Raw genomic sequence first — 115,343 nt, forward strand, 5'->3', positions numbered from 1 at the left:
ATTCCCGATCAACAAGATTGACCGCAAGCTGACCCGTGACACCCTCGGCACCCGTCATTGCGACTGGTACTTCGCCGACCACGGCGTGCTGATCGACACCGCCGGACGTTACACCACCCAGCCGGACGCGGAAGTCGACGGCAGTGCCTGGACCACCTTGCTCGAGTTGCTGCGCAAGCGTCGTCGCGGGCGTCCGTTGAACGGTGTGCTGGTGACCATTCCGGTGGAATCCCTGATCGGTGGCAGCGAGCAGGACATCGACACCCTGGCGCGCCAGGTGCGCGGTCGTCTGCAAGACGTCTATCAGAAACTGCACGTCGATGTGCCGGTGTATCTGGTGCTGAGCAAGGCCGACAAGCTGCTCGGCTTCGACGAGTTCTTCGATCAACTGACCCGCGAAGAAAGCGATCAGGTGCTGGGCACCAGTTTCCGCAAGGATCAGGTCGGCACCGACGTCGCGGTCCTGCGCGGCGAGTTCGAAGAGCTGCTGCGGCGTCTGAACAATCAGGTGATCATGCGCATGCACTCGGAACGCGATACCCAGCGCCGTGGCCGCATCCTCGACTTCCCGCATCAACTGGGGCAGATCGGCGAGCGCCTGTGCCTGTTCGTCGACATGGCGTTCACCGGCAACCGCTACCAGCGCGCGTCGCTGCTGCGGGGTTTCTACCTGACCAGTGCGCCGCACCTGACCCAGGAAATGGACGCAACTACCGCCGGCATCGGTGCCAGCCTCGGCATGAGTGCCGGCGTGCTGCCGACCCTGCGCAGTGGCCGTTCGCGCTTCATCCATCATCTGTTCAGCCGGGTGATTTTCCCCGAGTCGGATCTGGCCGGTCTCGACAAGCGCGAGCGCAGCCGCATCCATTGGGGCCAGCGTGCGTTGTACGTTGGCGCACTGGCGGCACTGGCGCTGTTCGGCATGCTCTGGGCCGGTGGTTTCTCGGCCAACTACGAGCGTCTGGAAAACCTGCGCACGCTGGCGCAGAACTGGACTCAGCAACGTTCGGCGCTGAGCCCGCGTGATGACGCGATGGGCGTGCTGAAAACCCTCGACACCAGCTACGCCGCGACTCAGGTGTTCCCGAAAAAAGGCGACGTTTCGTACCACGAGCGTGGCGGCCTGTATCAGGGCGAAGACGTCAATCCGGTGGTCAAGCAAGCCTACGAACATGAGCTTGAGGCGCAATTGCTGCCACGGGTCGCGACGATGCTCGAAGGGCAGATCCGCGCCAACATGAAGGACCGCGACAAGCTGCTCAACAGCCTGCGTGCGTACCTGATGCTGAACATGAAGGACCGTCGTGATGCCGTGTGGCTCAAGGACTGGGTCGCCACTGACTGGTCGCAGCGCTACACCGGCAACACCGCGGTGCAGAATGGTCTGAACACTCACCTTGAGCGCCTGCTGAAGCAGCCGTTCATCTACCCGCTGAACGATCAACTGGTCACTCAGGCACGTCAGGTGCTGCGCGCCGAATCGCTGGCCACCGTGGTCTACCGCATGCTCCGCGAGCAGGCGCGCAACCTGCCGGAATACCGTTTCAGCCAACATCTCGGCCCGCAGGGCTCGCTGTTCATCGGCACCGAATACGTGATCCCGGGGTTCTACACCCAACAGGGTTATCAGCAGTATTTCTCGGTGCAGGGTTCGGCGCTGGTCACCGACATCCTGCGTGACAACTGGGTGTTGGGTGAAGGTGCGGGCATCAGCGACATGGACTTGCGTCGCCTGATGGTCGAGCTGGAGCAGCTGTATTTCCGCGACTACGCCAACTACTGGAGCGAAGCCGTTGGCCAGGTGGCCTTGCCGCCGATCAGCGACGCCGGTGAAGGCGCCGAGCAACTGGCGGGCCTGACCTCGGCCAACTCGCCGGTGCTGGCATTGCTCACTGAAGTACGTGAAAACACGCGCTTCCCGGCCGCTGCCGATCCGGTGGACGAAGCCGGTGATGCCGCCGATGCACTGGCAGGGCAGAAGGGCAAACTGGGCAAGGTCGGCAAACTGGCGTCTGCCGTGGCGGACAAGGCGTCGGCGATGGCCGTGGCGAAAAGCCTGCCGGACACCGCGAAGAAGTCGCTGCAACGCCGCTTCGAGCCGCTGCATCGTTTGCTCGATGACAACAACGGCCCGGCCGCTGACCTGACCCCGGCCATCAGCGCGCTCAACGACCTGCAACTGCAACTGTCCGGTCTGGCCCGTTCCAGCACACCGGAACAAGCCGCGTTCGAAATGGCGAAAACCCGCATGAGCGGCCAGCGTGATGCGCTGACCAACCTGCGTGCGGCCTCGGGTCGCCTGCCGCGTCCGCTGAGCGTGTGGTTCAACGTGCTGGCCGAAGACTCGTGGCGCCTGGTGCTCAACGATGCCTACCAATACCTGAACGGCCGTTATCAGAACGAGCTGTACAGCGTGTATGGCAAAACCATCAGCAAGCGTTATCCGTTCAGCGCCAGCAGCACCAGCGACGTGGCGATCAGCGACTTCCGCGAGTTCTTCCGCGCTCAAGGTACGGTCGACCGCTTCTTCGACAGCTACATGCGTCCGTTCGTCAGCGGTGATCCGGGCAACTACCGGATGCGCAGCGTCGACGGTCACAGCCTGCCGGTATCGAAGATGTACCTCGACCAGATGGCAGCAGCCCTGACCATTCGTCAGAGCTTCTTCTCGATCAACCCGGCCGAGCCGACCGTGCAGTTCAAACTGGAGCCGTACACCCTCGATCCGGCCGTCAGCCGTTCCGAGTTCAAGTTCGGCGACAAGACCATGGAGTACCGCCACGGTCCGATCCTGCCGATGACGTTCAAGTGGCCGACCGACGCTGAAGACGGTCGCACCAGCCTGGTGATGGACAAGATGGCGGGGCGTCCGATCGGCATCGAGAAGAACTCCGGCCCATGGTCGCTGTTCCGTCTGTTCGATCTGATGCAGACCGAGTACCTGACCGGTCGCGACGTGCTGGTGCTGAAAGCCGACGTGGGTGGCCTGCGCGCCAACTACCTGCTGACCAGCCAGCGCACGCCGAACCCGTTCGACATGGGCGTGCTGCGCACCTTCCGTATGCCGGTGCAGCTCTGATGCTGGTGGCCAGTCCCTGGCGCAGCGCGGCGCGTACCGACCCGGGCAAGGTGCGGGCGCGCAACGAAGATGCCTTCCTCGATTCGCCACAGCAGGGGCTGTGGGTGGTCGCGGACGGCATGGGCGGTCATCAGGGTGGCGACATCGCCAGCCAGTTGATTGTCGCCAGCCTGGCTGAACTGCCGCAACACGAGGACTTCGACGAACGCCTCAAAGCCATCCGCCAGTGCCTGCACTGGCTGAACCGGCGTTTGGGGCAGGAGTTGACGGTCACCGCCGGGCGCCACGACAGCATCATGGGCAGCACCGTTGTGGCGCTGCTGGTGGAAGGCAACCGCGCGGCCTGCATCTGGGCCGGCGACAGCCGTTGTTACCTGTGGCGTGGGCAGCGGCTGTATCAGCTGTCTAAAGACCATTCGCTGCAACAGCAACTGATCGACGAGCAACAGATGAGCGTCGAACAGGCCGCAGCGCACCCGGCGGCTCAGGCCTTGACCCGAGCCGTCGGTGCGGCCGAACAGCTGACCCTGGACGTCCTCGAACTCGAGGTCTATCCGGGCGATGCTTTTTTGCTGTGCAGCGATGGCTTGTACCAAGGACTGAGCAGCGATGCCCTCGGCAACGCCCTCAGCCTCAGCGCGCCGCATGTGGCGCTGGAGCGTCTGTTCGACGGCGCCCTGCGTGGCGCCGCCCGGGACAACCTGACTGCCGTGGTGATCCGCCAATGACTGAAATCGAATCCTCAGTCGATGACTTGCTGATGAGCGAAGAGCAGGCCAGCAACCTGACCTACTTCGCCTTCGCCAAGGCAAACAACGCCGAGCCGTTGCTGGCGCCGACCAAGGCCAGCATCGGTGCATTGCCGGACGTACTCGCCGGCCGCTACCACCTCGAGCGTCTGCTCGGGGCGGGCGGCATGGGCGCTGTTTACCGGGCGCGGGATCTGCTGCACGAGCAGTTCGGCGATCCCGACCCTTACATTGCGCTGAAAATCCTCAGCGAAGAATTTGCCGAATCGCCGGACGCCAGTGCCTTGCTCTACAGCGAGTTCGCCCTGACCCGACGCCTGCGCCACGACAACGTCGTGCGTGCACACACGTTTGAAGTCGACACTGACTGCCAGCGGGCCTTCATCACCATGGAATACATGCGTGGCCTGACCCTGGACAAACTGCTCTGCGAGCGGCCCCTCGGCTTGCCGTGGAAAGAAACGCGCGACATCGCGCTGCCGCTGCTCGATACGCTGGCTTATGCCCACCGTCGCGGCGTGCTGCACGGTGACATGAAGCCGAGCAACGTCATGCTCAGCGAAGACGGCCTGCGCCTGTTCGACTTCGGTCTCGGCCAGGCAGACGAGGGCGTACTGCCCGGCCTGCCGCACCTGAGCCGCGAGCGTTTCAACGCCTGGACCCCGGGCTACGCCGCCCCCGAACTGCTTGAGGGCCAACCGTTGTCGGCCAGCGCGGACGTGTACGGCGTGGCCTGCGTGATCTATGAACTGGCGAGCGGCAAACACCCGTTCCGCCGTTTGCCCTCGACCCAGGCCCGCGACGAGCACCTGGAGCGCGAGCTGCAAGCCCCGGCGAACTTACCGAAACACGGCTGGCCAGCGCTGCGAACCGCGCTGAGCTTCAATGCGGCAGAACGCACCATCACTGCCGATCAATTGCGTGACGCCTTGGGCGCCACTTCGTCCTGGCTGCAACGGTTGCGACTTCGGGCGTAACGGACGACATTCGAACAGGGAGCGCTTTATGTTCAACCCAGCTAACGAAACCCACTTCAGCCTCAAGGTCGAAGACTACGTGGGCGACCTGCAAGTGCTGTCGTTCACCGGCACCGAAGGCATCAGCCAACCGTTTCGTTTCGACCTCGAACTGGTCAGCGAAAACCCCGATCTGGACCTGGAAAAGCTCCTGCACAAGCAGGCGTTCCTCGCATTCGATCCACAGGGCTCGGGCATTCACGGCCAGATCTACCGCGTCGCCCAGGGCGATGCCGGCAAGCGCCTGACCCGCTACAAGGTCTCGCTGGTGCCGCAACTGCAATACCTGCATCACCGCACCAACCAGCGTATCTACCAGCAGATGTCGGCGCCGAAAATCATCGCGCTGATCCTCGATGAACACGGGATCAAGGGCAACGCCTACAGCTTCCAGCTGAGCCAGCCGTGCCCGGATCGCGACTACTGCGTGCAGTACGACGAAACCGATCTGCACTTCGTCCAGCGTCTGTGCGAGGAGGAAGGTATTCACTACCACTTCCAGCACAGCGAAAAAGCCCACCTGCTAGTGTTCGGCGACGACCAGACCGTGTTCCCCGACCTCGGCCAGCCGACCGCGTACGTGCAAGGCAGCGGCATGGTCGCCGAAGAGCCGGTGATCAAAGGCTTCAAACTGCGTCTGGAAACCCGCACCAGCCGCACCACGCGTCGCGACTACGACTTCGAAAAACCACGTCTGCAAATGGAAGCCGCGTACAAACCCGATGGCGAGAGCACTGAACCGGATCTGGAAGACTACGACTACCCGGGCCGCTTCATCGACCGCGCGCGCGGCAAGTTCCTCAGCCAGCGCGCCCTCGAACGCCACCGCGCCGACTACCGCCAGGCCGAAGGTCGCGGCGACCAGACCAAACTGGTCAGCGGCCACTTCATGGCCATGTCCGACCACCCGCGCAGCGAGTGGAACGACCTGTGGCTGCTCACCGAAATCTTCCACGAAGGCAAACAACCGCAAGTCCTCGAAGAAGGCGTGACCAGCGACACCACTGACAACAAGGACGACTTCCACCAGGGTTACCGGAACACCTTCCTCGCCACCCCGTGGGACGTGTTCTACCGCCCAGCCCTCGAACACCCGAAACCGCGCGTGCTCGGCAGCCAGACCGCCATGGTCACCGGCCCCAAAGGCGAAGAAATCCACTGCGACCAATACGGCCGCATCAAAGTGCAATTCCACTGGGACCGCGAAGGCCTCGCCGACGACAAAACCAGCTGCTGGCTGCGCGTCTCCAGCTCCTGGGCCGGCGACCGCTACGGCGCCATCAGCATTCCGCGTATCGGCATGGAAGTCCTCGTCACCTTCCTCGAAGGCGACCCCGACCAACCCCTCGTCACCGGCTGCCTGTACCACAAGGAAAACCCGGTGCCGTACGCCCTGCCGGCCAACAAAACCCGCAGCGTGTTCAAAACCCTCAGCTCCCCGGGCGGCGGTGGCTACAACGAACTGCGCATTGAAGACAAAAAGGGTGCAGAGCAGATCTACATCCACGCCCAGCGCGATTGGGATGAAAACGTAGAGCATGACCAGAAGATTCGGGTCGGTAATGAACGTCATGACACGGTGGTTAAGAACACCTACACCGAGCTCAAGGCCGAAGAACATCGCACCACGATTTCCGACCGCAAGGTTGAAGCGAAGCTGGATGATCACCTGACAATTGGGCAGAACCAGCATGTGAAGCTGGGCACGGCGCAACTGACCAGCGTGGGCAAAGAGATTCACCTCAAGGCTGGGGACAAGATTGTTATTGAGGCGGGGACGGAGCTGACCATTCTTGGGGGTGGGAGCTTTATCAAACTCGATGGCGGTGGGGTTACGGTGGTTGGGCCGGTGGTGAAGATTAATGCCGGCGGGTCGCCGGGGAATGGCACCGGGATCGGGATTAAGCCGCCGGTGCTGCCGGGGGCGGCGGATAAGGATAAGGCGGGGAGTTTGATGGATCAGGCGTTGGGGAATGCGGTGCCTCAGAAAGCTGACCTTCGACCAATGCGAATGATCAGGTTCTCTGGTTGACCGCCAACGGATCAAAAAGGATTAGGTAAAAGTACAAATGACAGAGCCAGTGAAAGTTAAAAAGTGGTCTTACCCGCTAAAGATAGATGGTGCGGGTGGCACAGATCCACAGCGGTATTACGCTGCCTTGGCGAAGGCGCAGGATGGTTATTACCCACTTGGCAGCAATGGCTTGTGGCATGGAGGCGTGCATTTTGATGAGGCTTCCGGATTAGTCTCTGCACAGAGCGAGGTACGCTGTATCGCTGATGGGCAAGTAGTTGCCTATCGTATCGATGACACCTATCCGGCCACGGTATATACGGATCGCACCGCTTTTGCTTCGACAGGCTTCGTGCTGGTAAAGCATCACTTGGAGGTGCCCGCTTCCCCTACACCTTCAGCCGACTCGGGCGCCGCTCAGGCTGCGAGCCCGATATTGACGTTTTATAGTCTCTATATGCATCTGTTGGACATGGAAGGCTACAGAACGAAAACACCCATGTTGGAACGGCCTTCGTACTGGGTTAATGGTGGCTATCAGGTAAAAGCGAGTGTGAGTGATCCCGTCGAGGGTTTGAACGTACGCGCCGATCTCCCAGGGACAGCGGGCTATACCAATATTCTGACTACATTGCCCCGTGGCACCACGGTTACAACGGGAGTCGCGAGTACAGATGGAAAATGGCTAAAAGTTGTCAGTGTGGCGCCAGAGGCTGACCAATCCGCAGCTATAGGCGGGTGGGTATTCAAAGCCCAAATGAACAGTAAAGGCGTAAATGAGTACCTGATTGGCGAGCTAGCGAAAAATATTCCTGCTAATCAAGCCAAGGGTTTGAGAGTGCGTAGGACCGGTTCGACTACCGGTGAGGTTATGTCGATACTGCCCGCTGGCACTCAAATTGAGATTAGCCAAGAGGGAGCAGTTGGAAACTATCGGAAACTCGTAAAGGTCGTGGGTGGAGCACCGATCCCCGCACTTGCCGCTGATGAGAACGGAAATGTTGGCGGTTATGTTTGGTTTCCTTCACTTGAGACCAAGACCGAACCCAAAGATCTGGGAAAGGTTGTTCTGCTCGATAATCCAGTAGCTATTAAGGCTGGAGCGTTGGTGGGTTTTGCCGGCCATTATCAGGAACACGATGAGGGAGCGGCTCGTAACTTGGTCCATGTAGAGGTTTTTACATGCGAAGATATTGAGAACTTTGTTTCTCTTAGTCGAGATAGATCCGCTGCCTTGCCTGCGGATCAAAAAAGCCTTTTAAAAATTTATAAAGGTACGAAGTTAATTACCCATCGCCCAGATATCAACGCGACTAACCCACCACAAGTGAGCGATGCCGGTGTAGTAATTGGATATGATTTGATTATTCCACTTGGCGTGCTAGAGGCGTTGCCGGCTGCAAAAAAAATCAAGCAGTCGGTAACAACTCCTGGGGTGGGTTCAAGTCCTGCTCCGTCAAACACTACTCGTTGGTGGCATCTTGAGGGGGTTCTGGGCGACGCGCATGGGAATCCGATTAATGGATGGCTTGGCGAGAAAGATCTGATTACCACCCGCCACAATCCATGGGACTGGGAGGGATTCCAATTCATCGAAGAAAATGGTAGTAACGCTGAACATCTATCCTCATTTCTACATGACCGTGATCTTCTTACCGAAGAAGAGAAGGCTACTTTTGTCCCGATGGCCAGCAAGTCGACTAAAGGGCCGGTAAAGGAAGGTTTGTACGACATTATTGATACAGACAAGAATGATAAGCTGACAACTACGGAAATACAGGTGGCACTTGCAAAACCTTGGTTTGCGCAATCCATATCGCAGCTTGTTACTAAGTATGAAAGTGAGTGGTTCTATGATGCGGCCAAATGGGATACATTGGATGGATTAATGGGGCATTCAGAAGATGTACCTAATTTAAATTGGGTCGCGCAAAAGAAACGAATCAAGGAGATGTCGTGGTGGGGAGAAGTTGCTACGAAGGAGGCATTGAGCCCAGACGGTAAAGTTTGGCATATGCATCCCGTTGGGGTGGTAGGAAACTTTAACAACAAAAAACAGTGTAACTGTAACGTTGTTGTCAAGGTTACCCGCTGGGGCTCTCATTACGGACCTGTAGTGTGGGGAGAGGTAAAACTAGGGGATGTACCTCAGTGGGCTGATTTTGAAGCAGCTGGTAAAGTGACGGCTTTTGAAAAGAAAGTTATTGCCGTTATGTGTGAAAATGAGGGGAAGATCAATACAGTTCAGTCTTATGATAGTGAACTAATTTCTGCAGGTGCGATGCAGAAAACTGTGAACCCTCAGGGTGCAGGTGAACTTCCAATTCAAGTGAAATCCTTTAAAGAACAGTATCCTGATGAATTTGCTGAGCTTTTTGAGAATCAAGGATGGTATCTGGATTTGAGCTCTGATAAACCGAAAATGTATTACAAGGATCCTGAATTCGCCAATGGCGAAAAGCTTGAGCGTGCTGAATTAAAAAGCAAATTGAGAGTCGGATGCGGAGAGTCAACATTTGGAAATGTTATTCAATGTAAGCCCGTCTCTGCATTGGCTTGTGCAGTGGGGTCTCCTTCCTTTGTGGAACTTCAGATTTCAGATTTTATAAAGCGTTTGAAAGAGCTGCAGTCAAAAAAACCAAACTCTTACGACTTTACAGTTGGCCAATTGTTTTTATCGACTCTCGGACAGGCTACGGTTCTGGATGAACACGTTAACCGCCCTGGTAACGTAGCGGAGAATCTTAAGAACGCTTTAGATAGATTTTTCTTAGAAAACCCCACTGTCAGTAAGAATGTAAGTACATGGGGGAGTAGTCACGCTAATTATGAGCGGAAAATCACTGATATTTACGGCCCGGGTCGTACCGGGATGACAACTCCTAATGTTAGATATACGAAGCTAAAGGCGGCGGTAAATGTTTAATAGATATTATCTCTTGATTTTATTTTCGGCTTCGCTTGCTGGGGTAAGCTATGCTGATGCTCAGCCGTTAAAAATTATCGGCTATAACGAAAGTTCTTTAATTTTTGATAAGTATAATGAGGATTTTGGAGGGTGGGGTGATGTTCAATATCGAAGCGAGAAATATAGATTTAGTTTGTATTCGTTACCGAAAAAATTAGAAGGTTTCGAGGAGGGGGTTGTAGCAAGTTCAGATATAAACCGTTTGTCAGCTGATAAGAAGTATGTGGTAGTTCAGCGAACTAATGCAGCGGAAATGGTTGATGGGGACGGAAATGAAATTGTCTCTTCGCAGGCATATTGCGATATGGTTTCGCTGGAAACTGGGTGTGTAGAAAATATTGGCGCGGTACAACAGTGCGATGGTCAGTGGGTAGGTAATAAATGGAAGAGTTCTCAGGGAGAGTTTTTTGAGTTTTCAAAAGGGGGGGTTCCTCCGAGAAAACTAATTTCTGAAACGATTGGCTTGACTGAAAAAGACTCGCGGGCGAATACGCTTAAGGACTCTTTTTTTATGGGGGCTCCCTCTTATTTTGCGTGCTATCCTCCTGGAAAAAATATATCTGAGTATAATGATATTGCATTCTATCTCGCCCAAGGTGGTGAGCATCTTTTAGCGATACAGATTTATAATTATTTGTTACCGATTGCTGAAGATAGGATTCCATTGAAGTTGAACGCTGCCGACTCCCTTTGGGCCCTGGGTAGGCATGAAGATGCTAGGAGTTATTATGTCAAGTATCGTGACGCAATGATAAAAAAAGGTTTGGTAAATAAGATTCCTGAGAGGGTTTTTGGGCGTTTGAATTAGTTGTTGTGCCATTATTTGTTTGGAGATTTTAAGGGTGATGTGATTGGTCTGCGTTTTAGTGGTGCGAAAGGAGGCGGATTGAATTGTTTTGCTCTATGTAAGTAAGTGTGGCAGGGTCTTAAATAAAACTGCCAACTTTTTTATAGCAATACTACATCGGCTGCTTGAGAAATCGTACGTGGTTAACGAGTTCCAATAAATATGAAAAACTCATATTTTTGTTTTTTGGCGTTATTTCCTTTTGCCGCCCACAGCGCAGTCACCAGCGAATCACTCTGCTTCGAACTATCCAAAACGAGCCCGGTGAAGTTCGAATTCCGTACCTTTTACGACGCTTCCAGCAAATGGTCAGGCGGCTTCGTAAAGTACGCCAAGTCCAGCGAGCCAATTTCCATTGTGTTGACGGATACCCAGAACGAAATGCTCGGCGCCGATGCCCCTTGGCAGAGCACCAGAAGCTGGTCTGAAGTCATCAGCGGCAAGGTCTCAGGGACCTACGAACTCGTGACTCAAGGAACGCATATCGTCTCGATGACGTACACGAAGAAGTCCAACGGCAAGGTTTACTACTTTGGAAATAACACCAGCGTCGATTCCTCTTTGGAGTCCGGATGCAAGTGGGGGTAGGGCGAGTACATGAGATCAAAAACTCTAGCAGCATCACTGCTCGGCCTGCTGTGGACGATGCCGGTGTTAGCCGAAACCACTACGTTCAGCCCAAACAAAGGCGTCGAAGCAACACTGGTTCTCGAAGGCTCCACGCTGAACGTCGCGGTTAAAGGCGCATTGCATAACGAGTCGCGAACTATCGATTTTGAAGCCGTAAACGAACTCCATGTGCAGATCGATGATTACAATTTCGACGGTGCCAAGGATTTCGCAATCTGGCAGCTTGATGACGGCATGGGCACTTACGACTACTACCGGGTGTTCATTTACCAAGCCAGAACCGGCACCTTCGAAGAATTGCGGCCGGACTGCGGCGATGGCTTCGTTAATTTGCGCGTCGACAAAAAGCGTAAAGCGTTGCTCAGCGCCTACTGGGAAATGAACATACCCAAGCAATGCGTCACCCGATTCACCAAACGCAAAGCCTGAATGAATCAAGGAAGAACACAGTGAAACGTTTTGTTTTTACCCTGCTGGCCGTGCTGCTGCCACTCTCAGCGGTGTACGCGCAGGATGACTGCAGCCATGTCAGCTCAAGCCTGGAAATGGTGCCCTGCTCGGAAGCGGCGAAGAAGGCTGCCGATACGCAGTTGAACCTCATCTACAAGCAATTGATGGCGCGGCTTGAGTCTGATTATCGAGCGGATCCGGCATTGGGAGCGGAGTACGCAGCGAAGATTAAAGAGTCGCAACGTGCATGGCTGAAGTTGCGCGATGCGAACTGCCCTTTGGAGGCATTCGAGATCGAGACGGGGGTGCCGGCACATGTGTTCGCGGTCAACTCGTGCATCGCCAGAATGAGTCGCGAACGCTCGGCGTATCTGGACAAGATTGTCCCTGCACTTGCACCCGACAAGAGCACTTCGACAGCGCCGGCCAACGGCGCTTGTCCTTCGGAGGAATTCCCTGCTTTCCTGACAGCGTTTTCCGCCAGCGGTGAATCACAGCGCCGTCTCACTGCGATGACAGTCAAATCGCTTGTGTTGAAGCCGGTTGCAGGCAAGGACCGTAGTACCTTTGAGCCTTCGACCTCGGGCGTCAGCGAAGCTTCCTTCACCTATCCGCTGATGGCCGCCATCACACCCGGCAAGACACCGGGAGTCGAGATTGAAGAGGTCGATGACAGTCACGTCAACGTGATCGATAAGCGGGCGGGCAACAGCAATGTAAAAATCTTCAACTTCTCACGTCAGGCATGTTGGGTGCTTGAGGGCGTCGAAGACTGGTCGATCAGCGAGAATGATCTTGTCGCAACACGTAAACCCGGAATGAGCCGCGCCGAGAACTTCTGCGAACAACGTGCCGAGGCTTTAGGAGGGCTAGGGTTTCTTGAGCAGTACCGTCTAACTGTGGAGTTGATTGAAGCGTCTCTGGAAAATTATGTCTGCGCAGCAGAGTCAGGTGATCCAGAGGCGAGCGAGTCAGCGGCAAGACTGAGCCTTTCGCAGATGGCGTCCCAGCTGGAAACCAGCAAAGTTGAGGCTTTGTTCCAAGCCGCGTCAAAGACGCCGAGTGGTGCATTGGGTTATGCCTCGTTTTTTTGTATGGGGAACTCCACCGATTACGACGGTCCTTGCCTCCATCCCAAGCAGGCAGAAGAGCAGGTCATTCGAGCAATCAACATGGGCTCCATAGAGGCGATGAGTTATCTGGCTTCTACTTTTGAGGTTGGCGAGTTGGGAACAAAGGATATGTCCCGAGCGTTAGCCTGTTATCAAATGGCGGCTGATAAAGGTCACCGGTTGAGCATCGACAACGTGGCGCGATTGAAGTCGCAAGGTCCAGAGCCGATCAAGGCGAGCCACTGCATTTGAAATTCGGAGCGCGGATGTGTCGCGATTCTTTGCCGTTAAATCTAAGTGAATGGAACTGTGCCTGACTTGTCGATTCCGGATTTCGTGAGTCGTCGATATCTGCGGGTATTGCTGATCGGCATTGCAGCTTTCGCGCAGGCTAGTCATGCCGCCGCAAGTGTTGTCTCGGTGGGCAATGCGTCGGGTCAGTCGCAGATGCCAAATTCGCCAACGGCTATGCAAAGTGTCTGGCCAACAGACAGGTTAGCGGAAAATAAAATGAAAAAAATAAATGAATAGGATGTGTTTGTTGTATTGCAAGGTTCTACTTTCGAAGTATGTGGCGCTTGTTAAAAAATTCTCTGATGACGGACTCAATGAAAAATACATATTCACTTCCAAGATTTTTATCGTTAACCTTTCTATTTTTTAGCTCGTTCGCACTTTCCGCGAGTTTCGATTGCGGCAAGGCTTCAACGGACGTAGAAAAGAAAATTTGTAATTCTCCATCTTTGTCCATAATGGATGAAAAGTTGAGTGAGTTTTTCAAGCCGTTAAAGAGTCGACGGGCTTTTCAAGTAATCGAAAGCGATTGGTTGGAGTCGGAGCGTAACTCTTGTGAGTCAGTTGAGTGTTTAGAGGATGCTTATGCTCAGCAGATACAATTTCTGTCGCCGGTTCCTATTGCGCCTAGGCCGACCCAGAAAGATATTAAGTTGATGTTGGGCGATAAGCCATATACGCAGTCTGAGCGCTCATGGAAGGTCGTTGATTTAGCATGGCTCCCCAATGAAAAGGGGGTTGTCGAACGATTTTTAATCTCCGCCGAAACAATCTCAGGCATGTTGCATGTCATCGTATTTGAAGGGCATTTTGATCCAGCGATGATTGCGTACAGGGGCAATCTTTATGAGTACGTTGATCGCAATGACAGGCAAGTACTGCACACGATTGCGAAAGATATCGGTTTTGATGGTGCTCTGAGTCTGGGGTCGAATGACGAAGGCAAAAGGTTTGCGGGAATTCTGGACGGATCGTTTTACTATCGACAGCAGCTTTCGAAAAATCAGTTGCGGGGGATGGTTTATAAACTCGGCTCCAAGCTGCCGCCGGTTGAAAGTAGTTTGTTGTTTCAGCAGTGGCCAAATACTAATGAAAATGCTGTAAGTGGTTTGACATTCGGCTGGGGTGGAGAGTATGGAAAGTTGCAAGCGTATTATTCGCATACCCCAGGGTATGAAACGATAGCTCCGGTTGGTCGGCCGGATGCTGGTTGGAATATTTATAATCCAATCTGGAGTAAATCAAGGCCGACGTTTTATTTCAAGAATGGCGATGAAACTGTCTGGCGTGCCAATGTTGCGGATAAGACGCTGACGAAAATTGCGAAGGCCAGTGATGAAGGAATGATTCAGAATCCTACGCCCATCGATATTAACGGGCGCGAGGCAATCGTTTATCTGAATGGATCTACTCTGAAAATGGCTATCTCACTTGAAGAATAAGTACGACTTAAAAATATGCCTTAGAAAGTTTTTTGGATTTTTTATGTTGTCCTTCCTTTAAACTCTCCACCCCAAGTAATGCGCTCAGGACACGGAATGCCAGCCCTCTCTACCTCGCTCCGCCCAGCGTTAGTGCTCTGGCTTTACGTAGCCGCAATCGTGCACATTCTCGCCGGCCTCACCCTGACCTGGGCCGGTCACTCCGGTTTACTCGACGGCTATTTGCACACCCTCGAACTCGCATTCTGGGGCGCCGATGCGGTTCCCACCGCCGGCTACGAACAACAGGTCTGGTGGCTCGCGCTGTTCGGCGCAACGCTGCAAAGTTATTCGCTGTACATGCTCGCGCTGGTGCACTTGGGCAGTCGCTTGAAAGCCCCGGCAGTGTGGGAATGGTTGATCGCCGGCATCCTGCTATGGGCACCGCAGGACATGTGGCTTTCAGCGCAACGGCAGGTCTGGTCGCACCTGTGGCTCGACGGTTTTGCGTTGCTCGTGCTATTGCCGCCGTTGATCTGGCTGTATATCCAGGACCGCCGAAAAATCGCTCAATAAATGCGCATTGGGCATATTGGTATCGAAGGAGTTATAGCGTGAAAGGATTTTCGATTCTTCTCTGCTGCTTGGCATTGGCAACCTCTACTGCGGCACTTGCCGCAGAAGTGTGTAATCCAGACAGCTTTTCCAACCCCGACTTGATCATTTGCGGGCAGCAAACCTTCGAGAAGGTCGACGCTGTGTTGAACGAGCAATATAAAAAAGCGCTGACGAGTTTGGCTCCTGCGGAGCAGAGCCATCTGAGAGATGTGCAAAAGAACTGGGTGCGTTTCAAAGAGTCGTTTTGCGAGGAGCTTTATCAATCCACTTTGCCGGGCGCTGAGGCGCCAATCGAGAGACTGGGGTGTCTGGTACAAACGACCAATGCCCGGTTGGGAGAGTTGATTGCCCTGCAGACGGGCTTACCGCTAGATGGCTTTTACAAAGCCGCATCTGCGATTGCGGGGAAGGATCGTGAGAGAAATTTAGCGGCCGCCATTGAGCGACTGGGAGGGGATGAGTTCAATGATCCCCTTTGGAAGACGTACGCAGAAGGGCATTGTGAGATGGCTGGCCGTCTGTGGCGTGAAGACGTCGCCTACTGCGCGGTGAGGATGCGTTTTCAATTACCCATGAACCGCTAAAGGAATGGTTGGTTTGAAATCTTCGTCTGCGTTTATTTCTGCGCTTCTCCTGATACCGCTGACTGCCCACGGTGAGGTTACTACCGAGGTTTCTTGCTTCCGTTCGTTGGGAGGCAAGAACATCAATTTCGAGTTTCGATCCTATTACGACACGGTCTCCCGCTGGAGTGGAGCAGGGGTTAGATACACAAAGTCCCCAAAGGCGATTCCCCTTGTCTACCGGGGTGTCGAAGAGGAAGTCATGGAGGAAGGGCGCCCCTCTCAGTTCACGACAATCTGGGTGGAGGTTTCCGAAGGATCGCTGACAGGCGAATACGAAATGGTCAGCCAAGGTGCCCGAATCTACGGGATGACCTACACAAATTACAAATCCGGTAAGAAGTACTCATTCGATCAAGACATCACCATGGACGCTTCGTCAGAAACAGGCTGTCAGTGGTGAGGCAGGGAATATTCAGAAAGGGGACTTAACGTCCCCTTTTTTCATCCGTAAATCCCGCTACGACTTGGCTGCCAGGTTCCGCACTTCAATATGATCGAGCGTCCCTTCCACCATCAATCGCACCCCGTCTGCCATTCTGCTCAGGGCCAGCGCGACCGAGCGGCGGGAGCCGTGGAGGTCGTCGGCGAGGTCGCAGGCGATGGCGCTGATGGACAGGAGGTCTTCGGAGGCGTTGGCCATCAGGGCTTCGGCGTCGGTGCCGGGGGAGAGGCTGAAGAGGCCGGTTTCGCGTTTGGGTTGGGATTCGGTGCGCGGTTTGAAGTGGTGGTCGAGGGCGCGTTCGGCGGCTTCGTGGAATTTCTTGGATTCCAGCGATTCGTAGGGCGATATGTCTGGGGTTTCGGGGGGATTGGGTGTTGGTTTGATCATAGGTATTTTCCGAGTTATGGAGCCAACACCGTTTCGCTTGCTTCGAGAGGGTGGCAGCTGTGTATAGGTGTGCAAGACCGGACTCGGAAACCGGCAGACCCGAAGGCCTCCCATACACAGCCGCCATAACAGTTCGCGAGCATAGGAAAACGCCCGGCGAATAGCCATAACTGAATGCATAACGAGTCTGGACTTGCACGTCCGAGTCACCGATTTTGCGGAGACACACACAGGCTATCGACGATGCTCCAACCTGCCTAGTTCACGCACAACACCACGCTTCGCGGGAAATTTCCCATAGGTTTGCAGGCTGGAAGATCAAAAGATCGCAGCCTTCGGCAGCTCCTACAGGGATGTGTTTCAACAGGTGTAGGACGGTGGGTGCAGAAGTGTGACTTGGCGGTCATCGTGCGGGAAATGGGCTGCATCATCTTCCAATAACGGCGGATAGTGGCGTTATCGTTCGAATCCCTTACACTGCCCCGGCCGTTCATTTTCCTTTTGAGGCTGTGCGCATGAAATTTCGTTTTCTTCTGTGGATGATGGGTTTGTTGATGGGTAAGGCCAGCCGGACAAATCCTGCGTTCCAGCAGCAGTTGGGTGACAAGGATCTGGTGTTTCAGCTGCAGACGCTGGACGGGAAAGTGGCGCGGCATTTCGTGGTGAAGAATCAGCGCGTTACCAGCAAGTCTGGTGTGGTGGCGGAGCCGGCGTTTGCGATTGCGTTCAAGGATGCGGGTTATGCCTTTGCCACGATGCAGGCGAAGAACAAGCAGCTGGCGTTTATGCAGGGGATTCAGGACAAGTCGATCCAGCTGAAGGGGAATCCGGCGCTGGTGATGTGGTTTCAGGGATTGATGAAGTATTTGAAGCCGAGGAAGGCCAAGCCTAAGGCTTGAGCCGAGTCTTGATGAGAAGAGCTTTTGTGGCGAGGGAGCTTGCTCCCGCTGGGCTGCGGAGCGGCCCTGAACCCTGAGGCCTTGTTGTGTCAGGCATGCCTTGTTGGCTGGATTTGCGACTGCTGCGCAGTCGAGCGGGAGCAAGCTCCCTCGCCACAGAATCTGTGTTGAGCAGGTAGATTGGGGTGGATTCTTCGCGAGCAGGCTCGCTCCCACAGGGGTTGTGTAAACCTTGGGGGAGCGGGCCTGTTTTGGTTCAGGCCTGGCTGAACTGCGAGGCCAGTTCGCGCAGCAGGACTTCGGCTTCGAGGACTTTACTGACCACGTCATTGGCTTTGTCGCGGGTCAGGCCGACGCGTTCGAGCAGGGCGTCGGGGATGTCTTCGTCGGGGCCGGAGCCGATGCCGCGACTGCGCAGCAGGCGCACGGCCAGGCAGACGAGGTTCGGGTATTCGGCGTAGGCGCCGTCGTAGCTTGGGTCGTGCTGGAAGCGCAGGGCGGTGGCCAGTTCATCGGGCATGTCCCAGTAGCGCATCAGCCACGAGCCGATCTGTTCGCGGCTGATGCCCAACAGGTGCTGCTCGATGTAGCTGTGGCACAGGTGCGGGTTGACCTCCAGGTGGCGGCAGATCAGCGAGAAGTGCGGCGGGAACACGTGGGCCAGCAGCAGGTAGCCGAAGTTGTGCAGCAGACCGGCCAGATAGGTCAGGCCGGCTTCCGGGCGCTGGGCGCGCGGCATGGCGCGGGTCAGGCCTTCGATGACGGCGGCGGTGTAGATCGATTGCTGCCAGTACGGCGTGGTGTGTTGCGGATGGTCCTTCGGCAGGCTCAGGGTCTTGCCGAGGGCCAGGCCCAGCGCGAGGTTGATCACCAGATCGAAACCCAGCACGCGAACGATCGCGTCTTCCACCGAGCGGATCTTGCCTGGCGAGGCGTAGTACGGCGACGCCGCCCAGCTCACCACTTGTGCAGCCAGCGCCGGGTCGGTTTCGACCACGCCGGTGATGTCGTCGATGGTGGCGTTGGGGTCGACGCGCAGCTTGATGATTTTTTGCGCCGTCTCGGCCAGCGGTGGAATCTCGATGGTCGCTTCCAGACGCTGCTGGATCCGGCGTGCAGTGAACGCCTGCACGGCCTGGGTAATTTCCTCGCGGTCATCGTCGGGGCGATCGAGGTTCGGGCGGATGCTGCTCAGGGCTTCGCCGAAGTTGGCGGCGCTGGCCTTGGTCAGCATGGTCTTGAAGGCTTCGCTGGTGATTTCCAGCAGCACGCCCGGCTCGCCAGAGTTGATCAGCAGCTTCGGCTCGCGCAGCAGGCTTTCTTCGTAGAGGCACGGCGAACTGGTGAGTGCCGGCAGGCCCGGCAGCAGGCTCAGGCTGTGTTTGCCGAGCATCTTTTCCAGGCGCTCGGTGGACACGGCGGTCAGGCGCCGGCCCGTCAGTTCGGCGAGGCGGTTGAGGTCGAGCAACTGGCTCTGCGGAAACAGCACCATCAGCGCGCCCACGGCGTCGTCCAGCAACACGGCTTGTACCTTGCGCGAAGCATTGAGGCCGTGGTGGTCGAGCACTTCTTCGTAGGCGATACCCAGCTTGCCGAGCAGCAGCCGAATTACAGACGGCGCGTGCGGGGGTTCGGGGGCGAGAGCTGCGTCAGTCATGGTCTGTATCCGTTTTTGAAACAATGGCAGGAGTATAACCAGCTCTGTCGGAACGATCCTTCACAAACTGCGACGGTGCTCACACTTGGCCGTATTGCTGCCCATGGCGCAGCCAGCGGTCGAGCAATGGGCTGACGTGGGTTGGCCAGCGTTCCAGCAGCGCTTGCGCGGCATCGCGCACGGCGGGCAGCAAGTCGGCGTCGCGCATCAGGTCGGCGACCTTGAATTGCAGCAGGCCGGTCTGACGGGTGCCGAGCATTTCGCCGGGGCCGCGCAGTTCGAGGTCTTTTTCGGCGATGACGAAACCGTCGTTGGTCTCGCGCATGATGCCCAGGCGCTGACGGCCGATCTGCGACAGCGGCGGATGGTAGAGCAGCACGCAATGGCTGACCGCGCTGCCTCGACCCACCCGGCCGCGCAACTGGTGCAGCTGCGCGAGACCGAGGCGCTCGGGGTTTTCGATGATCATCAGGCTGGCGTTGGGCACGTCGACGCCGACTTCGATCACGGTGGTGGCAACCAGCAGTTGCAGATTGCCGGCCTTGAATTCAGCCATGACCGCCGCTTTTTCCGCAGGCTTCATGCGCCCATGGATCAGCCCAACCTTGAGCTCGCCGAGAGCGGCGGTGAGGTCTTCGAAGGTGGTTTCAGCGGCCTGACAGGTCAGCTCTTCCGACTCTTCGATCAGCGTGCACACCCAATAGGCCTGACGCCCTTCGGCGCAGGCGCTGCGCACCCGTTCGATGACTTCGACGCGGCGGGTGTCGGTGACCAGCACGGTGTTGACCGGGGTGCGACCGGGCGGCAGTTCGTCGAGGATCGAGGTGTCGAGATCAGCGTAGGCGCTCATCGCCAGCGTGCGCGGGATCGGCGTGGCGGTCATGATCAGTTGGTGCGGACACATGCGCCCGCCGACGCCTTTCTGCCGCAATGCCAAGCGTTGCTGCACGCCGAAGCGGTGTTGTTCGTCGATGATCACCAGCGCCAGATTCTTGAACTGCACTTCGTCCTGGAACAGCGCATGGGTACCGACCACCATCGGCGTGCCGCTGGCGATCTGTTCCAGTGCGGCGACGCGGTTCTTGCCCTTGAGCTTGCCGGCCAGCCACGCGACGTCGATGCCCAACGGTTCTAGCCAGCGCTTGAAGGTGATGAAGTGTTGCTCGGCGAGGATCTCGGTCGGCGCCATCAATGCGACCTGATAACCCGCCTCCAGCGCTTGTAGCGCCGCGAGGGCGGCGACCACGGTTTTGCCCGCGCCGACATCGCCCTGAATCAGGCGCAGCATCGGTTCGTGCTGGCTGAGGTCGTAGGCGATTTCGTTGCCCACGCGTTGCTGGGCGCCAGTCGGGTTGAAGCCGAGGTTGGCCAGATACTTCGGTGGCAGCTTCGTCGCTTTCGGCATGGCTGGCGCGCGCAGCGAACGCAGGCTTTCGCGCAGACGTTGTTGCGACAGTTGATGGGTCAGCAGTTCTTCGAAGGCCAGCCGATGCTGCGCCCAGTGATGACCGAGGGCGAGTTCGTCGACGTCGGCGTCGGCGGGCGGGTTGTGCAGGTAGCGGATCGCATCGGCCAGCGGCGCCAGTTGGTAGTCGCGGGCCAGTTCGGTCGGCAACCAGTCGGGCAGGGTGTTCGGCTTGAGCAGGGTCAGGGTCTGCATGCACAACTGGCGCAGGCGCTGTTGGGTCAGGCCTTCGGTGAGTGGGTAGACCGGGGTCAGGGTTTCATCCACTGGCGGCGGTTCGTCACCGGTGATGGCGCGGTATTCCGGGTGATAGATTTCCAGCCCCGAGGCGCCGGGCCGCACTTCGCCGTAGCAGCGAATCCGCGTGCCGCGCTTGAGGCCTTCTTTCTGCGCATTGCTGAAATGGTAGAAGCGCAGGCTCAGCCCGCCGGTGCCGTCCTGCATGCGCACGACGAGGCTGCGACGCCGGCCCATGACCACATCGGCGCCGCTGACGGTGCCTTCGACCACCGCATCCTGGCCCGGGCGCAAGTGGCCGATCGGCACCACGCGGGTGCGATCCTGATAACGCAGCGGCAGGTGAAACAGCACGTCCTGAAGGTTTTCCAGGCCGACCTTGGCCAGTTTCTCGGCCATGGCTTCGCCGACACCCTTGAGTGCCGTCACCGACACTTGCGACAGCTCAGTCATGACCCTGGCTTAACCGGCCGTAACCGGCGCGACGGGCTTGGCCACCGAGCACAGGCGAACGGAGTCGGCGAGGATCTCGATGGCTTTCGGCCGCGGGAAGCTGGCGCGCCAGGCAATGGCGACGGTGCGGAATGGCACCGGCGCCGACAGCGGCCGCACTTCGATCACGCCCGGAGCGTAGTGATGGCTGTCCACCGCCGACAGCGGCAGGATCGAGATACCCAGACCGGACGCGACCATGTGGCGGATGGTTTCCAGCGAGCTGGATTCCACCGTGGTGTGTTTGGCGCCGTCGTTGCCCTTGGTCAGGGTCGGGCAGGCTTCGAGCACCTGGTCGCGGAAGCAGTGGCCTTCGCCGAGCAGCAGCAGGCTCTTGTCGTTGAGCAGGCCCGGGTCGATGGATTCTTTTTGCGTCCACGGGTGCTGGGCTGGCATCAAGACGTAAAACGGCTCGTCGTACAGCGGCAGGGTCAGCACGTCGGCTTCGTTGAACGGCAGGGCGATGATGATCGCGTCGAGCTCGCCGTTGCGCAGTTTGTCGCGCAGCACGTGGGTGAAGTTTTCTTCGATGTACAACGGCATCTGCGGGGCGACCCGATGCAGTTGTGGAATCAGGTGCGGGAACAGGTATGGCCCGACGGTGTAGATCGCACCGACTTTCAGCGGGGCGGTCAGCTGGTTCTTGCCGGCCTGGGCCAGTTCACGGATGCCTTGCGCCTGCTCCAGGACTTTCTGCGCCTGGGCGACGATGCCTTCGCCGACCGGGGTCAGGCGTACGGCGCTTTTGCTGCGCTCGAAAATCAGCACACCGAGTTCGTCTTCAAGTTTTTTCACGCCCACCGAGAGAGTCGGCTGGCTGACGTGGCAACGCTCGGCGGCGTGGCCGAAGTGCTGCTCTTGGGCGAGGGTAACGATGTAGCGTAATTCTGTGAGGGTCATAGCGAGCGTCCATGAAGTTGCGGGCCAAGCATAACGGCTGCAATCGATAGACGCACGTTATCAGACTGAGTGAGGAATGCGACACCGGGCAATGTGAGTTTGCCGTTTATGGATGAGCTGAAAAACAAAAGATCGCAGCCTTCGGCAGCTCCTACAAGGGGCGAATACCTGTAGGAGCTGCCGAAGGCTGCGATCTTTTGATCTTGCTACTTAACGACGACGGTCCAGCGAGTACACAAACGGCGCCACAATTTCGATCGAGCCGTTGTTCAGCATATCGGCCGGCGGCTTAGGCAGCGGTTGTGCGCGACGGATCATTTCCAGGGTGGCCCGATCCAGGTCGGCGTTGCCCGAGCGGCCGACCAGTTCGAACGACAACACATTGCCTTCAGCGTCGACGACGAAACGCAAACGGTTCACGCCTTCCTTGCCGCGAGCCTGCGCACTGGCCGGATACTTCTTGTACTTGCCCAAGTGCGCGAGCAGGGTGTTTTGCCAGCTGGCCTTGGCGGCCATTTGTGCGGGCGACGGTCCAGGTGCCGGCTGGGCGGATTTCTCCGTCGGTGCCTGGGTCGGCTGCGTCTCCGCCGGTTTTTCCTCGGAAGGTTTTTCCTTCACCGGCTCCGGTTTTTTCTCCACCGGTTTGGGCGGCTGCGGTTTCGGCTTTGGCTTGGGTTTGGGCTTTGGTACGGCAATCTCGGCCTTGGGTGCTTCAGCCAGTTTCGGAATCGGCAATTCTTCGACCGGAGCCGGTGGCTGCGGCGGTGTGACGACTTTCGGCGGAGCAGGCGGTGGCGGGGTCGGAACCGGTGCCAGCTCGACCATCATTGCCTGCGGCGGCAGTTCGATGGGCGGGCGGGCGGTCCAGTTCAGCGCCAGCGCGATGGCCAGCGCGTGAACGCCCAGCACCACGGCCAGGCTACCGCTGTAACGCGTCAGCTTATGGCGCGTCGTGATCATTTCTTGGCTGCGCTCTCAAGGCCCACCAGACCGACCTTCAGGTAACCGGCCGAGCGCAGTTTATCCATCACGCTCATCAGGTCGCCGTAGTCCACGCCCTTGTCGGCCTGGAAGAAGATGGTGGTGTCTTTCTTGCCCTGGGTCTTGGCGTCGAGCACGGCGCCAAGGGTTTCGGCTTTCACTTCATCGTCGCCGATGTACAGGCGCTGATCAGCCTTGACGCTGAGGAACACCGGTTTCTCCGGGCGCGGCGCCGGTTTGGCGGTCGAGGCCGGCAGGTCGACCTTGATGTCCACGGTGGCCAGTGGCGCGGCCACCATGAAGATGATCAACAGCACCAGCATTACGTCGATGAACGGCGTGACGTTGATTTCGTGGTTCTCGGCCAGATCGTCGTCTGCGCCTTCTTTCAAATGCAGGCCCATGGCCGATTACCCCACTTTCACCATGTGTGGTTGCGAGCTGCTGCGCTCAGGCTGGTGATCGAGGTCACGGCTGACCAGCAACAGGACCTGCGCCGAAGCGTCGGACACCTGCGCCTTGTAGCCGGCGATGGAGCGGGCGAACACGTTGTAGATCACCACCGCAGGAATCGCAGCAACCAGACCCAGCGCGGTGGCCAGCAGCGCTTCGGCGATACCCGGCGCCACAACGGCGAGGTTGGTGGTCTGGGTCTTGGCGATGCCGATGAAGCTGTTCATGATGCCCCACACGGTGCCGAACAGGCCGACGAACGGCGCGGTGGAACCGATGGTGGCGAGGACGCCGGTGCCGCTGCTCATGTTGCGGCCACAGGCGGCGACCAGACGCTCGAGGCGGAAGCTGACGCGCTCCTTGATGCCTTCTTTCTCGCGGCTGTTGACCGACAGGCGCATCTCTTCGAGGGCGTCGTGCACCAGCAGGTTGGCGAGGGTGCCTTCCTTTGCCGCAGTGGCGCTGGCTTCCTTGAGGGTGGCGGCTTTTTTCAGAGCCGCGATTTCACCACGCAGACGCCGCTTGGCGCCCATCAGCTCGAAGCCTTTGGCGATCCAGATGGTCCAGGTGATGATGGAAGCGATGGCCAGACCGATCATTACGATTTTCACGATGATGTCGGCGTTCTGGTACATGCCCCATGGCGACAGGTCGTGGGCCATGCCTAAGGTGTTGTCGGGTTCGAGCACTTCAGGGGCATCTGCCGGGGCGGCGTCTACTGCCTGCACCGGGTCGGTGGTGGCTGGCGCGGCTGCAGTTGGTGCGTGCTGTTCGGTGGCAGCCGGAGCGGTTGGCGCTTGTGCGTCGGCGAAAGCGGCGGTCGGTGCCAGCATCAGGCTGAGCAGCAGGGCCGCCACTGCGCTGAAGGCGCGAGGTCGTTTGGTTGGCGAAGCGGGGTTTTGATTACGTGTCATGCTGGCCGGACCTGAGGTAGAAAAACGGTAATGCTCTTCCAGGCCTCGTAAGGCCGAGAACAAAAGTGGGGTGCATTATTGCAAGTAATTCTTGTTAACAAAAGTAATAGAGTTTCTTTTTTTCCTTCATTGCTAGCCGTTCGTCCTGTACGAGGGCTAGTCTGTTCCTTTCTTTTGGGAGTTTTTTGATGTCCGCGCCTTCTGTTTTGATTGCCGGTTGTGGTGATGTCGGCAGTCGTCTGGCTACGCAATTGTTGGCCGCCGGCTGGGAGGTGCAGGGTCTGCGCCGTGATGTGTCGCGTTTGCCGGACGGCGTCATCGGCGTCGCTGGTGATTTGTTCAAGGAAGATTGCCCGGAAAACTGGCCATTCGGGGCGGTGGACTATCTGGTGTATTGCGCGGCGGCGACCGATCACGATGAAGCCGGTTATCGCGCTGCCTACGTACAGGGTTTGCAGAATGTGCTGAGCTGGCTGAATGACTTTGGCCAGGTGCCTGAGCGACTGCTGTTCGTGTCCAGCAGCAGTGTGTACGGCCAGCAGGAAGGGGAGTGGGTCGACGAAAATTCAGAGACTGTCGCCAGCGGATACTCCGGGCGACTGATGCTCGAAGCTGAGCAAGTGGCGCTGAACAGCGGTATCCCGGCGAGCATCGTGCGCCTGACCGGTATCTACGGCCCGGGGCGTGAGTGGCTGCTGACTCAGGTGCGTCGTGGTTATCGGGTGGCGGTCGAGCCGCCGCTGTACGGCAATCGCATCCATGCTGATGACGCGGCGGGGCTGATGGCGTTTCTGCTGCAGGCGGCTCATCAGGGCAAGCCGTTGCAGGAAATCTATATTGGTGTGGACGATGCACCGGCACCGCTGGCCGAAGTGGTCGCCTGGCTGCGGGAGTATCTGGGGGTTACCGAATGGGCTGACGACGCCAGCGTACGCCGCACTGGCAGTAAACGCTGCAGCAATGCTCGTGCGAAGGCGCTGGGCTGGACGCCGAAATATCCGAGTTACCGCGAAGGTTATGCGGCGATTCTTGAAGGCAAGTGCTGACTTTCTAACGCCACAAACCACTGTGGGAGCGGGCTTGCCCGCGATGGCGGCTTGGCAGTCAACTAAAGTGTTGAGTCTGATGGCCTCATCGCGGGCAAGCCCGCTCCCACAGGATTATGTGTTGCTCTCAGGCGCGGTTACTGCTTCTCAAGCAACCACTTGCGCTCACCCGGGGTGAACTGCGGCATTTCATCCGCCAGTGCGGTATTCACTGCCTGGAAGATTTCCAGCGCCTTGCCTTTGCGGGCAAAGATCCAGTTGTTGCCCTGGCCGTTGAGCTGCAGCCACATGCTGTCGTGGTCGCTGTTCATCGAGGCGCAGTCGCCTGCCAGGCACAGCGCATAACGGTCGGCGCCGGGCAGGCCGGACACCTGGCCGTCGGCCTGGAATTGCACGGTGTTGCCTTCGCCGTCGCCGCTGGCAATCTTCCAGCTGCCGCCCAGGTAAGCCGAATACAGTGCGCGTTCGAAGCTGGCACCGATTGGCGCGCCTTCCGGTACGGGGATTTGTGCGCGGTCGAACAACTGGTCGGGTTCGTTCTCGGTGGCGGCTTGTTTCATCCGGCCGCCGTCGCGTTTCAGCTCGCTGCCGGAGCTGCCATAGAAGTCGACTTTCCAGGCGCCGGACTGTTCGCCCTGCAGCCGTCCTTCGACGTTCTCGAAACCGTTGGTGTAGCGGGCCTGACCGGCCTTGGTGTTGACGTCCCACTCCAGGTTCGGGCCATAGGCCTGAAGCGCTTCGCGCAGGGGACCGCCCTTGGCAGCGGCATCGATCGCCACCTGGTTGATCCAGGTGCCGCTGATGTCACGGTCGGCGGGGTCGCTGGCACAGCCGCCGAGGAAAATGGCGAGCAGCGAGAGAGCAAGCGCTTTGCGCATGGTGGAATCCTTTCAAAACCTTTTCTTTACCGCAGAGCAGTCGGCGCAGCGGTTGAAGGCTGCGCCGTGTGCATTACTCGATGACCAGGATGGCATCCATTTCGACTTGCGAACCCTTCGGCAGGGCTGCAACGCCGATGGCGGCGCGGGCCGGATAAGGCTGGTCGAAGTATTTGCCCATGATTTCGTTGACCTTGGCAAAGTGGCTCAGGTCGGTGAGGAAGATGTTCAGCTTGACGATGTCCTTGAACGAACCACCGGCAGCTTCAGCCACGGCTTTGAGGTTCTCGAACACCTGGACGGTCTGGGCTTCGAAGCCTTCAACCAGCTCCATGGTCTTTGGGTCCAGAGGAATCTGGCCCGACATGTAGACAGTGTTGCCGGCCTTGATCGCCTGGGAGTAAGTACCGATGGCGGCTGGGGCCTTGTCGCTGGTGATAACAGTCTTGGTCATGTATGACTCCTTGTTAGGTGTGAATTAGGCACGCATGCGGGTGATGCGGATGACCCCGGTCAGGGCGCGCAGTTTCTTGATCACGCGGGCCAGGTGCACACGGTCGTGGACGCTGACCACCAACTGGACGACGCTGATGCGGCCATCGCGCTCATCCATGCTGATTTTCTCGATATTGCCGTCGGCCGCGTTGACACTGCTGGCCAGCAGCGCGATCAGGCCGCGCTGGTGCTCCAGCTCGACGCGCAGTTCGACGTTGAATTCGCCGGTGACATCCTTGGCCCACGAGAGCTGGATGCATTTTTCCGGGTTGTGCCTGATTTCGCTGATGTTGCGGCAGTTGTCCAGGTGCACGACCATGCCTTTGCCCGCCGACAGGTGGCCGACAATCGGGTCGCCCGGGATCGGTGTGCAGCACTTGGCGTAGCTCAGCACCAGCCCTTCGGTGCCGCGAATCGCCAGCGGCCCTTCCGGACTCGGCAGCTGCTCGCCTTCGCCGAGCAGACGGCGCGCCACGACATAGGCCATGCGGTTGCCCAGGCCGATGTCTTCGAGCAAATCTTCGATCAGCTCCAGGCGATATTCGGCGAGCATTGCCTTGACGCGCTCGGCCGGGATCTTCTCCAGCGCGCTGTCGAAACCGTTGAGTACCTTGTTCAGCAGGCGTTCACCGAGGCTGATCGACTCGGAGCGGCGCTGCAGTTTCAGCGCGTGGCGGATGTGCGTGCGCGCCTTGCCGGTGACCACGAAGTTGAGCCACGCCGGGTTCGGCCGTGCGCCGGGCGCGCTGACGATCTCGACCGTGGAGCCGCTTTGCAGCGGTTCGGACAGCGGTGCGAGGCGGCGGTTGATCCGGCAGGCAATGCAGCTGTTGCCGACGTCGGTGTGTACCGCGTAGGCAAAATCGACCGCCGTGGAGCCTTTGGGCAGCTCCATGATCCGGCCTTTGGGCGTGAACACATAGACCTCGTCCGGGAACAGGTCGATCTTCACGCTCTCGATGAATTCCAGCGAGTTGCCGGCACGTTGCTGCATTTCCAGCACGCCTTTGACCCACTGGCGGGCGCGGGCGTGAGTGCCTTTCGGTTGCTCGTCACCGCTGGACTTGTACAGCCAATGGGCGGCAATGCCGTTGTTGGCCATCTCTTCCATTTCGCGGGTGCGGATCTGGATCTCGATCGGCACGCCGTGCATGCCGAACAGCGTGGTGTGCAGCGATTGATAGCCGTTGGCCTTGGGGATCGCGATGTAATCCTTGAAGCGCCCCGGCAACGGTTTGTACAAATTATGCACAGCACCCAGCACGCGGTAGCAGGTATCGACCTTGTCGACGATGATCCGGAACGCGTAGACGTCCATGATCTCGTTGAAGGCTCGACGCTTGCCGCGCATTTTCTTGTAGATGCCGTAGAGGTGTTTCTGGCGTCCGCTGACTTCGCCCTGGATGCCGTCGATGGCGAGGCAATGGCCGAGGGACTCTTCGATCTTGTTGACGATTTCCTTGCGGTTGCCCCGGGCGCGTTTGACCGCCTGGTAGATCCGCGCGGAACGCATCGGGTGCATCGCCTTGAAGCCGAGGTCTTCAAATTCGATACGAATCGCGTGCATGCCCAGCCGGTTGGCGATGGGCGCGTAGATTTCAAGGGTTTCCTTGGCGATGCGCCGGCGTTTTTCCCCGGACAGCACCTCCAGCGTGCGCATGTTGTGCAGGCGGTCGGCGAGCTTGACCAGGATCACGCGAATGTCGCGGGCCATGGCCATGGCCATTTTCTGGAAGTTCTCGGCCTGGGCTTCGGCCTTGGTCTCGAAGTTCATCTGGGTCAGTTTGCTGACCCCGTCGACCAGTTCGGCCACGGTTTCACCGAACTGCGCTTGCAGCGCTTCCTTGGCGATACCGGTGTCTTCGATCACGTCATGCAGCATCGCCGCCATCAGGCTCTGATGGTCCATGTGCATGTCGGCAAGAATATTCGCCACCGCAAGCGGATGCGTGACGTACGCCTCGCCGCTGCGACGGCGCTGACCGTCATGGGCTTGCTCGGCGTAGAAATACGCTCGGCGGACCAGGTTGACCTGGTCGTTGCCGAGGTAGGTCGATAAGCGATCGGCGAGGGCGTCTATGCTCGGCATGATGACTCCTGCCGTAGGCTGTGTTCCCGCGCCGTGCTACGTCGACCAGGCATAGGCTTAGACGGCCTCGTTGGACTCGTCCTCGAAAGCAGCGAAGAGCGGTTCATCCTGGACGATTTCCTGCTCGGCGATGAACTCATAGCTCATCAGGCCTTCAGCGATTTCACGCAGGGCGACAACGGTCGGCTTGTCGTTTTCCCACTGGACCAGTGGCTCTTTGCCGCCGGTGGCCAGTTGACGGGCACGCTTGGTAGAGAGCATGACCAGCTCAAAGCGGTTTTCCACGTGTTCTAGGCAGTCTTCAACGGTTACGCGGGCCATGGTATTCCTCGGAGCGAATGCAATATGCGCGCTGCCCGGTTGGGCGAGCGGACTCAACAGTTTAAAAAATCACCAGCGATTAGGGAAGCGCTGATTTTTTGACCAGACCCTTCAACGCGCTGCAGGCACCAATGTAAAGCGCTTGCAGCGGTTTTGGGAAGTGCTGATTAACCCAGCAATTCAGCCAGCAATCTGCCGAAACGCACTTGCTGGCGCTTCTGCTGCAGCTGATTGGCACGGAAAATCGCTTTCAGATCGTCCAGCGCGTGGGCGAAATCATCGTTGATGATCAGGTAATCGTATTCGACGTAGTGGCTCATCTCGCTGACTGCTTCGCGCATCCGGCCGTCGATGATCTCGTCGCTGTCCTGGCCACGGTTGGTCAGGCGCTGGTGCAGGGCTTGCAGCGACGGCGGCAGGATGAAGATCGAGCGGGCTTGCGGCATCAACTTGCGGACCTGCTCGGCGCCTTGCCAGTCGATCTCCAGAATCAGGTCGTGGCCTTCATCCAGCGTCTGCTGCAGGCGGCTTTGCGAGGTGCCGTAGAAGTTGCCGAAGACTTCGGCGCGTTCGAGGAAGTCGCCGTGTTCGCCCATCTTCACGAACTCTTCGCGGGTCACGAAGTGATAGTTCACGCCATCCACTTCGCCCGGGCGCATGGCGCGGGTGGTGTGTGAAATCGAGACGCGGATTTCCGGGTTGGTGTCGGTCAACGCCTTGACCAGGCTGCTCTTGCCCGCACCCGAAGGGGCGGAAATGATGTACAGGGTGCCGGTGTGGTGGGTCATGTCTGTTGCCTTACTCAATATTCTGCACTTGTTCGCGCATCTGCTCGATCAACACCTTGAGGTTGACGGCGGCCTGGGTGCTGCGCGGGTCGAAGGCCTTGGAGCCCAGTGTGTTGGCTTCGCGGTTGAGTTCCTGCATCAGGAAGTCGAGGCGCCGGCCAGCAGCACCGCCGGACTTGAGAACCCGGCGGACTTCAATGATGTGGGTGCTCAGGCGATCCAGTTCTTCGGCCACATCGCTCTTTTGCGCGAGCATGACCATTTCCTGTTCCAGACGCTGCGGATCCAGTTCGGCCTTCATGTCGGCGAAGCGGTCGAGGACTTTCTGGCGCTGGGTCGCGAGCATCTGCGGCACCAGTTCACGCAGGGTCACGACGTCTTCTTCTATGGAGGTCAGGCGCTCGTTGATCAGGCGTGCCAGCTCCGCGCCTTCGCGCTCGCGGCCGGCCTTGAGTTCCTTGAGACCTTGATTGAACAGGGCCAGCGCATCGGCATTCAGCGCCTGGGGATCAGTCGCGTCGGCCACCAGCACGCCGGGCCAGGCCAGTACTTCCAGCGGGTTCAGTGCCGCCGGGTTGTTGATCAGCCCGGCAACGGTTTCGGCGGCGGCGACCAATTGCGCGGCGCGCTCGCGGTCGACCTGCAACGGCTTGCCGGTGCTTTCTTCGGTGAAGCGCAGGGTGCATTCCAGTTTGCCCCGCGACAGGCCCTGACGCAGGGCTTCACGCACGGCGCCTTCGAGGTCGCGGAACGACTCCGGCAGGCGCAGGTGCGGTTCCAGATAGCGGCTGTTGACCGAGCGCAGTTCCCAGCTCAGGGTGCCCTGGGCGCCGGCTTTCTCAACGCGGGCGAAGGCGGTCATGCTGTGCACCATGGCGGTGACCTCGCAATGCAGATCGGCGCAGAAGGGATGTTCCGCAGGCTCGATATCAATGAATTTAAGCCGACTGGCAGCAAAGGCGCAGGATTGTAGCGCAGTGCGGCGGATGCGCCCAAACACACGGTGTGACAAAGGGCTGCAGGCCGTCGGTTATGCGTGTTTCAGGGCCGTAGGTCGACGGCCGGAATTTTTAACCCGTGCCCAGGCGCGGTGCAGCGCTCTATAATGCTCGGCAGTTTTCCGTCCCCAGTACAGGTATTCCCTATGAAACGTCCAAGTGGTCGCGCTGCCGATCAGCTCCGCTCGATCCGCATTACCCGCAACTACACCAAACACGCCGAGGGATCCGTACTGGTCGAATTCGGTGATACCAAAGTCATCTGCACCGTCAGCGTCGAAAACGGCGTGCCGCGTTTCCTCAAGGGCCAGGGCCAGGGCTGGTTGACCGCCGAGTACGGCATGCTGCCGCGTGCCACTGGCGAGCGTAACCAGCGTGAAGCGAGCCGTGGCAAGCAGGGCGGTCGCACCCTGGAAATCCAGCGCCTGATCGGCCGCTCCCTGCGCGCTGCGCTGGACATGTCCAAGCTGGGCGACGTGACCCTGTACGTCGACTGCGACGTGATCCAGGCTGACGGCGGCACCCGCACCGCCTCCATCACTGGTGCCATGGTCGCCCTGGTTGATGCACTGAAAGTGATCAAGAAGCGTGGCGGCCTCAAGGGCGGCGACCCGCTCAAGCAAATGATCGGCGCGGTGTCGGTCGGCATGTATCAGGGCGAGCCGGTGCTGGATCTGGACTATCTTGAAGACTCCGCCGCCGAGACTGACCTCAACGTGGTGATGACCAGTACCGGTGGCTTCATCGAAGTCCAGGGCACCGCCGAAGGCGCGCCGTTCCAGCCTGAAGAACTGAACGCCATGCTGGAACTGGCCAAGAAAGGCATGAACGAAATCTTCGAACTGCAAAAGGCCGCACTGGCCGACTGAGCAGGTTCGTAACCCGCAAGGAGGATGCGATGAGTGATGAGCAAGAGTTGCTGCCCAAACCGAGCCAGGAGGTTCGCCAATGGGCGATGTTTTGTCACTTGTCCGCCTTGCTGGGGATCTGGATTCCGTTCGGCAACCTGATCGGGCCGCTGATTCTGTGGCAGATGAAGCGCGAAACTGATCCGTTCATCGACGCTCAGGGCAAAGAGGCGCTGAATTTCCAGATCACCGTGGCGATTGCTGCCGCGATCTGTCTGCTGCTGATGGTGTTGATCATCGGCTTCTTCTTGCTGGGCCTGCTGGACATCGGGGCGCTGGTGTTGACGATCATTGCCGGGGTGAAGGCGAACGAAGGGTTCCCCTACCGTTATCCGTTTACCTGGCGGTTGATCAAATAACGATCAGCACAAATGACCTGTAATCAGCGCGCACAAAAAAGCCGACAGCGATGTCGGCTTTTTTGCATTCACGAATCGACGCTTAGATGGTCAGCGTCCAGTCGTAGTCGACGATCAGCGGCGCGTGCTGCGAGAACCGCGGCTGACGCGGCAGGCGTGCACTGCGCACGAAGCGCCGCAGGCCCGGGGTCAGGATCTGGTAGTCGAAGCGCCAGCCCAGATTGAGCATCTCGGCCTGTTCGTTGTCCGGCCACCAGCTGTACTGGTCGCCTTCGCGGCTGACTTCGCGCAGGGCATCGACGTAACCCATGTTGCCGACAATCTCGTCCATCCAGGCGCGTTCTGGCGCCAGGAAGCCCGGGGATTGCTGGCTGTCGCGCCAGTTCTTGATGTCGAGCTTCTGCTGCGCCACGTACAGCGAGCCACAATAAATGTACTCGCGACGTTTACGCCGCTGCTTGTCCAGGTACTTGCCGAAATCGTCCATGAGCTTGAACTTCTGGTTCAAGTCCTCATCACCGTTCATCCCCGAAGGAAGCAGCAAGGTGGCAATACTGACTTTGTCGAAATCTGCTTGCAGGTAGCGCCCGTAGCGGTCGGCCGTCTCGAAACCGAGACCGCTGATGACAGCCTTCGGTTGCAACCGCGAATACAAAGCCACGCCACCTTGGGCAGGGACTTCAGCATCGCAGGCATAAAGGAAGTAGCCATCCAGTTGGAAGGCTGGGTCATCCAGTTCAAAGGCGGAGGCACGGGTGTCCTGCAGGCAGATGACGTCGGCATTCTGAGCTTGCAGCCAACTGAGCAAACCACGCTCGACTGCCGCCTGAATACCATTGACGTTCACACTGATGATCCGCATAAATGGCCCCAAAAATCGCGTGCGTGTATGATACACGGCGTCAAGCTAATTAGCTAAATCCGTGGTATTTGGGGTTTTTTTCATGCAAGCGTATCAGCGCGATTTCATTCGTTTTGCCATCGATCGCGGCGTTTTGCGCTTCGGTGAGTTCACCCTGAAGTCCGGGCGCACCAGTCCTTACTTCTTCAACGCCGGCCTGTTCAACACGGGATCGGCCCTGGCGCAACTGGGGCGTTTCTACGCGGCAGCCATCGCCGAAAGCGGCATATCCTTCGACGTCCTGTTTGGCCCGGCCTACAAAGGCATCCCGCTGGCGGCAACCACTGCCGTCGCGCTGGCCGAGCATCACGACCGCGACCTGCCGTGGTGTTTCAACCGCAAGGAAGCCAAGGCCCACGGCGAAGGCGGCAGTCTGGTCGGCGCACCGCTGACCGGAGACGTGCTGATCATCGACGACGTGATCACCGCCGGCACCGCGATCCGTGAAGTGATGCAGATCATCGCGTCCCAAGACGGCGCCAAGGCTGCTGGCGTGTTGATCGCCCTGAATCGTCAGGAGCGTGGCAACGGCGAGTTGTCGGCAATCCAGGAAGTCGAGCGTGATTTCGGTATTCCGGTGATCAGCATCGTTTCGCTGAACCAGGTGCTGGAATTCCTCGCTGACGATCCGCAGCTCAAGCAGCATCTGCCAGCTGTGGAAGCGTACCGCGCGCAGTTTGGCGTCTGATGTCGTAGGTGCTTTTGTGGCGAGGGAGCTTGCTCCCGCTTGAGTGCGCAGCGCTCACACTATTTTGGGGCCGCTTCGCAACCCAGCGGGAGCAAGCTCCCTCGCCACAAAAGAGATGGAATGCCGCAGGCAAAAAAAGACCCCGCTCAGTCAGGCTGAGCGGGGTCTTTTGGTTTCCGCGACGGCTTACGGACGCTTGCGATTGCTGATCAGCGTACCCACACCGGTATCGGTGAAGATTTCCAGCAGGATCGCGTTCGGTACGCGACCGTCGATGATCAGCGAGCTGCCGACGCCGCCCTGAACCGCTTCCAGTGCACAACGGATCTTCGGCAACATGCCGCCGTAGATGGTGCCGTCGGCGATCAGGTCGTCGACCTGCTGGGTGCTCAGGCCGGTCAACACAGTGCCCGACTTGTCCATCAGGCCGGCGATGTTGGTCAGCAGCATCAGCTTCTCGGCTTTCAGCGCCTCGGCGACCTTGCCGGCCACCAGGTCAGCGTTGATGTTGTACGACTCGCCGTTCTCACCGACGCCGATGGGCGCGATCACCGGAATGAAGTTGCCTTTGACCAGCAGATTCAACAGTTCAGTGTTGATCCCGACCACTTCACCGACCTGACCGATGTCGATGATTTCCGGCTGGGTCATCTCCGGAGTCTGGCGGGTGACGGTCAATTTCTTCGCACGAATCAGTCCGGCGTCTTTACCGGTCAGGCCGATGGCGCTGCCACCGTGGCGGTTGATCAGGTTGACGATGCTTTTATTGACCTGGCCGCCGAGGACCATTTCCACCACGTCCATGGTCGCCGCGTCAGTGACGCGCATGCCATCGACAAAGTGGCTTTCGATCGACAGGCGTTTGAGCAGATCACCGATCTGCGGGCCGCCGCCGTGAACCACCACCGGGTTGATGCCCACGGCTTTCATCAAGACGATGTCGCGGGCGAAGCCGGTTTTCAGCTCCTCGCTTTCCATCGCGTTGCCGCCGTATTTGATCACCAGAGTCTTGCCGACATAACGTCGGATGTAAGGCAACGCTTCGGACAGGACCTGGGCGGTGTGGGCGGCGGCTTCGCGTTCGAGGGTCATTCAGGGCTCCGGGTGAATCAGAACGGTAGTTGGAGATCAGGTGCAACGCGTTTCAGTTGGGTGTGGAACACCGCCTTGATACGCGCAAGTTCTGCCTCGTCATCGGCCTCGAAACGCAGCACCAGCACCGGTGTGGTGTTGGAGGCGCGCACCAGGCCCCAGCCTTTGGCGTAATCGACTCGCACGCCGTCGATGGTGGTCAGGTCAGCGCCTGGACCCCACTGTGCGTCGTGCAGTGCATCAATGATGCTGAATTTGCTCTCTTCGGTCACATGGATATTGATTTCCGGCGTAGAAATATCGTTCGGGAAGGTCGCAAACAGCTCTTCGGCGGTGGATTTTTCCTTGCTGAGGATCTCCAGCAGCCGTGCGGCGCTGTAAATACCGTCGTCGAAACCGAACCAGCGCTCCTTGAAGAAGATGTGCCCGCTCATCTCGCCGGCCAATAGAGCGCCGGATTGTTTCATTTTCTTTTTGATCAACGAATGACCGGTCTTCCACATTAGCGGGCGACCACCGTACTCCTTGATCAGCGGCACCAGGCGGCGGGTGCATTTGACGTCGAAGATGATTTCCGCATCGGGATTGCGCGCCACCACGTCGCGGGCAAACAGCATCAGCAGGCGATCCGGGTAGACGATGCTGCCGGTGTTGGTCACCACGCCGACACGGTCGCCGTCGCCGTCGAAGGCCAGGCCGAGATCGGCGTTGGTTTCCTTGACCTTGGCGATCAGGTCGACGAGGTTCTCGGGTTTGCCCGGGTCCGGGTGGTGGTTGGGGAAGTTGCCATCGACTTCGCAGAACAGCGGGATGACTTCGCAGTTCAGCGCTTCGATCAGTTGCGGAGCGATCACGCCGGCCGCGCCGTTGCCGCAGTCGACCACGACTTTCAGGCGGCGGGCCAGTTTGACGTCCTGGACGATTTCGGTGGTGTAGCGGTCGAGGATTTCGACCTGAGTGACGCTGCCCTGACCGCTGGTCAGGTCATTGGTCTTGATGCGCTCGTGCAGCACCTGGATCTGCTCGTTGGCGAGGGTGTCGCCGGCGATCACGATCTTGAAGCCGTTGTAGTTCGACGGGTTGTGGCTGCCGGTGAGCATTACGCCAGACTTGCCGGCCAGCACGTTGGCCGCGTAGTACAGCGCCGGCGTCGGCACCAGACCAACGTCGCTGACGTGACAGCCGCTCTCGGCGATACCGCGGATCAGTTCGGCAACCAGCTCCGGGCCGGACAGGCGCCCGTCGCGGCCGACCGACACGTTCGGTTCACCCTGGGCCAGGCTCTGCGAGCCGATGGCGCGGCCAATCCAGTACGCGGTTTCGGCATTGAGGAATTCCGGCACGGTGCCGCGAATGTCGTAGGCGCGGAAGATGCTGTCGGGAAGCTTCGGGGCGATCTTGGCTGGGGTGCTCATCTGCACAAATGCTCCATCTCGAAAAGGGCGGGACAGACCGACGATTCACTCGGCGGCAGGCTCAAACTGAAGGGTATGACGGCGTTTTCCACAGAGAGTTCGTGGTGTGAAAGGGCCATGACGCCTCGGCTGGCGTGGCTTTTGGCCGGCAAAACCTTGATTTTCGGTGTTAAAACCTGCTGTCGAAAATGCACAAATTTGTGGTGAGGGGATTTATCCCCGATGGCTGCGCAACAGATCCAAAAGTCTTGGGGCCGCTTCGCAGCCCATCGGGGATAAATCCCCTCGCCACAATAATGTTTCAGGGTTATTTAGTGCCGGTATGACCGAAGCCGCCCGCGCCGCGCTCGGTTTCGACGAACTCTTCCACCATTTCGAAGTGCGCCTGTACTACCGGCACCAGCACCAGTTGCGCCAGGCGCTCGCCGACGGTCATGGTGAAGTCGCTCTGGCCACGGTTCCAGCAGGACACCATCAGCGGGCCCTGGTAGTCCGAGTCGATCAGGCCGACGAGGTTGCCCAGCACGATGCCGTGCTTGTGGCCCATGCCCGAGCGCGGCAGGATCAGCGCGGCGAGGTTCGGGTCGCCGATGTAGACCGACAGACCGGTAGGGATCAGCACGGTTTCACCCGGCTTGATCACGATGTCCTGCTCCAGCATGGCGCGCAGGTCGAGGCCGGCGGAGCCCGGGGTGGCGTATTGTGGCAGCGGGAATTCGGTACCGATGCGGGGGTCGAGGATCTTGGCTTGCAAAGCGTGCATGTAAATTAAACCTGGTTCAGACGTTCGGCGATAAAAGTGACCAGTTGGCGAGCGATCTTGCCCTTGCTGGTCTGGGCGAAAACGGTGGCGTGAAGCTCACGGTCGATCACGCTGCAGGCGTTTTCTTCGCTGTTGAACCCGATGCTCGGATTGGCCACGTCGTTGGCGACGATCAAATCGAGATTCTTGTCTTTCAGCTTGCGTGCAGCGTAGTCGAGCAGGTGTTCGGTCTCGGCGGCGAAGCCGACACTGAACGGACGGTCGGAACGGGTCGCGATGGTGGCCAGGATGTCCGGGTTACGCACCATTTGCAGGACGAAACCGTCGCCACTTGTAGGGTCTTTCTTGAGTTTTTGCGGGGCAACGACTTCCGGACGGTAGTCCGCTACCGCAGCCGAGGCGATAAACACGTCACACGGGATGGCGGATTCGCAGGCCGCGAGCATGTCCCGCGCACTGACCACGTCGATGCGCGTGACGCGATCCGGCGTTGGCAGGTGTACCGGGCCGCTGATCAGCGTGACGCGGGCGCCGGCTTCCACCGCGGCTTCGGCGAGGGCAAAGCCCATTTTCCCGGAGCTGTGGTTGGTGATGTAGCGCACCGGGTCGATGTTTTCCTGGGTCGGGCCGGCGGTGATCACTACGTGCTTGCCGGTCAGTGCCTGACGCTGGAAGCAGTCCGCCGCACACTGCGCCAGATCGGTGGCTTCCATCATCCGGCCCATGCCGACGTCGCCGCAGGCCTGGCTGCCGGAGGCTGGGCCGAAGGTCTTCAGGCCACGGCTTTCAAGGAGTTGCAGGTTGGCCTGGGTCGCCGGATCGCGCCACATGGCCTGGTTCATTGCCGGCGCGACGGCCACTACGGCGTCGGTAGCAAGAACCAGCGTGGTCAGCAAATCGTTGGCGATGCCTTGGGCCAGACGGGCGATCAGGTCGGCGGTGGCCGGGGCGATCAATACCAGATCGGCCCACTTGGCCAGCTCGATGTGGCCCATCGCCGCTTCGGCAGCCGGGTCGAGCAAATCGAGGTGAACCGGGTGCCCGGACAGGGCCTGCATGGTCAGCGGGGTGATGAACTCGGCGCCGCCATGGGTCATGACCACGCGCACTTCGGCACCCTGGTCGATCAGGCGACGAACCAGATCGGCGCTCTTGTAGGCCGCAATGCCGCCGCCGACGCCCAGAACGATGCGTTTCCGATACAGCCGCTGCATAGGTCTGCCTTTCATTTCGTGGTTGATACGTGGCGAAACCCCCTCCCCAGGGTGAATTCGCCCGCAAAAAAGATGGGCTACGATATCACAGCGACCGCTACGGAACAGCGGCGCCCACAGACAAGGAACGTGTATGAGTATTCGCGATTGGCCGGCGGCGGAGCGGCCGCGAGAAAGGTTGTTGGAACAGGGCCCTGCGAGCCTTTCAGACGCCGAGTTACTGGCGATTTTTTTGCGTACGGGAGTCGCTGGAAAAAGCGCAGTGGACCTGGCGCGACACTTGTTGAATCAGTTCGGCAGCCTGCGTTTGTTGCTTGAGGCCGATCAGGAAGCATTCAGCAAACAGTTGGGGCTGGGGCCCGCAAAGTTTGCGCAGTTGCAGGCTGCCCAAGAAATGAACCGCCGGTATCTGGCCGAGCGCTCACGTAGAGAGCCGGCACTGGAGAATCCACAGGCTGTTCGGGATTACCTCAAATCCATGCTGCGCCATGAGCCCCACGAGGTGTTTGGCTGCCTGTTTCTTGATTCCAAGCATCAAGTGCTGACGTTCGAGGCGCTATTTCGCGGCTCGATCGACAATACCAGCGTGCATCCCCGGGAAGTGGTGAAGCGCTCACTGGCCAACAACGCGGCGGCGGTGATTCTCTGCCACAACCACCCATCGGGGAACAGCGATCCGAGCCAGGCGGATCGGCAACTGACCAAGCGTTTGCAGAAGGCTCTGGATCTGATTGATGTGCGGGTGCTCGATCACTTTATTGTCGGCGATGGCGAACCGCTGTCGATGGCGGAGTGTGGCTGGATGTAGCCGGCCTACCCTCTGTAGGAGCTGCCGGAGGCTGCGATCTTTTGATCTGAAAAACAAAATCAAAAGATCGCAGCCTTCGGCAGCTCCTACAGGGGGATTGTACTGTGGTGGGTTATTTGAGGTTGACCTTAGAGTAGTCCTGCCGCCCAAACGGGCTGACGGAGTAACCCTGAACGTCTTTACGCGTCAGCGCATAGGCGGTCGGGTGGGCCAGTGGCAACCACAGCGCCTGCTGCTGAATCTGCGCCTGCGCCTGCTCGTAGAGTTTGGTGCGCACGCCTTGTTCGCTGGTGGTCTTGCCAGCGCTGATCAGCTTGTCCAGGTCGGCATTGCAGTAGCGGGCGAAGTTGGTGCCGGACTTGACCGCTGCGCAGGAAAACTGCGGCGTGAGGAAGTTGTCCGGGTCACCGTTGTCACCGGCCCAGCCCATGAACAGCAGGTCATGCTCGCCAGCCTTGGCGCGGCGGATCAGTTCGCCCCACTCGATCACGCGGATTTCCGCCTGAATGCCGATTTCTGCCAGGTCCGATTGCAGCAACTGCGCGCCCAGACTCGGGTTCGGGTTGAGCAGGCTGCCGGACGGACGCGTCCAGATGGTGGTCTGGAAGCCGTCCTTGAGTCCGGCCTTGGCCAGCAGCGCCTTGGCTTTGGCCACGTCGTGCGGATAGCCTGGCAGGTTCTTCGCGTAGCTCCAGGTGTTCGGCGGGTAAGGGCCGTTGGCGGGTTCGGCAGTGTCTTCGAACACGGCTTTGACGTAGCTGGACTTGTCGAAGGCGAGGTTGATCGCCTGGCGCACTTCCGGTTTGTCGAGCGGTGGATGCTGGCTGTTGATGCCGACGAAAGCGGTCATGAACGCGTCAGTCTTTTCCACTTTCAGCGTCGGCTCTTCTTGCGCGGCCTTCACGTCCAGCGGTTTTGGCGACAGAGCGATCTGGCACTCGTTGCGCCGCAGTTTTTGCAGGCGCACGTTGGCGTCCGGGGTGATGGCGAAGATCAGCGGATCGACCGCAGGCTTGCCGCCAAAATAGTCCGGGTTGGCCTTGTAGCGCACCGAGGCGTCTTTCTGGAAGCGCGTGAACACGAACGGACCGGTGCCGATCGGTTGGCTGTTGAGCTTGTCGGTGGCGTCGGCCTTGAGCAGCTTGTCCGCATATTCGGCGGAATAGATGGAGGCGAAGCCCATGCTCAGCGTCGCGAGAAACGTCGAATCCGGGTGGTCGAGGGTAAAGCGCACGGTCAGCGGGTCGAGTGCGTCGATCTTCTTGATCAGCGTCGGCAACTGCATGGACTGGGCGTGCGGGAAGCCGCTTTGCGCCACTTTGTGCCATGGGTTGGCCGGGTCGAGCATGCGGTCGAAGCTGAACTTGACGTCTTCGGCGCTCAGGGTGCGGGTCGGCTTGAAATAGTCAGTGCTGTGAAACTTCACCTGCGGGTGCAGCTTGAACACGTAACTCAGGCCATCGGGGCTGACTTCCCAGCTGTCGGCCAGGCTTGGCACGACTTTGCCGCTGGCGGTGTCGAAGTCCACCAGGCGGTTCATCAGTACGTCGGCCGAGGCATTGGTGGTGGTCAGCGAGTTGTATTGCACCACGTCGAACCCTTCAGGGCTGGCCTCGGTGCACACGCTCAGGGCGGCAGCCTGGGCCAGGGGGCTCAGCAGAAGCGGGGCGAGCAACAGGGGTAGGGCAGCGAGGCGCATTGTCGGCTTCCTTTACAGATCGAAGGCCCATCTGCAGGTGCAGTCTGGAAAAGGGTTACCCTAGAGGGCTGGATTGCAAATGACTATCCCCTTTTTGCATTTTTCGGGCCGGGACAGTGGTGTTTTTCAGACCACGGTGCACGAGGAAAAGTCGGGAACCTCTTTTAGAGCGGTTTTCTGCGACGAGTGGTCAAAACGCGCCTCAGCCTTTATCCAAAGCGTCCGCAGCCGGAAAATGCGCGTTTTTACCGGTCGATTGCACATCCATTGTTGTTGCACCCCGGTCTTTCTGGTATAAAGCAGCGCTCTTTTCTAGGGGCCCGGTTCCTTCACTGTAGGTGTAGCCGGTAAGACCTCTAAAGAAACGCGGCGCCTGGCGCCAAATGACTGAGAGATTAAGCGGCCAACCCATGCCGGGTTGGGCATGTGGTTTTAGAGGGCTGAGGCATGTCGAGAGTATGTCAAGTTACCGGTAAGGGTCCGGTAACCGGGAATAACATTTCCCACGCAAACAACAAAACCCGTCGTCGTTTCCTGCCGAACCTGCAGCATCACCGCTTCTGGGTTGAAGAAGAGAAACGTTTCGTACGCCTGCGCGTTTCCGCCAAAGGCATGCGTATCATCGACAAGCGTGGCATCAGCGTTGTGCTGGCCGAGCTGCGTCGCGACGGCAAGATTTAAGGGAGCTAATCATGCGTGAATTGATTCGTTTGATTTCGAGCGCCGGTACTGGTCACTTCTACACTACCGACAAGAACAAGCGTACTACCCCGGACAAAATCGAGATCAAGAAATATGATCCGGTTGTTCGCAAGCACGTGATCTACAAGGAAGGCAAAATCAAGTAATTGATTTTTCCCGACTTACGAAAAAGGCCCGTATCGTGAGATGCGGGCCTTTTTTGTTGCCTCGGATTTCTGCGGTGTCAGGCCGGGCCTCATCGCTGGCAAGCCAGCTCCCACAGTGATTACCGGTGTTCACAATATTGGTGTTAACCACAAAACCTGTGGGAGCTGGCTTGCCAGCGATAGGGCCGGAGCAGTCAGCGAAAGACTCAAGCCTTCTGTTCAAAGATCACATAGACCTTGCGGCAAGCCTCCAGCACTTCCCAGGTGCCACGGAAGCCCGCTGGAATCACAAAGCGGTCACCCACGCGCAAGGTCTTGGCATTGCCATCGCTGTCACGCAGTACCGAAACTCCCTGCAGGATTTCGCAATATTCGTGCTCGGTGTAGTTCACCGTCCATTGGCCAACCGCGCCTTCCCACACGCCGACACCCATTTGCCCGCAAGGGCTGTCGTACTGGTTGAACACCGCTTGCTCGGGATCGCCCTTGAGCACTTTGGCCGGGTCCGGGCGATAGCGTTCGGCTGCGCTGGTGGTCAGGCTGATGTCGACGACGTTCTGGATGTTCATTGTTGTTTTCTCCCGTGATGACGGCGCGGTGGCTTGAAAGGGCCAAAGTCTATGTTTATTAAAATGAACACCGCAAGGTCGTATGGTGCGCTTATGTCAAATATATTGAAACAAACCCGGCCGCTGGTTTAGGGTGGCGGGTGCCTTGGGCCGAAAAGCAGGCTGGCCGGGCAGCATTCCTGAAGACGACCGCGAAGAACGCGGCGCTCTATTCAACAAGAGGAGGACACTCGAATGACCACCCTGACTCGTGCCGATTGGGAACAACGCGCCCGCGACCTGAAGATCGAAGGCCGCGCCTACCTCAACGGTGAATACACCGACGCCGTTTCTGGCGAGACTTTCGAGTGCATCAGCCCGGTCGATGGCCGTCTGCTGGGCAAGATCGCCAGCTGTGACGCCGCCGACGCTCAGCGCGCCGTGGAAAACGCTCGCGCCACCTTCAATTCCGGCGTCTGGTCGCGCCTGGCACCGACCAAACGCAAAGCCACCATGATCCGTTTCGCCGGCCTGCTCAAGCAGCACGCCGAAGAACTGGCGCTGCTCGAAACCCTCGACATGGGCAAGCCGATCAGCGATTCGCTGTACATCGACGTGCCCGGCGCGGCGCAGGCCCTGAGCTGGAGCGGCGAGGCGATCGACAAGATTTACGACGAAGTCGCCGCCACTCCGCACGATCAACTCGGTCTGGTGACCCGCGAGCCGGTGGGCGTCGTCGGCGCCGTCGTGCCGTGGAACTTCCCGCTGATGATGGCCTGCTGGAAACTTGGCCCGGCGTTGTCGACCGGTAACTCGGTGATCCTCAAGCCGTCTGAAAAATCCCCGCTGACTGCCATCCGCATCGCTGCGCTGGCGGTTGAGGCCGGCATTCCGAAAGGCGTGCTCAACGTGCTGCCGGGCTACGGCCACACCGTTGGCAAAGCGCTGGCGTTGCACAACGATGTCGACACGCTGGTGTTCACTGGTTCGACCAAAATCGCCAAGCAGTTGATGATCTACTCCGGCGAATCGAACATGAAGCGCGTATGGCTGGAAGCCGGCGGCAAGAGCCCGAACATCGTCTTCGCCGATGCGCCGGACCTGCAAGCCGCTGCCGAATCCGCCGCCAGCGCCATCGCCTTCAACCAGGGCGAGGTCTGCACCGCCGGTTCGCGTCTGCTGGTCGAGCGTTCGATCAAGGACAAATTCCTGCCGATGGTGATCGAGGCGCTGAAAACCTGGAAGCCGGGCAACCCGCTGGATCCGGCGACCAACGTTGGTGCGCTGGTCGATACCCAGCAGATGAACACCGTGCTGTCGTACATCGAATCCGGTCACAGCGACGGCGCCAAACTGGTCGCTGGTGGCAAGCGCATCCTCCAGGAAACCGGTGGCACCTACGTCGAGCCAACGATTTTCGACGGCGTGAGCAACGCAATGAAGATCGCTCAGGAAGAGATCTTCGGCCCGGTGCTGTCGGTCATCGCTTTCGACACCGCCGAAGAGGCGATCCAGATCGCCAACGATACGCCGTATGGCCTGGCCGCAGCAGTCTGGACCCAGGACATCTCCAAAGCGCACCTGACCGCCAAAGCGCTGCGCGCCGGTAGCGTGTGGGTCAACCAGTATGACGGCGGCGACATGACCGCACCGTTCGGTGGCTTCAAGCAGTCGGGCAACGGTCGTGACAAGTCGCTGCATGCATTCGACAAGTACACCGAGCTGAAGGCGACGTGGATCAAGCTGTAAATCGTTGATGGGAGCCTGAGTGAATCAGGCTCCCGAATCGAACAGAGATCCCTGTGGGAGCAAGTCTCTGTGGGGAGGGGATTTATCCCCGATCGGCTGCGAAGCAGTCGCAAAACCAGTGCATTTGATGGTGCAGGTTTTGAGGTCGCTGCGCGACCTGTCGTGGATGAATCCCCTCACCACAGGGTTTGCTCCCACATTTGGTTTTGTGGTGTACATAAAAATAATCCACAGGAGCGTGGACCATGCGTTGGGCGACGTATTTCGCCGTGTTGGCGTCTGTCTTGAGTGTCGGTCTGGCCCTGGGGGTCAGCATGCCGCTGGTGTCGTTGCGTCTGGAGGGTTGGGGCTATGGCTCTTTCGCCATCGGCGTGATGGCGGCGATGCCGGCGATTGGCGTATTGCTGGGCGCGAAGATTTCCAGTCATCTGGCGGCGCGTTTCGGCACAGCCAACCTGATGCGCCTGTGCCTGTGGGCCGGCGCGTTGTCGATCGGCTTGCTGGCGCTGCTGCCGAGTTATCCGATCTGGCTGGTATTACGCCTGATGATCGGGGTGATCCTGACCATCGTGTTCATCCTTGGCGAAAGCTGGATCAACCAACTGGTCGTCGAACACTGGCGCGGGCGGTTGGTCGCGCTGTATGGCAGCAGTTATGCATTGAGCCAACTGTCTGGTCCATTGCTTCTGGGGGCGCTGGGTACTGAACATGATTATGGATTTTGGGTCGGCGTCGGGTTGCTGACGGTTTCGCCTTTTCTGTTGATGGGCCGCAGCGGGGCACCGAGCAGTGAAGCCAGCAGTGTGACCTTCGGCGATCTCTGGGGATTTGCCCGCGAGTTGCCGGCGATTGCCTGGGCGGTATCGTTGTTCGCCGCGTTCGAGGCGATGATCCTCACGCTGCTGCCGGTGTATTGCCTGCAGCAGGGCTTCACTGCCGAGATTGCGTTGGCGATGGTCAGCACCGTGGTGGTCGGCGACGCGCTGTTGCAACTGCCGATTGGCGCGTTGGCAGACTACCTGTCGCGGCGCACGTTGTTCACCGGATGCGCGGTGATCCTGATGCTGTCGAGCCTGGCGATTCCGCTGTTGATCGATACGCTGCTGATCTGGCCGTTGTGGGTGTTGTTCGGGGCCAGTGCCGGTGGCCTGTTCACCTTGTCACTGATCCTGATCGGCGAGCGTTATCGCGACGATGCGCTGGTGCGAGCCAATGCGCACATTGCGCAGCTGTGGGGTGTGGGCTGTCTGATCGGGCCTTTGCTCGCGGGGGCGGGCAGCCAGTGGATCAGCGGGCATGCGTTGCCATTGTTGATGGCGGTCGGGGCGTTCGGGCTGGTGATTCTGCTGATGCGCCAAGGTGCATTCGGCACAGTGGCCGAGCCTGCTTAAGTCAGCTCTTAAAGCGAAAGAATTCTTGTGGTGAGGGAGCTTGCTCCCGCTGGGCTGCGCAGCGGCCCCAAAGACTTCGTGAGCGCTGCGCACTCAGGCGGGAGCAAGCTCCCTCGCCACAAATGAGTTTTCAATTCGACTACAGCATCCGTTCCAGGCCCACCGTGGTGCTGAACCACGCATTGAAGCGCCGCCACCAGCTCCCGGGTTCCTGGGTCAGCGTGTGCATCTGACCGTTGTCCTCGGTCACCCAGACAATCTTCCCATCCTGCAATTTCGCCTGATAACTCAGGGCTGGCGCCATGCCTTGCAGCGCCAGTTCGCGCACGTGTCCGGCCAGCTCCGGGCTGTCCACCAGCACCCCGACTTCGGTGTTCCACAACACTGAGCGCGGATCGAAGTTGAACGAGCCGATAAATGCTTTCTGTCGATCGAAAATCATCGCCTTGCTGTGCAGACTGGAGTCCGAGCCGCGGAACGACTTGCTGTAAAACAAATGCGGACCGCTGCCATAGTTATCCCCAGGCTGACGGCGCAGTTCATACAGTTTCACACCGTGTTCCAGCAACGCCTTGCGGTACGGCGCGTACCCGCCGTGCACCGCTGGCACATCGGTGGCTTCCAGCGAATTGGTCAGCAGGCTCACCGAGACCCCGGCGTCGGCGCGTCCGGTCAGGTAAACCAGCCCCGGCTGGCCGGGCACGAAGTACGCCGAAATCATGATCAGTTCTTTGCTGACGCCGCGCAGTTCCGGCGCCAGTTGCGTGGTCAGCAGCAGTTGCGGATCCGGCTCGTCCTTGGCCAGCACCTTGCTTGGCGCGTCCCACAGTGCCTGGTTCCAGGCCCAGATCAGTTCCTTGCGCCAGATATCCATGCGTGGCGCGGTCTTGAACGTCATCAACTGTTGATACAGCGCGTGGTTCTGTTTGCGGGTTTCATCCAGCGATTCTTCCAGGCGCGTGCGGGTGTTTTGCAGGTCTTTGATGCTCGGTTTGCTGGAGAGGAATTCGTCGATCGGCTTGCTCAGCGCACTGTTCCAGTACTGGTCGAAACTGTGCCCGAGCTGTTCAGCCACCGGGCCCACGCTGAGCATGTCGATGTCGGTGAAATTCAGGTTCGGCTCGGCATCGAAGTACTCGTCGCCCAGATTGCGCCCGCCGACGATGGCCACGCTGTTGTCCGCCAGAAACAGTTTGTTGTGCATGCGCCGGTGTTGCAGCGACAGGTTGAACAGGCGTCCGGCTGCGCGGGTCACGCCGGTGCTGCGACCCAGGTGCAGCGGGTTGAACAGGCGAATCTGGATTTGTGGGTGCGCCGCCAGCGTGGCGATGATCGTGTCCAGACCGTCGCTGGTGGTGTCATCGAGCAGGATGCGTACGCGCACGCCGCGGTCGGCAGCCTTGAGCAGTTCTTCCACCAGCATCCGCGTGCTGACACCGTCGTGAACGATGTAGTACTGCAAATCGAGGCTGGTTTGCGCATTGCGGATCAGCTCGGCGCGCGCGGTGAACGCTTCAGTGCTGTTGGACAGCAAGCGGAAGCCGGAACGGCCCTGATAGGGCGCGGCCTGGGCCTGGATCGAGCGGCCGAAGCTGGACTTCGACGCAGGCAAGGCCTGGCTCGGCTCACGGGGTACATCAAAGCTGGCGCAGCCGCTCAGGAGCGAGGCGAACATCAGCAAAGCGAGTAGGGGCTGTCTGAAGCTCACGTAGGAACGTTCCGGTCGGCTGCAAAGGTCGGCATATGGACGCTGATCACTCGAAAAAGGTCAGTCGGCTTCGGCCAGTAGTTTGATCGCCGCTGCGCCGACCTTGCGCACCGCTTCTTCGATCTGCGGTGTCGGTTTGGCAGCGTAGTTCATTCGCAGGCAATTGCGGTACTTGCCCGAGGCGGAAAAGATGCTGCCCACGGCGATCTGTACGCCTTGGTCATGCAACGCACGATTGAGTTTCAGCGTATCGAAACCCTCCGGCAATTCGACCCAGAGCATGAAGCTGCCCTGTGGACGGCTGGCGCGGGTGCCGGGCGGAAAATAGCGAGTGACCCAGTCGATCATGATGTCGCGATTACGCTGGTATTGCGTGCGCATCCGCCGCAAATGCGGTTCGAAGTGCCCGGACTTGAGAAATTCTGCGATGGCAATCTGCGGCTGCGGCGCGGTGGAACCGGTGCTGATGTATTTCATGTGCAGCACCCGTTCCAGATACCGTCCCGGCGCGACCCAACCGATGCGCAGCCCCGGCGCCAGGGTCTTGGAAAACGAACTGCACAGCAGCACGCGACCATCCTCGTCGAAGGATTTGATCGTGCGCGGTCGCGGGTAGGTGTAAGCCAGTTCGCCATACACATCGTCCTCGATGATCGCCACATCGAAACGCTGCGCCAGCGTCAACAACGCGCGTTTGCGCGACTCCGGCATGATGTAGCCCAGCGGGTTGTTGCAGTTGGGGGTGATCTGGATGACCTTGATCGGCCACTGCTCCAGCGCCAGTTCCAGCGCTTCGAGGCTGATGCCGGTCAATGGATCGGTGGGGATTTCCAGGGCTTTCATGCCCAGCCCTTTGAGGGTCTGCATGGCGCCGTGGAAGCTCGGCGAATCCACCGCGACGATATCGCCCGGCTCGCAGATCGCGTGGATGCTGGTGGACAGCGCTTCGTGGCAACCGGTGGTGATCACCAGATCGCTGGCGCTCAACTGGCAGCCGGAATCGAGCATCAGTCGGGCGATCTGTTCGCGCAGTTCGAGGGTGCCGTGGATGTTGTCGTAATACAGCCCGGGCATGTCCTGCCGGCGGCTGATCCGCGCCAGCCCGCGCAGCAGTGGTTTCAGGGTGGGCGTGGTCACGTCGGGCATGCCGCGACCCAGTTGCACCACGTCCTTGCGCGGTACCGCGCGAATCAGCTCCAGCACTTGATCCCACTGCGAAATCTCCACCGGCCGCTGCGCCGGACGGCCGACGGCAGGCAGCTCCGGCAGCTCGCGACCGACCGGCACAAAGTAGCCGGACTTGGGTTTTGGCGTTGCCAGGCCGCTGTCTTCAAGCATGCGATAGGCCTGCTGCACGGTGCTCAGGCTGACCCCGTGTTCTACGCTCAGGGCGCGCACCGAAGGCAGGCGATCACCGGGACGGTAGAAGCCTTGTTCGATGCGGGTGCCGAGCAGCTCGGCGAGGTTCACATACAGGGTCATGACACTGCCTCGATGCAGGTGATTCGTTAAACCAGTACAGATGCAGCAAAAATCGGTAATTCAGACGCAGAAACGGCAAATCTGTATGGGATTAATACAGATGTGTTGAATCTGTAATGCTTTTGCCGACCCGCGCATCATGGAATCTCTGGCTACCCAAGTAAACAGGAGCGACAAAAATGAACGGCTTGAGCGATGTGCGGCTGACGTTACACAGTCAGGAACTGGCGGCAGGGCAGGAGGACAGCGCATGGAATAGCGCCATGCGCAACGCGCCGTCCGGCCTGAGTCGCTGGGGCCTGTTCTGGCATCGTCTGCACACGCGCAAGGCGCTTTTGAACCTGACGCCGGAGCAGCTCAAAGATATTGGGCTGACCCGGGAGCAGGCGCAGGAGGAGGGGTTGAAGCCGTTCTGGCGGCTGTAACCTGATTTGGAATGCATTCCCCTGTAGGAGCTGCCGCAGGCTGCGATCTTTTGACTTTATTTTTGAAGAGCAGAAGATCGCAGCCTGCGGCAGCTCCTACAGGGGCAGCGGCTTTCAGACCAACTCTTTGAACCGATGCCACAACATCCCCAACGCCAGCAACGGCGAACGCAAATGCTTGCCACCCGGGAAGGTGATGTGCGGCACCTTGGCAAACAGATCAAAGCCACCGCTGTGCTGCCCGCTGATCGCCTCGGCGAGCAGCTTGCCCGCCAGGTGCGTGGCATTCACTCCGTGCCCGGAATAGGCCTGGGCGTAATACACGTTCGGCTGGTCTTTGAGTCGGCCAATCTGCGGCAGCCGGTTGGCACCGATGCCGATCATCCCGCCCCATTGATAGTCGATCTTCACGCCTGCCAGTTGTGGAAACACTTCGAGCATCTTCGGTTGCATGTAGGCGCCGATGTCCTTCGGATCACGCCCGGAATAATGGCAGGCACCGCCGAACAGCAGGCGCCGATCCGCCGAGAGCCGGTAGTAATCCAGCGCCACCCGCTGGTCGCAGACCGCCATGTTTTGCGGCAGCAGGCTGTGCGCCTGGGTTTCGCTCAACGGTTCGGTGGCGATGATGTAGCTGCCGGCCGGGAGCACTTTGCCGCTGAGTTGCGGATTGAGGTCGTTGAGGTAAGCATTGCAGCCCAGCACCAGGGTTTTCGCCCGCACTGAACCTTGAGCGGTGTGGACGCGAACTTCGGTGCCGTAATCGATCCGCGTCACCGCCGATTGCTCGAACAGCTTCACACCCAATTGCTGTGCGGCAGCGGCTTCACCCAGCGCCAGGTTCAGCGGGTGCAAATGCCCGGAACCCATGTCGATCAAGCCACCGACGTAGCGTTTGGAGCCGACCACGGTGTGCATTTCATCCGCTTGCAGCAGACGGGTTTCGTAGCGATAGCCGAGGCTGCGCAGCTCTTCGGCGTCTTCGGCGAAGCCTTCGAGGTCGGCCGGCTTGTTGGCGAGGTCGCAGTAGCCCCAGGTCAGATCGCACGGGATCTGAAAGCGCTTGACGCGCTGACGGACGATTTCCACCGCTTCCAGGCCCATCAGTTTCATCTGGCGTACGCCGTCAGCACCGATGACATTGGCGAACTGGTCGAGGCCGTGGCCGACCCCGCGAATCAACTGCCCGCCGTTGCGGCCACTGGCGCCCCAGCCGATCCGGTGCGCTTCCAGCAACACCACGCTGAGGCCGCGTTCGGCCAGCTCCAGCGCGGTGTTCAGCCCGGAGAAGCCGCCGCCGACCACGCACACGTCCGCCGTCAGCTCGCCTTGCAGCGCCGGATGGTCAGGCTGCGGCAGGCTGCTGGCGGCGTAGTAAGAGGCAACGTGGGGTTGGCTCGCGAAGGTTCGGGCGCGGGCATTCATGGGCGTCATCCAACGGCTGAGTGTCGAGAAAATTTGACGGAGCATAAGCCGCACGCCCGAGCACGGGCAACACTGGTCGGCCGTTGCTGTCTGGATCACGGCTTTTGCGGCACAATTGCCGCCTATTTCATGTGGGTTACCGTTTCGATGAGTTGCAATCGCCAGACCCTTCGCGACCTGCGTCAGCAGATCCCCACGTTCGACTGCGTGCCGGGCTGTCACGATTGCTGCGGGCCGGTGACGACCTCGCCGGAAGAAATGTCGCGACTGCCGCGCAAGACCCGCGCCGAACAGGATGCGGCGATGGAAGAGCTGAACTGTGTGCACCTGGGTCCCAATGGTTGCACGGTGTATGGCGAGCGGCCGTTGATTTGTCGCTTGTTCGGTACCACCAAAACCCTGCCGTGCCCGAACGGGCGGGGGCCGGTGGAGCTGATTCATCCACGGGTGGAAAAGCAGATCTTCGAGTACATGGCTTCGAACCGGCAGGTGCTGGTTTAGCGCAATTGCTGGAACTGAGTCGACCCAATCGCTGGCAAGCCAGCTCCCACAGTGATCGTTGTCGTTCGCAGAATATCTGTTGACCACTGAACCTGTGGGAGCTGGCTTGCCAGCGATGGGGCCGGATCAGGCAGCACAAATCTCAGTCCGGAATCGGCAGGCTCAGGCTCTCCTTCACCTCTTCCATCACGATATAGCTTTTGGACTCACGCACATGCGGCAGTTTCAACAGAATGTCGCCCAGCAGTTTGCGGTACGAGGCCATCTCGGAAATCCGCGCCTTCACCAGATAGTCGAAATCCCCTGACACCAGGTGGCATTCCAGCACGTGCGGCAGCTTCAGCACCGCGCGGCGGAACTCCTCGAACGTGTCGCCGGATTTGTAGTCGAGGCTGATCTCGACGAACACCAGCAGGCTACCCTTCAAGTGCTGCGGATTCAGGCGGGCGTTGTAGCCCATGATGATCCCCTCACGCTCCAGCCGTCGCACCCGCTCGGTACACGGCGTGGTGGACAAACCGACCTTCTCCCCGAGTTCGGTAAACGATATGCGCCCGTCTGCCTGCAGGATCCGCAAGATGTTGCGGTCGATCTTGTCCAGCTCACGTTTGGTCTGAGTGTTGGTACGCATAGGGGATGCGCCTCCGTGAAAAGGGTTTTTGCCGAGAATTGTCGCCAAATATAGGCGCTTATATAGTGAAATGCACTGGCCATTCTTTTTTACACTGCGCGCATCATTGCTCTAACAACAGACGTACGCGGCCCTGCCGCGATGAGGGATACAAAAATGCGCGTAATGGTCTTGGGTAGCGGCGTCATCGGTACCGCCAGTGCTTACTATCTGGCCCGTGCCGGGTTTGAAGTGGTGGTGGTCGACCGGCAGCCAGCCGTGGCCATGGAGACCAGTTTCGCCAACGCCGGCCAGGTGTCGCCGGGTTATGCCTCGCCGTGGGCCGCGCCGGGCGTGCCGCTCAAGGCCATCAAGTGGCTGCTGCAGCGCCACGCGCCGCTGGCGATCAAGGCCACTGCCGACATCGACCAATACCTGTGGATGGCGCAGATGCTGCGCAACTGCACCGCCAACCGTTACGCGGTGAACAAGGAGCGCATGGTGCGTCTGTCCGAGTACAGCCGCGACTGCCTCGACGAACTGCGCGCCGAAACCGGCATCGCCTACGAAGGCCGCAGCCTGGGCACCACGCAACTGTTCCGCACCCAGGCGCAGCTGGATGGCGCCGCCAAAGACATCGCCGTTTTGAAAGAATCCGGCGTGCCGTTTGAAGTCCTCGACCGCGCCGGCATTGCCCGCGTCGAGCCGGCGCTGGCCAATGTCACCGATATCCTCGCCGGCGCTCTGCGTCTGCCGAACGACCAGACCGGCGACTGCCAGATGTTCACCACGCGCCTGGCGGAAATGGCCGTGAAACTCGGTGTGGAATTCCGCTTCGGCCAGGATATCCAACGCCTCGACTACGCCGGCGACCGCATCAATGGCGTGTGGATCGACGGCAAGCTGGAAACCGCCGACCGCTATGTGCTGGCCCTCGGCAGCTACTCGCCGCAGTTGCTCAAGCCGCTGGGCATCAAGGCCCCGGTGTATCCGCTCAAGGGCTACTCGCTGACCGTGCCGATCACCAACCCGGACATGGCCCCGACTTCGACCATTCTCGACGAAACCTACAAGGTCGCGATCACCCGTTTCGACAACCGCATCCGCGTCGGCGGCATGGCGGAAATCGCCGGTTTTGACCTGTCGCTCAACCCGCGTCGGCGCGAAACCCTGGAGATGATCGTCAACGACCTTTATCCTCAGGGCGGCAATCTGGCCGAGGCGAGCTTCTGGACCGGTTTGCGTCCGACCACGCCGGACGGTACACCAATCGTGGGTGCCACACCGTTCAAGAACCTGTTCCTCAACACCGGTCACGGCACCCTGGGTTGGACCATGGCGTGTGGTTCCGGTCGTTTGCTGGCCGATCTGATGGCGAAGAAAAAGCCGCAGATCAGCGCCGAAGGCCTCGATATTTCCCGTTACGGCAACAAGCCTCAGGAGTCCGCAAAACATGGCAATCCAGCGCCAGCTCACCAATGAGCGCATGAGTCAGATCGTTACCCATAACGGCACCGTGTATCTGGCCGGTCAGGTCGGCGATGACTTCAACGCCGGGGTCGAACAGCAGACCCGCGACGTGCTCGCCAACATCGAGCGTTTGCTGGATCTGGCAGGGACTGACAAGCAGCATCTGCTGTCGGCGACGATCTATCTGAACGACATCGAGGCGCACTTTGCCGGGATGAACTCGGTGTGGGATCAGTGGCTGCCCAAAGGCGCCGCCCCGGCCCGCGCCACCGTCGAAGCGAAGATGGCCAAGCCGAGCATCCTGGTCGAGATTTCCATCGTCGCCGCGTTGCCGTAACCGTTTCAAAGATCCCTCTCCCGGCGCTGTTGGCGGTTCACGCCGTCAGCCAGCGCCGGTTTTTATTCCCATGACCGCCTAGAAGTCTGCCGCCATGCGTCCTGCCCGTGCCCTGATCGACCTAGAAGCCCTGCGCCACAACTACCGAATTGCCCGCGAAGTCACTGGCGCCAAGGCGCTGGCGGTGATCAAGGCTGATGCCTACGGGCACGGCGCGGTGCGTTGCGCCCAGGCGCTGGAAGCCGAGGCCGACGGGTTCGCCGTCGCCTGCATCGAAGAAGCACTGGAGCTGCGCGCGGCGGGCATCAAGGCCCCGGTGCTGTTGCTCGAAGGCATTTTCGAAGCCGATGAACTGGCGCTGATCGTCGAGCATGATTTCTGGTGCGTGGTGCATTCGTTGTGGCAGCTCGAAGCCATCGAGCAGGCGGCATTGAGCAAACCGATCACCGTGTGGTTGAAGCTCGATTCCGGGATGCACCGTGTGGGTCTGCATCCGAAGGATTACGCGGCGGCCTATCAGCGCCTGCTGGCCAGCGGCAAAGTGGCGAAGATCGTGCTGATGAGCCACTTCGCCCGCGCCGATGAGTTGCACGAGCAGAGCAGCGCCGATCAGGTCGCGGTGTTCGAAGCGGCGCGTCAGGGCCTGACGGCCGAAGTCAGCCTGCGCAACTCGCCGGCGGTGCTCGGTTGGCCGCAGATCCCCAGCGACTGGGTACGCCCGGGCATCATGCTCTATGGCGCCACCCCGTTCGAAGAAGCCAACGCCGTGGCCGAGCGCCTGCAACCGGTGATGACTCTCGAATCGAAAGTCATCTGCGTGCGTGAATTGCCCGCCGGCGAGCCGATCGGCTACGGCGCCAAATTCATTACCGACAAGCCGATGCGCATCGGCGTGGTGGCCATGGGGTATGCCGACGGCTACCCGCGTCAGGCACCGACCGGCACGCCAGTGCTGGTGGCCGGTAAACGCAGCCGGATTCTTGGCCGTGTGTCGATGGACATGCTGTGCATCGACCTCACTGAGGTGCCGGAAGCCGACCTCGGTTCGACCGTCGAGCTGTGGGGCAAAAACATCCTCGCCAGCGAAGTGGCGCAGTGGGCGGACACCATTCCGTATCAGATCTTCTGCAACCTGCGTCGGGTGCCAAGGCTCTATTCCGAGGGTTGACGCCGCTGCGGGGGCCAAGTGTTGTAAATACTGAACGCTGTCGCCATGATAACGCTCAATATTCTTACAACATCAGGAGGCTCCCGCCTTGGACGTCGGTGAACGACTGCAATCGATCCGCAAGCTCAAAGGGCTTTCCCAGCGTGAACTCGCCAAACGCGCGGGCGTCACCAACAGCACCATTTCGATGATCGAAAAGAACAGCGTCAGCCCTTCGATCAGTTCGCTGAGGAAGGTACTGGGCGGGATTCCCATGTCCATGGTCGAGTTCTTTTCCGAAGAAATCCTGCAGGAAGTCCCGACCCAGATCGTCTACAAGGCCAACGAGCTGATCGACATCTCCGACGGCGCGGTGACCATGAAGCTGGTCGGCCGCGCGCACCCGAGCCGGGCCATCGCATTCCTCAACGAAATCTACCCGCCCGGCGCCGATACCGGCGAAGAAATGCTCACCCATGAAGGCGAGGAAACCGGGATTCTGGTGGAAGGTCGTCTGGAACTGGTGGTGGGGCTGGAAACTTTTATTCTCGAAGCCGGCGACAGCTACTATTTTGAAAGTACCAAGCCGCACCGTTTCCGTAATCCGTTCGACGCGCCTGCGCGACTAATCAGCGCAGCCACGCCGGCGAATTTTTAAACACAGAGGCGCCAGGCCATGGCGGCGAAGGCATCCGAAGAGTTTTTCCACTGCGCGGTATAACCCCTTCGACTATGGGGTTGTTTCAGTGTGGCGGGCTACCCGCTATACTTGCGCCCGCCTGCGAACCGTGGCCGCAGGCGTGAATAGCCACCATTGAGGGTGAACGCGTGAACCTAATTATGAAAATGCTGGCCGCACCAGCAACCGTACTGGCCCTCTGGGCTGTCAGCGCTCAAGCTGCGACGAATGACGACATTGCCAAGCGCCTCGAGCCAGTGGGCCAGGTGTGCGTTCAGGGGCAGGAATGCAAAGGAATGGAAGTCGCTGCCTCTGCGGGCGGCGGCGGTGGTGCGAAGACCCCGGATGAAGTGATTGCAAAACATTGCAACGCTTGCCACGGCGCGGGTCTGCTGGGCGCACCGAAAATCGGTGACACCGCCGCCTGGAAAGACCGCGCCGATCATCAGGGCGGCCTCGACGGCATCCTGGCCAAAGCCATCACCGGCATCAACTCCATGCCGCCGAAAGGCACTTGCGCCGATTGCTCGGATGACGAGTTGAAAGGCGCGATCCAGAAGATGTCCGGCCTGAAATAAGCCGCGCTTCTGACGAAAAAAACCGTCTTCGGACGGTTTTTTTGTGCCTGCGATTCGCGACGTGGGCTGTCCTTTGCAGCAAAGTCGAGGCAAGCTCGGTCTACCTCTATTCACGGAACGGGCAGGAGGCTACAGATGGTGCAGTTGTGTTCGATCGAACAGGCAGTGGACGAGGTGCTCGCACGCTTGCCGGCGCATATCCACATGGGCATGCCGCTGGGGCTGGGCAAGCCCAATCACTTCGTCAACGCGCTGTACCGGCGCATCAAAGGCCTGCCCGAACGGCAACTGACGATGTACACCGCGCTGTGCCTGGGGCGGCCGACGCTGGGCGACGGTCTGCAGAAGCGCTTCATCGAACCCTTCGTCGAGCGTGTATTCGGTGATTACCCCGAATTCGATTTCCTCGCCGACCTGCGCCGCGACAGCCTGCCCGCCAACATCCGCATCGAACAGTTCTTCATGCAGCCCGGCAGCTTGCTCAACAGCGCGCCGGCCCAGCAGGATTACGTCAGCAGCAACTACAGCCACGCCGCCCGCGACATCAATGCCGCCGGCCTCAATCTGGTGGCGCAGTTACTTGCCAGCAGCAGCGAACATCCCGATCGGTTGAGCCTGAGCTGCAACCCGGACATCACCCTCGACCTGCTGCCGATGATCGCCAAGCGCCGCGATGCCGGGGAGACCATTCTGCTGGTCGGCCAGGTGCACACCGACCTGCCGTACATGCCCGGCGATGCCGAAGTCGATATCGACACCTTCGACCTGCTGATCGACGCAAAGGACAGCAGCACGCTGTTTTCCACGCCGAACATGCCGGTGGGCTTTCAGGATCATTTCATCGGTTTGCATGCCAGCACGCTGGTGCGCGACGGCGGCACCTTGCAGATCGGCATCGGTTCGATGGGTGATGCACTGACCGCCGCACTGCTGGCGCGGCAGGCGGACAACGCCGGTTACCAAGCCTTGCTCAATGACATCAATCTCAGCCAGTGGGCGCAATTGATCGAACGCGAGGGCGGCACCACGCCATTCGCCAAAGGCCTGTATGGCTGCAGTGAGATGTTCGTCAATGGTTTGCTGGTGCTGGCCGATGCCGGGATCATCCGGCGCAAGGTCTACCCCGACGTACAGACTCAGGAGCAGGCCAACGCCGGCACCCTCGATGAGTCGGCGCAGACCGATGGCATCTCGGTGCACGGCGGCTTTTTCCTCGGCCCGCGCAGTTTCTATGAGCGCCTGCGCGAGTTACCGCAGAGCAAGCGCCTCGAATTCAACATGACCCGCATCAGCTACATCAACGAGCTGTACGGTCAGGAAGAGCTCAAGCGCTTGCAGCGCCTCGATGCCCGGTTCATCAACACCGTATTCACCATGACCCTGATGGGCGCGGGTGTGGCCGATCAACTGGAAGACGGGCGGGTACTCAGCGGCGTCGGCGGGCAATACAACTTCGTCGCCCAAGGCCACGCGCTGCACGATGCGCGCTCGATTCTGATCCTGCGCAGCTGGCGCGAGTCCGGCGGCGAGGTCAGTTCGAACATTGTCTGGGAGTACGGCCACTGCACGATTCCACGGCACCTGCGTGACATCGTGGTCACCGAGTACGGCATCGCCGACCTGCGCGGCAAGTCCGATGCGGTGGTGATCGAGTCGTTGCTCAATATCAGCGATTCACGCTTCCAGCCGGGGCTGATCGAGCAGGCACAGAAGGTCGGCAAGCTGCCGAAGGACTTCCGCCTCGATCCGCGATTTGCCGACAACACCCCGCAACGCTTGCAGGCCATTGCCGCAAAGCATCCGAACCTGTTTCCGGAGTATCCGCTGGGTTGTGATTTCACCGCGATCGAGCGCGATCTGTTGCGAGCGCTGAACTGGCTGAAAAGTAAGTTCAAGCTGAGTGAGATCCTGGAATTGGGCAAGGCTGCGCTGGATGCGCCGGAGGCTTCGACGTTCCCCGAACACCTTGAACGTATGCAGCTGACCAATCCGGAAGGCTTGAAGGAAGACCTGTTCCAGCGCCTGCTGCTCACCGGCCTGAAGGCCACCGCGCAATAAAAAACGACAAAAAACTGTGGGAGCGGGCTTGCCCGCGATGGCGGTGTATCAGTCAACGTGGATGTTGAAGGATAGGTCGCCATCGCTGGCAAGCCAGCTCCCACAGGAATTGCGGTGTATTCGCGTCTTTCAGCCGTTACTCGATGAAGGTGACGACACCATCCTTCAGCGACTTCACGCGAGCCAGCGATTCAACGCGATAGCCCTGCGAGTCCAGCTCGGCACGCCCACCCTGGAATGACTTCTCGATCACGATGCCCAGACCGGCAACCGTGGCGCCAGCCTGTTTGATGATCGAGATCAGCGCCTGCGAAGCCTTACCGTTGGCCAGGAAGTCGTCGATGATCAGCACGCGGTCGCTGCTGGTCAGGTGACGCGGGGAGATGGCCACGGTGCTTTCGGTCTTCTTGGTGAACGAGTAAACGGTCGCCGACAGCAGGTTTTCGGTCAGGGTCAGGGACTGTTGCTTGCGGGCGAAGATCACCGGCACGCCGAGGTTCAGACCGGTCATGATCGCCGGGGCAATGCCCGAGGCTTCGATGGTGACGATCTTGGTGATGCCCGAATCCTTGAACAGCGTGGCGAATTCGTCGCCGATCAGCTTCATCAGGGCCGGGTCGATCTGGTGGTTCAGGAAGGCGTCGACCTTCAGGACCTGGTCGGAAAGCACGATGCCTTGTTCGCGGATTTTCTGGTGCAATGCTTCCATGAAGCTGTCCTCATTTGGCGCTTTGTGCGCCGAAGGTCTAGTAAAAAGTGGTCAATTCTAGCGCTTTAACATCGCGCGTATATCAGCCAGTGCGCTGTTGCCCCGCACGGCTTTGACTTCGGTCGGTGTGTCGTCGTTGCCTTCCCACGCCAGATCGTCCGGCGGCAGTTCATCGAGGAAGCGGCTGGGCGCGCAATCGATGATCTCGCCGTACTGTTTGCGTTTGGCAGCGAAGGTGAAGGCCAGGGTCTGACGCGCGCGGGTGATGCCCACGTAGGCCAGGCGGCGTTCCTCTTCGATGGTGTCGGCTTCGATGCTGGAGCGGTGCGGAAGGATTTCCTCTTCCATGCCCATGATGAACACGTAAGGGAATTCCAGGCCCTTGGACGCATGCAGGGTCATCATCTGCACGCCTTCGGCGCCGTCCTCTTCTTCCTGCTGACGCTCGAGCATGTCGCGCAGGACCAGTTTGCCGATGGCGTCTTCGACGGTCATCTCGCCGTCTTCGTCTTTTTCCAGGGTGTTCTTCAAGGCCTCGATCAGGAACCAGACGTTGCTCATCCGGTAGTCCGCAGCCTTGTCGCTGGAACTGTTGGTACGCAGCCAGTTCTCGTAGTCGATGTCCATGACCATGCTGCGCAGGGCCGAGATCGGGTCTTCGCCGGCGCACTGTTCACGGACCTTGTCCATAAAGCGTTTGAAGCGCGACAGGCGATCGGTGAAGCGGCTGTCCAGATGCTCGCCCAGACCGATTTCGTCAGTGGCGGCGTACATCGAGATCTTGCGTTCGGTGGCGTAGTTGCCGAGTTTTTCCAGGGTCGTGGAGCCGATTTCCCGACGCGGCACGTTGATCACCCGCAGGAAGGCGTTGTCGTCATCCGGGTTCACGATCAGGCGGAAGTAGGCCATCAGGTCCTTCACTTCCTGACGCCCGAAGAAACTGTTGCCGCCGCTCAGGCGATACGGCACTTGGTGATGCTGCAACTTCAGTTCGATCAGCTTGGCCTGGTAGTTGCCGCGATAGAGAATCGCAAAATCGCTGTACGGGCGGTCGGTACGCAAGTGCAGGCTGAGGATTTCCATGGCCACGCGCTCGGCTTCGGCGTCCTCGTTGCGGCAGCGGATCACGCGGATCTCGTCGCCGTGGCCCATCTCACTCCACAGCTGCTTTTCGAATTCGTGCGGGTTGTTCGAGATCAGCACGTTGGCGCAGCGCAGGATGCGGCTGGTGGAGCGGTAGTTCTGCTCCAGCATCACCACTTTCAGCGACGGATAGTCGTCCTTGAGCAGCATCAGGTTTTCCGGCCGCGCGCCGCGCCAGGCGTAGATCGACTGGTCGTCGTCGCCCACCACGGTGAACTGGTTGCGCTTGCCGATGAGCATTTTCACCAGCAGGTACTGGCTGGCGTTGGTGTCCTGGTATTCGTCGACCAGCAGGTAACGCACCTTGTTCTGCCACTTTTCGAGAATGTCGGCGTGCTCTTCGAAGAGCTTTACCGGCAGCAGGATCAGGTCGTCGAAGTCCACCGCGTTGAACGCTTTGAGTGTGCGCTGGTAGTGGGTGTAAACGATGGCAGCGGTCTGTTCCTTGGGATTGCGCGCGTTTTCCAGCGCCTGGGCCGGCAGGATCAGGTCGTTTTTCCAGGCGCCGATCATGTTCTTGATCTCGTCGACGCCGTCGTCGCCTGCGTATTCCTTTTGCATGATGTCGGTCATCAGGGCTTTGACGTCGGTCTCGTCGAAGATCGAGAAACCGGGTTTGTAGCCCAGCCGCGCATGCTCCTTGCGGATGATGTTCAGGCCCAGGTTGTGGAAGGTGCAGACCGTCAGGCCGCGACCTTCACCGGCACGCAGCAGGGTGCCGACCCGCTCCTTCATCTCGCGCGCAGCCTTGTTGGTAAAGGTCATGGCGACGATGTACTGGGCGCGGATGCCGCAGTTCTGGATCAGGTGCGCAATCTTGCGGGTGATCACGCTGGTCTTGCCGGAGCCAGCGCCGGCGAGCACCAATAGAGGGCCGCCGACGTAGTTCACGGCTTCTTGCTGCCGGGGATTGAGTCGGGACATACGAAAATTCGGGAGTCGTTGACGAAATGGGCCGGCATTTTAACAGGCTCAGCGATTTGTGCTGCTCTCTCCGACTTGTGACGCACCACGCGATTCAAATTTGCCGGTTTTGTTACTTTCGCGGAGGATACACGGTGATTTTGCGGCTAATGTTCTCATTCGTGACACAAAATAACGTTCTGATAATCGTTGTCATTGAGCATCGCAACGGCATAATGCCCCGCCCACATCATTGCAGAGTCTAGGGAGCTAGCTTGTCTACGCCTGTCGAACCCTTGCGTTTGCTGCTACTGGCCGAAGAGCCAGCGTGGACAGCGTTATTGCGCGAGTGTCTGGCTCCGATGGGGAGCGCGGCGGTGCTGATCAGCGCGCCGAGCTGGGAGTCGGTCAGCAGTCTGTTCGAAGACAATCGCCACGCGGTGTTATTGACCGTTCCCGCGTTGCAGCCGGCCCCGGGCCGTTGCAGCCTGCCGACGGTGTTGCTGCTGGAGCACGAACCCGCCACTGCGCCGGTGGGTGTCAGTGACTGGCTGGTGTTTGACGCGCTTGACGCCGGCATGCTGCGCCGCTGCCTGCGCCACGTGCGTGAACGCGGCGTGCTGGAAAACACCCTGCAACGCCTGGCCGAACAGGATCCGCTGACCGGCATCGCCAACCGTCAGGGCTTCCAGACCCTGCTCGCGGCGCGTCTGGCGGAAAACGACGGCCGTGGCCTGGCCCTCGGGCATCTCGATCTCGACAACTTCCGCCACGCCAACGACGCCCTCGGCCATCAGGCCGGCGACCGGCTGATCCTGCAGGTCGTTGCGCGGCTGAAAAGCCAGCTCGAGGCCGGTGATCAACTGGCGCGGCTGGGCAGCGACGAATTTGCCTTGCTGATCGACACTCGCCGTGCGCCACAACGCGCCGAGTGGATGGCCGAACGCATCACCGAAGCCTTGTCCGAGCCGTATTGGGTCGATGGCGAAAGCCTGTTGATCGGCTCCAGCCTCGGCATCGCTCATGCCCGCGCACAAGGTGGCGCCGATCCGCTGATGTGGCATGCGCACATCGCCATGCAGCAGGCCAAGAGCACCCAGGGCTGCACGTTCCATATCTTCAACGAACGCATCAACCGCAACGCGCGGAGCATGGCCGACCTCGAAAGCGAACTGCGCCGGGCCTTGCGTCGTGATGAGCTGGAGTTGCACTACCAGCCACGCCTGAATCTGGCGGACGGGCAAATCGTCGGCCTTGAAGCGCTGGTGCGCTGGCGTCATGGCGAGCGTGGTCTGCTGCCGCCGAGCGAATTCGTGCCGCTGGCTGAACAAAGCGGTTTGATCGTGCCGCTGGGTTATTGGGTGATTTCCCGCGCCCTGCGTGACATGCAGGCGCTGCGCGAACGCGGGCTGCCTGCGCTGCACATGGCAATCAACCTGTCATTCCGCCAGTTTCAGGACAGTCAGTTGCTGCCGACGCTCAGTCGGCTGATTGCCGAGCGTGGGGTCGAGGCGCAGTGGCTGGAATTCGAACTCACCGAAACCGCCGTGATGCGCCGCAGCGATCTGGTCAAACAGACCATGGATGCCCTCGGCCGCCTCGGCGTGCGCTTCTCGCTGGATGACTTCGGCACCGGGTTCTCATCGTTCGTGCACCTCAACAGCCTGCCGATCACCTTGCTGAAGATCGACAAGAGCTTCGTCGGCGGCATGGAGCAGCGCGAAGAGAACCGCAAACTGGTGCACGCAATGATCAACCTCGCGCACAACCTGCATCTGGAAGTGGTGGCCGAAGGCGTGGAAACACCGGAACAGCTGGAGTTGTTGCGCGGCTTTGGCTGCGACCAGGTGCAGGGGTATCTGATCAGCCGGCCGTTGCCGTTGGCGGAGTTGGTTGAGTACCTGACGTTTGGCTCAAGCCAGCAGGTTTCTGTGGAGGCCGTTTAAAAGATCGCAGCCTGCGGCAGCTCCTACACAAATCCCTGTAGGAGCTGCCGAAGGCTGCGATCTTTTGATCCTAATCTGCGCGAACGGCCTCAAACCTCTGTGACACAGGCTCCAGCCGGATCATCCGCTTCATCTTCCATTCAAACGCCAGCGTCAGGCTCACCGCCGCACACGCCAGCCCCAGCGCCAGCCCCCACCAGACGCCCGTTGGCCCCCAATACAGGTGAAACGCCATCCACCACGCCGCCGGCGCGCCGATCAGCCAATAGCAACCGAGGCCGACCAGAAACGTGGTTTTAGCGTCCTTGAGTCCACGGATACAGCCCATGGCAATCGTCTGTGTACCATCGAACAGCTCAAACCATGCCGCCACCGCCAGCAGGCTCACCGCCAGGCGGATCACCTCGGCAAACGCCGGGTCGTGGTGATCGAGGAACAACCCGACCAGTTGATTCGGCAACAGCCAGAACACCATGGCGAAACCCAGCATCACCACTGCGCCGAAGACGATGCCGACCCGGCCGGACATGCGTGCATCGCTCAGTTGCTCGGCGCCGTAGTGCTGGCCGACGCGCATGGTGATCGCATAAGACATCCCCGCCGGTACCATGAACGCTACCGAAACGATTTGCAGGGCAATCTGGTGTGCGCCCAGTTGCGTGCTGCCCATGGTACCCATGCACAGCGCGGCGAAGGCGAACAAACCGACCTCCACGGCATAGGTGCCGCCAATCGGCAGGCCGAGTCGCCACAGTTCTTTCAGATACTGACGATTTGGCCGCGACAGGCCGGCGCGCAACGGGTAAGCGTCGTAGGCCGGGTGCCGACGGATGTGCCAGGCCAGCGCCAGCGCCATGCAGTTGGCAACGATTGCCGTGACCAGTCCGATGCCGGTCAGCCCCAGTTTCGGCAGGCCGAACAGGCCGGTGATCAGCGCGTAATTGAGCAGGAAGTTGGCCACGGTGCCGCCCAGGCTGATGACCATCACCGGCGTCGCCCGGCCGATCGCACTGGTAAAGCCGCGCAGGGCCATGAAGCTCAGATAGCCGGGCAGGGCAAAGGGCAGGGCGATGAGGAATTGCCCGGCGGCCTGGACGTTGGTTTCGGTTTGGCCGAACAGCAGTAACACCGGTTTCAGATTCCACAGCAGCAGCCCGGCGCCCAGCGCCATCAGCCATGCCAGCCATAATCCGGCCTGAGTCAGGCGGGCCGCGCCGATGATGTCACCGGCGCCCTGCCGGATCGCCACCAAGGTGCCGACCGCCGCGATCACGCCGATGCAGAAAATCGACACGAACGAATAACTTGCCGCGCCCAGTCCGCCACCGGCCAGCGCCTCGGGACTCAGGCGCGCCATCATCAGCGTGTCGGTCAGCACCATCAGCATGTGCGCCAACTGTGAAGCAATCAACGGCCCCGCCAGCCGCAGGATGGCCCAGAGTTCGGTACGCACAGGATGCTGCATGGTCATCACCACCCATTTATCAAAGGGAACACGAGACCGTCGATTCTCGGCGCTTGGCAGGGTTTGCACAAAAGGATAAAAAGGATGGGTGGCATGATTAAAACTCATCATGAGGACACCCCGTCGGGTTGACCGGATGCCGCTAAAGGAGCTCTGTGTATGTCCCGTCGTCTTCCACCCTTGTATGCCCTGCGCGCATTCGAAGCGGCGGCGCGGCACAGCTCGTTCACCCGGGCGGCCGAGGAGTTGTCGATCACCCAGAGTGCCGTCAGCCGGCACATCAAGACGCTGGAAGAGCATTTCGCCTGCAAGCTGTTTCACCGCAGCGGACGCAACCTGCAACTGACGGAATCGGCGCGGATGTTGTTGCCCGGCATTCGCGAGGGCTTTGCAGCCCTTGAGCGCGCCTGCAACACCTTGCGCGCCGAGGACGACATCCTGCGCATGAAAGCGCCATCGACCCTGACCATGCGCTGGCTGCTGGCGCGACTCAGTCGTTTCCGCCATCTGCAACCGGGTAACGAAGTGCAACTGACCAGTGCGTGGATGGACGTGGATTCGGTGGATTTCAACAATGAGCCATTCGATTGCGCGGTACTGCTCAGTGACGGGCACTTCCCGCCGGACTGGGAGGCCAGCCTGCTGTTTCCCGAAGAACTGATCCCGGTCGGCGCGCCGAACCTGCTGAACGATCAACCCTGGGACGTGGCGCGGCTGGCCTCCACCGAGTTGCTGCACCCGACCCCGGACCGGCGTGACTGGCGCAGTTGGCTGGAGCACATGGGGCTGTCCGATCAGGTCTCGCTCAAGGGTGGGCAGGTGTTCGATACCCTCGAACTGGGCATGATCGCTGCCGCCCGAGGCTATGGGGTGTCGATGGGGGATCTGTTGATGGTCGCCGAGGATGTGGCGCAGGGCCGCTTGAGCCTGCCGTGGCCGACTGCCGTCGCCAGTGGCCTGAATTACTACCTGGTATGGCCGAAAACCCGTCCGGGAGGTGAACGTTTGCGCCGTCTCAGTGATTTTCTGCAAGGCGAAGTGCGCGCCATGGTGCTGCCGCAGGTCAAGCGCTTGAGCTGAAACGTTAGAGCCGCCACAATGCCGGCCTTGCGCCATAACCCCGCTATTTACTCAAGTATTCGGTTTAACCGCCGAAAATGAGCATGTGGGACCGTCGTGCCGGTCTCCACGATTCCACCCCCATTATTAGAATTTTCCGAGCAGGTGCTGCGATCAAGGAGGATCCGGTGGCTCGGCCAGGAGCTGTTCATGTCTCAACCTCGCGCTCGGATCGCTTCGCAGCTGGGCCTCGCGCTCGCTGTGATATTGGCGATCGTCATCAGCGGCAGTACGGTATTCGCCCTGCGTTCGCTGGATTCCGCCAATCTCGCCACCCGTGAAGAACACCTCGCCAGTGAGGCGAGGCTGCTGGCTGACCAGTTGAGCACCTTCCACGGCACGCTGCGCGAGAGCACGCAGCGCCTGAGCGGGTTGTTTGAGAAGCGTTTCAGCGCGGGCCTGAGCATTCACCCGGATGAACCGGTGAACGTCGCCGGCACCCAGACCCCGGGCCTGCACCTGGGCAGTGAAGTGCTGAACAACAACTTCAAGGAAGTCGACGAGTTCAAGCAGATGACCGCTGGTGTCGCCACGCTGTTCGTGCGCAGCGGCGAAGATTTCGTGCGCGTCAGCACCTCGCTGACCAAACAGGACGGCACGCGCGCCATCGGCACTTTGCTCGATCATGCGCACCCCGCCTATGCCAGGTTGATGGCGGGGCAGGGCTACGTCGGCCGTGCCTTGTTGTTCGATCGTTCCTACATGACCCAATACACCCCGGTGCGCGACAGCAGCGGCAAGGTGATTGCGGTGTTGTTCGTTGGTTTTGACTACACCGATGCGCAGAACGCCCAGTTTGCCAATCTCAAGCGTTTCCGCATCGGCCAGACTGGTTCGTTGGCGCTGCTGGATGAGCAGAATAAATGGCTGGTGGCGCCGGCCGGCGTGCAAGCGCTGGATCAGGCCGTTCCGGTGATCAAGGGGCTGGCGGCGAAACCGGGCAAGGGTGAGTTCTGGAGCGACACCTCTGAAGACTTTTACAGCATTGCTGTTCCGTTCGAGGGCGGGCCTTGGTCGGTGGTGGCGAGCATGCCGAAAACCGAGATCCGCGCGGTGACCTGGAGTGTCGGTACGCAACTGGCTATCGGCAGTCTGCTGGCGATGTTGTTGGCGGTCGGTTCGGTGGTCTGGCTGCTGCGCAGCAAACTGGCGCCATTGAGCGATCTGGTACGTCAGGCCGAAGCCTTGGGCGCCGGTGATCTGAGCGTGCGCCTGAACGTGTCGAGCAATGACGAGATCGGCCAGCTGTCCCGCGCGTTCAACCAGATGAGCCAGGCGCTGTCGACCATGGTCGAGCACATCCGCCGCGCCTCGCAAGAGGTCAACAGCCGCGCCCAGGCACTATCCGGTTTGTCCGGTGGTGCGTACGAAGGCATGGAACAGCAGTCCGGCGAAATCACCAGCATGGCCGGCGCGGTGGAAGAGTTCAGCGCGACCTCGCTGAACATTGCCGACAACATGGGCGCGACTCAGCGTCTGGCGCAGGAAAATGCCCAGCAAACGCAGATCGGTCGCAGCTCGATGGAAGAAGCTTCGTCCTCGCTGGAACAAATCGCTGGCGCGCTGAACACCACGGCGTCCGTGATCAACACGCTGGGTCAACGCTCTCAGGAAATTGGCGGCATCGTCAGCGTGATCACTTCGATTGCCGAACAGACCAACCTGCTGGCGCTCAACGCGGCGATTGAAGCGGCGCGGGCCGGTGAACAGGGCCGTGGTTTTGCTGTGGTGGCTGATGAAGTGCGCAACCTGGCGTCGCGCACCCGTCAGGCGACCGATGAAATTTCCGGGATGATCCACAGCATCCAGCAGGAAACCGGCAACGCCATCAGCACCATGGAGCAGGGCAATGTGCTGATGCAGGAAGGCCTGTCGCGCAACGCCAATGTGGCCTCGGCGCTGGCGCGGATCGATGAACAGAGCCGTTCGGCAGGGCAGCAGTTTGCGGCGATTACCACGGCGACGCAGGAGCAGAGCAGCACGGCGACGCTGCTCAGCAGCAATCTGCAGAGTATTGCGCTGGCCAACAGCGAGCAGCGTGAAGTGGTTTCCAACCTCGCGGTCACCGCCAAAGAGCTTGAAAAGCTAGCGGCGGATCTGCGTTCCGAGGTTGATCGCTTCCGTTGATTCGGCCTTGATATAGCTTTCGCGAGCAGGCTCGCTCCCACAGTTTCCGGGGTCGCTCATAAATCGTTTGAGCACCCGAATACTCTGTGGGAGCGAGCCTGCTCGCGAATGCAACGCCGCCGATCCATGGCAAATCACTCTATATGTCCTCATCTTTTCTTGCTGAAACGTTTCCGCAGCGCTATAAAAATGGCACAACTCCAATAAAGGCTGCTGCAATGACCCTGCTCAAACTCACCGTTGCCCTCGGCGCACTCTCTGCTGCTTCCCACGCCATGGCTTGGGATTACGTACTCCTCGATACCAACAAGCCCGCGCAAAACTGGACGATCACCAGTGAGCAGCTCGGGGTGAAAACCGGCAAACCTTTCTCCATAAGCCTGCGCACCCTGCACGGTGGGCGACAGGAAGGTGTCAGCATCGTCGATATCGATAACGGCACGATGAAACTCTCGGTGGTGCCAACCCGTGGCATGAATGTCCTGCAGGCGTCTGTCGGCAACGTGCGCATGGGTTGGGATTCGCCGGTCAAGGACGTGGTCAACCCGGCCTTCATCGAACTCAATGGGCGCGGAGGTCTGGGCTGGCTGGAAGGCTTCAATGAACTGGTGACCCGCTGCGGTTACGAATGGGTCGGCCATCCCGGCATGGACAATGGTGAGTTGCTGACCCTGCACGGCCGCGCTGCCAATACCCCAGCCAGCAGCGTCACGCTGCACATCGATGAAAAACCACCCTATGCCATCAGCCTGCGCGGCGAACTGAAAGAGCAGGCGTTCAAGAAAGTCGATTTTTCGGTGATGACCGAGCTTGTCACTGAGCCCGGCAGCACCCGTTTTGCCCTTAACGATACGCTGACCAATAACGGCGATTATCCGAAGGAATACCAGGCGCTGTACCACAGCAATTTCAGCACGCCATTCCTCGAGCAGGGCGCGCGGTTCGCAGCACCGGTGAAACAGGTCTCGCCCTTCAACGACAAGGCCAAAGCCGAGTTGGCGGACTGGCAGACCTATCGCGGGCCGACCAAGGACTATGACGAAACCGTCTACAACGTCATACCTTACGCCGACGCCAAAGGCGAAACCCTGACCGTGCTGCATGACAAGGCTGGCAGCCTCGGTGTCTCCGTCGGCTTCAATACCCGGCAGCTGCCGGTATTTTCTCTGTGGAAAAACACCGACACCCAAGGGCAAGGCTATGTCACGGGCCTTGAACCGGGCACCAGTTTTTCCTACAACCGCCGCTATCAGCGTCCGCTGAACCTAGTACCGATCATTGCGCCAAAGGCCAGCCAACAGTTTCAGATCAGCTACAGCCTGCTGGCAGACAAAAGCGCTGTGGATAACGCATTGAAGCGCGTGACCGAGATTCAGGCCGGGCGCGAAACCGAAGTACGGCAGGCGCCGCTGGTGGATTTGACCGAGCATTAAGGCGTTGCCGGGCGGTATTGCAGCGCCTCGGCCAAGTGCTCACGCTTGATCGCATCCACTTGCTCAAGGTCCGCCAGCGTGCGCGCAACCTTGAGCAAGCGATGTGCCGAACGCAGTGAGAGTGTCAGCCGTTCACAGGCTGACTCGAGCCATTTCTCATCGGCTGTGGATAACTGGCAGTGCCGCTTGAGCGCCGGTAGATCAAGAAAGGCGTTGGCACAACGCTGGCGCTTTTGCTGGCGTTCTCGTGCCTCGGCCACCACGGCTGCCGCACTGGCACTGTCCTCGCCCGGTTTGACCAATGGATTCAGCGCCGTTGCCTCCCGCGCCACCGTCAGGTGCAGATCGATCCGATCCAGCAACGGCCCCGAGAGCTTGTTACGGTAGCGCTGCACCATGTCTGGTGTACACGAACACTTGCCGCTCGGTTCGCCCAGATATCCACACCGCGACCGGCAACATTACAACCTATGGACACCCCGTGACGCCTTTACAGTCGAGGGTTGTAAAGTGTTCAGTTGTGTCCATGGTAAGTTTACTAAAGCGTGGACAAAAATCCATAATTTGTCCGTAGTCATCTAATCTGCTTGAGATGCGTTCAATCTGACGAGCCAATTGGGAGGCCTTTGATCCGCGCCTCCAATGGGTCTAAAAGATCGGGGAGAAATTATTCGTTGTTTAGGCTAAACCTTCTTCCTTGAGCTTAAGCATAATTGACGGTTCTGGAACATTTAAAAGTATGCTCTCGATAACTACGCCACGCCTAAGTCGATTGATGCGGTCATTGGATGCTTGAAGTGCAGCCTTATAATAAATTGAATGAATTGTTGGCTCACTTACTGAGGATGATTCGACTTGATTATAAAACTGGCTTAGGGATTCAATTACGAATGAAGGTGTCAGTGGCGTACCATCAAGATTCAATATTCGGTCAATCTCGACAAACAACGTGAAGAGATCAGCTTTTTTCCAAGCTCGTGATTTATTGTCGATGCCACACTCTTCAATGAAAGCTATTGTTTTTTCCGCACGAGTATTTATTTCTTGCTCCAGCGGAAAGTCATCGTTGTAGCGACTTAATAAATCTTCAAATTCATCATCACGATTAAAATAGCCATGCATCATAGTGCCAACGAGTGATAGGGCATAGCGCAAATCCCCCATGCGCTTATAGTCAAGTGCATTAAAAACATTATGCGAAGTGAAGAACTGGTGGGCGGCCAATTTGTCACAGTAGCTCTTCATCTTCCCGCTATAGAGTGCGTTGTTTACTTCGATATCTAGCAGCGAGTATTTTGTTGCGTTAAGTCGCTTGAATGCTTCAATAATTTGTGCCTTGCTTATCGATCCCAGATCTCGTACTGCTACGTCATACTGAAGAAATTCCTTTTTTTGATCATCCCCTAGATCTTTATAGGGAGGAACAATAGTTAGGGGTAAATTCGAGTCTCCGTCAAAGTACTGAACTAGAGTGCTGACTCGCTGCAAGCCATCAACGAGAAGTTGCGTTCCTTGGCTGGTTTCGAGATTTACCTCCCCGTCTGCAAGGTAAATTTCAGGGAACGGGAATCCTTGAAGTACGCTGTCGATAAAATGATTCTTGTCGTCTCTTGACCAAACAAGTCGGCGCTGAAACTCAGGTCTTGGTATGAGTTTCTGCTCCTTCACCATAGTGATGAGCTCTCTGATTTTTTTGTTAGTTGGTGAAGTTTTCATAAGATCTCCAATGCGTTTTTGCAAGCCTTAATGCCGCGTGCTTGGTATTTTGCTATAAATTCTGTATTGCGATAGAGTGCGCCACTTATTTTTCGTCGATCGAGAAAACGATCAGAACCCAGTGATTTTATTTTGTCGTTCCAACGGTCATATCGATGGAGCCTCGCCTCTCTAGGGAAATGATCTGGTCGAAGCCATCCATAAACTAAGTAATCGCCAAGGTTTCCAAATCGCGACGGCATCCAGGGCTGCGCAACAGCAAATGACGACAACTCGTCCCAAACAAGGTCAAAAAGTTCGGCAGATGTGAATGCTATATCTATATCGGAGTCCCGGTTGAATTCGCGAAACGCTGGCAATGCGGCGCGATCTCTTCGGTTTTTCTTAAAAAGCCCATAACCTAATTTGGCAGAGCCGACCACATAAACTTCTTCAGGTAAAATGTTAACTCCAGTAGCTTGGGAGACACTCTGTCTAATATGATCTATTTGGTCTTGCCTAAAGTGTTTGCAATGACCATTCAATATATGATCTTTGACGAAGTCTTCAGGTTCGCTAGTAAGAATGGCATCTTTGAGTTGCGCTAAATCCATATGCGTTCAAACTCGTTGCATTTAAATTGCCCAATGATACCACCTTTATAGGGCTTGGTCTTAAGCCATCAAGGATGACCGCTGCCACCGCTATGAGTCGACGGCGGCCAGCGTCTGACCTTCGCTTTTTGGCCCTTCTCTGCCGGGCATGGTTACGAAGCGTGCCGGTTCAATGGGTGGTCAGATCGGATGCAAGCGGGTGGTCAAGTGGAGTGCAATTTAGCAACCTGAATTGGACTCACATTTTTCGGCCCAGCTAAAGCTCTCAAACGCTCATTCTCGATCGTTAATTCAAGAATTCGCGCGTCAGCTTCTGCCAGAATACTAAGTGCCAAATCACGCTGGGCCTTGATTGCCTCCATCCTATCCCTGAGTTCTCTATTGCGAATTCGCTGGGATGACATGGCTTGCCGAGCGGTAGGAGTATGAGTCTCAGTGTTATTGTTTACCCAGCTTTGGATCTCAGCTACAAGTTCCGGAAAACGCGCTTTTTTTAACGCGGAAGGGTCCAGACCTGCTTCTCGCGCTACATTGTTTTGGCTTAGAGCAACTCCTTTGTGTAATAAGTTTGGCTTGCCTGTTTTCAGTCGGTTAAACGCTTCGCGAAATGCGATTTCAGCGCGGTTCTTCTTAGGTTCAATTGGTTTCGAGAGCATTGATAGCGTTCTCCACGCCGCGTAGCTGTGCTTGCAAAGAATCACGGAGAGGCGATTCAGAGGGTGCAGAGTTCAAGTTAATGTTAACTACTTTTAAAAGTTTTTGAAGTTGTGGCATCTTTGTTCTATCAAACAAAGCATCATTGCAAGGTGCTTTGCCATCCCCTCCGCCGCAACGCGCGACGTGTTCTACGCCTCCAAATGGGCACGGATCTGGATTTGTACAGCCTCCTAGAAGAGTGGCCTTATAGTGTATTTTTCCAGATTTTGCCGCTGCAATAAGTTCTTTATGATCTTTATCACTGATTATTCTCAAGATCTCTGACTTTCTTCGTTCGCCATGTGGACTGACGAATCGGTGCGATTGTAATTGCTTGAATTCAATCGCGATTGTTTCATACATTGCATTGATAAATTCCAGGCGGGAATTTTCATTTAGACCGAAATGTAGATACCTATGCCCTTGTTTATAGTATCGCGACATGGCACGGGTCGCATGCTTCAACTGGTACTGAATCGAAGCATCACTGACTAATCCGGAAGCGCCCATGTTTACAGCGCCCGTACGCCTTAGTTGATGCCACGCAAATATCCATGGTTTTCCCACGTCGTAAATTTTTGGATCTAACGTGGGAGTAACCATCAATGCAATTTCCAAGTCTGCTTTGGTTATAGTCAGCTCATGAGCGTCGAATAGTTTCGGGTAGGCCTTGGTCAACGCATAATAACTGGGCGTGGTGGGCCTGATCATTAGTGGCTGGTGCAGGTGCTTTACCTGACGTCTCCAAGGCTCGTATGGGCGTAGATATAGATAGGGGTTATCTTTATCCTCCGTTGTAAGTGGGATTTTTGGATTAGCAGCAGCAGTTACCATGCGTAGGCGTGCAATCAACGATAGCGCATCTACTGCCAGCACTGCTGATGGCGAGGTTATCCATCGTGCACTATCATCTTGTATTGTCTTAGTTGTCGCTCCTTGTAAAATATATACATTCTCTGTTGTTAGCTCGTCGAGTTCCTCAACCAAACATTTTGAGCGCAGGGAAAATGCTTCATCTTTCCGCATTAAAGAATAGTTCATCAGATAAGCGGTGCCGACGAGAGATATAAAAGTAAAATACGTTGAAAGCGTTGTCATTCCACCAGAGTCAACTTTTGTCAACCAGCGCTGAAGTAGGTCATATACTTTGAATCGTTTTGCAATTTCTGTGAATGCCCCAGGAAACACTGCTCCTGTATTACTGCCTGTCAATCTCTGATTTTTGCTATTGAATGGCTTACGAGTTTCGGGTAGCTCTGTGGTGCATGCTTCGGTTAAAGACCCTGCGTTGTGCGCGTAGGCATCGAGGCAAAAGTTAAAGCAATCTTCGATTTGTTTAGCGTTTTTTAAAAAGTCTTCCAGGCAATGTTTCAACCGACCAAGTTGATAGAGCCAGATACGCGGCGGTATGTATTCGGTCTGAAAGGTTTCCGGCTGAACGACACTATTTGCGTATTCTCGCAAGGAGCTTGGATCCATAAGATAGAAGCCGAGTTCCTCGCGATGGTCCCAGATATCGTGGGAAGTACTTATAATTTGATTTGCGCTGAAAGATCCTAACGAAGAAGGAAGTAACTCCAGCAGACGGGGAAACCGTACCAGATCTACCGCATAAACTTTGTGTATTGAGCAGAATACAAATAAACCCCTGAGATCAGTGAAAATATTCACGTATGTCCTAGCGCTGCGCCTTTTGCCCGGCCTGTAAAGATACCAAAACATTATTAAACGGAGAATTCTGCTGTTATCTGGCGTAATTCCTGGATCGTCACGGCGCAGAACACCGTCCCCGAAATTTAAGCGAGTCACTTTTCTACACCATGGGGTAAAATCCCAAATTGAATCTCCGAAGCGACTCACTACCTTTCCGGACGCATCCTTTACGACCGGGAAGTCGTCAGATGGTGGCCAAGTCGGAAGGTCATAATTAGCACTCTCATTTTTGAGTACAACGCTTTCGACCGCAATGCCACTTACTACCATAGTAGAGTTCATGCGCCGACCTCCATCAATTGAATAAACCCGTCAAACATCGGGTGGTATCTTCCTTCCCGTATGCGGTTCATGGCTTCCTCAACCCAGCTATTTTGTGTTTCATCGGAAGATTTAAAATATTCAATCTTGTTATTAATTCTTTCAATTAATTTTGCAGCAGGGTGTGAGCTGTTATCCATCGATTTGAATTGCTCTAGCTCTAATGTTTTGCAATATCGATAACTGGCTAGTGACCATACGTAATCTTGGTTTTGCATATCCCGATGAAAGTCACAAAACATGCATCCTGCTGGATTTACGCAGTCTGGCGTAGGTGCTTCAGTAGCCGCTCCGAGGATAAGTTTTGGTGCGCGCATAATGTCTATGCACAAGCCCGGTCCAGGAGGCGTGATAGCGCTTTCGGTCAGACTATGAAATCTCGCTATGCCCGAAACGGCAGATTGGTGATGTGGCTTTTCATAAACCCTGATTAGAGTTTCCTCGGTGTGCTGTGCCATCTCTGCTGTCAGCTTCGGATCGTTGCTTCGCCTTAATAACCAGTTAATACGAGTATTTCGAAGTGCTCTAGGTTTAAACATCTCCACACCTAGAATCTTACATCGGGCGGATATTGCTTGGAAGTTCGGTGCTTTGCTGCCTGCTGGAATTTGATATTTAGGTAGGCGCGGGAACAGTCTGCCATCGTTTGGAAATAGTTCGTCGACCCAGTCGATATATTCTTTGAAGAGGTGCCGATACTCTCGAAAGATTCGAAAAAGTGCTTCGCCTTTTTTTCTCGATTTGTATGTTCGAAAGACGGTTACATCGTCACCAATTGTTTGGAATCGAAATTTTTCACGCTTTAATCTGAATGCTTCACTCAGATTTATGCCGGTTTGAGCGATAAATAAAAGTAACTCAGATTCTATCCGAAGATTAATAAGCGGATTTCTTCGATCTGTCACTTGATGACTAGCGAGAGCTTTACGCAGTTCAAGAATTGCCGCGACTTCTGCGTTTGTTCTTGTGGAGTTGATAAGGTCATTTTCAGATTGATGGTTGGTCAACCCGCACCATTCTTCGAGCATGCGACCTTTGGGCAAATAAATTTTCACCGGTAACGGCCCGCGTATCGTTGCTGTGTTTAAAGTGTTCCTGAGGGCTAGCAACATGGATCCGAACTCGAAAGTTGAATCTAGATTCTGCTTGTCTGCTTGAATGCCTAGCACTCGTTTCTTCTGATTTGGCGCAAATAGAGCTGTTTTACTAAGTAGGCCATTTTTGAGATATAGGACTTTTGAGGTTAAACGGTCTACGTTTCGTGCAATTCTATACGCGGACATCTGTGCGATATCACGTTTGACATTCACGCGATGTAGTAACTCCCCGACCCAGAGATGGAAGTTATGCGGAAGTTCTTGTTCCGTGATCGCTTTACCTTCTACGTCACACCATTTGTAGAAGTCTCTGAGGCTTTCTATGCGATTCATTACGGTAACCTGTGATAGGCCCCTATGAAGATCGGCGGTAAGCATTTCATGAAACTTTTGCACTAGGGCCAACCTATTTTCAAGAATGGCCCCTAAAGCTTCACTGGTGGCCAAACTTTCGAATCTATGGCGAGGTGTGCCGGCGCCTCCGCGATAGAGCAGGCATTGAAGGTCATGCGGGGTGGCGTGTGTTCCGTAAGCTATTTTAGGAAAGGTTAGATTATGAAGAATATTTATCATGCTTTGTTTCTCAAGGGATCTAAGCCGAGAAACTTACGAGTGAACTCATTGGCTGCCTCGCTCATTGCGGCGGTCGCCTCTACGAATTTTATGTATTTCAGCGTCGTGCTTTCATCTTTATGAAGTAGCAAGCTTTTAACTATGTCAATAGCCATGCTCACGCTTCCATATTTAATAATTACTCGTGCTAACTCAGTAGCGAAGGTGCACCGTGTCTGGTGAAAACGAAAATTGTTAAATGCTTCCATGTTCGCTGCTATGCCAAGTTTGCGCAATCTCCCAAGCTCCACATTGATGCTTTTGCTTGATTCCACGCCTTTATGGCCGTATAGCTCACCATAACGTGTTAGGAATACGTGCTCGCTGTTTTCTAAGCAAGCCTTAGCTTTTCGCTTTAGCCTTCTCGGGCTTTGAATGTATGAGCGCAACGCAGCTAGATCGCCTTCGCTTATTATTACTTGTCCAGTAACTCCAAATTTAGTGTGGACTGTGGGGTGGGCCCCTGGCCCTACGGCCAAACAGTAGAAACCCAAAACTAGGGGTGACGGAACCGCTCTGTTAATTGTAGCGACTTTAAGATCAGTCAATGTTCCGATACGCATGCCAGTTCCAAATCCAAGTTGGAGCATCAGTGCGAGCTCTTCACTAGCGTACTTTCTAGCAAAGCTCAGCATTCCGGCCACTTCACTAGAGGCGACTGGGAAAAGTCCATCCTCAAGATTGTATTCTTTGGATTTTCTATTAGGTATTGCTAGGTCGGTAGTCTCCACAGACATTGTTCTCTCGAGCCCGAACTTGTCGTTAAGACGTACCCCAATTTGCCTATCGTTCCACATCGGCCATTCGGGAGACAGAAGGCGCATCGCCTGAAGCCATCTGTAAAATCTGATTACAGCGTTCATTCGTTTTTGGGCAGTAGAAGGTGCAAGTTCGGAGTGCTCAAGCGAATCAATCAGGAACCCCCGAAATCTGACCAAGCACCGCTCAGACTCACGGGCAGGGAAATGCCACCAGGCGGTGTTTTCTGCTTCTAGCCATTTAGCATATGCGTGGATGTGTGTCATTGCAGACCACACAGTTTTAATATTTGATTTCTTATTTTTAGCTTTTTCCAACGCCCAGAGGTTGGCTTCTCGCCAAGGTGTGTTGTTTGCCCACATTATCTGCGGGAGTGTTTCGATAATTTTTGTATTTCTCACCTGCCACGTAACCTTTTGGGTTGCTACCTCCGGCCGGTGCGGAACGTATCGAATAGTCTCAAGTGTCGCCATGCCGCTGCTCTCTCACCGAAATGTCCATGCCTTGATATGTACAGTGTACTGGTATAGCCAGCAATGTTGCCCGTACAAGGGCAGGGGTTCATCGCTGCTACCAACTGAAAGCGCGCGGGGAATCGCACGCGGTCCTTGGCTCTGGCGATCACGATATATCCGGATTCCAGAGGTTCGCGCAGTACCTCCAACACCTTGCGATCAAATTCCGGAATTAGGATACCGGGCTACACTGTAGACGTTGGAGGTGGTCTATGAAGCTGCTTTGGCCTGCTCAAATTACCCATAGCGCCCTACAGCAGTCGCTTGATGAGGCGAGGCTGTTCGACGTCGCGAATCACTTTGCCTCCAAGAAATTTGCTCCCTCATCTGGGATACCTCTCATAATCGACAATTCGAACTCCATCGTTAGAGAGGCTAGTTATTTTCTTCAGGAAAAACTGTTTTACTCACCCGCATACCAAACCGATAAAACCGTTAAGACTTACGCGGAATGTTTGGCTGCTTGGTTTGACTATGCAGAAAAGAGTGGTTTTGATTGGAGGCGCGCGACTCCAAGAGTCATTTTAAGATATCGGAATTCAATAAAAAATACTATTAGTGAGAAAACTAATCGGCTGCTCGCGGTGCGCACGATAAATCTAAGGCTCGTGGTTGTCTCTGAATTTTATGAGTTCTATTGGTCTAGGCTATCGTTGCAGCCTTCACCAAGTGCGCAGATTTATCATGATAGCTTGCAAGAGCTATCAAGGCTGAAGCTGAACCTTCGAGGGGGAATTAAGAAGCAAAGGAGTATTCCTGTCGCCGCCTGCAATGCATTGGTAGCTAATTTGCATGGCGTGCACAAGTTGATTTTTGTATGGTCGGTCTCAACCGGATTGCGCATTGGTGCACTGCTGAATGTCAAGTTAGTTGATTTCGAGCAACTATGTAGTGAGGTCTCTGATCGTTTTGTCTTTGTACTTTCTAAAGGGGGTAAGGTAGTCCACGCTTATGTTCCGAGGTTAGTCATTGAGAGAACAAGCCGGTACGTGGAAATAGATAGGGTTTTGAGCCTGGGACGAGAAATCAAGTCTGGTCGCCCTCCTGAGGCGTTGTTCTTGAACTCCACAGGGACACCGGTCTCCTATAGCTGCTATTACTCTGCATTTAAAAGAGCTTGCTCTACAATTAGAATTAAGGCCAACCCTCATCAAGCGCGAAATACGTTTGCGACAGTGGTGGAAAGAAGGATGTCGACGTCTCCAGCATTCAATGATCTTGATTCAGTAAAGGTTATGCAGGGGTTGTTGAGTCATGCGTCTTCAGAAACAACAGAGGATTACCTGGATTCGATTGTTTCTAATAACAGCGATGTACTCGCACTGCTTGAAGATGTGGCCGGCGATATTGCGGGGGGCGTATGAGTAGGCCACTAGAAGCAAAGTTTTATGATCCGGAACGCAAGCGGTGGAATACCTATGATTTTGAAATCGTTGGCCTGGACCACACGATTGCTCAAGACCTTAAGGATGCCTTCGTAGAGCTAGTAGGACACTACCACCCTAGGAGCAGGATACAAGCGTGGAGGTCGACAAGACTACTTTGCTCCTGCATTGTCGAGCGAAAGATATCTTTTGAAGATGATTGCAAAGATATTCTCGCTGGATATGCGCTGTTCTTGGATAGTGGTAAAAGGCTAAAGAAAACTATTGGTTCACATTATAATTTTGCTCGTCGCTTGGTTGATTGGCTCTCAGGAGTTAGCGAATCTATTTTTTGGAAACGCCAGGTGATTCAGTTATTCGATTTTACTCGTGAGCGTAAAAACAATCGAGATAATGATGTTTCGTATAAGGATCTGCAGCGAATAGTCTCGGTGTGCAAAAAGGAAATCGCGGGTGTAACAAAGGATTTTGCGGTTAGCCGCGCTATCGGAAAAGGTGAAGCTGTATCGCATCCTGATTTGACTGCAGAGGACATTGAGGTTATATCGGTTTTGATTGGCGCAGCAAAAGAGAATGCGTGGACGCGGGCAGAGATAAGAGCAAAAATTGGCCGCACTATAAATCTCATTAGCCTGAAGAAATTTCGGCACTATCGTGAATTAACCTATAGAGCGGCCCTGCCGATTTATATTTTGCTTTTAGTTGAGATGGCCGCAAATCCAGTTGCGCTCATGGAAATAGAGGCGACCTGTTATGATACCGACCCGGCAGATGAAACTCGGGCTTTTATCCGGTGGGAGAAGGGGCGGTCAGGTAGGGAGCAACAACTCTCCTTTCTCAACGCAGGTAAATACTCAGCGCCAAGTTTGATTGAGCTAGTGCTCACCTTGACTGAGACAACTAGACATCTAGCCCAACCAGGCGATGAACGGCTTTTATTTTTGATACGCACCGGTCATGTCGCGAGGAGGTTCTGCGTGCAGTCCCTTCATAATTACCTCTCCGATTTTAGGGATCTGTATGGTTTTCCGTATTTTAACTTCAGCGACTTACGAAAAGCGGTTTCGGCTTTTATAAAAAACAAAAAGACAGCAAAAGACGCCAAGAATCATCTGCAGCATAAAGATATAGCGACTACAAATAGATTTTATTTGAATGGTAAGCAAGCGCAGCAGGATAGCTATGAGAAAGTTGCTGCTTATCAAGGGGAGTTGATCACCGCGGTGTTAGCTGACGAAACAGATGGCCAGTCAAGATACTCAACTCTTTTTGGCTTCTCATGCCATGGTGCAAAGGAAGGCAGGGCTCCTAATTCAGTAAGGGGAGAAGACTGTCTTGAGTTTCTTTCATGTGCAACCTGTCCGAATGCGCTGGTGGTAGTGGACGATCCAAGATTCGTTGCTAGAATTATAAAGTCCCAGATGGCCCTTGAAAAGATGGAGCGGGAATGCCAGCTTTCGGCTGATCAAATTATGCGCTTTGAATCTGTGTTTCGCCCAATACTTTCTATTATTTCTGAGCAAATAGTTCCACGTATTTCGCGCAAAGTGATCGACCGGGCTGAGCGTATGTTGGATCAACTGCCAGAATTGCCGATGGTGTATTGAGATGGAAAATCCAATCCTATTGCCTCAGCACTATTCACTCGTCACTGACGGTCTGGCAAAGTATGGTTGCGAATTTGATGATGATATTTGGACTTTTACAAATCCAAATCGTGACTCTATTGCTGACCGCCCGACACTATTTAAGTGGCCCAAAATATTGGTCGAACCTTACAATCTCTCTCCGCACTATGCAGGGCTTTTAAAATCAGTTGCCGCATGCATGCTTGTAGGCTTGGCAGGGGTTCGATATTCGCCAGAGACGGTGAAGGTGAAATTAACATATATCCGAAGGCTCTTCTTTGGCGCACATGAAAAAGGCTTCCCAAAGTTAGCTACGATGACGGCAATGCAAGCTCAAAAAATAATAGAAGAGCTATTTTTAAATAATGGCGAAAAGAAGCACTGCAATAAAACTATTGGTCAATGCTTGTTTAGCATAAATCTCGTTCATCGTTTATCCTCTTACACGGGCGATGGATTTGAATCCGAACCATTTCCAACAAAAGTTCGCAAACGGATTTTGTTTGGTTTTCGCGAGTTGGAGGAGTGGGAGGCGCCCCCTAATAATGCATCGTTTTATTTGCTTAGGCAGGCAATAAAACTTATCGACACCTGCACTGAATGCCTTCTGCGGGTGTATGGTAAATATGTTGGGGCGGTGGATAATATAAAAGCCCAAGGGGTAACTAATAGAGCGGCTGTTGCAAAATATGCTGATAGTGTAATCTCAAACGAGATTTTCAGCTTTGGCCCCGGCTTAGGTCAGTCCTTAGAGTCACTAAAGGCGAGTCGCCAGCAAGATATCTCCACGCTTCTTTGCCACATTCAGACCGCATGCTTCATTGTGATTACATTTACAACTGCGCCCCGTATTAGTGAGGTGCGGCGAGCTAGGGTTGGCAGTATTAGTAAGCGTAAGCACTATACTGGAAGGGAATACTATTATTATAGTTCTGCTCGATCTAAGAAGAGGTATTCGGCAGATCTTGAGAGTAGCTATGGAGATCAAGGTGAGGATGACCCATGGGTACTATCCAGTGCGGCCGTGAAAGCATTTGAAACGCTTACTAGACTTTCCGCGCCCGCCCGATTGGCCAGTGGCACGGATAATCTCTGGTTGGTTTCAAGTGGGGATACCCTGTGGCCATTTTTCCCAAAAGTAGGCTTCAACGTCATTGGTGTTACTGCGGTAAATATAAGGTTAAATACCTTTGCTAAGTTTATTGGGCTGAGTGAGGTCACTGGCTGGAGTGGAAGGTTACACTCTCATATGGGGCGGAAGTTATTCGCTCGATTCGTCGCGATGCGCGATCGTTCTGCTTTAGGTGATCTGGCAGTCCAGTACTCGCATACTTCGGCATATAGTGTTGATATTAGCTATGCCAAGCCAGGGATTGAGTTTCGGCGATTGGTGAAAGATGAACTTGCGCTGGAGATGGAAGCCGCAGTGCGGGATCTTGTAGGCGTTGATAGTGGCACAATTTATACGACCCCAAGTGGTGTGCACCAATCGGAGTCTATCCTGCGGTTTGCAGGTGAGTTTAAAACTAATAAGGATGTCTTGTTGTTGCTTGGACGGGGGGTAAAACTGATTCCCTGTCAGTGGGGGGCCTGTAACTACAAGCAGGAGTTGAGCGCTTGTGAAGGAAGTCGGGAAGAGCCCAATCCTTCGAAGAGAACCCCTGAGGTTTGCAGTCGCTGTTCAAATTTTTTAGCAACGCCTAAGCACGAGATTTGGTGGCAGCAGTATCGGGATGATAGCTTGAAATGGTTATCGCTTTCCGGGATGCCGGATCAGACGCGCCATGTTCTAAAATTGAGGCTGCAACAGGCTGAAAAAGTTTTGGGCGTAATTGCGAGAGGTTAATTTAAGCATGAGCAAAGGTAGCCGCGAAGCAATACTAAAGTCTTTTGAGGCTCTTAAGCTTGAGGGCACCCTCAGTATAACGAGCTTGGCCCGTGCTGTGAATTTAACTCGTTCGTCTATTTATAAATACTATCCTGACATTGTGGAACTAGTGAGAATTTATAATTCTGGAATTGATGCCGAGCCGAAAAGACAACAGGAGTTGAAAGTTCACTTGTTAAAAAGGCAACTTTCCGATCGAAAATATCTTGTTTCGGTCCTAGCGAAGGCGTGTTCTGAGTTGCTTGTGGAGTTAGAGGATGCGCGGCGCGATTATGAGGATGAAATTAAATCTAAAAATCTGATGATTTTATTTCTGGAAAAGCAATTGGCAGAATCAAAAGTTGTGCGGTTGAGGCCGGTTAAGTAACCTGAAGTGAAGATCACACTTTAAGGTGAGCCTTTACAGCGAGGAAAATAAGCTCTGTGATCGCCCCGGGTTTCGTAGACACCTCCAGCCTTAAACTGAGGCCCATTGGGAGGTGCTATATGTCACCAAAATTAATTCTGCATATGCGATCGGCTTTGCCCCTAAGGACCTAGGGGGCTTCAAGTCACACATATTCAAAATTGAGTTTTTCCCCAGGCATGGACTGACAAGCCTAAAGGACATGCTCTCGTTGAGGAGTTGGTAGGGGCTCTGGCAAAGGACAAGCCGCAGAACCTGTTCTATCGCCTGTCATCAGCGCATGACGTCCGCAATCGCTCAGGTCTGGAGCCGATCGGAGTTTACTGAGTAGCGACGGCTACTGGCCTTAATCCAGCTATATACCGCACTCACATATTACGACGCACCAAGGCATCTTTGATTTATCGTAGGACGAAGAATCTTAGGGTAGTTCAGCTGCTGCCTGGTCATACGAAGCTTGAAAGTACCGTCAGATACCTTGGGGTTGAGGTCGACGATACCATTGGAAATGGCTGAGCAGGCAGAGGTGTAAATTTTCCAGCGACAGTCGCAACTAGACCGTCGCTATCCGGCCAAAAGCGGGCGTTCGACTTGGCTCCGCTTTCGACCCAAACCAGTCATGCGACTCCTATCTAATGTGAAGAACCCATGAGTCTGTACCGGGACATACGATCAGGTCAGATGCGAATGTCTAATTCGCGCTGGTCATATCAATTTTGTGTTCTAAAAAACAACGAACCGCTAAAATTTCGTTGTGAAGTGTCGATCTACAATCTTTAGTCAATTGCCAAATCAAGGACGTGTTCGATGGCCATGAATTTTTCACCCGGTGTATTTGCCGATCATCTATCTGAAATTGCAGGTCAAAAGGTCGGCTTGGCTTTGTCGGTGCCAGAGCTATGTGATCACCTCTCGGGGGATCATCGGAATCTTGGTGATGTATTACTTAAGTCTGAAAAAGCTGGCTTGCGGATACGCTCTGAGGAATTTGAGGCGGTCTGCTATCGGTTACTTCACAGGATCGGCTATACAGAAGGCGAAGAGAATGGCATACCTCCACAGATTAAGCTCTACCATAAATACAAGCACAACCCACGTTTGCTCGCTATATACGAGGGTGTAAGCGAAATTTTCAATGAAATGATGATGGACCTAATTGAAGAAACCACTAAGGGCGGTGGTAAATCCTTAGATCCATCTCAAATAATGAAGCGTTGTGCCGTGGAGTTTGATCGAACGGGCTTGGATATGGCGATGGAGCATATTAATGGCTTCGACCACCACATGCGAATCAGTCTTCATACGTTATCAAGGTGCGATGAATGGGCCACCCCCTTAGAGCTCAAGGCACTCTTCTCCGGCACCCTAGAAACACCTGAAAGGGGAACATTCATTGACCAGCGGTTCATAAATTACCTATCTAACAATGATCACCGCTTGGGTGAAATGCACTGGCGAAAATTCGAAGAACTCACAGCAGAATATTTCGAAAGAGATGGCTTTCGAGTTGAGATTGGTCCTGGCACCAACGACGATGGTGTAGACGTCCGATTGTGGAAACCCGAAACGCTGAAGGATGCGGAACCTACTTGTCTGATCCAGTGCAAGCGCCAGAAAGCAAAAATCGAGAAAGTAATAATCAAGGGCCTTGCGGCGGACGTGCAGTTTATGGGCGCAGACTACGGCATGATAGTTACAACCTCGGAGTTAAGTCCGGGTGCACAAACCACAATCAGTGCTCGCGGTTATCCGATACAGGTTGTTGAGCGAGACGCCGTTAAGACTTGGTTAACTCGCCTTCGAACTCCCGGGACAGGAATTGTCAGAATCTAAAATAGAAAATTTGCTGGCATAGTCAATAAACTTTAACCCCGCCGCTGTGGGCCAGAACTGAGGAGAGACGAGCGTCAGTCGTTGCTGATAGCTGCGATTCATTACGGGCAGCTATCGGCCCAGAGTGTGTAAAAACGCTTCGCCAAAATTGAAGTGTGCGCTTCTACGTTGAATCTAAAATTTATCGGCACGTCAGCAGATGTGGATTTCGCGTAGAAGCGCGCTTTTCAGTCCGTTTTTAAGTACCTGTCGCGCTCAAAAACGCTTTTACACAGCCTTGGCCAAAAGCGGACATTCACCAATGTCAGCTTTGAATAAAACGCTCACTGGTTAGGTGATCTAGCTAACAAGAAATAGGTCGTCGTGAACGCGATACGTTGCCAGCGTCAGCAGTTCGAACTTAATACCATCTGCCTCAAGGTCACTCCTGGCCTTGTTGAGTTCTTTATCGAGCCGCGTGCTTTCCTCCATGACGGCAAGCATCGCTCGGTCGGGCCTGAGGCGCTTTGCAATACGGACAAAGTCCTCTACATGCACGCCCCGCAGGCTGCGCCATGCTGACTTCACCTCACAGAGAATTGACTCGCCATCGACGATGGCAAGTAGGTCCGCTTCGGAGTCGGGATTGTCGTAGTCTTGCAAGGAACCAAACCATGTCGGCCCCAAATACATAAACGACCAATGAGCACGATCGCGCAGCGCTGACAGAACCCAGACCAGCGACAGCACGCTATGAGAGCGAAGGCTTTCAATAAGGAATTCATTCGGCCGAAAGTACCAGGGAATACCGACAGGCAGATTCGTTTCGGTCCGGCAGACATCACAGGCAAGAGGCGATCTGAGGGCCTGAAAGTCCGTCCAGTTGCGATGCTGACAGGCCACACAAGTCCAGGGATAACCCTGAAAGAGCATTCGTGCTGTTCTCATTTCAGCGAGACAGTCATCAATGGCTCGCTGCTCCCTGGCATTCTGCTCTCTGCGTTCCTCTTCAGTGCCAGCCACCTCATCGGGGCGCTGTGCCCAGTACCTCTCCCTGTAAGCATTCCAGCGCTCTCGTAGATGGTCGAGCGCAACATGCATCTTCGGAGCCTTGACTGATTGCGCCGCCTTGACGACAAGCGCTGCAAGGGCTGTGCGCTCACTCTCAAGTTGAAGATCGAAGACTGGTCTTCCACGCGCACGTTTCGCGATAGCGTTCGCGGTGGCCAAAACATCGGCATCCGCAAGATTTGGCGATCCGCCCAAGGCTGCGAATTCCTCTTGTAAGAAGGGATGCAAAAGGAGGCTCTTGGCCCTCGAGAGACCACCGGCCATCCCAAGGACGCCAATGAGATGAGGGCTTTCACTTGAGGGATGCATCCATCCCGCCTTCGCCGAAGGCCACGGCGGATCACTTGGACCTACATTCCAGATCGCGGAGTCCCTGCACAGTGCATGCTGCATAGCCTCGTAGGCGCTCGGGACCCTTACCGACTCAAGCGCACGGTTAACACCAGCAAATACAGCCAGGTTACCGTGCCTACCCGTGCGACACATAGGAGGCAGGCTCTGCCCGAGGCCGCGCGTTACGAATTTGGCCTCAAAGGCAGCGGCCATGCGCCACCGCTTTGGCAGCATCCACATGTTGTCCTGCGCAAATCTGGGTTTGTCCCGCTCATACTCGAAGCTCAGATCGAGCGCCCAGAGTCCAAGTGTGAACGATTGACCCGGTGGAGCATCATTCAGATGTTCCGGCTCCATTGCTGACGGCCGAGCAATAGGCGGTTTCCACCGAAAGCCATGCCATGCAGCCCCCCTAAGTCGTCCCTCCATGGCTTGAGTCTCTTCACATGCACGTCGCAGCGAATCCTCGCTCGGGATGACGTGACCACCCGGCACGACGTCTCCCGTTCCACTAACGCTCCACACTTTTGCGCCGCGAAGCGTACTCAGTACTTCGGCGAGTTCATCTGCGCTATGTGACGCCGAGCGCACCTGAAGCTGCGACTGTCCTCCAGCACCACTATTAACGTGATTGCGCGAATTAAGCAGTTGGGCGAGTTGGCTAACCCAGTCCTCGTCCTTCAACTGGTCAAGCGTCAGCCGGAAGCAGCACAGGTCGCTGTCGAGCCATGCGGGTATGAGCAACCTTGCATTCCAGAACAGAAGCCTGTCTTCGAATGACTCACCGATTACCAGGTTGAACGCACTGCTCCACCGACTGTCCCGTATCTCGAGACGCGTCGCATACAAGGACGACAGCAAACTGATGCCCGTTGCCCGCTTGCACACAAACTCGGTAAAGGCCTCAGCTTCGGACGCGACGCGATCAAGATCGCGAGGCACTCCGTACTTGAGGTCTTGAAAATACTCTTCGGAGACAACCGTCAGTAGGCCAGCCGTTGACCGCGCATCATTTGGGTAGATGCCCGTGGCCGCACTCGTATGGTAGGTGCCAAGGTTGTCGGTCAGGAATCGGGTAGGCCTTTCCGTGTGCCAACTGTCGATGACCTTGATCTTTGGCCCATCTGGCAATGGGCTGTGACGACTTAGACGGAACATGGTCGACAGTGAGGAGAGCGCGGTAAAGCGATACTGCGGCCTGAACGCAGGAAGATCCAGTCTCGAATTGGACTCCAGCCGATGAAGGATGTAGTCCGACGGGACGAGGCGTTCGTGAATTTCAAGAACCGCATCTCCGGCCAGCTCAACATAGGAGTAGACGATGTCTGGATCGAAGGCCTCCAACCATGGCCAGTAGTCGGCGACAATCCGGCCGGCTGCACATGGGGCGATAAGGCTGAATCGACCACCCCATCGCGAGTAGCAGTCAGCAAATATACCGTCGAGAATGAGATCTGCGTGTTCACCTGGTTCGATGAGAAACGCTACCCGTATGGGCCGGGTCTTCTCCCACCCCGCCAGCTCTGTGGCTACTTTATCCGACATACGTGTGCCTCTGAAATTCGACGAAGACTTTCCTGATTGTTTACAACGTGCCGAGCTCTGCAAATGCAGCCGACAGCTCCTTGTAGCGAAGTCGCAGCAATGGTGACAGCTTCTCCTGAGCGAGCCCACGAGCATCATGCCTGGCATATCAGGCAAGCACGAAGTTCACAAAGGCTTTCTTGTCCGATAAGTCGGATACTGCCGTAAACTTGATGCGGACTCAGTCGCGCGAGTGACTGCTCTTGGCCGTTCGTGACCTAGGCCGAGTGTGTGCTGTATGCCTCCACGAACGAGATTACAGGTAGCATGGGTGCCACGTTCAACACCCTTATGAAGAAGGCGTTGAAGGTTTGGAAAGCCCGGTGAGCCGTTAGGAGTGGGAAGTATGGATTGCTACCTGTGCAGTGAGTCTCTAACGCCTCAAAACGATTCTGGTGAGCACATCATCCCTAACTCAATCGGCGGGATACGTGAGGTTAAAGGTTTCATCTGTCGTACGTGCAATGGTAAGGCCGGGGAGACGTGGGATACAGATCTAGCCAAGCAACTGAACAAGCTGGCCTTGTTCTTCCGTGTCGTACGTGACAGAGGCGAGAACCGCGCTGAAGTCGTTGAGACGACTGCTGGCGAAAAGCTAATCTACGATAAGAATTCGTTGAAATTCTTCGCGCCAGAGATCAAGAAGGAAGTGAAGGAAGATGGCGTTCACTTTCAAATCAGCGCCAATGACATGAAGCAGGCCCGCCAGATCGTGACTGGCTTGAAACGCACCTATCCCACGCTGGATGTCGAGAAAACCTTAGCCGGCGCGATAGCACAGCCAAAATACCCTGATGGGTATTTCCACTTCGAATTCAGCTTCGGCGGCCTGAGTGTTGGCAAGTCGTTCGTGAAAACGGCTCTAGCTCTGCTGTCTGCAAACGGTATCAACCCCAAGATCTGCGAGCGAGCGAACGCCTATATCTTCAACGATGGTGAACCGTGCTTCGGCCACTACTACCACCATGACCTACTCATCAACCGGCCAGTCGGCGTGCCCGTCCACTGCATTTGCGTGAAGGGCAACAAGGCCGCGCGGACGGTTCAAGCGTATCTCGAATATTTTGGCATTGTCCGAATCGTTATTTCGCTGAGCGCAGATTACGAGGGTGACGATTTTAAGCATTCGTATGCGATAGACCCAACCAAGGGTCAGGAATTTTCTGTCGATTTCGATTTGAATTTTGATGAGTCAGAGATCAGGAAAATCTATGAGTATCAGTTCTACGATTCGCAGGTAGCGTTGGACTGCCTGCACGCTGTCCTTCCCCATGAGATCCAGCGGCAGCAGGAGCAGCATCTAGAAGAGGTTCTTGCCAGCTCGCGAGCAGCGATGGAGCGTCGTTTCGCGGGCAACGACCAAGTAGACCCTGACGAGTTTATTGAAGCTTATGTAGAGAGTCTTGCACCCTACATCCATCACCTGGTCAATGCCGGACGTATCAGGCACAAATAGCCAAGAAGCCAGACGAGCGCTGAACTCTAGGTGAGCAACCGTTGCAGCTTCTGATTGTAGGTGTTGGCTGCAAGGTGTTCGCGGATTGCAACTCCGACAACTGAGTAATCGCGACTGATGGGGGAAGTATGAGATGAATTACCCCGGCTTTTGTAGACACCTACGACCGCTTCTGGCCGATTTCTGCCTGTCGCCACCGGCAGCTTTGGGTCGACATCTGCCCGCTGCGCCAGACTGAGGTCGGACAAAAGCGGCCATCGAGTTTCTACGAATACAGGGGCGATTCAACCATCCAAAATTTCGGCTCAAAAAAAGGCCCTTGCAGGGCCCTTTTGTACTCAAACAAAAATCACTTGGTCAGCCAGGACTCGACGGTAGCGGAGCCATGCTCAGCTTTCCATTCCTTCAGCGTTTTCTGATTGCCGCCTTTGGTTTCTACGACTTCGCCAGTGTGAGGGTTTTTATAAACCTTTACCTGGCGTGGTTTGCGGCTGCCGGCTTTGGAATCGACGGTTGGAGCGCGACGACCAGCTTGAGGATCAAGCAGGTTAATGATGTCTTTCAAGCTGAAGCCGTACTTGGCAAGCAAGTCCCGTAGCTTCGATTCAAATTCTATTTCTTTCTTGAGACCTGCATCGCCCTTCATTGCTTCAAGCTCAGCAAGCTGGGACGCAAGTTGTTGTTCGAGTTTACGAAACTCAGCAAGACGGGACATTTGATGCTCCAAATAAATTTAAGCGGGTAAAAATAACAACCATATCATACTCATTTTAATGGATAGAGTAAGCACGCTAAACTGAATCGGCCCTGAATTCGTAGACACTCGATGACAGCTTTTGGCCGAGGCTGTGTAAAAACGTTTTCAAGGGCAGCAAAGACCAAAAAACGTGCTGAAAAATGCGGTTCTACGCAAAATCCATATCTGCTGACCTACCGATAAATTTCAGATTTCGCGTAGACGCGCGCACTTCAATTTTGGCTCAGCGTTTTTACACACTCTGGGCCGATAGCAACCCTTGGATGCAGTCCGCTTTCGGCCCAGGCTGTGTCAAAAGACTGAATGGGATAACCTTGCACCATGAATCAATCATAAGGCTGCGAACTGAACGATGGGTTTTGAACAACTAGCTGAGCTACGCGACCGCCTGCGGGCCGAAAAAGTGCAGGTAAAGACTGATAGTACGAAGCAGCGTATGCGGAATCCTTCTCTGCAGACGAAGCCTAGCGAGCAAGATCCTGCGGTCGAAGCGATCTGGCGATTGCAGAAGCACTTTCCATTGGCCTTCCCGGTCAATCCGGCCCCCAAGGCTCCGCTAAAGGAGGGCATTTTCAAGGATGCCGAGCAACACCTGGAGCTGCTCGGAATATCCTGCGAACAGCTCAAGCAGGGCATCGCTGCCTGGTGCCGAGGAAATCGCTACTGGGCAAGCATGACGGAGAATGCGCCGCGCTTGGACTTAAACGGCCAGGCAGTTGGCATGGTGACGGCGGCTCAGGCGCTGCATGCTAAGCAGCAGGCTAAGCGGCAGCGCGGACAAGCACGACGTAATCAGACAAAGCCGAAAGAGCGTATACAGGACAAGGCCGTCGATACCGCTGTGGAACAGATCGTGGATTAAAATCACTCGTGCTCGGCGCCGAGTCGCCCAATCACTGACAAGGTGCGAGAGGCGGTTCGAAGAGCGGCAAGTGACGGGTACCGCCTGTCAGATGTGCCCGCTGCCGGCCAAATGGAGTCGTCGGGGTAGCCTATTCGAAGCTACCGGTACGCTCGCGCTCTTCTTCATCCTCGCGAAGCTCTTCCGCAGCGATTCCTCATCAAGTGCACATGAGGTTTGAGGGCATGTCGGAAGGCTATCCGCCAGCCCCATCAAGCCCTGGATCGTAAACAGCTAGTTTGTGGGCGCTTCTGGCCGATCTCAGCCGCCCACGACAGGCAGCCATTGGCCGATTCTGTTGAAAAAGTCAGCCGTGGTAATTGGCGATACTCACATCTGTATCGGCTGCTGCCAGTAATCGGGCGAGTGCGGTGGCCACCGCCTTCGAGCGCTGACGGCAGAACAGAACGAAGCCTTGCCACTAAGGCCTGCGGATAATCTATCGTCTCTGCCGTTTCTTCAGGCAGACCTCCGAAATGACTGCTTGCTTGTTGGGCCGCACCTTTTTGGATCGTTCGCAAACCTTATGTGCAGTACCGAACAGAGCTTCATTTCTGTCGCTATTACAGTGTACTCAACTTCTGTTAGAGATGTTGAGCATGCTTCGGCAGAACCGCCTTTTGATAGCCCTTTCAGAGGCCGCTAAAAAGCGCCTTTTCAGTCATATGGAATGGGTGGCATTACCGCAGGGCGAAATTCTCTACGAGTCCTGCGAGACAATAAGTCATGTCTATTTTCCCGTTGACTCGATCATTTCGCTCCTCCATGTATTGGGGAACGGTGATTCAGCTGAGGTATCTGTGGTTGGTAACGAGGGACTAGCCGGTATTTCGCTGTTCCTGGGCGTCGATAGCACAATCAGCCGTGCAGTCGTACAAAGTGCTGGTCGTGCCTACCGAATGCCTGGAAAACTACTCCAGGACGAGTTCAACCACCACAGTGAGCTGAATATACTGATACTGCGCTACATCCAGACACTGATTATCCAAATGTCGCAAACATCAGTTTGCAATCGGTATCACTCCATCCTCCAACAGCTATGCCGATGCTTACTGTTATCGCTGGATCGTTTGCCGGGCAATCAGTTGACGATGACCCAGAAGCTCATTTCCGACATGCTCGGGGTGCGTCGTGAGGGCATCACTGAAGCTGCCGGTATACTGCGGAGATTGGGCGTGATCGCATACAACCGTGGTCATATCACTGTGCTTGATCGTATTAAACTCGAACATCTGAGCTGTGAGTGCTATGCCATAGTCAGGCAGGAGACTGATCGACTACTGCCTCGGTAAGCGCCATCTTTTAGCTGATTGAATAGCCTCGAGTTCTCTAAAGGCTTCCATGCCTAATTGTGAGTCCGCTTTTGGCCGACTCCTGCCTGATGCGACAGGATCAAAGCGGCCAAAAGCGGCCTGTAGCAGGCAGCGTAAAAGGTCAGGAGCTGACGGCCACCGAACAATGTCTCCGTCCATGGCAGTTGGTTGCAATAGGTCTGAAGCGACCCTTGGCTCAGGATTGAATCGGTTAGCCTGCAGCTGCGCGAACCTCACCAATGCAGCTGCCTTGATGAGAGGCTTGGGCGCTGTGGCTTGCTTAGGCTTGTCTGCGCAGGTCAAAAAACTGGCAACCAGAGTTGAGACCCACCAGCCAACCAAACCTAGAGTGGCATTCCCGATACTTTCAATAACAGGGAATGCGTATGAAACTCAAACTCTTGGCGACGGTTCTAGTGGGCGTCGCTCTGACCGCCGGGTATCAGTACCTTGCCGTCCCCGACCTGCAGAAGAAAGATCCGGATGCAGGCCTCAGTCGCGACGAGCTTCGCAGCCGCGATGAGCGTGCGCAAGAAAACTGGGCCTACTCACTGGGCTTGCAGGCATATATCTGGGGGTTGCCGCTGACCATCACCGACCGCGAGCGCCTGCTGCGGCTTAACGAACGCAAACTGCGGTTCGTCACGGAACGCCAGATCTGTCCCTGCGCGCCCATCAACCAGATTGGCCACATGACCAAACTCGCCACCTCGGATGATGAACTGCCCTACACCCCGAACAATGACACCGTCTACAGCGGCGTCATGCTGGAGCTCAAGGATGATCCGGTGATCCTCAGCCTGCCGGAAGTCCACGACCGCTACTGGAGCGTGCAGGTCGTCGATGCCTATCTTGAAAATCTGCCCTATATCGGCACCCGTGCGACCCTGGGCAAGGGCGGCCACTATCTGTTCACCGGCCCGGATTGGCAGGGCGAGGTACCGCCCGGCGTCGAACTGCGTCGCTTGCCGACCAACTCCGGCGCCCTCGCCCTGCGCTACGGGGTGAGCAAGGAAGACCCTCAGGATCTGCCGCGCGTGCTGGAGCTGCAGAAACAGGTGCATACCACGTCGCTGAGCAACTGGAGCAGACCCGATGGCTTCGGCAAGGTGGTCGCGGTGAAGATGAACCGCAAGGAATACAGTGGCGACCTAGCCGTCTTCGAACGCATGGTCGACCTGCTTAATGAGAACCCTCCACGCCCTGGGCAACAGGCCGCCGTAGCTATGTTCCAGAGCATCGGCATCGAGCTCGGCAAGCCCTTCGATGCCAGCAAGCTGCACCCTGCCACGGTGGCTGGCCTTAAACGCGCCCTGCAGGACAGCCAGGACCTGATGACCTGGAAGGTGAAGTACCGCGGTACGCCCTATCCGACTCGCTGGAACAACCTGCACGAGGGCACCTACGGCTTCCACTTCATCAACCGGGCAGAAGGCGCGCTCGAAGGGCTGATGGTGCATGATCGCGAGGAAGGGGTGTATTTCAGCACCTACGAGGACGGCACCGGCCAGTTGCTCGACGGCCAGAGCCGCTATGTCCTGCACTTCGAGCGCGACGCACTGCCTCAACTGCAGAACAAGGGCTTCTGGTCCATCACCCTGTACGGCACGAATTTCCAGTTGGTGGACAATGCCATCGACCGCTACTCGATCGGCGACCGCACCCCGGGCCTGAAATACAACCCGGATGGTTCCCTGACCCTCTACATCCAGCACCAGCCGCCGGCAGGGCAGGAGAGCAACTGGCTACCGACTCCACAAACGGGTCTATTCCGCTTGAACTACCGCATCTATCTGCCCAATGAGCAAACACGCAATCCGCAAACACTGCAGCAATTTATTCCCGCCATTCAGCCTCAGGACCAGAGCTGATAGCGGCCAGGCTGGGTCCGCCTTATGCCCCAGCCTGAACTCTGCAAACTAGCGCGCCTTCCGTTCACGCCGGTACTGCCCAGGACTGCCACCTGTCCAGCGTTTGAAGGCCCGGTTAAAGCTGCTCTGATCAATGAAACCAAGGCTGAATGCGATCTCATTCAGACTCATGCCGGGCATGCCCAGATAGCGCAGCGCCAAGTCATGGCGGATCTCGTCCTGCAGCTCCTTGAACGAGGTGCCTTCCTCGGCCAGCTTGCGGTGCAAATTGCGTCCACTCATGTTCAGGCGCTCGGCAATCTGCTCAAGCCCGAACTGGTCGGTGCTCAGCAGGGCAATGATTTCCTTGCGCACCTGCAGGCTGACCTGCTCATGGCGCATGCGCCCCAGGTAATCGCGTAGCAGCTGCTCATTCATGCCAGCAATCATGGCGTTGGCCGCCGGCAGCTCACGGTCCAGCATGCCGGAGGCCATCAGCAGTACATTCGCCTCCGCGCCGAAGTGCAGGGGCACCCCGAAGAACTGCTCGAACGCATCCCGCTGCTGCGGAACCGGGCGGCGCAGATGCACCTCCAGCAGGCCATCCGCCGCACAGGCGCCGAGCAACTCGCGGAAGGTGCGGAACAACACCCCCATGAAGGCATCGATCGGAAAATAAGGCCGTTGCGCAGAGGTGGAACTGTCGGACCCGAGGATCAGCGCGACTCCCTGCGGCCCCTCGTTCACCTCGATCTCGGCGATGGTCGTCACCACCTGGACGTAACGCTGAAGACGCTGCAGAGCTTCGCGCAAAGTGGCGCTGGCCTGCAGGGCAAAGACCATGGCATTGAGGTGTGTGGGGTAGAGGTTGGCCGCCACCTGCAGTCCGAAGGCATCGTTGCCAGTCCGCTCCACGCTGAGCCGCCAGAGTTTCCACATATTGACCACCGCGACCCGAAACTCCGGATCGAGTACCGACGCCGGATCGATGCCCGCCTCCAACATTAGAGGCTCAGCCTCTATGCCATAGCCCTGCAGGGCACGCTGAATAGCCAGAGTCCATGTAGCGATGGTGGTGTGGACCAGTTCGTGGGGGGCGCTGCTCATCTGTATTCCTGTCTGAAAATGCCAAAAAAGCGGCAATGCACGCCAAGAAAGATAAGACGCTTCTTCATATCTTAAGCCTCCAGCCATGCGGAACAACCGTTTGCGCTCACAACAACAAAAACAATCCTCGAGGATTCTCATGCACAAATTTCGCAGAGGCCGCGGTGCAATCCTGTACCCGCTGCTAGCCCTCAATGGTGCGCTCTGCCAGGCCGCTACCTTCGAGCTGGACAACGGCATCAGCGGCCGTTGGGACACCAGCCTGTCAGCCGGCCTCAGCATCAGCACCAGCAATCCGGACAAGCCGCTACTGCCCATTGCCTACGGCGGGTCTGCAGCCGGCATCAACGGCAACGATGGGCGCCAGAACTTCAAGGCTGGCGACACCTTCTCCCGACGGGTCAAAGCCATCTCCGAGCTGGCTCTGAGCCGAGACAACCTCGGCCTGCAGATCAGTGGCAAGTTCTGGTATGACGACCTGCTGAAAAACGGGGACGCCCGCTTCAAAGACTTCGACGATTCGGGTTTTGATTCACTGGCCACGTTTTCCGGGGCCGAGTTGATGGATGCCTACGTCTGGGGTGAGTTCCAGCTGAATGACCGAGCGCTGGATATCCGCCTTGGTCAGCAGGTCCTGAGCTGGGGGGAAAGCACCTTCATCCAGGGCGGTATCAATGTGATCAATCCCATCGACGCAAATGCCCTCACCAGCCCAGGGGTCGAGATCAAGGAAGCCTTGATTCCAGTCAACCTGTTCAATCTGTCGTTGGGACTCAGCGACAACCTCTCGGCCAGCGCCTTCTATCAGCTGGAATGGCGTGCCACGGTACAACCGGGCTGCGGCACCTTCTTCGCTCAGTCGGATGCCAGCCAACCGGGCTGCGGCCCGCTGCACGCAGTGGCCGCGCTCACCGAAGCGCAGCAGGACAACCTGCAGTTGGTCTACCCGCGGCTGCCAGCTGGGGCCAACATGCGAATTCCTCGTCTCAGTGACGATAAGCCTTCAGATAGCGGGCAGTGGGGCCTAAGGCTGGACTACTTCGCCGAAGCGCTGAACAGCACCGAATTCGCCTTCTACGTGATGAACTATCACAGCCGTCTGCCCTATACCAACGCCGCCACTGCCGACTATTCGAAACGGCCCGGAAGCGGATTCTTCCTGCCCGGGGTCACCAACAACCCGGCTTATGGAGGCAGCATCGCCAATCCCTTGGCCCAGGCACCGCTCTATCAGATGGCCTTCCCAGAAGATATCCGCCTGTACGGGCTGAGCTTCAACACCTCGGGTCCCTGGGGAATTTCCTTAGCCGGTGAGATAAGCCACAGGCCCAACCAGCCGATTGCCATCAACGGCCAGGACTTTCTCTATGCCAGCGGTTTTCTCGATACCGAGTCGCCCATCGTCGATGAACTATTCGGCCTGGACATCGTGACCCCGGGCACCGGTCCCATCCTTGCTAAAGCCGCAGGTCTCTATGGAAAGCAAGTACAGGGTTACCAGCGCAAACCTGTGAGCCAGCTGCAATTGACCGCCATGCAAACCTTCAGCGACATCTGGGGCGCGGAGAACCTGCTGCTGATGGCCGAGGTCGGGGCCGTGCATGTGGCTGACCTGGAACCGGTGCAAACCATTGCCTACGGGCGCGATGCGGTCTACGGCTCTGGCGTGGAAGGCACCGCCATCGCCTGCAAGAACCCGGCGCTGAACAAAGACTATTGCCGGCTTGATGGCTACACCACGCCGTGGTCCTGGGGCTATGCCGCTCGGGCCAACCTGACCTACAGCAACCTGCTACCAGGCACCGTGGTCACCCCGTCGCTGGCCTGGCGCCATGATGTCAAAGGCTACGCGCCCTCTCCGGCACCACAGTTCATCGAGGGTCGCCAGGCCGTCACGCTAGCCGTGAACTTCGATTATCAAAATCGGTACAACGCGGCGCTCAGTTACACCGACTTCTTTGGGGGCGACTTCAACCCACAGACTGACCGGGACTTCATCTCATTCACCCTTGGCGCCAAGTTCTGAGGAACCACGCATGTTCAATCACTCTGCCACCCGCCACGTCCTCTTTGCATTGGGGCTGGCGCTCAGTCAACCCGTACTCTGTGCAGTTTCACCCGAGCTGGCTGCACAGCTTGATCTACAGCTGACCCCCATGGGGGCCGAACGCGCCGGGAATGCCGACGGAAGCATTCCCTCCTGGGACGGAGGTTTCAAGACATCGAGCATGGACCGAACGCTGGCTGACCCCTATAGCACCGAACAGATGCTGCAACGCATCGACTCCAGCAATATGGCGCCGTTCGCCAAATGGCTGAGCCCCGGCACCCAAGCGATGCTCCACCAGTATCCGCAGAGCTTTTACCTGCAGCTGTATCCCACACACCGTAGCGCGGCCTACCCCGAGTCCATCCTGCAGCAGAGCCGTCAGAATGCTACCCAGATCAGCCTCAATGCCAGTGGTAGTGGCCTGGAGGGCGGCTACGCCAGTGGCGTGCCATTTCCGATTCCGCAGCGGGCCGAAGAGGTCATCTGGAACCATGTCACCCGCTACCGCGGCGGCGCTGTCATGCGCGAGACGCATCGTATGCCAGTGCAAACTGACGGCAGTTATCAGGCCAGTCTCATCCGCCAGACCCAGGTCTTTGCCACCCATGTCAAAGACAACACCCCGGACAGCAATATCCTCTTCTACTTCATCGGCCAGACCCTGGCTCCTGCCCGCCTGGCCGGCAATATCGCCCTGATTCACGAGCCCCTTGATCAGTTACGTACGCCCCGTCAGGCCTGGTCCTACAACGCCGGACAGCGGCGTGTGCGCCGCGCTCCGACACTGGCCTACGACTCCCCACAGAACAGCGCGGAAGGCCTGGCAACTTCAGACAACATGGATATGTACAACGGTGCGTTCGACCGCTACAACTGGACCCTCAAAGGCAAACGGGAGCTGTTGATTCCCTACAACAATTACCACCTGCACGACAAAGGCCTGAAATACGCTCAGATCATCCAGCCCGCCCACATCAACAGCGGCTATATACGTTACGAGCGGCATCGGGTCTGGGAGATTGAAGGTGAGCTCAAACCTGGCCAGCGCCACATCTATCAGAAGCGCACCTTCTTCATCGATGAAGACACCTGGCAAATTGCCCTGGCGGATCACTATGATGCTCGCGGAGAGCTCTGGAGAGTATCGACCGCCTACCAGATGAACTTCTACAACGACCTGGTGCCATGGATGACCGCTGAGGCCACACATGACCTGCAGTCGCGCCGCTACCTGCTGAGCGGTCTGAGCAACGAAGTCAAGCGCGAAGCCAGCTTCGGCCATGAGGCTCTGCGCCAAGACTTCAAGCCAGATGCCTTGCGCCGCTTGGGTGGGAAGAACTGAAGGATCGGTCTTCGGCGAGTCAGCCATTCGGCGTCGGACGACGATCTGCTGCAGGTTGACCGCCTTGCCATGCCCTTCCCTAACGGGCCAACCAAGCATCTTGGCGCTGGCGCACGGTGGCATCATGGGCCAGAAGCACCTCGATGAAGCATTGCGCAGCCAGTGATAGGCGCCTGCCGCGCAGACGAGCAATCCCGAAACGCCCACGCAGGCCAGGGTCAAGGCTGCGTAAAGCCTGCAAGTCGCCGCGCCGCAGTTCGTCTTCCACCATAAACCAAGGCAATATCGCCAGCGCCTCACAGCCCTGCAGGAGCTGCTTGAGAATGGCCGAGCTATCGCAGGTGATGGCCAGCTTCCACTGCTCACGCCAGGTGTTCTGCAAGGCTCTAGGTAGGCGCTTGAGCAGCTGCTCGCGAATATCCTCGGGAAGGTTGGGTCCGGCCAGTGGATACTTCAACAGCATCTCCAGACTAGGCTCGGGGTGCTCAAGCAAGGGATGACCGGCGCGGCACATTGGCAGCGTGTGGTGCTCACCAAGGGCTTGTATCGTATAGCTGGGGTCGTCTTCGATCTCGTGCAAGTCGGCCACCAGCAGATCTATTTCCCGGCGTTGCAAACGCGCGGGCAGTTCTTGCCAGGGTGCCAGCACCACCTCCAAATGCACGCCGGGGTGCGCGCGGTTCAAGATGGCCAGCACCGGGGCGACAAGCGCGGCGCCGGCAAACGGACCTACTCCCACACGCAACTCACCTTGCTCCAGGCCGCGCGCCAATTGCAGGTCACGCTGCAAGTCCTGGGCGTGCAGCAGCAGTTGCCGGGCATGCTGCAATAGCAGCTCGCCCATCGTAGTGGGGGTCACTTCGCGGTGGCTGCGATCAAACAACTGCTCGCCAACCTGCGCTTCCAGCGCTTGCAGGCTGCGGGTCAGCGCCGGTTGGGAGAGGTGCAGCGCCTCTGCGGCGCGGGCAAAGTTGCCATGTTCGGCCAGGGCCAAGGCATGACGCAGGTGACGGAGCTCTATATTCATGTCTTTCGCGCATCAAGGAGATGATTTGATTGCATTGGACGCATAATAGGGCGCACGCCATGCTCTGACCAGACACTCTCTGGAGAACGCCGATGAATCTGCCCTTTCGCTGGATGCTAACCAGCACCTTGTTGCTACTCAGTGCATGCAGCGACAGCCCTGCGCCCAGCCACAGCGCCGCCACGCCACGCACGCAAGCTGCCCAGGCCGAGGTGGCGCAGAGCTATGACCTGAGCCATGTCGAGGGCCTGGCCCAGGCACGCCGCGGCCTGATTGCCACGCCTCAGGGCCAGGTGCGCGATGCCGAAGGCGAAGTGATCTGGGACTTCGATAGCTTTGCGTTTATCCAAGGCGAGGCCCCCACTACCGTCAACCCCAGCCTGTGGCGGCAAGCGCTGCTGAATAACCAGGTTGGGCTGTTCAAAGTCAGCGACAAAATCTATCAGCTACGCGGCTTCGACCTAGCCAACATGACGCTGATCGAAGGCGACAGCGGCTGGATTGTCATCGACCCGCTAACCAGCCGGGAAACCGCCGCCTTCGCCATGGACTTCGTTGCGCAACATCTGGGCCCGCGCCCGGTAAGCGCGATGATCTTCAGCCACAGCCATGTCGATCACTTTGGCGGCGCCCTCGGCGTGATCAGCGCCGAAGACGCCAAGGTTCGTCAGCTGCCGGTGATTGCCCCGGCTGGGTTTATGGAAGAGGCCACCAGCGAAAACCTGATGATGGGCATCGCCATGTCCCGCCGTGCCACCTTCATGTATGGCAAGCGTCTGCCGCGCAGCGCCGAGGGCCTGGTGGACAACGGCCTGGGCAAGGCGGTGGCCTTCGGGCACATGGGCATTCTGCCGCCCACCCAACTGATCGACGGCCGCGAACAGACGCTGGACGTGGATGGGGTGCGCTTCGTCTTCTACAACGTACCCGGGAGTGAAGCCCCGGCGGAAATGACCTTCAGCCTGCCGGAGCTGAACGCCTTTGGCGGCGCCGAGCTACTCTCGCAAACCCTGCACAACCTGTACACCCTACGCGGCGCCAAGGTGCGCGATGCCTTGCAGTGGGCCAACTACATCGACGCCAGCCGCGCGCAAGCCGCTGGCGCCGAGGTACTGTTCAACCAGCACCACTGGCCAGTGTGGGGGCAGGACAACATCCAGACCTTCCTCACCACCCAGCGTGATGTCTACCGCTACCTGCACGATCAAACTGTTCGCCTGATGAATGCCGGCCTCACCGCGCCGGAGATCGCCGAGCAACTGCACCTGCCGCCCAGCCTCGACCGCCATCTGAACGTGCACGGCTACTACGGAACCCTCAAGCACAACGTGCGCGGCATCTATCAGTTCTACCTGGGCTGGTTCGACGCCAACCCGGCCAACCTCGACCCACTGCCGCCGGTGGCCGCCGCCGCCAAGTACGTGGCCCTGGCCGGCGGCCGTGAGCCGCTGCTGGCAGCCGCCGAGCAGGCCTATGCCGAGGGCGATTACCGCTGGGCCGCGGAGCTGGGCAAACATCTGCTCTATGCCGATCCGGACGACCAGGGCGCCCGCGATCTGCAGGCACGCAGCTTCGAGCAACTGGGCTATCAGGCCGAGTCGGGGCCCTGGCGCAACTTCTACCTGAGTGGCGCCTATGAGCTGCGCCACGGCCTGCCGGAAGAGGGTTTCACCCCGGTGATGATGCTCGACATGCTCAAACACACCGCGCCCGAGCGGTTCCTGGACGTGATGGCCACCAAGCTCGATGGCACGGCGGCAGCCGACAGCGCGCTGCGTATCAACCTCAACTTCACCGACAGCGGCGCGCGCTATCACCTGTGGATCGAGAACGCCGTGCTGCATCACCGCCGCATGAATGAAGACGAAGTCGCCGAGGCCGACGCCAGCCTCAACCTGAGTAAGGACTTCTTCTTGCAGATGATCAGTGGGCAAGCCGGCGCCGCTGCCCTGCTCAGCTCCGATCAGGTGTCGATCGACGGCAACCCCCTGGCCCTTGGGCGCTTCTTCAGCCTACTGGATCAGCCAGACGGACGCTTCCCCATTGTCACGCGGTAGTATTTGGACTACGCCAACCAATTGCGCCGAGACAGAGTGGCGGGCTTGGCCGTACCCGCAAATAGGTCCAGCTATCGTAGAGTCCTCGATAGTTAGACTTAAGCCCCATGTTGCTGTGAGTGGGGCTGGCCGCTTTCGCTCTGACTGGCTGCACAGGTGTTTTGAATCATCTTGGATAGGATGCTTCGGGCCGGAAGTAGCACCTAGCTAACGGCTGCTTTTGGCCGATTCCGGTCTGTGAGAATGACTGCAATCGTCCAATGCAAACAAAGAACATCACGCGCTCGCAGGTTTCCCATAGCGAAAGGCTTACACACATTGGCTGCGATATCCTCTGTTGAGGCTTCGCCATTAAGCCTAACCTACATACATCAACTGAAGCGCAGGACGCGCTCAGGATCACGGATGATCGACCATCGCCTGGGAGGCTGCCGACAGGATGTCGGAATGGTCTTGAAGAGACCCGCTTCGGCGGGTTTTTTGTTGCATTATCAAAAGAGACCGGTTGATTCCGGTGCGTCTCGGACTTTAAAGTCTGGCCGATTTCTGCCGGTCGTGACAGACCGCAGTTGCCAACACGCTGCGGTGTGAGCAGGTGCAGCCGAGTGCAATCAGATGCCTATCTTGGATGATGAGTTAGCATCCCCAACGCGAGCCCCTTCAGTGCATGGCCGAATGCTGATGTTCGGGCTTCGGAAGGGGACTATGTGGCATGTTAAGGATGTGCCCAACGGGAAAGCCTGTGGCTGTGTTTGCCCTGAGTGTGCCGCACAGCTGGAAGCCAAGAACAATGGGAGAGTCCGGGCTGCCCACTTTAGCCATTCGTCGGGGGCTGATTGCGCTGGTGGCTACGAAACAGCCCTTCACCTGGCCGGCAAGGAAGCACTCCAGCGACTAAAGCGCGTGTGCCTTCCTGAGTACATCACCACGCTCCATGCCCAAGCTATCGACGGCAAGATTTTCAAGGAAACGATTCATCTCGAAACCACCACACCTATCAAGGCGGATCAAGCTTGGGAGGAGGTGTGGCTGGGTAGGTTTCGGCCCGATGTAGTGTTTGAGGTTAATGGCAAACAACTGCTAATTGAGATCAAGGTCACCCATGCGGTTGATGAAGTAAAACTGGCGAAAATCAAGGGAAAGGGCATTTCCGCCATTGAGATTGATCTGAGCGTCATTGAGCCAGAGGCGCTAAGGGATCAGGCCTCATTTGATAACTGCTTGGTTTCAGACCCCACTATTCGGACTTGGTTACATTCGCGCAAGATCGACAAGCTCGAGTCGGAGGCGAGGGCGAGGCTACGCGCACGGGTTGCAGTCCACACACCAGAGGCCCAGAAAATACGTGCGGCCGAACGCGCCTTGGAGCAGCGCAAGAAAGAGCCCCGCATCCAACGTAAAGTAGCTACGGAACAGTACAGGGCAGAGCAACCCACGAAAATCCAGGTTGCGCGCGTTACATTGGAACCCCACTTGGAGCAACTGATGCTCAGTCAAAATACGGAGAGGATGGCTACCCGTGAACATAAACTATCCGAGCGGATTTCAGTGCCCAGCTTGGGACGATACGAAGTGTGCGGGGTCGCTAACCTTTTCGTTCGGGTCAAAGGACACTGGGTATTCAATGCCACGTTCGCTCAATGGCAGTCCTACGTCCTCGATCACTTCTATCCAATAGACCGTGAGCCGCCCAAGTATGTGCTGCTGCAATTCGTCGGTGACGAGGTCGAGTCGAAGTTCGGAGTCGCCAGGTTCATCAAAGAGTTGAGGAACGCCATGCGTACAAAGTCCGGCAGACTGGCGCTGTACGCTGATGAGATTGCCGCCCTACCGCGGTCTACGGTAGTGATCTCTGCGTACCTGGATCACCTGTGCTCTCTCGGGTTGATCGTGAGACAGCGTACCCACTTCAAGACAAGCATCTTGCGAGTTGCCTATGAGCCGCGGGGTAGCACGCTTGAAGAAGCGCATGCGGCACACGTCAAAGCGACTGAAAATGCTTGTGTCGAGAAAGCCCGTAAGTCCGATGAGGCTTGCAGGTATCAGGACGAATACTTGGAGCGCCTGCGCAAGGGCCCACCCCCTCACATGGAGCCGCATGTCGCTGAACGTGTACTGGCGATCCTAGCATCAGAGCTCTGGGTTTTCGTTCACCAAGCGGGAAAGGGAAGACGATGCAACACCTGCCACATGGTTTCACCGGAGGCTGCCACCCTTTGCCCGTTCTGTCGGAAAAAGGGGAGTGGCCAGCAGGTTCGAGTCGACATTGAGCGTCTATGTGCAGGTCGCCATATTCTGCCTCTCTCGCCCGGTGTTGCTGGTTCGCTATATGCGGCCCCGATATTGGATTTGAGCGACCTGCAACTGTTTATGGACAGGCTAAAGGCCGAGTGCTGAAACGGCACTGCTTTGGTAGGCATTTTCAATGCATCTGCTTTTGACCGTTTCTGGGCATCCTAACAAGCTACTACCGGCCAAAAGCGGCCAATCCCGGTAGGACGCTGTCTTCAATCTAGCAATACATGGCATCACGAAAGAGAAGCTGGGGTATCAAGTCCAATCAGATGAGCTGCGGTTTGCTGTGCTTTCTCCAGATCGAGATACATCGTGGCGAACGACTCCATACGAAGCTCAGGAGGCAGCGCCCAGTCCCATTTCTCCCTGATCAAATTCTGAACATTGTGAAGGACGGTGCTCGCCTTAAGCTCTTTCAACGCAGCAACCTCTCGAAGCTTGCTTTCAAGCAACGCCACTCCCCCCTGCACTTCGATGACTAGCCCTGAGTTCTCAGTGGGCAAACCGACGTACTCCAGAAGAACGGCCAAGGCGTCGTTGGTCCAATCGCCCTGCCAGGTGAAAAGACAGGTTCTTCCTCCGCTCCCAATAAAGCTCTGGTGGCCCAACTCAAGATCAGCAAAGCTTTGCCGCGCCTCCGCCAATAAACTCTGTGCCACTGGATCGAGGTAGGGATAAGCCTTCTCTTCCTGCAGTACGGTTTTCATCTCCTGCCGAACATTGTCGTGAACTCGAGCAGCCAGACCGTCAAAAGCCGGGGGAGCTCCTCCTGGAGAGGGCCTGACGACAATCACCTTGCCTTCCGTATCAACGTTAATCACCTGCCAACGACGCCCGGCGAAGATGATGCGTTGTTCAGCACACAGTGGTCGCGAGACAGGCAGGGCCCCAAGGGGTCTGCCATCGCAAACAACTCGGAATTCTTCATTGCTTGTGAATGCACTGTAGAAGTCATAGTGGTTGATCAGCCGCTCGCCCAACTCACCTGGCAGCAGAAGCCCAGCCGATTCCTGAATAATCAGATCTCGTTCACCCAAAGCACGCAGGAGATTCAGAAAGCTGCCCTGCTCGACAGCCAAGAAAGGGCCGTTGCGTACTAACGTTCCCCACAACTCAGCCGCAGTGGCACCACCTTGCTGCGCAATCATCGAGAGGCATTGTTGCACCAAGGTCGACAAATGCAGCCCCTGCGCTCTTGGCGGTTCAAACCATCCCCTCATCAGTAGCCGGATCATCGCGATGCTTTGTACCAATCCTTGGCGCAAGCGATCCGATATTGGGGAGTCATCCGTCAATCGGCGCTCCTTGCAGTATCCGCGGAGAATGGCTGCCTCTCCTGGGCGACGTCCAGAACGGCCAAGACGCTGGCGCAAACTGGCAACTGAAGGCGGCGGCCCTATCTGTGCAACCGTTTTGATGCTGCCAATGTCGATGCCCAGTTCCAGCGTAGTGGTACAGATCGCAGTCGCCGGCCGGTCCCCCGCTTTAAGGGCCCGCTCGGTATCCTCCCTAATATCTTTCGACAGGCTGCCATGATGTGGCCAGAACTCATTAGGTACACCGTCTTGCTCGCAGCGACGCCGCAGCTGATCGGCAAACCATTCGACCTGAGTCCTGCTGTTAGGGAACACCAAGTTGTTGCTTCCACGCAGCACCTGGAAGAGGTGCTCGGAAATTGCGTGATCGGAGGCTGAGTTGTCTTCTAGGCTCTCCTTATCTTCGGGCTGCTGGGGTGTGTCTTTCTCTGGCTCCTGAAAGCCTCTGATCTGAACTTTCAGAATTTGCCCCGAACCTTTCGATTCGATCACCGTCACCTTGCTCGGGGAAGCTGGGCGCAAGAAGGTAGCAGCCAGCATCATGTCGCCCAGTGTCGCTGACAAACCTACTCGCGGGAGAGGACGTCCGATCACCTGCTCGACCCGATGCATCAAAGACTGCAGTTGCTTGCCTCGCTCACTGCCGATAAAGGCATGCAGCTCATCAATCACGAGGTAGCGCAGGTTCGCGAAAATCCCAGGCAGACTCGTCCCCCGGTTCACGAACAGCGCTTCAAGAGACTCTGGGGTGATCAACAGCACGCCTTCAGGGGATTTTAGAAAGCGATGCTTGCGGCTCGACGAGATATCGCCGTGCCAGGCAACGACGGGAATCTCGAGTTCGTCGCATAGCTTGCTCAATCGCTCCCACTGGTCATTGATCAGTGCCTTGAGCGGACTGATGTAAAGCACTGACCCTGGCGGCTCCTGCTGCTTCAGCAGGTTCGTCAGAATGGGCAGGAACGCGGCCTCGGTTTTCCCCGCCGCCGTCGCCGCGGCGACGATGACGTCCTGATCAGCATTGAGCAGCGCGGGGATGGCCCGCTCTTGGGCATCTCGTAGAGAGGTCCAGCCTTCCATCCAAATCCAGCGCTGAATCCGGGAGTCAAGAAGGCTGAAGCCCTCCGACTCAGAGCTGGAAGGTTGCGAGCTCATCGTCGGCATCTACTTGAGTGTCGGTTTCACCACCTCTATCCGGGCTCAGCTCCACAGCCCCCAACAAATGTCTCCAGTCCGCGCCCGGGTTCTGCTCCAGCACGGCCAGCAAGTTGATGAATGCCGTGATCGTGGTGCGGGGTGTACGGAAATAGGCATCCCCCAACCGTTGGTTGCAATGCGCCATGAACAAAGGCAGCGCCTCGTCAGGAAGGAGGTAGCGTGCGCTGTCGCCCGAGGCGTAGACATGGCGCAGCTTCTGAAGAAGCACATAGAAATCCTCGGGTGTCAGGCTCGCTAGGCGGATGACTGGCCCTGACAGATCCACCAACCCAGACTTGGCGAAACTGTTTTCCGCCAGACGTGACTGCAAAGCCGGATAGCTGTACAAGCCGCGGCGGGTATCCATCAGGAATTCGGGGGTGCCTCCGAGCACAAATCCAAGGCCTTCGGCAGAACCCTGCAAAGAGTCGTTAAGGATGCGCAGGATCTGTTCGTAGTTGGCGTTACGTGCCTGGGTATTGGCTAGTTTGTAGAGATTGACCAGCTCATCCAGGCAAACCATCAACCCCTCAAAGCCCGCCAAGCGGACAAACCGAGCCAGGAGCTTGAGCTGATCATAGACGGAAGCATCGTCGATGATTGTGCGTACACCCAAGGCAGAGCGCGCGTCGGTTCTTGTGGTGAACTCACCTCTCAGCCAGCGGATGGCATCGGCCTTGAGCTGTTCGTTGCCCTCCTCGAAGCCCTTGCAATAGGCCGCAATCACATCAGCGAAATCATAGCCGTTGACCATCTCGGTCAATTGGCCCAATTGCTCGCGTATCACAGCCTCGCTGTCCTTACCGGACGCCTTGGCCTCGCTCTTGGCTTGGGATATGAACCTTTCGACAATGCCCTGCAAGGCTCCGCCATCAGGCTTGGTACGCGTTGACATGTTTTTCGCCAGCTCAGCATAAAGCGAGCGAGCCTGGCCACCAGAGGCATGGAGCCGGCGATCGGGATTCAGATCCGCATGCATGGTCACGAGCTTGCGCTCCATCGCAATGGAACGCACAAGATTCAGGAAAAAGGTTTTTCCCGCGCCGTACTCACCAATTACGACTCGAAACGCTGAACCGCTCTCGGTCAAGCGCTCGACATCACGAATGAGCGCTTCCAGCTCACCAACCCTACCCACCTGGATCAGGTGTTGACCTGCCCGCGGAACGACTCCCGCACGAAGGGACTGAATAACCGCATCGCGATCTTTAGCTCTGATGCTGCTCATAACGGTAATTTTCCCATGATGTCAGGATTGATCTCGAGGGGATCTTCACCTTCGGTAATAGGCATATCGAAATGCTCGAAGGCCATGTCGTTAATGTGCTCAAGCGCGCCATCGAGCATGAGATCCATATCGCTGGCCACCGCCTCCAACTCCTCTCGTGACCATTCCATCCGAGAGACAAGCAAGCGAAGGAAGGCCGAGTGATCAGCATCCAGCCCACAGATGCTGCTGGCGTCATCCGAAGCGCCACTATTATCGGGCTCCTCAGGCTCGACGATTCGCTCATCCACGAAAACTTGGGCCAGCAACGCCGACACCTGCTCGGTTTCACGTTGTAGTTGGGCAATCCGCTCATGATCCAGCGTGAAGCCAGTCATCGACGCTGACGATGCGGAGGACGGTGATATCGACGCAACTGCAGGAGCAGTGCTCGTCGGCGCGCCACTAGCTGCCACATGGAGGTCGCCGTATAGGAGCTGAGAGTCCAGTTGAAGAACCTTGTAGACACGCTCAAGCAACTTCACTTCCGCAGGGCTCACCTCCCCATCCGCTTGAGCTAGGTGGGCAAGGAACGCCGCCACAGTTCGCTTCGCCGAGCTGGTCAGCGGTTCCAGCTTTTTCTTCAGGCTTTGCAAGGTCGGCGGCTGGTTGAGTTTTAGACGGAGGTGGGCCTTCAGGCGCTTGCGATGCGCCCCACTCAAGTGGCTCCAAGAATCGACGTGACGGGACAGCAGCATGATCTCTTCTGGAGATGTGTCGCCATCCGCCGCCGCAACGGCACAGGCTAGATCCAAGGTGACCGAGGCGGCATTGTAAGCGGGAGATGCTCTTAGATCCCCGTCTTCGATCTGGGTGGCAAACAGCGCCACGGTATCTTCCGCCTTAGGTGTTTTGCTGCCGGCTAATACATCTGGCTCAATGCCGATATGCAATGACTCCAACGCCCGCGCCAGTGCGATCACCTTGTCCCGCGAAAGGGCTCCGGCACTTTTCAGTCGCCCCGCCAATTCGCCGAAACTCATGACCACCATGCCGTCACCTAGGCGCTGCTTCAGCGCATCCAACTCAGCACGCGAAGCCGCCGGCCACAGCATGATGGGAAGCTGCAGCAAGCCTTCCAAGGCATCGGGGGCATCCGGATTACGACCGAGATATCGGCTGTAGGCCTCCAGCTCCGCCGTGCATTCATCGACTATCTGCTGCAGTTTTTTTCGGGGTACTGAAGTCGCTGTTACGTCGGGGATATCACCCACCCCCTCGAGCGCTTGAACCGGCAAGGCAGCCGACGCGGTGTTGTACTGCAACTTCAACCTGGTCTTATTCTGCGGCAGAATCAAGCCGTCGCCATGAAGCTGCTCATACTTGATCTTGAACAACACGGCGAAGGCGTCATGGCAACGGCTCACTGGCGTTCGCTTGCCAATATTCTGATCCGCCAGCGCCCAGGACAAGGCCCATTCGGCGGGCACACGCTGCTTGTCGGTAGCTAGTTGCCCCAGGCCAATACGCAATTCCATGGGCATTTCATAACCGTAGGCCTGGTTTTCCGGAGGCGGTGCCAAATAACGTCTCGGCGGGGTCTCACCCATGCGCAGAAACGCGAGAAACCGACCGGCGTAGTTGCTGAATGAACTGCTCCCCCCATAGATGGCGAGAAGGCGCTCGACTTCCAACGCGATGCCAGCGATTTCGGAAGCGACATTAGGATCGCTCTTCGCATCAACGAATACACGCCGCTCAAGGCCGTAGAAGAACAGGAATACATAGCCGATATTGGCATGAGGTGCTTTCCGTCCACTGGACAGCCATTGCAAGTAGGCGCGCCGCGCCTCGGGTGAAATCGAGTCGTAACTGGCCCAGTAGCCAGTCAGCCTCTCGGCGATGTCGATAACACCACGCGAAACCTTGAGTTTGGGGTTGATCAAAGACGGCTCGGGTGCAGCATAACGATCAACTCGCCCTGTACCGACATAGATCATGCCGCCAGGAATCTTTTCTCCGGCTACCTCTACGAATTCACCGGCCGGAATCCATCGGACATTTTCATCCATCAGTGTCACCGGCGCACTCGGCAGGCGATATGAGGATGGTGTCGAGACCTCGAGGGTGACCGTGAAAAATTCTGAGTCCGCTCGCCGCCTGACTTTCTCCTCCACAGCAGGTGCCAGTTCCCGAGTGTTGCCTGTATGGGCCTGATCTTGGATTTCGACCTCGTCCAGAGAGAACACTAGGACCCGATTCGGATCAGCCTCTACCGCTCTAGGCCGATTTGTCGAAGATGGAGGGCGGTGCTGTTGATGTGTCACCGCGGGCGGGGTTCTGGACGAGTTGCTGTAGGCCTTTACAATCAGCCATATACCGAAGCTGATCACCCCGACTCCAGCAAGAGCAATCCAGGCTTCTTTGGGGATGGAGGCAATCGCTCCCAAGAACAAAACTCCAAGGATAGCTACCCCGGAAATTTCAGATTTGTTTCTTCGCTTCCGTGCCATCAGATCTGACTGCCCCTCTAAGTCCATACTGGCTTATTGTCAGTATCTGCAATTTGAGCTGATCAGCCAATCTCTTTGATCCTCGGGATATGGCCTCGTGAATCACTTTTGCCTGCGATTTCAGTTCGCGTTCTGGTACCAAGTCGTTTGGAGCCCTCAATGTGAGTCATTTTTGAGGCGCTCAGCAAGCACTGGACTACCCCCGATCCGGTAGCGGCCTATGCTTGGACTACCCCCGCCCCGGTAGACATCCCCGGCCTATGCTTTGAGCATAGGAGAAAGTCTATGAGCACCCAACGATTCACCCCAGAAGTCAAGGCTGAAGCCGTCAGGTAAGTGACCGAGCGAGGCCTGCCCGTTGCCGATATAGCCGCTCCTCTGGGCATGTCGGCACATAGCCCTCAGCCAGTCGACTGCATGCGGTGCTGGGCCTCAGCCTCAATGACAGTGAACACTCCCGGCCTTGTTATCCATATGACAACACTGCCCTGGCGGTGAGCTTTTGCGGCATCCACCTCCGTGCTCGACAATCTCCGTTCCGTTTCGTGACATACCATGGCTAGAGGAACTGACCGCCAGAGAAGGGAGGTTGATGGCAAACAGTAGAGCAAAACCAATAGCCAAACGCTTCATGGGCGACCTCATAATGCCATCATTGCTGATAAGCCAAGAGAGCACGGAATCGCACCATGATCCATCGAAATAGTCACTTCGAGTGACCGACGGTGTCTGAGAAAAATCCGTCAGAAGTCTTTGCCATGCATATCGCCAACATAGGGAAGCATCACGATGAATATCAGGGAACGTCTTTTTCTTGAGGTCGATGCAACTGCCAGAAGCCATGGCTTATCAGGTTTCAACCGCTTCATCTGCATACTGATTATCGGCGCGGTGCTGCTGGCAGTATTGGAAACCGAGCAGCCTATAGCCGAAACCTACCATCAGATGTTCAGTGCAGTAGAGTGGTTGCTGTTTGGGGTTTTTCTGATCGAGTATTGCTTGAGGGTCTACATCGCTCCGATGAATCCCCTGTTCTCGGGCAAATATGGCCGGCTCAAATACATTTTCAGCGTCTGGTCGATCATTGATCTCATTGCTCTACTACCTTTGCTGCTGACTGTATTCGACGGCACCGCCTTCTACTTGCGCCTGGCCAGACTGGTGCGAATTCTCAGGGTGTCGAAGCTTGGGCGCTTCACAAAAGCCTGGACGCTTCTGTGGCAAGCCATCGCCAAGCGCCGTTACGAGTTGATGCTGAGTGGCATGGCCGCATTGATGCTGCTTCTGGTCTCCAGCACCTTCCTCTACGTGCTTGAAGCTGCTGAGCAACCGGAAGCGTTTGGCAGCATCCCGAGAGCCTTGTGGTGGAGTGTCGCCACGCTGACAACGGTTGGCTACGGAGACGTCACTCCAATAAGCGCTGCCGGCCGCTTTTTCGCCGGTATTACTGCGGTTGCTGGTATTGGGTTGGTCGCCATGCCAACCGGCATATTAGCGGCGGCTTTCAGTGACGCGTTTCAGAACCAGGAAAGCAAGGAGGCTTGAAATGGCATTTTGATTTCAGCGCCGGATCAAGACCGCACCCGGACTGCGTTTGAACATCGGACAAAAAGGGGGACTTTATTTATAGAGCAGGCCGGCGGCCTCGGGCCGTTTTCTACCCGTCCAAACAGGCAGCAATGGATCTGTTCCGGCCGTTCACGACAGGCCGCTACCGGCCCAGGCTGTGTGAAAACGCTTTAAGGCGAGTTTGACAGTCAGAATCGCAACGAAAAACGCGTCCGTATGCAAATTTCAGGGCTGCTGACCAACCACGCGCGGGCAGATTTTACGTAGCAACGCAGACCTCAAAAAGGAGCCAGCGTTTTTACACAGCCTGGGCCATAAGGGGACATTCATCGTCTCTGTGCTAGACAAGATGATTTACGTCAGCAGTGCGTCGTGTTTAGTTCTCCTAGTGGACTGTTTGGTTAGTTCAATAACTTATTCTTGATTGCGGTGAGCTTTGCGCGATTAACAGAGCTGATGATGGATTCAGCCGTTTTGTTCCAGCGAAATGGCTTGTCTGAATGCTCATTATGGGCCTCGATAAAACGGCGAATGGCCGCTTTCAGATCAGCCACGCTGCTGAACGCATCGCGATACAGCGCCCGCCTTTCCAATTGAGCAAACCACCCCTCTACGGCGTTCAGCCATGAGGCGCTGGTCGGCGTGAAGTGGAGCTTGAAGCGGGGATGCTTCTCCAGCCACGCCCTGACGGCGGCCGTCTTGTGAGTCGAGCTGTTGTCCAGAATCAAATGCAGATCCAGCTCGGCAGGCGTCGCGCGGTCGATCTGCCGAAGGAACTCAAGGAACTCTTTGGCCCTGTGTCGTTGGGTGATGCGACCAATGACCTGGCCCGTCAGGATGTCGAAAGCGGCATACAAACTGGCCGTACCGTGACGCTTGTAGTCATGCGTCCTGCGCTCGATCTGACCCGGCTTGAGAGGCAGCATGGGCTGGGTGCGATCCAGCGCTTGGATCTGGGTTTTCTCGTCAACTGACAGCACCAGTGCATTGCCAGGCGGGTTCAGGTACAGCCCAACCACATCGACCACTTTGTCAGCAAAGTGTGGGTCGTTGCTGATCTTGAAGGTTTTCAGCCGGTGAGGCTTGAGATCGGCGGCGGCCCATACCTGGGCGACTTGCCAGACGGTAACGCCCACGTATTTGGCCATCAGCCGCAAGCTCCAGTGAGTCGCCTCACGCGGTACACGCTGGGTCGTCAGGGTCAGGATTTCCTTAATCTTCGCCTCGTCGAGCTTGCGTGGATGTCCGCTGCGCGGGAGGTCGCTCAGCCCATCGAGGCCAGCTTCCTGATAACGCTTGCGCCATTTGAATACGACTGGCGCCGAAATTTCCAACCGATCGCTGACCTGCTTGGGCGTGAGGCCGCTAGCCAACAGCAACAGAATCCGGGCGCGTTGACCAAGGCTCTGAGGCAGAGATCCCATGCACAACCAGCTTTGCAGCGTCTCAACATCAGTGGGTTTTAAACAAAAAGAAGCCGCTGGTCGAGCCATGTTACTCACGCCGAAAAAGGAGGGGTGCACAGTATATTTGTTACTCCTTTATAGATAAACGAACTTTACGGACAGTCCACTAGTCTCGATTTCACAAAAGTCCGGACACCCTCTGTTCATGTTCTGGGTATTTTGCGTAGCAGTAGGCGAATTCTGGGCAAACTGGTTTCAACGTAATTAAGGGCAGGGATGTGCCACAGCTGCGTTGTTCTCAAGAATGACGCTAAGTCTGGATTCGAGTTTTTCCGGTGACAGCTCTATGCCAGTCTTGTTGACTCTTGAAAGATGGCAGGGCTGGTCGAGCAGCTCTTTCAGCTGCGCCAGATCGGTTGCAATCCGGGTGATCAGGGCTTCAGTGCTCGCTCTTGTGGTGCGGCTCCGTTTAAATTTCATTCTAAATCTAGTCGTTTAGCTGTTGACAAGTTTACTTTTTCAGTGCCCTTGTGATACCATTGTTATATCTCGTCTTGGCAACAAAAGTTGCTTCGACTCCAGAGCAATATGCTGCGTCATATGCGGCTCTTGGGGAGGCGGGTTGTTGATGCTGATCGTGCTGGCAATATTAATGTGGTACCTGCAAGCACTCATCGACACACCAAAAGCAACTCAACAACCTGGACAAGAAGGAGAAGGGCGTATGAAGAAAGTGGTTATTAAAACATTTGTAAATTTCATGGCAAATGCAACAACAGCCTTCTGCGTCAACAACCTGCCTACCTTGACCATTCGAGTATCTCGGTCTTAATCGAGAATACTCATCGCGATTCAACGTGTTGCTTGTCCAGCACACCAATTAAAAAGCCCAGCACTAGCTGGGTTTTTCTTTTCCGATGATCCATGCGATTGCAACGAAGAGAAGACTTTCAGCTGCGGCAAGGCTGATGGCTTCATCTCAACAGTCGAGCTTGGCCACAAGGCGCATCAGCCAGGCTGGGCTGGGCCGCTTGCTGCGGCGTGGCGGATTTCTTCGTCAGTGGCGGAGACTGGCGGGGTTCCGAGCTGCAGAGCCACGTTTGCCATGCAAACACAGAGACCGCCGGCGACCAGCAAGATGAGGAACAAGGCTCCAACTGGTCTGGGCCCGGCAAAGAACTACGTCACGAGCGTGCCAATGACCAGAAGGTAAGCCATGGCTGCATTGAAACGGCGAATGAAGATCTGGTGAGCGATCCAGGCATCCATGGCATATCCCTCGAACAGATTGGTTGTTACTGGCTGCGATAGCACTGCTTGAGATACTCGGCTGTTGCTGCAGGGCCGCCGTGGCGCTCCGTGAAAGCATCCGGCGACGCGGTCTAGTGGCAGTTGGTAAGACGGTACTGGCAGCGTATTTCTACCATGCCGTTGTCCTGGCGGGCAGTAATGAAATTCGCGCCATTCTCAAACTCAATTCGCATGGTGCGTCCTCGGCATCCGTAAAGACCTCATCGTTTCACGGAGTGCTGGTAACGCAATCCTATGAGAACTCAGCTCTTAGATTTCAGCCCAGGTAAGAGGGATGCCTAAGTACGGGCCGTTGTCCTCCTCTTCGTCATCATCTCGTTTTGGGCCATGGTCCTTGAGCTCATACCTGAAATTATTCGGATTGAGTTGGTTCGCGTGGTTATCCGCAGTAGCCTTGAAGGCCGGGTTGTTGGGGTTGAGCGTATTGCTGCGATCATCGTTGGCCGTATTTGAGCCCGGAATGGTCAGATGCTCATTGGGGTAGTGAGCCGCAGACGCAAGACCCGCGACCACGCGTTTTTGATACGGGTGAAAATCACGTGCTGGTTCGTAAATCATGAACAAGTAGTTCCAATGATCGTACTTATCTCCGATGTCGAGCCTGACATTGGCCTGGACGGCTGTTGCGAACGGATCCAGTTGGCATAGGCAAGGGTTACCAAGTGATGCATGTTCACACGGCAGACGAAAGAAGTAGGGGGTTACGCCTCCGAGGGCTTCACATAGCTCATTTACGCTATGGACCTGCTTTGAGGATCGATCCTTAAAACTGACCCATGTGAGCCTTTGACGGTGATGAGGTGGCAGAAGATTTCTGTAGTGTTCAGATTGCTTGTGAAGCTCTTTAAGCTGGTGCCAGTTTGAGTAGCCAGCTTTATGGGCGACAAGGTCTAGGGCCTGAGCGAGGCTGATGTCTGAACTTCTTACAAGGGATTTCGCTTCGCGATTGAGTTTCTCAACAGCGGTAGCAGTAATCAGGGGGAGGGTCATGCGTGTGCTCCAAAAGTTAGAGCGGATTTATCCAGTGCCCACTGCTGAATTCCGCAAACTCAAGGAATCAACGCATAAGGTGAAACTTCATCGTCCCGGCGAACCAGGTGAGCCATAGGTGGGCAGCACGCGTCGATGAACGCGTGTCACAGATACTACCGCTGATATTCATCGTGGCGCCAGCCTTTTGAGGCCTGGGAGGTCATTCCGCCGGTGGGCGCCGGAAAGGGCCTAGCTGGCTCCCGAGCCACTGTCTGTATCAGTCTTTGGGAATCGAGAAAGGGCCAGCCAGGTGCCGACACCCACTGCGAACAGGTCGGGCAGGGCGTATCGTGGGCTCCCAGTTGCTAGGGCAATGACGCCGCCAATAACCGCGCCAATGATTACCGCATTCCTGGATTTGCCTATAACGCCACCAAGAACGGGGGCAAGGCCATGGGCTGCTGCTACGAGTAAAACAAATGCGCTCAAGGTAGGTGCCCTCTGAATATCACTTTGAGTGGTGTTTTCGTCTTATCAGTCCGAAGCGGACAAGGATAGTCTAGGTAATTAAAAAGGCCGGCGCACATCTGTGGGCCAGTCTTGATTATCGTGGCGACGCCCCCTCGATTTGAGTAGCGCCAAGTTTTAGATTCC

The 115,343-nt window shown here is 57.0% G+C and carries 92 protein-coding genes and 4 pseudogenes (1 of these 96 cut by a window edge); 51 read left to right on the forward strand and 45 right to left on the reverse strand.

Annotation, left to right across the window (positions count from 1 at the left end; genetic code table 11):
* The 13 genes from tssM to L6D63_RS05850 all read left to right on the forward strand — a co-directional run.
* Positions 1-3,079, forward strand: partial view of a type VI secretion system membrane subunit TssM gene (tssM, locus tag L6D63_RS05790; protein WP_131670750.1) — the 3' portion only. It extends 461 nt beyond the left edge of the window; the window shows 3,079 of its 3,540 coding nt (coding positions 462-3,540); its start codon lies off the left edge, out of view; its stop codon occupies positions 3,077-3,079.
* On the forward strand, positions 3,079-3,807 hold the full coding sequence (locus tag L6D63_RS05795; RefSeq protein ID WP_047297296.1) for a PP2C family protein-serine/threonine phosphatase: 729 nt from the start codon (positions 3,079-3,081) through the stop codon (positions 3,805-3,807). The genes tssM and L6D63_RS05795 overlap by 1 nt, the downstream gene beginning before the upstream one ends.
* Entirely contained in the window at positions 3,804-4,805 is a 1,002-nt protein-coding gene (locus L6D63_RS05800) for a serine/threonine-protein kinase (protein ID WP_027610390.1), read from the forward strand. The genes L6D63_RS05795 and L6D63_RS05800 overlap by 4 nt, the downstream gene beginning before the upstream one ends.
* Before the next feature lie 28 nt (positions 4,806-4,833).
* A complete protein-coding gene (locus tag L6D63_RS05805; RefSeq protein WP_131670749.1) occupies positions 4,834-6,876 on the forward strand; it encodes a type VI secretion system Vgr family protein in 2,043 nt (680 codons plus the stop codon).
* Between the two features lie 37 nt (positions 6,877-6,913).
* Entirely contained in the window at positions 6,914-9,784 is a 2,871-nt protein-coding gene (locus tag L6D63_RS05810) for an SH3 domain-containing protein (protein WP_236170287.1), read from the forward strand.
* Positions 9,777-10,634, forward strand: a complete 858-nt coding sequence (locus L6D63_RS05815) for a tetratricopeptide repeat protein (protein WP_131670748.1) — start codon at positions 9,777-9,779, stop codon at positions 10,632-10,634. The genes L6D63_RS05810 and L6D63_RS05815 overlap by 8 nt, the downstream gene beginning before the upstream one ends.
* A 201-nt stretch (positions 10,635-10,835) precedes the next feature.
* The gene (locus L6D63_RS05820; protein WP_131670747.1) at positions 10,836-11,261 is read left to right on the forward strand and encodes a hypothetical protein; all 426 of its coding nucleotides are present in this window, start codon (positions 10,836-10,838) and stop codon (positions 11,259-11,261) included.
* A gap of 9 nt (positions 11,262-11,270) precedes the next feature.
* Entirely contained in the window at positions 11,271-11,732 is a 462-nt protein-coding gene (locus tag L6D63_RS05825) for an XAC2610-related protein (RefSeq protein ID WP_131670746.1), read from the forward strand.
* 20 nt (positions 11,733-11,752) lie between these two features.
* Positions 11,753-13,117, forward strand: coding sequence for a lysozyme inhibitor LprI family protein (locus L6D63_RS05830; RefSeq protein WP_131670745.1), 1,365 nt, complete (start codon positions 11,753-11,755; stop codon positions 13,115-13,117).
* A 356-nt stretch (positions 13,118-13,473) separates the two neighbouring features.
* On the forward strand, positions 13,474-14,601 hold the full coding sequence (locus tag L6D63_RS05835; RefSeq protein WP_236170288.1) for a lysozyme inhibitor LprI family protein: 1,128 nt from the start codon (positions 13,474-13,476) through the stop codon (positions 14,599-14,601).
* A 96-nt stretch (positions 14,602-14,697) separates the two neighbouring features.
* Positions 14,698-15,156, forward strand: coding sequence for a cell division protein (locus tag L6D63_RS05840; RefSeq protein WP_131670743.1), 459 nt, complete (start codon positions 14,698-14,700; stop codon positions 15,154-15,156).
* Positions 15,157-15,194: 38 nt separating this feature from the next.
* Positions 15,195-15,782, forward strand: a complete 588-nt coding sequence (locus L6D63_RS05845) for a lysozyme inhibitor LprI family protein (RefSeq protein ID WP_131670742.1) — start codon at positions 15,195-15,197, stop codon at positions 15,780-15,782.
* Positions 15,783-15,786: 4 nt separating this feature from the next.
* Positions 15,787-16,224 (forward strand): hypothetical protein, encoded by a 438-nt coding sequence (locus L6D63_RS05850; protein ID WP_121182744.1) that lies wholly within the window; start codon positions 15,787-15,789, stop codon positions 16,222-16,224.
* 57 nt (positions 16,225-16,281) lie between these two features.
* Here L6D63_RS05850 and L6D63_RS05855 read toward each other — a convergent pair whose 3' ends face one another.
* The gene (locus L6D63_RS05855; protein ID WP_131670813.1) at positions 16,282-16,653 is read right to left on the reverse strand and encodes a DUF6124 family protein; all 372 of its coding nucleotides are present in this window, start codon (positions 16,651-16,653) and stop codon (positions 16,282-16,284) included.
* A gap of 515 nt (positions 16,654-17,168) precedes the next feature.
* On the opposite strand from L6D63_RS05855, the gene L6D63_RS05860 reads away from it, so the two are divergent.
* A complete protein-coding gene (locus L6D63_RS05860) occupies positions 17,169-17,552 on the forward strand; it encodes a helicase (protein ID WP_003229522.1) in 384 nt (127 codons plus the stop codon).
* 256 nt (positions 17,553-17,808) lie between these two features.
* Here the strand turns inward: L6D63_RS05860 and L6D63_RS05865 are convergent, their stop codons facing one another.
* The 6 genes from L6D63_RS05865 to exbB all read right to left on the reverse strand — a co-directional run bounded on the left by L6D63_RS05865 (position 17,809) and on the right by exbB (position 24,651).
* Positions 17,809-19,209, reverse strand: a complete 1,401-nt coding sequence (locus L6D63_RS05865; protein WP_047297284.1) for an aminoacyl-tRNA deacylase and HDOD domain-containing protein — start codon at positions 19,207-19,209, stop codon at positions 17,809-17,811.
* Positions 19,210-19,288: 79 nt separating this feature from the next.
* Positions 19,289-21,364: an ATP-dependent DNA helicase RecG gene (recG, locus tag L6D63_RS05870; protein WP_086792437.1), complete on the reverse strand. Its 2,076-nt coding sequence runs from the start codon at positions 21,362-21,364 to the stop codon at positions 19,289-19,291.
* 9 nt (positions 21,365-21,373) lie between these two features.
* On the reverse strand, positions 21,374-22,303 hold the full coding sequence (locus L6D63_RS05875; RefSeq protein WP_047297282.1) for a hydrogen peroxide-inducible genes activator: 930 nt from the start codon (positions 22,301-22,303) through the stop codon (positions 21,374-21,376).
* Positions 22,304-22,513: 210 nt separating this feature from the next.
* Positions 22,514-23,263 carry an energy transducer TonB family protein gene (locus L6D63_RS05880; protein ID WP_047297281.1) on the reverse strand — a complete coding sequence of 250 codons (750 nt, stop codon included), beginning with the start codon at positions 23,261-23,263 and terminating at the stop codon, positions 22,514-22,516.
* The gene (exbD, locus tag L6D63_RS05885) at positions 23,260-23,688 is read right to left on the reverse strand and encodes a TonB system transport protein ExbD (protein ID WP_047297280.1); all 429 of its coding nucleotides are present in this window, start codon (positions 23,686-23,688) and stop codon (positions 23,260-23,262) included. Before exbD ends, L6D63_RS05880 begins: the two co-directional genes overlap by 4 nt.
* Positions 23,689-23,694: 6 nt before the next feature.
* Entirely contained in the window at positions 23,695-24,651 is a 957-nt protein-coding gene (gene exbB, locus L6D63_RS05890) for a tonB-system energizer ExbB (protein WP_108184206.1), read from the reverse strand.
* A gap of 188 nt (positions 24,652-24,839) precedes the next feature.
* On the opposite strand from exbB, the gene L6D63_RS05895 reads away from it, so the two are divergent.
* A complete protein-coding gene (locus tag L6D63_RS05895; RefSeq protein WP_131670741.1) occupies positions 24,840-25,697 on the forward strand; it encodes an SDR family oxidoreductase in 858 nt (285 codons plus the stop codon).
* A gap of 137 nt (positions 25,698-25,834) precedes the next feature.
* Here the strand turns inward: L6D63_RS05895 and L6D63_RS05900 are convergent, their stop codons facing one another.
* The 6 genes from L6D63_RS05900 to L6D63_RS05925 form a co-directional block, all read right to left on the reverse strand.
* A complete protein-coding gene (locus L6D63_RS05900; RefSeq protein ID WP_027610405.1) occupies positions 25,835-26,575 on the reverse strand; it encodes a putative periplasmic lipoprotein in 741 nt (246 codons plus the stop codon).
* A 73-nt stretch (positions 26,576-26,648) separates the two neighbouring features.
* On the reverse strand, positions 26,649-27,029 hold the full coding sequence (locus L6D63_RS05905) for a RidA family protein (RefSeq protein ID WP_003229509.1): 381 nt from the start codon (positions 27,027-27,029) through the stop codon (positions 26,649-26,651).
* A gap of 24 nt (positions 27,030-27,053) precedes the next feature.
* Entirely contained in the window at positions 27,054-29,159 is a 2,106-nt protein-coding gene (spoT, locus tag L6D63_RS05910) for a bifunctional GTP diphosphokinase/guanosine-3',5'-bis pyrophosphate 3'-pyrophosphohydrolase (protein WP_041071922.1), read from the reverse strand.
* A gap of 57 nt (positions 29,160-29,216) precedes the next feature.
* Complete coding sequence (gene rpoZ / locus L6D63_RS05915; protein WP_008030604.1) at positions 29,217-29,480, reverse strand: DNA-directed RNA polymerase subunit omega; 264 nt, start codon at positions 29,478-29,480, stop codon at positions 29,217-29,219.
* Positions 29,481-29,647: 167 nt separating this feature from the next.
* A complete protein-coding gene (gene gmk / locus L6D63_RS05920; protein ID WP_041071927.1) occupies positions 29,648-30,268 on the reverse strand; it encodes a guanylate kinase in 621 nt (206 codons plus the stop codon).
* A 10-nt stretch (positions 30,269-30,278) separates the two neighbouring features.
* Entirely contained in the window at positions 30,279-31,142 is an 864-nt protein-coding gene (locus L6D63_RS05925) for a YicC/YloC family endoribonuclease (protein WP_047297277.1), read from the reverse strand.
* A 270-nt stretch (positions 31,143-31,412) separates the two neighbouring features.
* Here L6D63_RS05925 and rph point away from each other — a divergent pair, with 270 nt between their 5' ends.
* Positions 31,413-32,135, forward strand: coding sequence for a ribonuclease PH (gene rph / locus L6D63_RS05930; RefSeq protein WP_003229494.1), 723 nt, complete (start codon positions 31,413-31,415; stop codon positions 32,133-32,135).
* Between the two features lie 29 nt (positions 32,136-32,164).
* Positions 32,165-32,533 carry a DUF4870 domain-containing protein gene (locus L6D63_RS05935; RefSeq protein WP_131670740.1) on the forward strand — a complete coding sequence of 123 codons (369 nt, stop codon included), beginning with the start codon at positions 32,165-32,167 and terminating at the stop codon, positions 32,531-32,533.
* A gap of 82 nt (positions 32,534-32,615) precedes the next feature.
* On the opposite strand, the gene L6D63_RS05940 is transcribed toward L6D63_RS05935, so the two are convergent.
* Complete coding sequence (locus tag L6D63_RS05940) at positions 32,616-33,395, reverse strand: exodeoxyribonuclease III (RefSeq protein WP_007920349.1); 780 nt, start codon at positions 33,393-33,395, stop codon at positions 32,616-32,618.
* An 82-nt stretch (positions 33,396-33,477) separates the two neighbouring features.
* Between L6D63_RS05940 and pyrE the strand changes: the two genes are divergently transcribed.
* A complete protein-coding gene (pyrE, locus tag L6D63_RS05945) occupies positions 33,478-34,122 on the forward strand; it encodes an orotate phosphoribosyltransferase (RefSeq protein ID WP_041071932.1) in 645 nt (214 codons plus the stop codon).
* Between the two features lie 186 nt (positions 34,123-34,308).
* Here the strand turns inward: pyrE and argB are convergent, their stop codons facing one another.
* The 4 genes and pseudogenes from argB to coaBC all read right to left on the reverse strand — a co-directional run bounded on the left by argB (position 34,309) and on the right by coaBC (position 38,606).
* A complete protein-coding gene (argB, locus tag L6D63_RS05950; protein WP_003229488.1) occupies positions 34,309-35,214 on the reverse strand; it encodes an acetylglutamate kinase in 906 nt (301 codons plus the stop codon).
* 17 nt (positions 35,215-35,231) lie between these two features.
* Positions 35,232-36,608: pseudogene (locus L6D63_RS05955) on the reverse strand (phosphomannomutase/phosphoglucomutase); the annotation flags it as partial.
* A gap of 328 nt (positions 36,609-36,936) precedes the next feature.
* Complete coding sequence (dut, locus tag L6D63_RS05960) at positions 36,937-37,392, reverse strand: dUTP diphosphatase (RefSeq protein WP_003229483.1); 456 nt, start codon at positions 37,390-37,392, stop codon at positions 36,937-36,939.
* A gap of 5 nt (positions 37,393-37,397) precedes the next feature.
* Entirely contained in the window at positions 37,398-38,606 is a 1,209-nt protein-coding gene (gene coaBC / locus L6D63_RS05965) for a bifunctional phosphopantothenoylcysteine decarboxylase/phosphopantothenate--cysteine ligase CoaBC (RefSeq protein ID WP_121182734.1), read from the reverse strand.
* 133 nt (positions 38,607-38,739) lie between these two features.
* Here coaBC and radC point away from each other — a divergent pair, with 133 nt between their 5' ends.
* Positions 38,740-39,414 carry a RadC family protein gene (radC, locus tag L6D63_RS05970; RefSeq protein WP_047297276.1) on the forward strand — a complete coding sequence of 225 codons (675 nt, stop codon included), beginning with the start codon at positions 38,740-38,742 and terminating at the stop codon, positions 39,412-39,414.
* Between the two features lie 112 nt (positions 39,415-39,526).
* Here the strand turns inward: radC and L6D63_RS05975 are convergent, their stop codons facing one another.
* A complete protein-coding gene (locus tag L6D63_RS05975; protein WP_131670739.1) occupies positions 39,527-41,113 on the reverse strand; it encodes an ABC transporter substrate-binding protein in 1,587 nt (528 codons plus the stop codon).
* A gap of 447 nt (positions 41,114-41,560) precedes the next feature.
* Here L6D63_RS05975 and rpmB point away from each other — a divergent pair, with 447 nt between their 5' ends.
* Together rpmB and rpmG are read left to right on the forward strand one after the other, a co-directional pair.
* Positions 41,561-41,794: a 50S ribosomal protein L28 gene (gene rpmB / locus L6D63_RS05980; protein WP_003229474.1), complete on the forward strand. Its 234-nt coding sequence runs from the start codon at positions 41,561-41,563 to the stop codon at positions 41,792-41,794.
* 11 nt (positions 41,795-41,805) lie between these two features.
* Complete coding sequence (gene rpmG, locus L6D63_RS05985) at positions 41,806-41,961, forward strand: 50S ribosomal protein L33 (protein WP_003177274.1); 156 nt, start codon at positions 41,806-41,808, stop codon at positions 41,959-41,961.
* A gap of 206 nt (positions 41,962-42,167) precedes the next feature.
* On the opposite strand, the gene L6D63_RS05990 is transcribed toward rpmG, so the two are convergent.
* Complete coding sequence (locus L6D63_RS05990) at positions 42,168-42,530, reverse strand: cupin domain-containing protein (protein WP_041071946.1); 363 nt, start codon at positions 42,528-42,530, stop codon at positions 42,168-42,170.
* Between the two features lie 234 nt (positions 42,531-42,764).
* On the opposite strand from L6D63_RS05990, the gene L6D63_RS05995 reads away from it, so the two are divergent.
* A complete protein-coding gene (locus L6D63_RS05995) occupies positions 42,765-44,258 on the forward strand; it encodes an aldehyde dehydrogenase (protein WP_131670738.1) in 1,494 nt (497 codons plus the stop codon).
* A 245-nt stretch (positions 44,259-44,503) separates the two neighbouring features.
* The gene (locus L6D63_RS06000; protein WP_131670737.1) at positions 44,504-45,649 is read left to right on the forward strand and encodes an MFS transporter; all 1,146 of its coding nucleotides are present in this window, start codon (positions 44,504-44,506) and stop codon (positions 45,647-45,649) included.
* Positions 45,650-45,788: 139 nt separating this feature from the next.
* Here L6D63_RS06000 and L6D63_RS06005 read toward each other — a convergent pair whose 3' ends face one another.
* Both L6D63_RS06005 and L6D63_RS06010 read right to left on the reverse strand, forming a co-directional pair.
* Positions 45,789-47,357, reverse strand: coding sequence for a phospholipase D family protein (locus L6D63_RS06005; RefSeq protein ID WP_131670736.1), 1,569 nt, complete (start codon positions 47,355-47,357; stop codon positions 45,789-45,791).
* A 60-nt stretch (positions 47,358-47,417) separates the two neighbouring features.
* Complete coding sequence (locus tag L6D63_RS06010) at positions 47,418-48,839, reverse strand: aminotransferase-like domain-containing protein (protein WP_047297271.1); 1,422 nt, start codon at positions 48,837-48,839, stop codon at positions 47,418-47,420.
* 179 nt (positions 48,840-49,018) lie between these two features.
* Here L6D63_RS06010 and L6D63_RS06015 point away from each other — a divergent pair, with 179 nt between their 5' ends.
* On the forward strand, positions 49,019-49,264 hold the full coding sequence (locus L6D63_RS06015) for a DUF1127 domain-containing protein (RefSeq protein ID WP_131670735.1): 246 nt from the start codon (positions 49,019-49,021) through the stop codon (positions 49,262-49,264).
* A gap of 114 nt (positions 49,265-49,378) precedes the next feature.
* Here the strand turns inward: L6D63_RS06015 and L6D63_RS06020 are convergent, their stop codons facing one another.
* Complete coding sequence (locus tag L6D63_RS06020) at positions 49,379-50,689, reverse strand: NAD(P)/FAD-dependent oxidoreductase (RefSeq protein ID WP_131670734.1); 1,311 nt, start codon at positions 50,687-50,689, stop codon at positions 49,379-49,381.
* Between the two features lie 147 nt (positions 50,690-50,836).
* On the opposite strand from L6D63_RS06020, the gene L6D63_RS06025 reads away from it, so the two are divergent.
* Complete coding sequence (locus L6D63_RS06025) at positions 50,837-51,190, forward strand: YkgJ family cysteine cluster protein (RefSeq protein ID WP_041072178.1); 354 nt, start codon at positions 50,837-50,839, stop codon at positions 51,188-51,190.
* Positions 51,191-51,332: 142 nt separating this feature from the next.
* Here the strand turns inward: L6D63_RS06025 and L6D63_RS06030 are convergent, their stop codons facing one another.
* Positions 51,333-51,821, reverse strand: a complete 489-nt coding sequence (locus L6D63_RS06030; protein ID WP_003177284.1) for an Lrp/AsnC ligand binding domain-containing protein — start codon at positions 51,819-51,821, stop codon at positions 51,333-51,335.
* A 156-nt stretch (positions 51,822-51,977) separates the two neighbouring features.
* Here L6D63_RS06030 and dadA point away from each other — a divergent pair, with 156 nt between their 5' ends.
* The 6 genes from dadA (at position 51,978) to L6D63_RS06060 (ending at position 58,069) form a co-directional block, all read left to right on the forward strand.
* A complete protein-coding gene (gene dadA / locus L6D63_RS06035; RefSeq protein WP_064589807.1) occupies positions 51,978-53,282 on the forward strand; it encodes a D-amino acid dehydrogenase in 1,305 nt (434 codons plus the stop codon).
* Positions 53,254-53,607, forward strand: a complete 354-nt coding sequence (locus tag L6D63_RS06040) for a RidA family protein (protein ID WP_041071962.1) — start codon at positions 53,254-53,256, stop codon at positions 53,605-53,607. Before dadA ends, L6D63_RS06040 begins: the two co-directional genes overlap by 29 nt.
* A 94-nt stretch (positions 53,608-53,701) precedes the next feature.
* Positions 53,702-54,775 carry an alanine racemase gene (alr, locus tag L6D63_RS06045; RefSeq protein ID WP_131670733.1) on the forward strand — a complete coding sequence of 358 codons (1,074 nt, stop codon included), beginning with the start codon at positions 53,702-53,704 and terminating at the stop codon, positions 54,773-54,775.
* An 88-nt stretch (positions 54,776-54,863) separates the two neighbouring features.
* Complete coding sequence (locus L6D63_RS06050; RefSeq protein ID WP_007920393.1) at positions 54,864-55,412, forward strand: cupin domain-containing protein; 549 nt, start codon at positions 54,864-54,866, stop codon at positions 55,410-55,412.
* A 182-nt stretch (positions 55,413-55,594) separates the two neighbouring features.
* Positions 55,595-56,011 (forward strand): c-type cytochrome, encoded by a 417-nt coding sequence (locus tag L6D63_RS06055; protein ID WP_131670812.1) that lies wholly within the window; start codon positions 55,595-55,597, stop codon positions 56,009-56,011.
* A gap of 135 nt (positions 56,012-56,146) precedes the next feature.
* Positions 56,147-58,069: an acetyl-CoA hydrolase/transferase C-terminal domain-containing protein gene (locus L6D63_RS06060; RefSeq protein ID WP_131670732.1), complete on the forward strand. Its 1,923-nt coding sequence runs from the start codon at positions 56,147-56,149 to the stop codon at positions 58,067-58,069.
* Between the two features lie 136 nt (positions 58,070-58,205).
* On the opposite strand, the gene L6D63_RS06065 is transcribed toward L6D63_RS06060, so the two are convergent.
* Positions 58,206-58,778 (reverse strand): xanthine phosphoribosyltransferase, encoded by a 573-nt coding sequence (locus L6D63_RS06065; RefSeq protein ID WP_003229440.1) that lies wholly within the window; start codon positions 58,776-58,778, stop codon positions 58,206-58,208.
* Between the two features lie 57 nt (positions 58,779-58,835).
* Positions 58,836-60,845: a DNA helicase Rep gene (gene rep / locus L6D63_RS06070; protein ID WP_027610430.1), complete on the reverse strand. Its 2,010-nt coding sequence runs from the start codon at positions 60,843-60,845 to the stop codon at positions 58,836-58,838.
* Positions 60,846-61,099: 254 nt separating this feature from the next.
* On the opposite strand from rep, the gene L6D63_RS06075 reads away from it, so the two are divergent.
* Positions 61,100-62,770, forward strand: a complete 1,671-nt coding sequence (locus tag L6D63_RS06075) for a putative bifunctional diguanylate cyclase/phosphodiesterase (protein ID WP_041071967.1) — start codon at positions 61,100-61,102, stop codon at positions 62,768-62,770.
* A gap of 70 nt (positions 62,771-62,840) precedes the next feature.
* Here the strand turns inward: L6D63_RS06075 and L6D63_RS06080 are convergent, their stop codons facing one another.
* Complete coding sequence (locus tag L6D63_RS06080; RefSeq protein WP_131670731.1) at positions 62,841-64,235, reverse strand: NorM family multidrug efflux MATE transporter; 1,395 nt, start codon at positions 64,233-64,235, stop codon at positions 62,841-62,843.
* 159 nt (positions 64,236-64,394) lie between these two features.
* Here L6D63_RS06080 and L6D63_RS06085 point away from each other — a divergent pair, with 159 nt between their 5' ends.
* The 3 genes from L6D63_RS06085 (at position 64,395) to L6D63_RS06095 (ending at position 68,914) form a co-directional block, all read left to right on the forward strand.
* Positions 64,395-65,315 (forward strand): LysR substrate-binding domain-containing protein, encoded by a 921-nt coding sequence (locus L6D63_RS06085; protein WP_047297266.1) that lies wholly within the window; start codon positions 64,395-64,397, stop codon positions 65,313-65,315.
* 189 nt (positions 65,316-65,504) lie between these two features.
* On the forward strand, positions 65,505-67,481 hold the full coding sequence (locus L6D63_RS06090) for a methyl-accepting chemotaxis protein (protein ID WP_095668026.1): 1,977 nt from the start codon (positions 65,505-65,507) through the stop codon (positions 67,479-67,481).
* 218 nt (positions 67,482-67,699) lie between these two features.
* Positions 67,700-68,914, forward strand: a complete 1,215-nt coding sequence (locus tag L6D63_RS06095) for an aldose 1-epimerase family protein (protein ID WP_131670730.1) — start codon at positions 67,700-67,702, stop codon at positions 68,912-68,914.
* On the opposite strand, the pseudogene L6D63_RS06100 reads toward L6D63_RS06095, so the two are convergent.
* The 8 genes and pseudogenes from L6D63_RS06100 to L6D63_RS06135 form a co-directional block, all read right to left on the reverse strand.
* Positions 68,911-69,360 (reverse strand): annotated as a pseudogene (locus L6D63_RS06100) (magnesium chelatase subunit ChlI family protein); the annotation flags it as partial. The gene L6D63_RS06095 and the pseudogene L6D63_RS06100 overlap by 4 nt on opposite strands.
* Positions 69,361-69,592: 232 nt before the next feature.
* The gene (locus L6D63_RS06105) at positions 69,593-70,630 is read right to left on the reverse strand and encodes a DUF262 domain-containing protein (RefSeq protein ID WP_050499458.1); all 1,038 of its coding nucleotides are present in this window, start codon (positions 70,628-70,630) and stop codon (positions 69,593-69,595) included.
* Complete coding sequence (locus L6D63_RS06110) at positions 70,627-71,223, reverse strand: hypothetical protein (RefSeq protein ID WP_156995559.1); 597 nt, start codon at positions 71,221-71,223, stop codon at positions 70,627-70,629. The genes L6D63_RS06105 and L6D63_RS06110 overlap by 4 nt, the downstream gene beginning before the upstream one ends.
* Positions 71,224-71,426: 203 nt before the next feature.
* A complete protein-coding gene (locus L6D63_RS06115) occupies positions 71,427-71,879 on the reverse strand; it encodes a hypothetical protein (protein ID WP_084570998.1) in 453 nt (150 codons plus the stop codon).
* A complete protein-coding gene (locus tag L6D63_RS06120; protein WP_156995560.1) occupies positions 71,860-73,914 on the reverse strand; it encodes a hypothetical protein in 2,055 nt (684 codons plus the stop codon). The genes L6D63_RS06115 and L6D63_RS06120 overlap by 20 nt, the downstream gene beginning before the upstream one ends.
* Complete coding sequence (locus tag L6D63_RS06125; protein WP_032894555.1) at positions 73,911-75,623, reverse strand: site-specific integrase; 1,713 nt, start codon at positions 75,621-75,623, stop codon at positions 73,911-73,913. Before L6D63_RS06125 ends, L6D63_RS06120 begins: the two co-directional genes overlap by 4 nt.
* Positions 75,620-76,894, reverse strand: coding sequence for a site-specific integrase (locus L6D63_RS06130; protein WP_032894556.1), 1,275 nt, complete (start codon positions 76,892-76,894; stop codon positions 75,620-75,622). Before L6D63_RS06130 ends, L6D63_RS06125 begins: the two co-directional genes overlap by 4 nt.
* 74 nt (positions 76,895-76,968) lie before the next feature.
* Positions 76,969-77,109, reverse strand: a pseudogene (locus L6D63_RS06135) (ATP-binding protein); the annotation flags it as partial.
* A 39-nt stretch (positions 77,110-77,148) separates the two neighbouring features.
* On the opposite strand from L6D63_RS06135, the gene L6D63_RS06140 reads away from it, so the two are divergent.
* The 6 genes and pseudogenes from L6D63_RS06140 (at position 77,149) to L6D63_RS06165 (ending at position 84,076) form a co-directional block, all read left to right on the forward strand.
* Positions 77,149-78,300, forward strand: a complete 1,152-nt coding sequence (locus L6D63_RS06140; RefSeq protein ID WP_131670727.1) for a tyrosine-type recombinase/integrase — start codon at positions 77,149-77,151, stop codon at positions 78,298-78,300.
* On the forward strand, positions 78,297-79,928 hold the full coding sequence (locus tag L6D63_RS06145; protein ID WP_131670726.1) for a hypothetical protein: 1,632 nt from the start codon (positions 78,297-78,299) through the stop codon (positions 79,926-79,928). The genes L6D63_RS06140 and L6D63_RS06145 overlap by 4 nt, the downstream gene beginning before the upstream one ends.
* A gap of 1 nt (position 79,929) precedes the next feature.
* Positions 79,930-81,795 (forward strand): hypothetical protein, encoded by a 1,866-nt coding sequence (locus tag L6D63_RS06150; RefSeq protein WP_131670725.1) that lies wholly within the window; start codon positions 79,930-79,932, stop codon positions 81,793-81,795.
* A gap of 7 nt (positions 81,796-81,802) precedes the next feature.
* Positions 81,803-82,204 (forward strand): hypothetical protein, encoded by a 402-nt coding sequence (locus L6D63_RS06155; protein ID WP_131670724.1) that lies wholly within the window; start codon positions 81,803-81,805, stop codon positions 82,202-82,204.
* 375 nt (positions 82,205-82,579) lie between these two features.
* A pseudogene (locus tag L6D63_RS06160) lies at positions 82,580-82,775 on the forward strand (integrase); the annotation flags it as partial.
* Between the two features lie 275 nt (positions 82,776-83,050).
* Positions 83,051-84,076: a restriction endonuclease gene (locus tag L6D63_RS06165; RefSeq protein WP_131670723.1), complete on the forward strand. Its 1,026-nt coding sequence runs from the start codon at positions 83,051-83,053 to the stop codon at positions 84,074-84,076.
* A 339-nt stretch (positions 84,077-84,415) separates the two neighbouring features.
* Here the strand turns inward: L6D63_RS06165 and L6D63_RS06170 are convergent, their stop codons facing one another.
* Positions 84,416-87,004 carry a hypothetical protein gene (locus L6D63_RS06170; protein ID WP_131670722.1) on the reverse strand — a complete coding sequence of 863 codons (2,589 nt, stop codon included), beginning with the start codon at positions 87,002-87,004 and terminating at the stop codon, positions 84,416-84,418.
* A gap of 385 nt (positions 87,005-87,389) precedes the next feature.
* Between L6D63_RS06170 and L6D63_RS06175 the strand changes: the two genes are divergently transcribed.
* Positions 87,390-88,499 carry an HNH endonuclease gene (locus L6D63_RS06175; protein ID WP_131670721.1) on the forward strand — a complete coding sequence of 370 codons (1,110 nt, stop codon included), beginning with the start codon at positions 87,390-87,392 and terminating at the stop codon, positions 88,497-88,499.
* A 349-nt stretch (positions 88,500-88,848) separates the two neighbouring features.
* Here the strand turns inward: L6D63_RS06175 and L6D63_RS06180 are convergent, their stop codons facing one another.
* On the reverse strand, positions 88,849-89,214 hold the full coding sequence (locus tag L6D63_RS06180) for a histone-like nucleoid-structuring protein, MvaT/MvaU family (RefSeq protein WP_131670720.1): 366 nt from the start codon (positions 89,212-89,214) through the stop codon (positions 88,849-88,851).
* A 394-nt stretch (positions 89,215-89,608) separates the two neighbouring features.
* On the opposite strand from L6D63_RS06180, the gene L6D63_RS06185 reads away from it, so the two are divergent.
* The 3 genes from L6D63_RS06185 (at position 89,609) to L6D63_RS06195 (ending at position 93,341) form a co-directional block, all read left to right on the forward strand.
* Positions 89,609-90,118, forward strand: coding sequence for a ProQ/FinO family protein (locus tag L6D63_RS06185; protein ID WP_131670719.1), 510 nt, complete (start codon positions 89,609-89,611; stop codon positions 90,116-90,118).
* Positions 90,119-90,756: 638 nt separating this feature from the next.
* Entirely contained in the window at positions 90,757-91,449 is a 693-nt protein-coding gene (locus L6D63_RS06190) for a Crp/Fnr family transcriptional regulator (protein ID WP_236170289.1), read from the forward strand.
* Between the two features lie 407 nt (positions 91,450-91,856).
* Entirely contained in the window at positions 91,857-93,341 is a 1,485-nt protein-coding gene (locus tag L6D63_RS06195; protein WP_131670718.1) for a DUF1254 domain-containing protein, read from the forward strand.
* 48 nt (positions 93,342-93,389) lie between these two features.
* Here L6D63_RS06195 and L6D63_RS06200 read toward each other — a convergent pair whose 3' ends face one another.
* Positions 93,390-94,427 carry an AraC family transcriptional regulator gene (locus tag L6D63_RS06200; RefSeq protein WP_131670717.1) on the reverse strand — a complete coding sequence of 346 codons (1,038 nt, stop codon included), beginning with the start codon at positions 94,425-94,427 and terminating at the stop codon, positions 93,390-93,392.
* A 100-nt stretch (positions 94,428-94,527) separates the two neighbouring features.
* Here L6D63_RS06200 and L6D63_RS06205 point away from each other — a divergent pair, with 100 nt between their 5' ends.
* Positions 94,528-96,453: a DUF1302 domain-containing protein gene (locus L6D63_RS06205; RefSeq protein ID WP_217325391.1), complete on the forward strand. Its 1,926-nt coding sequence runs from the start codon at positions 94,528-94,530 to the stop codon at positions 96,451-96,453.
* A 10-nt stretch (positions 96,454-96,463) separates the two neighbouring features.
* Positions 96,464-97,819 carry a DUF1329 domain-containing protein gene (locus L6D63_RS06210; RefSeq protein ID WP_217325390.1) on the forward strand — a complete coding sequence of 452 codons (1,356 nt, stop codon included), beginning with the start codon at positions 96,464-96,466 and terminating at the stop codon, positions 97,817-97,819.
* A gap of 79 nt (positions 97,820-97,898) precedes the next feature.
* On the opposite strand, the gene L6D63_RS06215 is transcribed toward L6D63_RS06210, so the two are convergent.
* Positions 97,899-98,846, reverse strand: coding sequence for a LysR family transcriptional regulator (locus tag L6D63_RS06215; RefSeq protein WP_131670716.1), 948 nt, complete (start codon positions 98,844-98,846; stop codon positions 97,899-97,901).
* A 92-nt stretch (positions 98,847-98,938) separates the two neighbouring features.
* On the opposite strand from L6D63_RS06215, the gene L6D63_RS06220 reads away from it, so the two are divergent.
* Positions 98,939-100,903, forward strand: coding sequence for an alkyl/aryl-sulfatase (locus L6D63_RS06220; protein WP_131670715.1), 1,965 nt, complete (start codon positions 98,939-98,941; stop codon positions 100,901-100,903).
* A gap of 705 nt (positions 100,904-101,608) precedes the next feature.
* Entirely contained in the window at positions 101,609-103,300 is a 1,692-nt protein-coding gene (locus L6D63_RS06225; protein ID WP_131670714.1) for a hypothetical protein, read from the forward strand.
* Positions 103,301-103,431: 131 nt separating this feature from the next.
* Here the strand turns inward: L6D63_RS06225 and L6D63_RS06230 are convergent, their stop codons facing one another.
* The 3 genes from L6D63_RS06230 to L6D63_RS06240 are packed head-to-tail and all read right to left on the reverse strand — an operon-like array spanning position 103,432 to position 109,431.
* Positions 103,432-105,669, reverse strand: a complete 2,238-nt coding sequence (locus L6D63_RS06230) for a DEAD/DEAH box helicase (protein ID WP_131670713.1) — start codon at positions 105,667-105,669, stop codon at positions 103,432-103,434.
* Positions 105,644-106,939 (reverse strand): ATP-binding protein, encoded by a 1,296-nt coding sequence (locus L6D63_RS06235; protein ID WP_131670712.1) that lies wholly within the window; start codon positions 106,937-106,939, stop codon positions 105,644-105,646. Before L6D63_RS06235 ends, L6D63_RS06230 begins: the two co-directional genes overlap by 26 nt.
* The gene (locus L6D63_RS06240) at positions 106,936-109,431 is read right to left on the reverse strand and encodes a tellurite resistance TerB family protein (RefSeq protein WP_131670711.1); all 2,496 of its coding nucleotides are present in this window, start codon (positions 109,429-109,431) and stop codon (positions 106,936-106,938) included. Before L6D63_RS06240 ends, L6D63_RS06235 begins: the two co-directional genes overlap by 4 nt.
* A gap of 789 nt (positions 109,432-110,220) precedes the next feature.
* Between L6D63_RS06240 and L6D63_RS06245 the strand changes: the two genes are divergently transcribed.
* Complete coding sequence (locus tag L6D63_RS06245; RefSeq protein ID WP_131670709.1) at positions 110,221-110,976, forward strand: ion transporter; 756 nt, start codon at positions 110,221-110,223, stop codon at positions 110,974-110,976.
* A 425-nt stretch (positions 110,977-111,401) separates the two neighbouring features.
* On the opposite strand, the gene L6D63_RS06250 is transcribed toward L6D63_RS06245, so the two are convergent.
* Together L6D63_RS06250 and L6D63_RS06255 are read right to left on the reverse strand one after the other, a co-directional pair.
* Entirely contained in the window at positions 111,402-112,493 is a 1,092-nt protein-coding gene (locus L6D63_RS06250) for an IS630 family transposase (protein WP_131670708.1), read from the reverse strand.
* Between the two features lie 177 nt (positions 112,494-112,670).
* Positions 112,671-112,886 carry a hypothetical protein gene (locus L6D63_RS06255; RefSeq protein ID WP_131670707.1) on the reverse strand — a complete coding sequence of 72 codons (216 nt, stop codon included), beginning with the start codon at positions 112,884-112,886 and terminating at the stop codon, positions 112,671-112,673.
* Positions 112,887-113,034: 148 nt separating this feature from the next.
* Here L6D63_RS06255 and L6D63_RS06260 point away from each other — a divergent pair, with 148 nt between their 5' ends.
* Complete coding sequence (locus L6D63_RS06260) at positions 113,035-113,238, forward strand: hypothetical protein (RefSeq protein WP_131670706.1); 204 nt, start codon at positions 113,035-113,037, stop codon at positions 113,236-113,238.
* A gap of 728 nt (positions 113,239-113,966) precedes the next feature.
* Here L6D63_RS06260 and L6D63_RS06265 read toward each other — a convergent pair.
* On the reverse strand, positions 113,967-114,707 hold the full coding sequence (locus tag L6D63_RS06265) for a hypothetical protein (RefSeq protein ID WP_217325388.1): 741 nt from the start codon (positions 114,705-114,707) through the stop codon (positions 113,967-113,969).
* Positions 114,708-115,343 lie beyond the last annotated feature (636 nt).

Source organism: Pseudomonas parakoreensis (assembly GCF_021602155.1).
Taxonomy (GTDB): Bacteria; Pseudomonadota; Gammaproteobacteria; order Pseudomonadales; family Pseudomonadaceae; genus Aquipseudomonas; species Aquipseudomonas parakoreensis.

What these genes read in the sequence shown, in the direction of transcription:
- L6D63_RS05795 (WP_047297296.1), top strand. Translation starts at nt 3,079, where the DNA reads ATGCTGGTGGCCAGTCCCTGGCGCAGCGCGGCGCGTACCGACCCGGGC.
- L6D63_RS05800 (WP_027610390.1), top strand. Translation starts at nt 3,804, where the DNA reads ATGACTGAAATCGAATCCTCAGTCGATGACTTGCTGATGAGCGAAGAG.
- L6D63_RS05805 (WP_131670749.1), top strand. Translation starts at nt 4,834, where the DNA reads ATGTTCAACCCAGCTAACGAAACCCACTTCAGCCTCAAGGTCGAAGAC.
- L6D63_RS05810 (WP_236170287.1), top strand. Translation starts at nt 6,914, where the DNA reads ATGACAGAGCCAGTGAAAGTTAAAAAGTGGTCTTACCCGCTAAAGATA.
- L6D63_RS05815 (WP_131670748.1), top strand. Translation starts at nt 9,777, where the DNA reads ATGTTTAATAGATATTATCTCTTGATTTTATTTTCGGCTTCGCTTGCT.
- L6D63_RS05820 (WP_131670747.1), top strand. Translation starts at nt 10,836, where the DNA reads ATGAAAAACTCATATTTTTGTTTTTTGGCGTTATTTCCTTTTGCCGCC.
- L6D63_RS05825 (WP_131670746.1), top strand. Translation starts at nt 11,271, where the DNA reads ATGAGATCAAAAACTCTAGCAGCATCACTGCTCGGCCTGCTGTGGACG.
- L6D63_RS05835 (WP_236170288.1), top strand. Translation starts at nt 13,474, where the DNA reads ATGAAAAATACATATTCACTTCCAAGATTTTTATCGTTAACCTTTCTA.
- L6D63_RS05840 (WP_131670743.1), top strand. Translation starts at nt 14,698, where the DNA reads ATGCCAGCCCTCTCTACCTCGCTCCGCCCAGCGTTAGTGCTCTGGCTT.
- L6D63_RS05850 (WP_121182744.1), top strand. Translation starts at nt 15,787, where the DNA reads ATGGTTGGTTTGAAATCTTCGTCTGCGTTTATTTCTGCGCTTCTCCTG.
- L6D63_RS05855 (WP_131670813.1), bottom strand. Translation starts at nt 16,653, where the DNA reads ATGATCAAACCAACACCCAATCCCCCCGAAACCCCAGACATATCGCCC.
- L6D63_RS05860 (WP_003229522.1), top strand. Translation starts at nt 17,169, where the DNA reads ATGAAATTTCGTTTTCTTCTGTGGATGATGGGTTTGTTGATGGGTAAG.
- L6D63_RS05865 (WP_047297284.1), bottom strand. Translation starts at nt 19,209, where the DNA reads ATGACTGACGCAGCTCTCGCCCCCGAACCCCCGCACGCGCCGTCTGTA.
- recG (WP_086792437.1), bottom strand. Translation starts at nt 21,364, where the DNA reads ATGACTGAGCTGTCGCAAGTGTCGGTGACGGCACTCAAGGGTGTCGGC.
- L6D63_RS05875 (WP_047297282.1), bottom strand. Translation starts at nt 22,303, where the DNA reads ATGACCCTCACAGAATTACGCTACATCGTTACCCTCGCCCAAGAGCAG.
- L6D63_RS05880 (WP_047297281.1), bottom strand. Translation starts at nt 23,263, where the DNA reads ATGATCACGACGCGCCATAAGCTGACGCGTTACAGCGGTAGCCTGGCC.
- exbD (WP_047297280.1), bottom strand. Translation starts at nt 23,688, where the DNA reads ATGGGCCTGCATTTGAAAGAAGGCGCAGACGACGATCTGGCCGAGAAC.
- exbB (WP_108184206.1), bottom strand. Translation starts at nt 24,651, where the DNA reads ATGACACGTAATCAAAACCCCGCTTCGCCAACCAAACGACCTCGCGCC.
- L6D63_RS05895 (WP_131670741.1), top strand. Translation starts at nt 24,840, where the DNA reads ATGTCCGCGCCTTCTGTTTTGATTGCCGGTTGTGGTGATGTCGGCAGT.
- L6D63_RS05900 (WP_027610405.1), bottom strand. Translation starts at nt 26,575, where the DNA reads ATGCGCAAAGCGCTTGCTCTCTCGCTGCTCGCCATTTTCCTCGGCGGC.
- L6D63_RS05905 (WP_003229509.1), bottom strand. Translation starts at nt 27,029, where the DNA reads ATGACCAAGACTGTTATCACCAGCGACAAGGCCCCAGCCGCCATCGGT.
- spoT (WP_041071922.1), bottom strand. Translation starts at nt 29,159, where the DNA reads ATGCCGAGCATAGACGCCCTCGCCGATCGCTTATCGACCTACCTCGGC.
- rpoZ (WP_008030604.1), bottom strand. Translation starts at nt 29,480, where the DNA reads ATGGCCCGCGTAACCGTTGAAGACTGCCTAGAACACGTGGAAAACCGC.
- gmk (WP_041071927.1), bottom strand. Translation starts at nt 30,268, where the DNA reads ATGACCCACCACACCGGCACCCTGTACATCATTTCCGCCCCTTCGGGT.
- L6D63_RS05925 (WP_047297277.1), bottom strand. Translation starts at nt 31,142, where the DNA reads ATGGTGCACAGCATGACCGCCTTCGCCCGCGTTGAGAAAGCCGGCGCC.
- rph (WP_003229494.1), top strand. Translation starts at nt 31,413, where the DNA reads ATGAAACGTCCAAGTGGTCGCGCTGCCGATCAGCTCCGCTCGATCCGC.
- L6D63_RS05935 (WP_131670740.1), top strand. Translation starts at nt 32,165, where the DNA reads ATGAGTGATGAGCAAGAGTTGCTGCCCAAACCGAGCCAGGAGGTTCGC.
- L6D63_RS05940 (WP_007920349.1), bottom strand. Translation starts at nt 33,395, where the DNA reads ATGCGGATCATCAGTGTGAACGTCAATGGTATTCAGGCGGCAGTCGAG.
- pyrE (WP_041071932.1), top strand. Translation starts at nt 33,478, where the DNA reads ATGCAAGCGTATCAGCGCGATTTCATTCGTTTTGCCATCGATCGCGGC.
- argB (WP_003229488.1), bottom strand. Translation starts at nt 35,214, where the DNA reads ATGACCCTCGAACGCGAAGCCGCCGCCCACACCGCCCAGGTCCTGTCC.
- dut (WP_003229483.1), bottom strand. Translation starts at nt 37,392, where the DNA reads ATGCACGCTTTGCAAGCCAAGATCCTCGACCCCCGCATCGGTACCGAA.
- coaBC (WP_121182734.1), bottom strand. Translation starts at nt 38,606, where the DNA reads ATGCAGCGGCTGTATCGGAAACGCATCGTTCTGGGCGTCGGCGGCGGC.
- radC (WP_047297276.1), top strand. Translation starts at nt 38,740, where the DNA reads ATGAGTATTCGCGATTGGCCGGCGGCGGAGCGGCCGCGAGAAAGGTTG.
- L6D63_RS05975 (WP_131670739.1), bottom strand. Translation starts at nt 41,113, where the DNA reads ATGCGCCTCGCTGCCCTACCCCTGTTGCTCGCCCCGCTTCTGCTGAGC.
- rpmB (WP_003229474.1), top strand. Translation starts at nt 41,561, where the DNA reads ATGTCGAGAGTATGTCAAGTTACCGGTAAGGGTCCGGTAACCGGGAAT.
- rpmG (WP_003177274.1), top strand. Translation starts at nt 41,806, where the DNA reads ATGCGTGAATTGATTCGTTTGATTTCGAGCGCCGGTACTGGTCACTTC.
- L6D63_RS05990 (WP_041071946.1), bottom strand. Translation starts at nt 42,530, where the DNA reads ATGAACATCCAGAACGTCGTCGACATCAGCCTGACCACCAGCGCAGCC.
- L6D63_RS05995 (WP_131670738.1), top strand. Translation starts at nt 42,765, where the DNA reads ATGACCACCCTGACTCGTGCCGATTGGGAACAACGCGCCCGCGACCTG.
- L6D63_RS06000 (WP_131670737.1), top strand. Translation starts at nt 44,504, where the DNA reads ATGCGTTGGGCGACGTATTTCGCCGTGTTGGCGTCTGTCTTGAGTGTC.
- L6D63_RS06010 (WP_047297271.1), bottom strand. Translation starts at nt 48,839, where the DNA reads ATGACCCTGTATGTGAACCTCGCCGAGCTGCTCGGCACCCGCATCGAA.
- L6D63_RS06015 (WP_131670735.1), top strand. Translation starts at nt 49,019, where the DNA reads ATGAACGGCTTGAGCGATGTGCGGCTGACGTTACACAGTCAGGAACTG.
- L6D63_RS06020 (WP_131670734.1), bottom strand. Translation starts at nt 50,689, where the DNA reads ATGAATGCCCGCGCCCGAACCTTCGCGAGCCAACCCCACGTTGCCTCT.
- L6D63_RS06025 (WP_041072178.1), top strand. Translation starts at nt 50,837, where the DNA reads ATGAGTTGCAATCGCCAGACCCTTCGCGACCTGCGTCAGCAGATCCCC.
- L6D63_RS06030 (WP_003177284.1), bottom strand. Translation starts at nt 51,821, where the DNA reads ATGCGTACCAACACTCAGACCAAACGTGAGCTGGACAAGATCGACCGC.
- dadA (WP_064589807.1), top strand. Translation starts at nt 51,978, where the DNA reads ATGCGCGTAATGGTCTTGGGTAGCGGCGTCATCGGTACCGCCAGTGCT.
- L6D63_RS06040 (WP_041071962.1), top strand. Translation starts at nt 53,254, where the DNA reads ATGGCAATCCAGCGCCAGCTCACCAATGAGCGCATGAGTCAGATCGTT.
- alr (WP_131670733.1), top strand. Translation starts at nt 53,702, where the DNA reads ATGCGTCCTGCCCGTGCCCTGATCGACCTAGAAGCCCTGCGCCACAAC.
- L6D63_RS06055 (WP_131670812.1), top strand. Translation starts at nt 55,595, where the DNA reads ATGAAAATGCTGGCCGCACCAGCAACCGTACTGGCCCTCTGGGCTGTC.
- L6D63_RS06060 (WP_131670732.1), top strand. Translation starts at nt 56,147, where the DNA reads ATGGTGCAGTTGTGTTCGATCGAACAGGCAGTGGACGAGGTGCTCGCA.
- L6D63_RS06065 (WP_003229440.1), bottom strand. Translation starts at nt 58,778, where the DNA reads ATGGAAGCATTGCACCAGAAAATCCGCGAACAAGGCATCGTGCTTTCC.
- rep (WP_027610430.1), bottom strand. Translation starts at nt 60,845, where the DNA reads ATGTCCCGACTCAATCCCCGGCAGCAAGAAGCCGTGAACTACGTCGGC.
- L6D63_RS06080 (WP_131670731.1), bottom strand. Translation starts at nt 64,235, where the DNA reads ATGCAGCATCCTGTGCGTACCGAACTCTGGGCCATCCTGCGGCTGGCG.
- L6D63_RS06085 (WP_047297266.1), top strand. Translation starts at nt 64,395, where the DNA reads ATGTCCCGTCGTCTTCCACCCTTGTATGCCCTGCGCGCATTCGAAGCG.
- L6D63_RS06090 (WP_095668026.1), top strand. Translation starts at nt 65,505, where the DNA reads ATGTCTCAACCTCGCGCTCGGATCGCTTCGCAGCTGGGCCTCGCGCTC.
- L6D63_RS06095 (WP_131670730.1), top strand. Translation starts at nt 67,700, where the DNA reads ATGACCCTGCTCAAACTCACCGTTGCCCTCGGCGCACTCTCTGCTGCT.
- L6D63_RS06105 (WP_050499458.1), bottom strand. Translation starts at nt 70,630, where the DNA reads ATGAAAACTTCACCAACTAACAAAAAAATCAGAGAGCTCATCACTATG.
- L6D63_RS06110 (WP_156995559.1), bottom strand. Translation starts at nt 71,223, where the DNA reads ATGGATTTAGCGCAACTCAAAGATGCCATTCTTACTAGCGAACCTGAA.
- L6D63_RS06115 (WP_084570998.1), bottom strand. Translation starts at nt 71,879, where the DNA reads ATGCTCTCGAAACCAATTGAACCTAAGAAGAACCGCGCTGAAATCGCA.
- L6D63_RS06120 (WP_156995560.1), bottom strand. Translation starts at nt 73,914, where the DNA reads ATGAACTCTACTATGGTAGTAAGTGGCATTGCGGTCGAAAGCGTTGTA.
- L6D63_RS06125 (WP_032894555.1), bottom strand. Translation starts at nt 75,623, where the DNA reads ATGATAAATATTCTTCATAATCTAACCTTTCCTAAAATAGCTTACGGA.
- L6D63_RS06130 (WP_032894556.1), bottom strand. Translation starts at nt 76,894, where the DNA reads ATGGCGACACTTGAGACTATTCGATACGTTCCGCACCGGCCGGAGGTA.
- L6D63_RS06140 (WP_131670727.1), top strand. Translation starts at nt 77,149, where the DNA reads ATGAAGCTGCTTTGGCCTGCTCAAATTACCCATAGCGCCCTACAGCAG.
- L6D63_RS06145 (WP_131670726.1), top strand. Translation starts at nt 78,297, where the DNA reads ATGAGTAGGCCACTAGAAGCAAAGTTTTATGATCCGGAACGCAAGCGG.
- L6D63_RS06150 (WP_131670725.1), top strand. Translation starts at nt 79,930, where the DNA reads ATGGAAAATCCAATCCTATTGCCTCAGCACTATTCACTCGTCACTGAC.
- L6D63_RS06155 (WP_131670724.1), top strand. Translation starts at nt 81,803, where the DNA reads ATGAGCAAAGGTAGCCGCGAAGCAATACTAAAGTCTTTTGAGGCTCTT.
- L6D63_RS06165 (WP_131670723.1), top strand. Translation starts at nt 83,051, where the DNA reads ATGGCCATGAATTTTTCACCCGGTGTATTTGCCGATCATCTATCTGAA.
- L6D63_RS06170 (WP_131670722.1), bottom strand. Translation starts at nt 87,004, where the DNA reads ATGTCGGATAAAGTAGCCACAGAGCTGGCGGGGTGGGAGAAGACCCGG.
- L6D63_RS06175 (WP_131670721.1), top strand. Translation starts at nt 87,390, where the DNA reads ATGGATTGCTACCTGTGCAGTGAGTCTCTAACGCCTCAAAACGATTCT.
- L6D63_RS06180 (WP_131670720.1), bottom strand. Translation starts at nt 89,214, where the DNA reads ATGTCCCGTCTTGCTGAGTTTCGTAAACTCGAACAACAACTTGCGTCC.
- L6D63_RS06185 (WP_131670719.1), top strand. Translation starts at nt 89,609, where the DNA reads ATGGGTTTTGAACAACTAGCTGAGCTACGCGACCGCCTGCGGGCCGAA.
- L6D63_RS06190 (WP_236170289.1), top strand. Translation starts at nt 90,757, where the DNA reads ATGCTTCGGCAGAACCGCCTTTTGATAGCCCTTTCAGAGGCCGCTAAA.
- L6D63_RS06195 (WP_131670718.1), top strand. Translation starts at nt 91,857, where the DNA reads ATGAAACTCAAACTCTTGGCGACGGTTCTAGTGGGCGTCGCTCTGACC.
- L6D63_RS06200 (WP_131670717.1), bottom strand. Translation starts at nt 94,427, where the DNA reads ATGAGCAGCGCCCCCCACGAACTGGTCCACACCACCATCGCTACATGG.
- L6D63_RS06210 (WP_217325390.1), top strand. Translation starts at nt 96,464, where the DNA reads ATGTTCAATCACTCTGCCACCCGCCACGTCCTCTTTGCATTGGGGCTG.
- L6D63_RS06215 (WP_131670716.1), bottom strand. Translation starts at nt 98,846, where the DNA reads ATGAATATAGAGCTCCGTCACCTGCGTCATGCCTTGGCCCTGGCCGAA.
- L6D63_RS06220 (WP_131670715.1), top strand. Translation starts at nt 98,939, where the DNA reads ATGAATCTGCCCTTTCGCTGGATGCTAACCAGCACCTTGTTGCTACTC.
- L6D63_RS06225 (WP_131670714.1), top strand. Translation starts at nt 101,609, where the DNA reads ATGTGGCATGTTAAGGATGTGCCCAACGGGAAAGCCTGTGGCTGTGTT.
- L6D63_RS06230 (WP_131670713.1), bottom strand. Translation starts at nt 105,669, where the DNA reads ATGAGCTCGCAACCTTCCAGCTCTGAGTCGGAGGGCTTCAGCCTTCTT.
- L6D63_RS06235 (WP_131670712.1), bottom strand. Translation starts at nt 106,939, where the DNA reads ATGAGCAGCATCAGAGCTAAAGATCGCGATGCGGTTATTCAGTCCCTT.
- L6D63_RS06240 (WP_131670711.1), bottom strand. Translation starts at nt 109,431, where the DNA reads ATGGCACGGAAGCGAAGAAACAAATCTGAAATTTCCGGGGTAGCTATC.
- L6D63_RS06245 (WP_131670709.1), top strand. Translation starts at nt 110,221, where the DNA reads ATGAATATCAGGGAACGTCTTTTTCTTGAGGTCGATGCAACTGCCAGA.
- L6D63_RS06250 (WP_131670708.1), bottom strand. Translation starts at nt 112,493, where the DNA reads ATGGCTCGACCAGCGGCTTCTTTTTGTTTAAAACCCACTGATGTTGAG.
- L6D63_RS06255 (WP_131670707.1), bottom strand. Translation starts at nt 112,886, where the DNA reads ATGAAATTTAAACGGAGCCGCACCACAAGAGCGAGCACTGAAGCCCTG.
- L6D63_RS06260 (WP_131670706.1), top strand. Translation starts at nt 113,035, where the DNA reads ATGCTGATCGTGCTGGCAATATTAATGTGGTACCTGCAAGCACTCATC.
- L6D63_RS06265 (WP_217325388.1), bottom strand. Translation starts at nt 114,707, where the DNA reads ATGACCCTCCCCCTGATTACTGCTACCGCTGTTGAGAAACTCAATCGC.